The sequence below is a fragment of the Corynebacterium sp. 51B genome (assembly GCF_008930785.1).
Classification (GTDB): Bacteria; Actinomycetota; Actinomycetes; order Mycobacteriales; family Mycobacteriaceae; genus Corynebacterium; species Corynebacterium megadyptis.
Genome location: NZ_PQMK01000001.1, coordinates 460371 through 575713, shown reverse-complemented (window position 1 = coordinate 575713; position 115343 = coordinate 460371). Strand labels below are relative to the sequence as shown.

At 61.1% G+C, this 115343-nt stretch carries 84 protein-coding genes, 1 tRNA gene and 3 pseudogenes (2 of these 88 cut by a window edge); 42 read left to right on the top strand and 46 right to left on the bottom strand.

Annotated elements, in window-relative coordinates; genetic code table 11:
• The 8 genes from GBB14_RS02450 to GBB14_RS02415 form a co-directional block, all read right to left on the bottom strand.
• Positions 1 to 13 carry the 5' portion of an RbsD/FucU family protein gene (locus tag GBB14_RS02450; protein WP_151530094.1) on the bottom strand. Its footprint begins 416 nt before the window's first position, so only the first 13 of its 429 coding nucleotides appear in the window; its start codon is at positions 11 to 13; its stop codon lies off the left edge, out of view.
• A gap of 66 nt (positions 14 to 79) precedes the next feature.
• The gene (fucP, locus tag GBB14_RS02445; RefSeq protein ID WP_225976664.1) at positions 80 to 1429 is read right to left on the bottom strand and encodes an L-fucose:H+ symporter permease; all 1350 of its coding nucleotides are present in this window, start codon (positions 1427 to 1429) and stop codon (positions 80 to 82) included.
• An 11-nt stretch (positions 1430 to 1440) separates the two neighbouring features.
• Positions 1441 to 2781: a rhamnulokinase family protein gene (locus GBB14_RS02440; RefSeq protein ID WP_192796271.1), complete on the bottom strand. Its 1341-nt coding sequence runs from the start codon at positions 2779 to 2781 to the stop codon at positions 1441 to 1443.
• A 73-nt stretch (positions 2782 to 2854) separates the two neighbouring features.
• The gene (locus GBB14_RS02435) at positions 2855 to 4612 is read right to left on the bottom strand and encodes an L-fucose isomerase (RefSeq protein ID WP_151530096.1); all 1758 of its coding nucleotides are present in this window, start codon (positions 4610 to 4612) and stop codon (positions 2855 to 2857) included.
• A 427-nt stretch (positions 4613 to 5039) separates the two neighbouring features.
• Complete coding sequence (locus GBB14_RS02430; RefSeq protein ID WP_151530097.1) at positions 5040 to 5690, bottom strand: class II aldolase/adducin family protein; 651 nt, start codon at positions 5688 to 5690, stop codon at positions 5040 to 5042.
• 455 nt (positions 5691 to 6145) lie between these two features.
• Positions 6146 to 7543: an ABC transporter substrate-binding protein gene (locus GBB14_RS02425; protein ID WP_192796210.1), complete on the bottom strand. Its 1398-nt coding sequence runs from the start codon at positions 7541 to 7543 to the stop codon at positions 6146 to 6148.
• A 257-nt stretch (positions 7544 to 7800) separates the two neighbouring features.
• Positions 7801 to 8457, bottom strand: a complete 657-nt coding sequence (locus tag GBB14_RS02420) for a 50S ribosomal protein L25/general stress protein Ctc (protein ID WP_151530099.1) — start codon at positions 8455 to 8457, stop codon at positions 7801 to 7803.
• Between the two features lie 243 nt (positions 8458 to 8700).
• Complete coding sequence (locus tag GBB14_RS02415; protein ID WP_151530100.1) at positions 8701 to 9534, bottom strand: fumarylacetoacetate hydrolase family protein; 834 nt, start codon at positions 9532 to 9534, stop codon at positions 8701 to 8703.
• Between the two features lie 133 nt (positions 9535 to 9667).
• On the opposite strand from GBB14_RS02415, the gene GBB14_RS02410 reads away from it, so the two are divergent.
• The gene (locus GBB14_RS02410; protein WP_342447800.1) at positions 9668 to 10099 is read left to right on the top strand and encodes a bifunctional 3-phenylpropionate/cinnamic acid dioxygenase ferredoxin subunit; all 432 of its coding nucleotides are present in this window, start codon (positions 9668 to 9670) and stop codon (positions 10097 to 10099) included.
• A gap of 4 nt (positions 10100 to 10103) precedes the next feature.
• On the opposite strand, the gene GBB14_RS02405 is transcribed toward GBB14_RS02410, so the two are convergent.
• From GBB14_RS02405 to GBB14_RS10730, 5 genes are all read right to left on the bottom strand, one after another.
• Positions 10104 to 10856 (bottom strand): hypothetical protein, encoded by a 753-nt coding sequence (locus GBB14_RS02405; RefSeq protein ID WP_151530101.1) that lies wholly within the window; start codon positions 10854 to 10856, stop codon positions 10104 to 10106.
• Complete coding sequence (locus GBB14_RS02400; RefSeq protein WP_151530102.1) at positions 10853 to 11755, bottom strand: hypothetical protein; 903 nt, start codon at positions 11753 to 11755, stop codon at positions 10853 to 10855. The genes GBB14_RS02405 and GBB14_RS02400 overlap by 4 nt, the downstream gene beginning before the upstream one ends.
• The gene (locus GBB14_RS02395; protein WP_151530103.1) at positions 11755 to 13677 is read right to left on the bottom strand and encodes a hypothetical protein; all 1923 of its coding nucleotides are present in this window, start codon (positions 13675 to 13677) and stop codon (positions 11755 to 11757) included. Before GBB14_RS02395 ends, GBB14_RS02400 begins: the two co-directional genes overlap by 1 nt.
• Positions 13678 to 13869: 192 nt before the next feature.
• Positions 13870 to 14919 (bottom strand): Z1 domain-containing protein, encoded by a 1050-nt coding sequence (locus GBB14_RS10665; protein WP_192796256.1) that lies wholly within the window; start codon positions 14917 to 14919, stop codon positions 13870 to 13872.
• Positions 14837 to 16573, bottom strand: a complete 1737-nt coding sequence (locus tag GBB14_RS10730) for a Z1 domain-containing protein (RefSeq protein ID WP_151530105.1) — start codon at positions 16571 to 16573, stop codon at positions 14837 to 14839. Before GBB14_RS10730 ends, GBB14_RS10665 begins: the two co-directional genes overlap by 83 nt.
• A 312-nt stretch (positions 16574 to 16885) precedes the next feature.
• Here GBB14_RS10730 and GBB14_RS02380 point away from each other — a divergent pair, with 312 nt between their 5' ends.
• Positions 16886 to 17812: a type II restriction endonuclease gene (locus GBB14_RS02380; protein WP_151530106.1), complete on the top strand. Its 927-nt coding sequence runs from the start codon at positions 16886 to 16888 to the stop codon at positions 17810 to 17812.
• Positions 17813 to 18046: 234 nt separating this feature from the next.
• Here the strand turns inward: GBB14_RS02380 and dcm are convergent, their stop codons facing one another.
• The 4 genes from dcm to GBB14_RS02360 all read right to left on the bottom strand — a co-directional run bounded on the left by dcm (position 18047) and on the right by GBB14_RS02360 (position 23468).
• Positions 18047 to 19252: a DNA (cytosine-5-)-methyltransferase gene (gene dcm, locus GBB14_RS02375; RefSeq protein WP_225976663.1), complete on the bottom strand. Its 1206-nt coding sequence runs from the start codon at positions 19250 to 19252 to the stop codon at positions 18047 to 18049.
• A 333-nt stretch (positions 19253 to 19585) separates the two neighbouring features.
• A complete protein-coding gene (locus tag GBB14_RS02370; RefSeq protein ID WP_151530107.1) occupies positions 19586 to 20563 on the bottom strand; it encodes a ribose-phosphate diphosphokinase in 978 nt (325 codons plus the stop codon).
• 24 nt (positions 20564 to 20587) lie between these two features.
• Positions 20588 to 22060, bottom strand: coding sequence for a bifunctional UDP-N-acetylglucosamine diphosphorylase/glucosamine-1-phosphate N-acetyltransferase GlmU (glmU, locus tag GBB14_RS02365; RefSeq protein WP_151530108.1), 1473 nt, complete (start codon positions 22058 to 22060; stop codon positions 20588 to 20590).
• Between the two features lie 145 nt (positions 22061 to 22205).
• Entirely contained in the window at positions 22206 to 23468 is a 1263-nt protein-coding gene (locus tag GBB14_RS02360) for an MFS transporter (RefSeq protein ID WP_151530109.1), read from the bottom strand.
• A gap of 310 nt (positions 23469 to 23778) precedes the next feature.
• On the opposite strand from GBB14_RS02360, the gene GBB14_RS02355 reads away from it, so the two are divergent.
• The 4 genes from GBB14_RS02355 to GBB14_RS02340 all read left to right on the top strand — a co-directional run bounded on the left by GBB14_RS02355 (position 23779) and on the right by GBB14_RS02340 (position 30229).
• Positions 23779 to 27204 (top strand): exonuclease domain-containing protein, encoded by a 3426-nt coding sequence (locus tag GBB14_RS02355; protein WP_151530110.1) that lies wholly within the window; start codon positions 23779 to 23781, stop codon positions 27202 to 27204.
• A gap of 159 nt (positions 27205 to 27363) precedes the next feature.
• On the top strand, positions 27364 to 28413 hold the full coding sequence (locus GBB14_RS02350) for an isopenicillin N synthase family oxygenase (RefSeq protein WP_151530111.1): 1050 nt from the start codon (positions 27364 to 27366) through the stop codon (positions 28411 to 28413).
• Positions 28414 to 28417: 4 nt separating this feature from the next.
• On the top strand, positions 28418 to 29215 hold the full coding sequence (locus GBB14_RS02345; protein WP_192796211.1) for a MetQ/NlpA family ABC transporter substrate-binding protein: 798 nt from the start codon (positions 28418 to 28420) through the stop codon (positions 29213 to 29215).
• A gap of 54 nt (positions 29216 to 29269) precedes the next feature.
• On the top strand, positions 29270 to 30229 hold the full coding sequence (locus GBB14_RS02340; protein ID WP_151530113.1) for a nucleoside hydrolase: 960 nt from the start codon (positions 29270 to 29272) through the stop codon (positions 30227 to 30229).
• A 117-nt stretch (positions 30230 to 30346) separates the two neighbouring features.
• On the opposite strand, the gene GBB14_RS02335 is transcribed toward GBB14_RS02340, so the two are convergent.
• Positions 30347 to 31204 carry a GDSL-type esterase/lipase family protein gene (locus GBB14_RS02335; protein WP_192796212.1) on the bottom strand — a complete coding sequence of 286 codons (858 nt, stop codon included), beginning with the start codon at positions 31202 to 31204 and terminating at the stop codon, positions 30347 to 30349.
• Between the two features lie 580 nt (positions 31205 to 31784).
• On the opposite strand from GBB14_RS02335, the pseudogene GBB14_RS02330 reads away from it, so the two are divergent.
• Positions 31785 to 32384 (top strand): annotated as a pseudogene (locus GBB14_RS02330) (TetR family transcriptional regulator); the annotation flags it as partial.
• 408 nt (positions 32385 to 32792) lie between these two features.
• A complete protein-coding gene (gene mfd / locus GBB14_RS02325) occupies positions 32793 to 36560 on the top strand; it encodes a transcription-repair coupling factor (protein ID WP_151530133.1) in 3768 nt (1255 codons plus the stop codon).
• Between the two features lie 89 nt (positions 36561 to 36649).
• Here mfd and GBB14_RS02320 read toward each other — a convergent pair whose 3' ends face one another.
• Positions 36650 to 38158 carry an amino acid permease gene (locus GBB14_RS02320; protein WP_151530115.1) on the bottom strand — a complete coding sequence of 503 codons (1509 nt, stop codon included), beginning with the start codon at positions 38156 to 38158 and terminating at the stop codon, positions 36650 to 36652.
• A 72-nt stretch (positions 38159 to 38230) separates the two neighbouring features.
• Here GBB14_RS02320 and GBB14_RS02315 point away from each other — a divergent pair, with 72 nt between their 5' ends.
• The 6 genes from GBB14_RS02315 to GBB14_RS02290 all read left to right on the top strand — a co-directional run bounded on the left by GBB14_RS02315 (position 38231) and on the right by GBB14_RS02290 (position 43413).
• The gene (locus GBB14_RS02315; RefSeq protein ID WP_151530116.1) at positions 38231 to 38806 is read left to right on the top strand and encodes a MazG nucleotide pyrophosphohydrolase domain-containing protein; all 576 of its coding nucleotides are present in this window, start codon (positions 38231 to 38233) and stop codon (positions 38804 to 38806) included.
• Positions 38807 to 38812: 6 nt separating this feature from the next.
• A complete protein-coding gene (locus tag GBB14_RS02310; protein WP_192796213.1) occupies positions 38813 to 39601 on the top strand; it encodes a lytic transglycosylase domain-containing protein in 789 nt (262 codons plus the stop codon).
• A gap of 252 nt (positions 39602 to 39853) precedes the next feature.
• Positions 39854 to 41131 carry a phosphopyruvate hydratase gene (gene eno, locus GBB14_RS02305; RefSeq protein ID WP_151530117.1) on the top strand — a complete coding sequence of 426 codons (1278 nt, stop codon included), beginning with the start codon at positions 39854 to 39856 and terminating at the stop codon, positions 41129 to 41131.
• 115 nt (positions 41132 to 41246) lie between these two features.
• Complete coding sequence (locus tag GBB14_RS02300) at positions 41247 to 41858, top strand: septum formation initiator family protein (protein ID WP_151530118.1); 612 nt, start codon at positions 41247 to 41249, stop codon at positions 41856 to 41858.
• 33 nt (positions 41859 to 41891) lie between these two features.
• Entirely contained in the window at positions 41892 to 42446 is a 555-nt protein-coding gene (locus GBB14_RS02295) for a DUF501 domain-containing protein (RefSeq protein ID WP_151530119.1), read from the top strand.
• Between the two features lies 1 nt (position 42447).
• Positions 42448 to 43413, top strand: a complete 966-nt coding sequence (locus GBB14_RS02290; protein WP_151530120.1) for a Ppx/GppA phosphatase family protein — start codon at positions 42448 to 42450, stop codon at positions 43411 to 43413.
• 63 nt (positions 43414 to 43476) lie between these two features.
• On the opposite strand, the gene GBB14_RS02285 is transcribed toward GBB14_RS02290, so the two are convergent.
• Positions 43477 to 43550 (bottom strand) — tRNA-Leu (locus tag GBB14_RS02285).
• Positions 43551 to 43758: 208 nt separating this feature from the next.
• On the opposite strand from GBB14_RS02285, the gene GBB14_RS02280 reads away from it, so the two are divergent.
• Together GBB14_RS02280 and GBB14_RS02275 are read left to right on the top strand one after the other, a co-directional pair.
• Entirely contained in the window at positions 43759 to 44628 is an 870-nt protein-coding gene (locus GBB14_RS02280; protein WP_151530121.1) for a Bax inhibitor-1/YccA family protein, read from the top strand.
• A 306-nt stretch (positions 44629 to 44934) separates the two neighbouring features.
• The gene (locus GBB14_RS02275) at positions 44935 to 46362 is read left to right on the top strand and encodes an HNH endonuclease signature motif containing protein (protein WP_151528446.1); all 1428 of its coding nucleotides are present in this window, start codon (positions 44935 to 44937) and stop codon (positions 46360 to 46362) included.
• Positions 46363 to 46457: 95 nt separating this feature from the next.
• Here the strand turns inward: GBB14_RS02275 and GBB14_RS02270 are convergent, their stop codons facing one another.
• From GBB14_RS02270 to GBB14_RS02260, 3 genes are all read right to left on the bottom strand, one after another.
• Complete coding sequence (locus GBB14_RS02270; RefSeq protein ID WP_151528447.1) at positions 46458 to 46925, bottom strand: hypothetical protein; 468 nt, start codon at positions 46923 to 46925, stop codon at positions 46458 to 46460.
• 16 nt (positions 46926 to 46941) lie between these two features.
• Positions 46942 to 47466: a transcription elongation factor GreA gene (greA, locus tag GBB14_RS02265; protein WP_151528448.1), complete on the bottom strand. Its 525-nt coding sequence runs from the start codon at positions 47464 to 47466 to the stop codon at positions 46942 to 46944.
• A 90-nt stretch (positions 47467 to 47556) separates the two neighbouring features.
• Positions 47557 to 48006 (bottom strand): DUF4307 domain-containing protein, encoded by a 450-nt coding sequence (locus tag GBB14_RS02260; protein WP_151528449.1) that lies wholly within the window; start codon positions 48004 to 48006, stop codon positions 47557 to 47559.
• A 38-nt stretch (positions 48007 to 48044) separates the two neighbouring features.
• Between GBB14_RS02260 and mca the strand changes: the two genes are divergently transcribed.
• From mca to GBB14_RS02240, 4 genes are all read left to right on the top strand, one after another.
• Complete coding sequence (gene mca, locus GBB14_RS02255; protein ID WP_225976578.1) at positions 48045 to 49103, top strand: mycothiol conjugate amidase Mca; 1059 nt, start codon at positions 48045 to 48047, stop codon at positions 49101 to 49103.
• A 5-nt stretch (positions 49104 to 49108) separates the two neighbouring features.
• The gene (locus tag GBB14_RS02250) at positions 49109 to 49381 is read left to right on the top strand and encodes a hypothetical protein (RefSeq protein WP_151528450.1); all 273 of its coding nucleotides are present in this window, start codon (positions 49109 to 49111) and stop codon (positions 49379 to 49381) included.
• Between the two features lie 155 nt (positions 49382 to 49536).
• The gene (locus GBB14_RS02245) at positions 49537 to 50328 is read left to right on the top strand and encodes an isoprenyl transferase (RefSeq protein WP_151528451.1); all 792 of its coding nucleotides are present in this window, start codon (positions 49537 to 49539) and stop codon (positions 50326 to 50328) included.
• Positions 50329 to 50330: 2 nt separating this feature from the next.
• The gene (locus tag GBB14_RS02240) at positions 50331 to 50837 is read left to right on the top strand and encodes a flavodoxin domain-containing protein (RefSeq protein WP_151528452.1); all 507 of its coding nucleotides are present in this window, start codon (positions 50331 to 50333) and stop codon (positions 50835 to 50837) included.
• Between the two features lie 53 nt (positions 50838 to 50890).
• On the opposite strand, the gene coaA is transcribed toward GBB14_RS02240, so the two are convergent.
• Entirely contained in the window at positions 50891 to 51817 is a 927-nt protein-coding gene (gene coaA, locus GBB14_RS02235) for a type I pantothenate kinase (RefSeq protein ID WP_151528453.1), read from the bottom strand.
• A gap of 200 nt (positions 51818 to 52017) precedes the next feature.
• On the opposite strand from coaA, the gene glyA reads away from it, so the two are divergent.
• On the top strand, positions 52018 to 53316 hold the full coding sequence (gene glyA / locus GBB14_RS02230; protein ID WP_151528454.1) for a serine hydroxymethyltransferase: 1299 nt from the start codon (positions 52018 to 52020) through the stop codon (positions 53314 to 53316).
• Between the two features lie 61 nt (positions 53317 to 53377).
• Here glyA and GBB14_RS02225 read toward each other — a convergent pair whose 3' ends face one another.
• Positions 53378 to 53770 (bottom strand): DUF5997 family protein, encoded by a 393-nt coding sequence (locus tag GBB14_RS02225; RefSeq protein ID WP_151528455.1) that lies wholly within the window; start codon positions 53768 to 53770, stop codon positions 53378 to 53380.
• Here GBB14_RS02225 and GBB14_RS02220 point away from each other — a divergent pair.
• Positions 53769 to 54464, top strand: a complete 696-nt coding sequence (locus GBB14_RS02220; protein ID WP_151528456.1) for a LysR family transcriptional regulator — start codon at positions 53769 to 53771, stop codon at positions 54462 to 54464. The two genes, GBB14_RS02225 and GBB14_RS02220, sit on opposite strands and share 2 nt — an antisense overlap.
• A 69-nt stretch (positions 54465 to 54533) precedes the next feature.
• On the top strand, positions 54534 to 55124 hold the full coding sequence (locus tag GBB14_RS02215) for a GNAT family N-acetyltransferase (protein WP_151528457.1): 591 nt from the start codon (positions 54534 to 54536) through the stop codon (positions 55122 to 55124).
• Between the two features lie 84 nt (positions 55125 to 55208).
• Here GBB14_RS02215 and GBB14_RS02210 read toward each other — a convergent pair whose 3' ends face one another.
• The 3 genes from GBB14_RS02210 to GBB14_RS02200 form a co-directional block, all read right to left on the bottom strand.
• Positions 55209 to 56900, bottom strand: coding sequence for an MDR family MFS transporter (locus GBB14_RS02210; protein WP_151528458.1), 1692 nt, complete (start codon positions 56898 to 56900; stop codon positions 55209 to 55211).
• Positions 56901 to 56902: 2 nt separating this feature from the next.
• The gene (locus tag GBB14_RS02205; RefSeq protein WP_192796096.1) at positions 56903 to 57505 is read right to left on the bottom strand and encodes a TetR family transcriptional regulator; all 603 of its coding nucleotides are present in this window, start codon (positions 57503 to 57505) and stop codon (positions 56903 to 56905) included.
• A 206-nt stretch (positions 57506 to 57711) separates the two neighbouring features.
• Positions 57712 to 59109 (bottom strand): class II fumarate hydratase, encoded by a 1398-nt coding sequence (locus GBB14_RS02200; RefSeq protein ID WP_151528460.1) that lies wholly within the window; start codon positions 59107 to 59109, stop codon positions 57712 to 57714.
• A gap of 333 nt (positions 59110 to 59442) precedes the next feature.
• Between GBB14_RS02200 and GBB14_RS02195 the strand changes: the two genes are divergently transcribed.
• Entirely contained in the window at positions 59443 to 60876 is a 1434-nt protein-coding gene (locus tag GBB14_RS02195; protein ID WP_151528461.1) for a YeeE/YedE thiosulfate transporter family protein, read from the top strand.
• On the opposite strand, the gene GBB14_RS02190 is transcribed toward GBB14_RS02195, so the two are convergent.
• On the bottom strand, positions 60873 to 61928 hold the full coding sequence (locus GBB14_RS02190; RefSeq protein ID WP_192796095.1) for an NAD(P)/FAD-dependent oxidoreductase: 1056 nt from the start codon (positions 61926 to 61928) through the stop codon (positions 60873 to 60875). The two genes, GBB14_RS02195 and GBB14_RS02190, sit on opposite strands and share 4 nt — an antisense overlap.
• Positions 61929 to 62006: 78 nt before the next feature.
• The gene (locus GBB14_RS02185) at positions 62007 to 67811 is read right to left on the bottom strand and encodes a non-ribosomal peptide synthetase (protein ID WP_151528463.1); all 5805 of its coding nucleotides are present in this window, start codon (positions 67809 to 67811) and stop codon (positions 62007 to 62009) included.
• 89 nt (positions 67812 to 67900) lie between these two features.
• Here GBB14_RS02185 and GBB14_RS02180 point away from each other — a divergent pair, with 89 nt between their 5' ends.
• The 7 genes from GBB14_RS02180 (at position 67901) to GBB14_RS02150 (ending at position 86459) form a co-directional block, all read left to right on the top strand.
• On the top strand, positions 67901 to 69670 hold the full coding sequence (locus GBB14_RS02180; RefSeq protein WP_151528464.1) for an ABC transporter ATP-binding protein: 1770 nt from the start codon (positions 67901 to 67903) through the stop codon (positions 69668 to 69670).
• Positions 69667 to 71433 carry an ABC transporter ATP-binding protein gene (locus GBB14_RS02175; RefSeq protein ID WP_151528465.1) on the top strand — a complete coding sequence of 589 codons (1767 nt, stop codon included), beginning with the start codon at positions 69667 to 69669 and terminating at the stop codon, positions 71431 to 71433. Before GBB14_RS02180 ends, GBB14_RS02175 begins: the two co-directional genes overlap by 4 nt.
• Positions 71430 to 72554 (top strand): class I SAM-dependent methyltransferase, encoded by a 1125-nt coding sequence (locus GBB14_RS02170; protein ID WP_151528466.1) that lies wholly within the window; start codon positions 71430 to 71432, stop codon positions 72552 to 72554. Before GBB14_RS02175 ends, GBB14_RS02170 begins: the two co-directional genes overlap by 4 nt.
• A complete protein-coding gene (locus GBB14_RS02165; RefSeq protein WP_192796094.1) occupies positions 72551 to 81445 on the top strand; it encodes a type I polyketide synthase in 8895 nt (2964 codons plus the stop codon). Before GBB14_RS02170 ends, GBB14_RS02165 begins: the two co-directional genes overlap by 4 nt.
• A gap of 90 nt (positions 81446 to 81535) precedes the next feature.
• Positions 81536 to 83074, top strand: coding sequence for an ABC transporter substrate-binding protein (locus tag GBB14_RS02160; protein WP_151528468.1), 1539 nt, complete (start codon positions 81536 to 81538; stop codon positions 83072 to 83074).
• Between the two features lie 98 nt (positions 83075 to 83172).
• Positions 83173 to 84105, top strand: coding sequence for an ABC transporter permease (locus tag GBB14_RS02155; protein WP_192796093.1), 933 nt, complete (start codon positions 83173 to 83175; stop codon positions 84103 to 84105).
• Positions 84102 to 86459: an ATP-binding cassette domain-containing protein gene (locus GBB14_RS02150; protein ID WP_151528470.1), complete on the top strand. Its 2358-nt coding sequence runs from the start codon at positions 84102 to 84104 to the stop codon at positions 86457 to 86459. Before GBB14_RS02155 ends, GBB14_RS02150 begins: the two co-directional genes overlap by 4 nt.
• Before the next feature lie 85 nt (positions 86460 to 86544).
• On the opposite strand, the gene betA is transcribed toward GBB14_RS02150, so the two are convergent.
• Entirely contained in the window at positions 86545 to 88311 is a 1767-nt protein-coding gene (gene betA / locus GBB14_RS02145) for a choline dehydrogenase (protein WP_192796108.1), read from the bottom strand.
• Positions 88312 to 88733: 422 nt separating this feature from the next.
• Between betA and betT the strand changes: the two genes are divergently transcribed.
• Together betT and GBB14_RS02135 are read left to right on the top strand one after the other, a co-directional pair.
• Complete coding sequence (betT, locus tag GBB14_RS02140; protein ID WP_255443842.1) at positions 88734 to 90824, top strand: choline BCCT transporter BetT; 2091 nt, start codon at positions 88734 to 88736, stop codon at positions 90822 to 90824.
• Positions 90825 to 90956: 132 nt separating this feature from the next.
• Positions 90957 to 92546 (top strand): aldehyde dehydrogenase family protein, encoded by a 1590-nt coding sequence (locus GBB14_RS02135; protein WP_192796092.1) that lies wholly within the window; start codon positions 90957 to 90959, stop codon positions 92544 to 92546.
• Positions 92547 to 92705: 159 nt separating this feature from the next.
• Here GBB14_RS02135 and glpX read toward each other — a convergent pair whose 3' ends face one another.
• Complete coding sequence (gene glpX, locus GBB14_RS02130) at positions 92706 to 93713, bottom strand: class II fructose-bisphosphatase (RefSeq protein WP_151528473.1); 1008 nt, start codon at positions 93711 to 93713, stop codon at positions 92706 to 92708.
• Between the two features lie 273 nt (positions 93714 to 93986).
• Between glpX and GBB14_RS02125 the strand changes: the two genes are divergently transcribed.
• The gene (locus GBB14_RS02125) at positions 93987 to 94568 is read left to right on the top strand and encodes a DUF4245 domain-containing protein (protein WP_151528474.1); all 582 of its coding nucleotides are present in this window, start codon (positions 93987 to 93989) and stop codon (positions 94566 to 94568) included.
• Between the two features lie 10 nt (positions 94569 to 94578).
• On the opposite strand, the gene GBB14_RS02120 is transcribed toward GBB14_RS02125, so the two are convergent.
• Positions 94579 to 94821 carry an exodeoxyribonuclease VII small subunit gene (locus GBB14_RS02120; RefSeq protein ID WP_151528475.1) on the bottom strand — a complete coding sequence of 81 codons (243 nt, stop codon included), beginning with the start codon at positions 94819 to 94821 and terminating at the stop codon, positions 94579 to 94581.
• Between the two features lie 19 nt (positions 94822 to 94840).
• A complete protein-coding gene (gene xseA / locus GBB14_RS02115) occupies positions 94841 to 96085 on the bottom strand; it encodes an exodeoxyribonuclease VII large subunit (RefSeq protein WP_151528476.1) in 1245 nt (414 codons plus the stop codon).
• Positions 96086 to 96252: 167 nt separating this feature from the next.
• On the opposite strand from xseA, the gene GBB14_RS02110 reads away from it, so the two are divergent.
• A complete protein-coding gene (locus tag GBB14_RS02110; RefSeq protein ID WP_151528477.1) occupies positions 96253 to 97254 on the top strand; it encodes a 4-hydroxy-3-methylbut-2-enyl diphosphate reductase in 1002 nt (333 codons plus the stop codon).
• A gap of 152 nt (positions 97255 to 97406) precedes the next feature.
• Here GBB14_RS02110 and GBB14_RS02105 read toward each other — a convergent pair whose 3' ends face one another.
• From GBB14_RS02105 to GBB14_RS02095, 3 genes are all read right to left on the bottom strand, one after another.
• Positions 97407 to 98594: a DUF6542 domain-containing protein gene (locus tag GBB14_RS02105; RefSeq protein WP_151547656.1), complete on the bottom strand. Its 1188-nt coding sequence runs from the start codon at positions 98592 to 98594 to the stop codon at positions 97407 to 97409.
• Between the two features lie 87 nt (positions 98595 to 98681).
• A complete protein-coding gene (locus GBB14_RS02100; protein ID WP_151528479.1) occupies positions 98682 to 99845 on the bottom strand; it encodes a DNA recombination protein RmuC in 1164 nt (387 codons plus the stop codon).
• Between the two features lie 36 nt (positions 99846 to 99881).
• Entirely contained in the window at positions 99882 to 101297 is a 1416-nt protein-coding gene (locus GBB14_RS02095; protein WP_151528480.1) for an AI-2E family transporter, read from the bottom strand.
• A gap of 121 nt (positions 101298 to 101418) precedes the next feature.
• Here GBB14_RS02095 and ychF point away from each other — a divergent pair, with 121 nt between their 5' ends.
• From ychF to GBB14_RS02070, 6 genes and pseudogenes are all read left to right on the top strand, one after another.
• The gene (gene ychF / locus GBB14_RS02090) at positions 101419 to 102504 is read left to right on the top strand and encodes a redox-regulated ATPase YchF (RefSeq protein ID WP_151528481.1); all 1086 of its coding nucleotides are present in this window, start codon (positions 101419 to 101421) and stop codon (positions 102502 to 102504) included.
• A gap of 170 nt (positions 102505 to 102674) precedes the next feature.
• Positions 102675 to 102875, top strand: a pseudogene (locus GBB14_RS10800) (winged helix-turn-helix domain-containing protein); the annotation flags it as partial.
• A gap of 430 nt (positions 102876 to 103305) precedes the next feature.
• Positions 103306 to 103479, top strand: coding sequence for a hypothetical protein (locus tag GBB14_RS10655; protein ID WP_225976587.1), 174 nt, complete (start codon positions 103306 to 103308; stop codon positions 103477 to 103479).
• A gap of 147 nt (positions 103480 to 103626) precedes the next feature.
• A complete protein-coding gene (locus GBB14_RS02080; RefSeq protein ID WP_151528482.1) occupies positions 103627 to 104352 on the top strand; it encodes a TIGR02391 family protein in 726 nt (241 codons plus the stop codon).
• A gap of 43 nt (positions 104353 to 104395) precedes the next feature.
• Positions 104396 to 104767, top strand: a complete 372-nt coding sequence (locus GBB14_RS02075) for an N-6 DNA methylase (RefSeq protein WP_225976577.1) — start codon at positions 104396 to 104398, stop codon at positions 104765 to 104767.
• Positions 104768 to 104964: 197 nt separating this feature from the next.
• Complete coding sequence (locus tag GBB14_RS02070; RefSeq protein ID WP_225976584.1) at positions 104965 to 106524, top strand: DUF262 domain-containing protein; 1560 nt, start codon at positions 104965 to 104967, stop codon at positions 106522 to 106524.
• Here GBB14_RS02070 and GBB14_RS02065 read toward each other — a convergent pair.
• The 4 genes and pseudogenes from GBB14_RS02065 to GBB14_RS02050 all read right to left on the bottom strand — a co-directional run bounded on the left by GBB14_RS02065 (position 106521) and on the right by GBB14_RS02050 (position 108153).
• A complete protein-coding gene (locus GBB14_RS02065) occupies positions 106521 to 106946 on the bottom strand; it encodes a hypothetical protein (protein WP_151528483.1) in 426 nt (141 codons plus the stop codon). The genes GBB14_RS02070 and GBB14_RS02065 overlap by 4 nt on opposite strands.
• Positions 106947 to 106955: 9 nt before the next feature.
• Positions 106956 to 107087, bottom strand: a pseudogene (locus GBB14_RS10795) (hypothetical protein); the annotation flags it as partial.
• Between the two features lie 36 nt (positions 107088 to 107123).
• Positions 107124 to 107450: a recombinase family protein gene (locus GBB14_RS02055; protein ID WP_151588401.1), complete on the bottom strand. Its 327-nt coding sequence runs from the start codon at positions 107448 to 107450 to the stop codon at positions 107124 to 107126.
• A gap of 157 nt (positions 107451 to 107607) precedes the next feature.
• The gene (locus GBB14_RS02050) at positions 107608 to 108153 is read right to left on the bottom strand and encodes a hypothetical protein (RefSeq protein WP_151528485.1); all 546 of its coding nucleotides are present in this window, start codon (positions 108151 to 108153) and stop codon (positions 107608 to 107610) included.
• A 79-nt stretch (positions 108154 to 108232) separates the two neighbouring features.
• Here GBB14_RS02050 and GBB14_RS02045 point away from each other — a divergent pair, with 79 nt between their 5' ends.
• Entirely contained in the window at positions 108233 to 109504 is a 1272-nt protein-coding gene (locus GBB14_RS02045; protein ID WP_151528486.1) for a hypothetical protein, read from the top strand.
• A gap of 38 nt (positions 109505 to 109542) precedes the next feature.
• Here the strand turns inward: GBB14_RS02045 and GBB14_RS02040 are convergent, their stop codons facing one another.
• The 5 genes in view from GBB14_RS02040 to GBB14_RS02020 are tightly spaced (at most 4 nt apart) and all read right to left on the bottom strand, a layout consistent with a single transcriptional unit that may run on beyond the window.
• On the bottom strand, positions 109543 to 110985 hold the full coding sequence (locus GBB14_RS02040; RefSeq protein WP_151528487.1) for a Coenzyme F420 hydrogenase/dehydrogenase, beta subunit C-terminal domain: 1443 nt from the start codon (positions 110983 to 110985) through the stop codon (positions 109543 to 109545).
• A gap of 4 nt (positions 110986 to 110989) precedes the next feature.
• On the bottom strand, positions 110990 to 111802 hold the full coding sequence (locus GBB14_RS02035) for a WecB/TagA/CpsF family glycosyltransferase (protein WP_151528488.1): 813 nt from the start codon (positions 111800 to 111802) through the stop codon (positions 110990 to 110992).
• Complete coding sequence (locus GBB14_RS02030) at positions 111799 to 113316, bottom strand: hypothetical protein (RefSeq protein ID WP_151528489.1); 1518 nt, start codon at positions 113314 to 113316, stop codon at positions 111799 to 111801. Before GBB14_RS02030 ends, GBB14_RS02035 begins: the two co-directional genes overlap by 4 nt.
• A 3-nt stretch (positions 113317 to 113319) precedes the next feature.
• Positions 113320 to 114588 (bottom strand): polysaccharide pyruvyl transferase family protein, encoded by a 1269-nt coding sequence (locus tag GBB14_RS02025; protein WP_151528490.1) that lies wholly within the window; start codon positions 114586 to 114588, stop codon positions 113320 to 113322.
• Between the two features lie 4 nt (positions 114589 to 114592).
• Positions 114593 to 115343 carry the 3' portion of a polysaccharide biosynthesis tyrosine autokinase gene (locus GBB14_RS02020; RefSeq protein ID WP_151528491.1) on the bottom strand. Its footprint extends 707 nt past the window's final position, so 751 of the gene's 1458 nt are visible here — the last part of the coding sequence; its start codon lies off the right edge, out of view; its stop codon occupies positions 114593 to 114595.

The following is a 115343-nucleotide window of genomic DNA, read 5'->3' as shown; positions in this document are numbered from 1 at the left end:
TATTGCGGAGCATGTGTTCTCCTTAGTGTGAAAAGAGGTGACGATGAGGAGGCGTGATAATGATTATGTATTCAGCCTCTTATGCGGCAGCCGGCGCGGTTTCGCCAGGGTTCTTGAAGCGGAGCGTAAACACTCCGTAGGACAGCACCACAATGAAGCACACGAGAACAACAATGAACGAGTGGGCGGTGCCAATAGTATCGACGAGCAGGCCTTGTACTGGGGGAAGAAGAGCGCCACCGACGATGGCCATAACAAGTCCAGCCGAACCGAATTTTGTGTCTTCTCCGAGTCCGGTGAGTGCCTGACCATAGATAGTGGGGAATAGCAAGGAGATACAGGCGGAGAGAGAAGCGATAGCGATCAAACCGATGATGTTTCCGGTGAGAATACCGACCAAGGTGAGGACGACACCCAAGGAGCACATGATGATCAAGAGTCGGCGGGCGTCGATGATGCCCATCAGTGCGGTCATGACGAAGCGGGCAACGAGGAAGCAGATCAGGGAAACCTGAAGCCAGATTCCCGACTCAGCGTTGGTCTTGCCGACGACATTGGTGGCGTAGTGGATGACGTAGGTCCAGATACAGGTTTGTGCGCCAATGTTGAAGAACTGGGCAACCACACCGAAGGAGTAGCGGCGATTGCTGATCAACCGGCCCAAGCGGCCCGAACTCGGTACTGGAAGAGCGACTGCGTCGTCTGCGGCGGCACTCTGGGAGCGGTCAGGAATCTTGACCAGCGCGATAGCAATGCCGAGCACCAAGTACAGGATGGCGAGGCCCACGAAGGGAATCATCACAGCCTTGAGCTCTCCCGAGACCATAGAGGTGAGTTCCTCTTGAGGCAGCGATGCTCGTTCTTCTGCCGTGTGCTCGTGGATATTGGGCAGGATCATGATGGCCGCAACCAACACACCCAGGTTGGAACCGATGGGGTTGAAAGATTGGGCGAAGTTCAGGCGTCGCGTCGAGGTCTCTTCCGGACCCATGGCGATAACAAACGGGTTAGCGGAGGTCTCGAGGATAGACAGGCCTGCGGCGAGGGAGAACAGGGCTCCAATGAAGGCCACGAAGGTCATGCTCAGGCTCGCGGGGTAGAACGCAAAGGCGCCGGCAGCAGCGAGGAAGAGGCCGATACATACGCCACCCTTGTAGCCCAACTTGGAGTTAATGTAGGCCGCCGGAATGGCGAGCAGGAAGTAGGCCCCGTAGTAGGAGAACTGCACGAGCGAGGATTGGAACGTCGACATCGAGAAGACCGAACCAAATACCTTGACGAGAGGCGCGGTCATGTCGGTGGACATACCCCAAGCTGCGAAGCAGGACACCAGAAGGATGAAAGGAACGAGCATTCCATCGTTCAGGTACTTTTTACGTTCTTTCTTCGGGGGCGTTGATTGTGGACTGCTAACGGAAGTGTCAGTCATGATCTTTTCTTTCAGTCGTCCGTCGGACAGACGGTGGTGATCACCCCAGCGTTGCGAACCCATTCCGCTAGGTCTGCAGGGGGAACGTTCAGGGTGAGGAGCTGGTTGATGATGTTTCCTAGGGCCGTGGCCTCAGGATCCGTCACGTGGATACTTTCGCCGAGGGCGGCCGCTGTCCTTTGCATGAGGAAGAGGTTCTTTACCCCGCCTCCCATGACATAGGTTTTCCCCGTGGATCCGGTCAGGGTGCGAAGCGTGTGGATCGCATCTGCTTGGGCTCTGGCAATGGAATCAAATACGACGCGCAGGATCTCGCCTCGTGTCGAAAGGGTGACGTTGTGTTCACGTGCTGCCTGCACGACGCGATCCGGCATGTCTCCAGGGGCACTGAAGCGTGGGTCGCACACATCGATGATGGCGCCTGGATTTGAGGCGTCCGCTAGCAGCCGGTTGAGTTCTTCGTAGCTTGGATTTCCCCAGGCGCGCCGGCACTCTTGGGCGACCCAGAGCCCAGTGAGGTTGAGTTCAGCCCTGTTATCGCCCCGTGCGGTGGCTTCATTGGTGACCCCTCGGGAGTAGGCTTCCTCTGTCACCACCGCATCTGAGGTTTGCGCGCCAACAACGGACCATGATCCGCAGGAAATAAACATGGCGTCTTCGGGATAGCCACATTCCCGAGACAGCGATGAGAGTGCACAGGCAGTGTCATGAGAGCCAGCGGCGATGACGCGGACGCCATCAGAACGGGTGCCGATCACGCGCCGCTCGCTGGTGATAGAGGGGAGTCGTTGCCGGTCGATACCCGCTGTGGCGAGTATCTCCTCGGACCAATCCTCATGACTTGCCGCAAGAAGCCCCGAGGTAGAGGCGATTCCTCGCGACGCCCACGCCTGTATGGGCTGATCAAGCACGCAGCGTGCGATGAAGTCCGGAAGAAACATCACCGTGCCTGTGCTGGGCGGTTGCAGTGCGAGGCGATACACAGAGTTAATGTCTTGGGGGAGAACGCCGGAGGCGTGGTACTGCTCCGTCTCCGGCATTCGTGATGCCATCAGGCTTCGGCCTCGTGCGCCGGCACTATCCCGATAGGAGCGTGCCTGCGACAGAGGATTATTGTCCTCGTCGACGACGACGAAATCGACTCCCCATCCATCGACAGCAACTGAGTCAATATCTCCGGCCGCGTCGAGTGCCTGGGTGGCTGCATCTTTGAGAGCATCCAAGTCCCAGTACAGGTTTCCCTGCTCATCCGTGCAGACGTGGTGTTCTGCACGGAATACTTCTGACCTTGTGAGTTTCTTGGAATCTGTGTCCCATGAACCAACAATTCCACGAACGGAGGACGACCCCATGTCGATTGCCAAAGTCCTGATGACCCGTGACATTATTTGATCCTTATCTCTTGTCGCTTAGAGCACTGCGCAATTAGGCAAAGAAGGGACCATAGTTTTCGCAGGCGCGGAAATCGGCGCTTTCCTTGTCTGCGGTTCCATGGAGACCCCATGCGCGCGGACGGAAGATCTCTGCATCGTCCACGTTGTGCATGTTCACTGGGATACGGAGCATGGCGGCGAGAGTGATCAGCTCCTTGCCGAAGTGGCCGAAGCCGATGGCGCCGTGGTTCGCGCCCCAGTTGTCCATCACGTCGTACACCGAGGTGAATGCGCCCTTGCCTGTGAGACGCGGGGCGAAGAACGTGGTGGGCCAGGTGCGGTCCGTGCGGTTCTCGATCTTTGTGGTGGCCTCTTCGCTCAGGGTGACGGTCTCACCCTCGGCGATCTGCAACACTGGGCCGACGCCCTTGACCAGATTCAGACGAATCATTGTGACAGGCATGTTCGGGGCGGTGCGGAAGTGGGTAGAGAATCCACCGCCACGGAAATACTCGTGGGTTGCCGCATGGAAGGTGGTGGCCTCCATGACAGCCTTCTGGTCCTCTTCGGTGACTTCCCAGAAAGGCTTGGTGCACGGATTGCCGTCGGCATCCTTCATCACGCCGGTGGCGTCGAGAGTGGTGGCGCCGGAGTTACGCAGGTCCAGGAAGCCGTTCGCGGCTCCGCCGGTGGGCTTTTCACCAGTGACGCGCTCGATAGCCTCAGGAGACCAGTAGGTGCGCACATCGGAGAACATCTGCGTACGGTTGGTGAGCAGGTAGTTGAGGAGCATGCTGGCACCATTGAGGGTGTCATTCTCCGTGGCCAACACCATCGGGCGGCGGGCGCCGTTCCAGTCGAAGGTGGTGTTCAGCATGGTCTCCATGAAGTCACCATTGGGGTAGGTGTCGGTCCACTGACGCTGCCCCTGGAAGCCGGAGGCGATGGCGTTGAAGCCGCATGCTTCCTCCTCGAAGCCCAGCTCGGCGAGCTTGGGGTTGCCTTCCATCATGTCGCGGCCGATGAGAGCCATCTTGGTGATGAAGTCCCACTGCTCTTCGACGTCCTCGCGCGGCTCGGGGTTGAAATCCTTGCCGATCTGGACGTTCTCACGCACCCATGCGCGTGCCTTTTCATACTCTTCGGGATCGAAGATGCCTTCATTGATGCGGCGAATGAACTCGGTCATGTCCACGGACTCCACGCGCATGCCGAGATAGTCCTGGAAGAAGTGGCGATCGATGGAGGAACCAGCAATGCCCATGCAGGTCGAGCCCATCTGCAGATAGCCCTTACCGCGCATCTGGCCCGCAGCAACGGCTGCACGGGAGAAGGTCAGGATCTTGTCAGAGACTTCTTCGGGGATGTCGGTGTCATCAGCATCTTGAACGTCGTGACCATAGATGCTGAATGCGGGAATGCCGTACTGAGCGTAGGCGGCGAGATTTGCGGCCAGCGTCACGGCGCCGGGGCGCTCGGTGCCGTTATAGCCCCAGATGGCGTGGAAACGGTTGGGATCCATGTCCATGGTTTCCGTGACATAGCACCAGGCGGGAGTCACGGTGAGTTCGGCGATGACGTTCTGGCCAGCGAAAAGATCGTCGCAGGCAGCTGCTTCGCCGGGGCGGCCGATGGTGGTTTCGGCGATGACGACCTCGACGGGCTCACCGTCGAGGTAACGGAGATTCTTAGTGATGAGATCGGCGGCAGCGTGGGCCATCCACATCGTTTTATCTTCGAGTGATTCGCGGACTCCGCGACGACGGCCGTCAATGGTGGGTCGGATGCCAATCTTCGGATGATGAACCATGAGTACTTCTCCTTCGGGAGGTAATGTCACCCTAGTATGGGGGATCTGGAGCGCCGTGGCCGGTGGAGGCGAATGGGCCTAGCCATCGGTCCGTGGGCACTGTCTCATGCCCGTATGTTAGCGCTATCAAAAGTCTAACACCGGGCCTACAGGCGAGGAAGGGCTTTCGAGACCTTTTCCGTCGGCCCCACACATACGGGGTGGGTTTTGTGGCGTTAGCCCAGCGTAAAGGTGACTGAGACGGTCGTCACTCTGACTCGCGAGGGCGGGAAAGGCTGGAGAGAAGGGCCACCCAATGGGGGTAGTTATCCGACGGTCTGCGACCGGAAAGAAGAGCACAGCATGATAGCGCTCACACATGACAGCACAAAAGAGCCCACCATGACGATGGTGGGCTCTTAGGTATGTTGCTTAGCGCTTGTGCTGCTTAGCGCTTGTGCGGCTGGCCGTAGGTGGCGATGGCGGCGCTGGCCTCTTCCATCTGCTCGGGCGTGAGGATGCGCGGGGTTCCCGCAGCTCGGGCGTTGAGGTAGACCTTGGACAGCCATTCAATGGACTGTGCCTTGGTGTAGGCCTCGGCCAGGTCTTTACCTGCGGCTACGGAGCCATGATTGCCGAGCAGGCATGCGGTTTTGCTCTGCAGTGCGGCCTCGACGTTGTCGGCGAGCAATTGGCTGCCATAGCGGGCGTATTCCGTGACGGGGATCGCTCCGCCCATGGTGGCGGTGATGTAGTGGATATTGGGTAGCTCTGTCACTCCTTCAAGGCTGGCCACGGTGGTGGCATAGGCGGAGTGCGTGTGCACGATCGAGTCGAGGCCGGTCGTCTGCAGTGCTTGGAGGTGGAGGTGTATCTCACTGGTGGGGCGATACTGACCTTCGACCTGCTCTCCGGTGTCGAAATTGACCACGCAGATGTCTTCTGGGGTGATCCCGACGTAGGGCAGTCCGGTGGGGGTGATGGCTACGAGCTCACCTGCGCGAATAGAGATATTTCCTGCCGTTCCCACGACCAGCCCGTCGGATGCGAAGTGCTGGCAGTAGTCGGCGATGAGTGTTCTCTCTTCTGAGAGAAGCATGGTGTCCTCCTGGCGGTTGGGTCTGCGAGTAGAAGCCGTGGGTGTCTATCACTGTCGTGTCTATGTGATGACTGGCGATATATGCAGCTAGAGGCTATAAAACGAGAAATGATAGCGCTCTCATTTGTCATGTTACTACTCTTCTTAACGATCGGCATAGCGTACGTGAAATAAAGTGAGCTATGCCAAGTACGACACAAACGCCCACCAACAGGGGTGATATGGCAGATATGGCTGTGTTCATGTCCACCGCGGTTCGCTGCGGTTCACTGCGCCTGGGCACGGCGCAGCACTATTCCGCAGTCTCATCGCCTGAGCAGTGGAAGGTAGAAACACGCTGCACGCAGGCGATTGTTGTCTAGGAAGCGGCGGGCACAGTGCAGCACAGCGCGGCGGCTCTCTCTTGGAGCGGCGCAGGGTAGGGCGTCAGCAGTGGCCCGTGCGGGGGTAGTGGCCTAGACGGAAGGTTCTGCTCGGAAATCTGCGGTGAGCAGCTGTACTTCAAAGGGGTCCTCGGCCAAGCCGGTGAAGCCGCGGCTGCTGAGATGGACCTGTTCGACGGCGATAGGCTGCACTGCGCCACTGGCGAGGATCTCCCGAGCGATCTGTGCGGCCGCGGTCTCGCGGCTCTCAGTGTCTGTGGTAGTTAATGCGGTGGCAATCTCCGCGTCCACGCTCTCATCGCAATAACGGGCGATGTTATAGCGCTTGCCGCAGGTGGCATCGGAAGCGAGAAAGCTGAGTGTGTCCGCGGCGCCGCTCATGTAGTTGCGTGAGCCGAGAACAAGATCGAAACGCCCGTCTAGGATCCGGTTTTCCAGCGCCCCATAGCTATCAATGCTGAGCTGGACCTGGAAACCGGCCTGCTCGAGCTGCTCGGCGATCTCCGATGCGAGCTGGGGAAGCTCGGGGACATCGGAGTAGGTGGCCATGGTGATATGTGTAGGGCCATCCTCGAGGTCGTCTGTGGCTGGGGTGTTCAGCTTGATCGGCTTCGTTGTGCCATCGCCGCGCTCGGCGGCGCGGAAGAGCGTATTCTGCAGCGCATTTTTATCCGCGAGGTAGCTATCGCGGACCAGCGCGGGCACATCGAGAGCCTCAATCGCGGCGCTGCGCACATCGGCACGGGTGAAGATGCCTTTGCCCGTATTGAAATACAGCAGACTGGTGCGCGGGGTGGATACCGTCATCACCTCGGCGCGCTCGCTCACATCGCTCAGGCTCTCAGCCGGCAGGCCCGCCGCGACATCGAGCCGAGAGCTTTCCACCTCGCGGGCTAGCTCGGCCGGATCGGCGGAGAAGGTGACATCCACGCTCGGCACCGCGGGCCGATCGCCCCAGTAGTCCGCGTTGGCCTCGAGATGGGCCTGCCGTGGAGTGGCGTCCTTCCACACATAGGGACCGGTGCCGAAGCCGATCGGGTTGATCACCAGGCGCTCATCTTCTGTGGTGTAGGCCTGAGGAGAAAGAATCATGGTGCCCGGATCCGCGAAGCGCTGCGCCAAGATCGGGTCCTGGCGATCGGAGGTGACCGTCACCTCGAGAGTGTCTGTGGCGGTGGCCCGCAGCGCCGCCGAGCCGAGCCCGCGTGGCCGATAAGGAGAAGCAAAAGCCTCGTTGAGCGAGTTGGCCACGGCCTCGGCATCCATGCGGGTGCCATCATGAAAGTCCACCCCAGAGCGCAGTTCGAATACCACGGTGGTGGAGTTGGGCTGCTCCCAGGACGAGGCCAACCAGCCTTCGGGAGTGCCATCGGGGGCGATGCGCACGAGCGTTTCCGAGGAACCTAAACGCGTCGCGATGGAGGCATCCGCACTGAAGGGCGCGAAGCCTGCGACAGGGGAAAACGCCACGCCGAGACGGGCAGAGTTGGCGTTGGGGGGTGCCGGAATCGGCGGAACAGGACACAAGCCCAATCGATAGGGCACACACTGCCGCAAGAGCAGTGGTGGTGGCAACGTTCATGAGGCAAGAAGCTTTCTAGATAAGCACCGAGAGTCACCTCATGGTAGCGCGCCCAGATACAGCACCACCCTAGGCACGCACAGAGGGCGCCTAGGGTGGTGGTGCGAGGTGGCGTCGATAAGCATCGCGCCACGGTATAAGGAGATTACTCCTTGTCCTCGGAGTCCTCCTCGGAGTCCGCATCGTCCTCGTCCACGGTCGGGACGTCCTCTGGATCCTCGTTTTCGGCCTCGCCCGGCTCGACATCCTCGGTCTCCGGGTAGACGACGCTGAGAACCAGCACGTCTTCATCGGCAGCTAGGGTGCAGTTGCCGGGCATAGCAACGTCCTTGGCCAGGATCTGGGTACCGACCTCGAGGCCCTCGATGTCGATCTCGATCTCTTCCGGAATGGAGAGCACGTCGGCCAGCAGGAGCAGGGTGTCTGCATCCTGGTAGACGAGGGTGCCCGGAGCCGGCTCGCCGGTGTAGGAGATCGGCACCTCGACCTCGACCTTCTCGCCGCGGGAAATGGCGTAGAGGTCGATGTGGTCGATGTCGAAGGTCAGCGGGTTCTGATCAACGTGCTTGATCATGGTGAGGTGCTCCTCGCCATCGACGTTGACGTTCACAATCGCGTTCACACCGTGGTTACGCACGATGGCGGTGAATTCGATACGGTCGACGGTGGCGTGCACTGGGGCCTCCAAGTGCTTGGAGTACACCACGAGGGGGATCAGGCCGTCGCGGCGGGCACGGCGGGCAGCGCCCTTACCGAACTCAGTACGAGCGCTTGCCTTGATATCAATTGCCTTAGTAGCCATTGTTATCTCCTTAAAAGTTTGTGTTAGTGGTCAGCGCACCGCAGACGGGTTGTGCTTGATCGCGCCGGAACCATGTGCAGGTCCACGACACGAAAAAAGCCCGCAAGCAGTGCGTGGCATCTCGCATCGCCGCAGGCTAGGAGCCCCGGAAGGAGGGGCTGAGCTCTTGGATCGCGTCGATAACGGGGCTTGGGTTACAAACCCCCTCGCCGAGACGAACGGAAGTCTAGCACAACCCGCAGGTTATCCACCAAAGACAACCCGATTTCGGATACGGCCGATCCCGTCCACGGAGACCTGAACCACATCATTATGGGAGAGGTACTGGCCGCGACCATGCCCCACACCCGCCGGGGTGCCGGTGGCAATCACATCGCCAGGATTGAGCGTGTACAGCCTCGAGCAGAAGGAGACGAGATCCGCTGGGTTAAACACCAGATCCGATAGCGGCGCATTTTGGCGCCCCTCGCCATTGACCACGGTGTGCAACCGCGCCTCCGCGTCCAACTCATCTGGGGTGACCAGCCACGGCCCGAAACCGCTGGTGCGTTCCAAGGACTTGCCCTGATGCCACTGTTGGGTGCGTTTTTGCAGTTCACGACAGGTGAAATCATTGATCACCGAGAAGCCAGCGATGGAATCGGTGGCCTCCTCCGGTGTGACATTGCGGGTGCGCTTAGCGACGATCACTGCCAGCTCACCCTCGTAGTCTGCAGTGTCCTGAGCGAAAGACGGCACCTGGATATCGTCGAAGGGGCCGATCAGCGCCTCGGGGAACTTGATGAACAAGGTGGGCACATCGGGGCGTTCGTGGCCCATCTCCGCGATGTGGGCCGCGTAGTTCAGGCCGACGCAGATGATCTTGCCGGGGCGCGGAATCGGCGGGGCCAGGGTGTGCTGCTCAAACTCCACCGTCAGCTCCGAGGCGTGTGCGGCGAGCTCCCGCCAATTGGGCTGCTGGAGTAGCTCTGCCACATCGGCAAACTCACCGACAAGAGTGGCCGAGTGGTCATCGTCGACGCGTCCCACGCGAGTCCGATCCGGGCTGAGTGGGGAGCGAAAGGTAGCAAGCTTCATATCCACCGAGGCTACTTGCCCCGTGGCGGGAGTGCAGTGCGGCTGGCGCGGAAGGGGTGGGCCGCGCACCGGTGGGGCCAACGGGTGTTTAAAGTTGAGAGGACACACACAGGTGCGAGGAAGGAGGATGCGGGTGCGGCTCTTCAGGAAGAAAGCAGCGGCCTCCCCAGCCGAACACAGCCAGGCGGAGAAGCGCGACACCACCCACGATGGTGATGCCCGAACGCACAGTGGCGCCGGCCACTGGTGCGATGCAGGAGCAGCGGCAGACATTGCGCCCGAATCCGCGATCGTGCTTGAACCCGCGGTAACCGGCCTCGATGCACCCATCGCCGTGTTTCGCACCGAGGATGACGAGTTCTACTGCATCGATGACACCTGCACCCACGAGGATGCATCGCTCGCTGAGGGCTGGGTGGAAGGCTGCGAGGTGGAATGCCCCGTGCACGTGGCAGCCTTCTGTCTTAAAACTGGGGACGCGCTCACCCCACCCGCCAGCGAACCCGTGCGTACCTACCCAGTACGGCTCAACGATGGGCACGTGTGGGTGCTGCTAGGGGAGTGAGGGGCTAGGCCTCGGCTCCCTCTACCGCGAAGGATTCGGCCGCCTCGGTGAAGATACTTATAAGACGCTCTCTGAGCTCGTGTTCTGAATACAACTCAAAAGCTGTTACCGGTATGCGTCGCCGAAAGTTGAGGATGCCGCGCCGCATGAGCTCCGATCGGGAGATATCCGGAAAACGTTGGCTCGTCTCCACTAGTGCACTAGCTAGAACGCGGGCAAGCTTAGGATCCCCGCCGATGCGGGAACGTTCCATAATTCCTGACGCTTCATCCTCGCCTAGCTGACTATTCAGCTCATGGCCGAGGATGTACTCACGCCACCACAGTTTGCGGAAAGTGTTTCGGTTTTCGCCGATCCACCGATCGTAATTTTTCTTATTCGACGGGTTGGGGTAGCGCCATTTGGCAATGTCGGGCAAAAGAACAATCGTAATGAAATTCCACACTTCGATGCTTGCAGCTTCGGACGGAATGAGGTTGAGATGCTCATACAGGATATGCGAGGCCTGTTGATCGAAGCGTCTGAATTGTTCGACAGATGACTGAGGAAAGCCGCACTCACCAGCCAGTTGTACCAACTGGACGCGCAGGTCTTTCAGATGAAAGCTTAAGTCTGCTACATGACCTTGGTAGCTGAACATCATCGGATGCGAGGTCGCTGATAGACGTGATAGCTCTACGGCGTCCGAAGTACACATTTGCTCGATGGTGTCGCGAACGTGGAACGTGGTTACTCGAGGGTAATAGGTAGCGTTCATTTACTTTTCCTGGAGTAGTACGTGTCCTTGGATGGTTGAGCGGACACGAGTGGGGTCATTGAGCAGGCTCTCAGGAGTGTCATAGGGGAAAGGGTCGTCATTAGATTTTGAATCGACTCACCAAGTGACCCCGCATCCTCATCGCTCAGGCTATCGATCTCTTCAGCGTGGGCGGCACCGTGAAGCACCAGTTCGCTAATCACATCAATGATCAAGAAGCGCTTCCACATCTTAGCTTCTTTAGAGTCGGGCTTGCTGATCATGGCTTTTGACACTTGATTACTGATATTGACGCATGCGTGGACCGCGCTTTGTGCCGGCGTGGCAAGAGTGCCATTAAAAACGATCAACCACATCGCGTTGGCGGGTTGCATGCCGCTTTCCTCAAAGTTCATCGTGATGATGGGAAACCTAGCGCCCTCGCCCTCAAGATCCACGAGGAACCGTTCGCTCTCCCACAGCAACGCTCCGGGAATGCGGGCAGACATGATCGACTCGTCATCGATGTCATTTTTGCTCAAAGCAATCTTGACCACTGCTGACAGGTTCATCGCAAGCTGATCGCCTAGAACTTCCAAGGACAGTCGATTCGCACCATCATGAAGCGGAGTGGAGTGAGAAATTCCGCGAAGCTTGGTTCCGGAGGAGTGCCATTCAATGAAGGCTGTCAGCGAGACTTCGTCTGATAGCTGGCTCGGGATCCCCATTCCTGCGATGAAACTGGGTAGGTCAACCAAGAGTGTGCAGGAAAAACCGACCTTGGTCTGATAGTCCCACTTCTGGTTTTCCCTACTCTCATCATTAACGACGGGTAGGCCATCGAAAGTGAAGGAGTGATCGGTCACTTCTGCAAGGCTCTGATCTGGTAGGGGATATCCGTAGCTAATACCGAGGTCCATTAGAGTGTCTCCTCTTCGTCAACACAGTCTGTGTAGACCTGTACCCCAACAGCGGTATTTTCCGGCTGGAGAATTTCGGCTATCAGTACATGGTTCCCCGGTGGCAGGACAAGAGAGTCGGGGGAGCGTGAGGGCTCGAGCCATTGAATAAACGTGGGTGCCTCAAGACCTGCCTCGATCAACCCCTCAGTGGACAACGCATCAGTATCGCTATAGACCTCAGGTTCGACGCTGATACTTTGTGTGCCGCAGGACGTGGGTATCGAGATCTCGATCCGGAACTGGGCGAGGATCCCATGATCTTGCTTCGATAAGGATGACACAGCAGCCGAGTAACTCACGCGTTGCTGTCTTTTCCCTTTGGGATGAGCTGATCGGCGAGGTTTTCTGGTAGGAGTACGTCGGCGTCGAGTATCTGTTCCTCCCTTGGTGTTCGCAATATATGCGCCGAGCTCGGAGGACAGGTTAGTCATCGAGCGATAGTGAGTGGTCTGGGGATTGCCAGCTCCCGCGTCATCCCTTTTGAGGAGTTTAGTGATCCTCGTGAAGAAGATGCTCACGGGGTTATTCCTATGCTTCCGTCCCCAGAAACGCTCTACCACGGCTGCATCGTGTTTCACCGTTTCCTTATTCCACTCATGATGAGCTGCCGGCTCGCTGCGGGCGAAAACTTCATCGGCACTGTCGTCTGCAACGAAAACACCGCAGTAAGGCCGGCCAGTGAGCGTGGTTGGACCCTGGTAGTACTCGACGACCATGCGCGGTCGCCGCATCGTTGCGATATGGCAAGAGACGTCTTTGTTAAGAACGGTCGAAGAGTGCTCGATAGGACCGTCGAGGAAGCGTACAGACAGATTACCTAGCGCTTTCCGCGATGGATTCTCGGTTTCAAGCCGTGTGAGCTGTCTATAGAAGTTGGTATCCCAACTATTAGCCGGAATGTCTGGGGTTGCGGCAAGAGCTTCCTTGTACATGGCTATGAAGTGCTTGAGAGCTTCGTCATCAGTGGGATTGGGAATTTTCACTTCTTCACCGTTGTGGGTGACATGAAACTCGATGGGATCCAATCCTGTTTCTACATTCACCATGTGTGGCCAAGCCCAGCGTGTGAGAGACGCAGCAATTTCGCGTAGGCCCTTAATTGGCGAGTCTTCGAAAGAGGGATTGAGCACAGCTACACAGGTGCCTCGCGGCCTTTCAGCGGAAAAATGCGAATCGAGTCCCAGCCGGCGAGCAACCTCGTCCGCAGCGTGGTCCACGAGTGGTTCCGCGTACTCGATGGAGTTGTTCCCCGTGTCCTGCAGCGCCCGAGTTCCCCACCAGTGCCTACCTGTGAAGGGTTGACCGTTGTAGTTAAAGCTGTCGCCATTGGCCATCGCAATGAATCTGCTGGTCGGGGCGCCTGTGCTGTCTGTGGTGCGGGTGTATACCAAGACAGTGTTTACCGCGCTTGCGATGAAGAACACGCTTTTACCGAAGCCATAAGTGCCACCAGCTAGCTGCTTGTCCGCACTTCGGCCGATATTCCGAATGAACGACACAAAGTCTTGTGCTTCGTCCTCCGAAGTAATCGCAGTAGTTGGACCACGAAGGCCGAGGGTGCCTGCGTCGCTGACTTTAAGCAGAGACAAGGAACCATGGGCCAGGGCGTGCTCCAATTCAGGAAGCCCTGGGGTATGGACCCCAAAGATCTCATTGGTGAGCAGTGACCCCTGTGCTTTGTCTAAGTCAAGATAGTCGATAGAGAATGTGACACCGTCTTCATCAGACGATCGATCCCTAGCGTCCCAGCTGTTTTGGAGAGTCTCTCGAGTAAACATGTCGAGAAGCTCCAGAGACTGCCCCTTCATTGTTTGAGTGAATGAATTGGCGTAGGTGGCACCTTGCGCGGAAATAGGTTGTTTGTGGTGAAACAGAGTCATCTCTGTGCTTCTCTATTCTTAGTCGTGGAGATTTGGCAAGATAGAGCGTCTCGTCGGCTAGTGGGGCGAGGCGCCTCTTTGACACTACGGTCTGTCCGCAAGACCCATCTCGATGGGGCGTTACATTGCGCCTAGCTTCCCTTATTAGGGCCGATAGCTGGGCCATCGTGTGTGCAGACCGACCCTCTCGAACTACAACTCCTCTGGCATTTCTAGAGGCTCGTGGTCAGGTTCCAACGCACTCACGTACTCGTAGGTATGCGGTGATGAGGATGTAGGGAAGAAAATCCCGACGCCGATTATATGATCGGCAGCTTCCAAAGGCTTTCGCGCAGGGCGCGCCCTCTCTGAGGTGTTGGTGGTTACACCTGGAGCTGAATCCTTCGCGATCGGGTAGATCGCTAGGTGTGCAACGTTCTCGCCCACGAGATCACTATGAGCTTGGGTCAGGATCTGATCGCGCGAGGACTCACGTTGTTGGATTTGCTGGCGAATATCGGCGAGATATTCGGTGCGGTTCATCGACAGGGGTAGATCCTCCTCACGGACATCATTAAGACGATCAAACGAGCTCACGAGTGTCTTAATGTTGGCCGCGGACCGCGAATCAGCCATTTGCGAGCGCTGCACCAAATTGAGAGGTTCGGGGAGCCCAAGATCGATTGAACCATGCGCACTCTCGTTCCTCAGCCCCATGAAAGACACGCTCCAGCGTTTGACGGAGGAGTGGCGCTCGTTATCGATGTAGCCACGAAGTTTCTCTCCAGCATCGCGGCCTAGAACGGAGTCTTCGTGGAATGCGTATTCAGAGAGGAACTCCAGGATTGTATCGGTTGAGACGTTTCTGAACACCCACGAGCCGTTAGAGGCTTGCTTGAACGGTCGTGCAGCTGTTTCGGTCGCCTTGCGAGCAAGCTCGCGGGCTGCGGTGATGTTCTGGCTAAGCCATTTCTCGTCCTTATGGTTGAAAAGAATTGTCTGGACACGCTGGCCGCTATAGGACAAGCTGACCTCGCGAAGATCTTGGGACTTGGCCCTACTGGTGATCTCTAGGTAGGGGTGGGTACGGATTCTTGCTTGGTAGTCCATGGGCGTCTGATTACCGGAGGCGAATATTGCCAGTTCTCTACGGAGATCAGCTTCAACGCCAGCAAGATCCCTAAACCAACATTCGAGATCTTCCGTCATCCACACTCGGGGCAAATCGCCATATCCAGATCGGAAACCGAACCATCGGCCCATCTGTAGGAGAGTGTCGTATTGCATTGGACGCTCGAACGAAATAACTCGAAACCAATCCCTCGAGAGTTAGTCCACGAGCGAGGGTATTGCCTCCGATAGCAATGACCGTGGTGGGGTCTTCTTCCGAGTATGAGAGCCGCTCCTCGGACACGCTGTTATCCGTAACGAGCTTGGTATTATGGAGCACCTGACTTAGCTCTGGGAGAAGCTCCTCGAAGTTGTACCGTGGAGCGTCTAGGAGGGACTTATATTTCGTATCTGCATTCCCCACAGCCTTAACAATCGCGTCATTTTCCCGCTTCCAAAGATCGCACCACTGTAACTGTCCTACAGGGTCATCGAGCTCCCGAACGAATCTTTTGAGTTCGGCTCGGATGAGGTCTTTGGTTTCTTCATGGGCGTCCTTGAGCATCGTTGTGTGGATCAGCATAGAAGAGTGCTGATCATCTTGCCCTCGCAGATGACGCGCTGCTGTGGCAAGAAAGAACCAACGCATGGCCTCGACAAGGCTATCCGGAACATACAGGTTCTGCTCCTCAAGCGGAATCTTCCTCTTGGGGCGAAGAGCGTCAGCCTCGTCGTCGGGGACGATACGGATGACGGGAAGCCCATCAACCGAATCATGATCGCTATCCGTTAGCGGCTCCCTGCCGAAGAGCTCCTCGCTGCCGAAGTATCCCTCGGGTTTGGGCAGGGAGTGGATGAAATCCTTGGGATAGAGATCGTTTTCTTCATTAGGATTAATCAGCAGATTCGCGAAGGGTGTCGCAGTGTATGCGATATAAGCGGAACGCTGGTGCGAAAGAAGTTCCGTAATCTGGTTGTTGATCACCGACTGCTCGTGTTTGTCGTGATCACCAACATTGATACTGGCTTGATCGGCTTCGTCATCGATGACGAGTATTGGACAATTCGCTTGTGTACCTGCGCTCCTTAGGAAGTGATTGAGCTTCCGAAGAACGGTGCTGTTCTTTTTGACCACAGCAATGAGCTTTTTGTCCTTTGAAGCCAGTAGAGAGGAGGCATTGGTGTTGTACGTCTCAGAGAAGTCACTATCCGGGGTGGTGAGCTTGATCCACTGGTTTTCATCGTGGATGAGGCTGCTATCAATCCGTTCTTGGGTCTGCTTGCGGAGGTTGTTAGTGATACCGCTGAGAACGATGAAAAACTTGTAGCCAGCGTCCGCGGCCTTAGCGAGGACGGAGATGAAGTTCGTTGTCTTACCGCTCTGAACGTAGCCAAGCACTAGGCCTTTGGTGCTATAACTATCAGACATCGGTGGGCGCAGAGACTTCACAATTCTGGTTGATGCGGTGTCAGCGGCAGCTAGGGCGTAGGGTTGCTCATGTTCCATATACTCGCGAAGCGGTGGCCAAAACGTTCCATTCTCAAAGGTGGCTTGGTCGAGCCAAGAAACTGGAGAAGAGCTTGCAGTGAGCGAGTCACCTCCAGTCTCGGGGAATGACTCAGCCTCGTACTTCTTGAGCGCAGACGTGGCTGCTTCGAGAAGATCTGGAGGGATGGGCTGCTCGAGAGGCGACTGTGGCTTCAGTAGTTGCTCTGTGGCTTCTTCGAAAGTTGTGCCGCGAGCCATCTTCTCTCGTAGCCTTTCGACTACGAAGTCCACATACTCCTTGGGGAACTTACTGCCCATCGCTCCGTGCGTCACCTCAACCCTAGCGTTGTCGTTTATCGTCAGATAACGATCTTAGTGTGAGGTATTGACACCGTCCTAGCTTTCCCCCGAGCTAATCGTCGCCGCGGCGCGACCATCGACAGGTGTCGATAGTCGATTTACGTACCGCGGCTTAGATAGGGCAGAGAAGAGCCTTAATCAGGTGAGTCATTAACTACACCTAGAACTGAAACCGACATGTCGGGGGAGTGTAAAAGCTACACTATTTTGTGAGTAACACTATCGAGGGTTGTGTCACCTCGTCCATCGTCTAAGGAGTAGCTGAACCGTATGAGTCCCGAGGAATTTGAAAAGAGCTTCAAGAAGGCGCGTAAGGAGCGCTTCGATACTCCTTATAACCACGTCTACAGGAGTTTTGAGCGGCTCGGATACGACTCCAAGGAGCCGGAGTATTTTCAGGAGCATGCCTCCGAGATGATTGAGGCTCTACGGGAAGAGACGTGGAAGCACTACCTTGAGGTGGAGTCAGGTTTCACCGTCGACTCCTTGGAGGAACTGGCGCTTTCCGGCTCTAACCAAGAGATAATTGAGGCTTCCGGAGATTCTGAGCTCGTCTACTTCTTGAAGAACTACTCAGATCATCTATACAAGCTTCTGTTGTCGAACACGCAGAGCCGTCGTTCTCGGGCTGGCAGTGAGTTCGAAGCGATGATTGAGCTCGTCATTATTGGTGCTGGTGTTTCCGTCGATAGCCAAGGGGTCATCGGCAAGAAGAACATTATGGTGCGTGACCTCGGCAAGTCTGTCGATCTCGTTGTCCCAGGCGTAGTACAAAACCGCGCACACAAGGGTAAAACCGTTCTGGTCAGCGCAAAGACCTCGTTGCGCGAGCGCTGGGCTGAGGTGTCCGAGGAAGTTGCCCGTACGGGGGCGGGCGGCGTCTACTTGGCGACCTTGGACGAGACGATCAGTGCGGATACCATCCAAAAGCTGTACGACACCAATATCTTCATCGCGACAACCAAGCGGATTAAAGATGAGAAATACGCCGATAACAACAAAGTGAGCACGTTTGAAGAGCTCATCGCCGAATGTTTGGACAAGAGTTCCTACTGGGAGGGGCATAACTACGACGACGAAGAGTTGTCGGAGATTGAGAAGCTTCTCCAACGGCAACTGGTGAAGCATACGAAGAGGCCGTTCTTGGCGAAGCACTACGAAGATCGGAAGCACAAGCTAGTAAATAGCGGCCACTAAGTTCGCTCCGAGTGGTGACGCCGAGGCAACTATGTGGTTGTCTCGACGTTTGCGTATTTCAATGTTCTAACAATGCCCCTTCGATGCTCGTGGGGCACAGCCGCGCCGTGCAGGGCAGACTATCCGTCAATAATGGCATCCGCCACAGGGGATGGCCGCAGACCTAGTACCGTTTTTAAGGCAACGAGGATCACCGAAGTGTGCGCCCTAGCAGTCGTGTTGAGACGATGTGGACTACCGAGAGTTCGGGCTAGTGTCCTCGAGCAACACGCGAACTATTTGTTCGGCCAGGGCGTTGATGACGGGCACCGCAACTGAGTTACCAAACTGCTTATAGCTTTGGGTGTTGCTTACAGGAATGATGAACTCCTCGGGGAAGCCTTGCAAGCGCGCAGCCTCGCGAGGAGTCAGCTTGCGTGGGTTTTTCCCTTTTTGTTCGATGAGGATCTCGCTCCCGTCCTTGTAGTAACGGGCGGAGATTGTGCTGGTGTACGGGCTCTCGGGGGTGAAAAGAGAGTAGCCGAAGCCGTTGCCCTTCGCCTTGTGCTCGTGCTTTCTGCGTTGGTGGCCGTGCCATAGCCGGTCGGAAATAGTGAAGCGGTCGTCAACCTCTGACTCTAGGATGTCTCCCACGCGGGTTGGAAGCGAAGAGGGCTCGGGGGCAACGAAATCATCGAGATTAGGTACGGAATCACGGTTGAACCCCACGATGTAGATGCGCTCGCGGTTTTGGGGCACACCAAAGTCCCGGGCCTTGAACAGAAAGGTATGTGTTTCGTAGTTCAGCTGGTCGAGAGTATCAGTGATAGTCCTGAAGGTTCGCCCACGATCGTGACTCTTGAGGTTCTTGACGTTCTCTAACAGAAAGGCGCGAGGCCGCTTCTCCTTGAGAATCCGTGCAATATCGAAAAATAGCGTACCGCGGGTGTCGTCGAATCCCCGCTTGAGGCCCGCTTGGCTAAAGGCTTGGCAGGGGAACCCGCCGACCAAGATGTCATGATCGGGGATCTCCTTCTCGTCGATGGCGGTGATATCCCCTTCGGGAACCTCGCCAAAATTGGCGGTGTAGGTCTTCGCGGCGAATCTATCAATCTCCGAGGTAAATACAGACTTCACCTCTCCCGTTTGATGAAATCCTAGGCGGGTGCCACCGATGCCAGCGAACAAGTCGATCATTTTGAGCGGTGCCTGCTCGTTGTTGGGAAAGGGAGCGCGCTCAGGGAAGGACATGATGCGATTGAAGGTTGTGGCGTCGGGCTCCGAGACCCCGAGTTCCCAATCGCGGATCATGCGGTGCCCATTGAGGGGCAGCCCAACGGCATCGGCGAGCTCTTTCGTGCTCATGTTGAGGCGAGCGCGCTTGTCCGAAATCTGGCTGGACGTCGAGGGCGTAGACATATCGAACGGGAGGGCAGATTCGGTGTTATCGTGTGCAGGCATAATCAGTTCTTGAATCCCATGTAGTTGTCTGGGCAATGGGGATGGGGCCGAACAGTTCTAAGCCTAAAGACCGTGGTTGTCGCAGTCTTGCTCGCTCACAGGCTGTTCTACTGGTGTGTTGCGGCCAATATACTCGGCGCGCGATCGTGGTTCTCAAGTTAGCAGCCCGTATCGACATGGAGTCCTTCACCCCTCACATAGCGTCGAACATGTGTTCCATATCGGGTTGGGAGATGTGCTGCGATTGCTGGTGCAGCACACAGCGTCGATAAGCGCAGAAGCGGCCGTCGCCTCGAAAGTGAGGAGACGGCCGTCCTAGCAGCTGGAGCGGGTTTAGGCCTCGCCCTCGAAGAGGGTGGTCACCGAGCCGTTTTCGAAGATCTCGTGGATCGTCTTGGCCAGCAGCGGGGCGATGGGCAACACGGTGAGGTTGTCCCAGCCCTCGGGGTTCTGCGGCAGGGTGTCGGTGGTGATGACTTCCTTGGCGCCGCACTTGGAGAGGCGCTCGCGGGCGGGATCAGAGAACACGCCGTGGGTGCAGCCGATGATGACATCGCCGGCGCCGGCTTCCTTGAGCACGTTCACGGCACCAGAGATCGTGCCGCCGGTGTCGATCATGTCGTCGAGGAGCACGCAGGTGCGGCCTTCGACGTCGCCGACCACGCGGTTCGCGGTGACCTTATTGGCTTCGTCCACGGAGCGGGTCTTGTGCACGAAGGCCATGGGGGAGTCGCCGAGGATATTGGCCCACTTTTCGGCCATCTTCACGCGGCCAGCGTCCGGAGAAACCACGCAGATGTTGTTGAGCTCGTAGTTGCTCTTGATGTAGTCGGTGAGGATCGGCATGGCGTGCATGTGATCGACGGGGCCGTCGAAGAAGCCCTGGATCTGGTCGGTGTGCAGGTCCACAGACACGATGCGATCCGCGCCGGCGGTCTTGAGTAGATCAGCCACCAGACGGGCGGAGATGGGCTCGCGGCCGCGGTGCTTCTTGTCTTGGCGGGCGTAGGGGTAGAAGGGCAGGATCGCGGTGATGCGCTTGGCGGAGCCGCGCTTGAGCGCATCGATCATGATCAGTTGCTCCATCAGCAGCTTGTTCAGTGGCTGAGTGTGGGACTGGATCACGAAGGCGTCACAGCCGCGTACGGATTCCTCGAACCGCACAAAGATTTCGCCATTGGCGAAGTCGCGGGCGGTGGTGGGGGTCAATTCGGTACCCAGCTCACGTGCCACTTCCTCACCGAGTGCCGGGTTTCCCCGGCCGGAAAACACCATGAGGTTCTTTTGGTTATCTGTCCACTGGCCAGTCATCGTAATTCGATGCCTTACCTTTCCTTATACTTGCTTGGGTTTGCGGGCGGCAGCTGCAGCGTCGGCAGCTGGGGTGTTTGGTCGCTTGCGCTCTACCCACCCTTCGATGTTGCGCTGTTTGCCGCCCGAGACTACGAGCGAACCTGCAGGTACATCATCTTTAATTACTGTACCTGCCCCGGAGTACACGCCGTCACCAATGGTCACCGGAGCGACGATCATGGTGTCGGAACCGAGGCGCACATGGCTGCCAACGACGGAGCGGTGCTTGTCCACGCCGTCGTAGTTGACGAACACCGAGGAGCAGCCGATGTTGGAGTCCTCGCCCACCTCGGCATCGCCGATGTAGGTGAGGTGCGGAACCTTGGAACCGCGGCCAATCTGGGCGTTTTTGGACTCGACGAAGCCGCCGAGCTTGCCGTTCTCGCCGAGATCGGTGCCCGGGCGCAGGTAGGTGAACGGGCCTACGGAGGCACCAGCGCCGATGTGGGAGTCGAAGCCGTGGGTGCGCACCACCTGGGCGCCTTCGCCCACCTTCACGTTGCTCAGCGTGGTGTCGGGGCCGATCTCGGCGCCATCAGCGATGGTGGTGCTGCCCTTGAGCTGGGTGCCGGGGTGAATGGTCACATCTTGGCCGATCTGCACGGTGCAGTCGATGAAGGTGGTGGCGGGATCGTCGATGGTGGCGCCGTCGCGCATGGCGGCCTCGCAGAGGCGACGGTTGAATTCTTTGCTCATCGCGGCCAACTGCACGCGATCATTGACTCCCGACACGTAGTAGGGGTCGGCGAGCTTGTGGGCGCGCACCAGCTTGCCGGAGGTGCGGGCGATCTTGATCACGTCGGTGAGGTAGAGCTCACCCTGGGCATTGTTGGTGTCCAGCTGGGTGAGCGCCTGGCGGAGCAGCGCGGCATCAAAGGCGTAGACGGCCGAGTTAATCTCGGTGACGGCGCGCTGGGCGTCGGTGGCGTCTTTTTCCTCCACGATCTCGGTGACGCGCCCATCTTCATCGCGGATGATGCGGCCATAGCCGTGGGGATTATCCACCGCGGTAGTCAGCACGGTGACCGCGGCCTGCGGGGCGCTGGTGTGCGTGCGCACGAGCTGCTGCAGGGTCTCGGCGTTGAGCGCCGGGATATCGGAGGTGGTGACCACCACGGTGCCGGCGAAGTCCGCCGGTAGGGCCTCTAAGCCGACGCCGACAGCATGGCCGGTGCCGTTTTGCTCCTCCTGCACCGCGGTGTGCACGGTCGGGGAGTGCGGCAGGGCCGGGGCCTCGGCCGCAATGGCGGGGACTACCTGTTCGCGGCCGTGGCCGACAACAGCAATGAGATGGGTGGGGTTGATGCCCGCCGCGGCGTGCAGGCCATGCGCCAGCATGGAACGGCCGGCAACATGGTGCAGCATTTTCGGAGTGGCGGACTTCATGCGGGTGCCAGCACCCGCAGCGAGCATGATCACTGCGGTGGCGGCGGAAGTATGGGAAGTATCTGACATAAAAGATTAGGCAACTTTGTCTCGATAGCGTTTCGTGTACGGCTCTAAAAGTACCATTAGCTGAGCCCAGAAACGGGTGACTTCGAGGCGCTGGGGTGTGGTGGCGGCCGAGATGGCGTCGATAAGCGAGAAGGAGCTGCTGGGGCTAGGAGGAGGGGCTGGAGACATCGGCGATCCTGCGGGAAAAGAGCACGCCCACCGCGCCCAAGCCCGCGAGGAACACCAGCGCCCACTCCTCACCGAAGTAGGCGAAAAGCCCAGATATTACGCCGGTGAAGAGCAAGATGATGCCCATGGTGGTGTTGGCCACGGCCACATAGCGGGTGCGCACATCGCCCTCGGCCATGTCCACGATGTAGGTTTTGCGGGCCACGCGGATAGCGGTGTGGGCGAGGGTGACCACGAAAAACAGTGCGGGATAGAGCCAGGGGTGCCAGCTGGTGGGCGCCCACCAATAGCAGGAGACCACCGCCACCAAGGCCAGCGAGGAGACGGCGGCCCCGAGCGTCATCACCCTTTTGGAGGAACGATCCGACCAGATCCCCGAGATCCGGCCACCGAGCACCGCGGCCAGCCCGGAGGCCACGAGGAAGGATCCGAGACCGGCAAGCAGATCGGTGCTTTCCTCGGAGAGCGCCACAATGAACGCCGGCGATAGCGCGGAGACCAAGAGCAGTGAGCGCAGAATCACAAAGTTACGGAAGTCCCGATCCCCACTGAGGAGGGTGCGCACATCGCTGATCCAGCCGGCGGTGGGGCGCTGGGATTGATCGGCGGCCACTGCGGGCTCCTGGATGCGGTGGAAGACCAGCGCGCTAATCAGCCACAGCCCGGCGGCGAGGAGGATGAGCGCCGCCAATATCCAGTCGGGGGCGCGATCGCGCATGAGTCGCACCTCGCCGCCGACGGCGATGGCCACTATGCCGCCGATCATCGTGGAGGTGCCGTTGATGCGGCCACGGCGGCCCTTGGGGATGGTGCGCCCTTGCACGTCCTTGGATGCGATCGAGCACAGGGAGCGGGAGAGGGCAAAACCAATAAGCGCGAGGATCACGCATAGCCCCAGCCACCAGCCATCGAGCAGCAGGGCGCCCAGACCGATGATGGCGGAGCTCACCGCCTGGCCAAGTGCGCCCGCCACCCAGATGCCGGCGCGCCGCTCATGCCGCATCACCCACGGGGTGAGCGGCGCTTGCGGCAGCATCGGCCCCGACTCGCGGATGGGTACCAGCAACGCGATAAAGAACGCGGGAGTGCCGGCGGCGGCGAGTAGCCACGGCAGCACGGTCTTAGCCGCCACGAATTGATCGCCCACATTCTGCAGGCTATTGGCGGCAATGAGGCGGCGACCATTGGCCTTCTCCTGCGCGGACGCTGCTGCGGCGTCCTCAGGTCGCTGCGTGGACATCGTGATTCTCCCTGTGGTGCGTCGGGGCGGGGTAGCCGTGCGGGCTGCGAGCGCGGGATGCATCCGCGCGCTGCGAGGTAGTAGTTCCTGTGATGCTAAGCCCTGCGCTATAGCGCCGCAGCGCTAAGGCCGCACTGTCAAAAATGCGGCTGCACTAAGTGGTACGTGCTTTTTATGCAGTTCAGAGGGGCATTATCGACGCTGCGCTGGCGAGGAAAGAGTGTGCGAAAGCGCAGTGGAGGTGTCCGAGGCGTCGTTAGACTAAGTGACGTACTACAGACGTATCGCAGCAGCGCGCAGGGAGACATGCATGAGCACACCGAGCAGGAACACAGAGACCGACCAGGCATTCCGCGGCTTCGCCGTCCTCGACCTTGAGACCACGGGGGTGCGCAGCAGCGACAGGATCCTCGAGATCGGCATCGTGATGCTCGATACCCAAGCGCAGCCCGAACGCTATTGGCGTAGCTTGGTGCAGCCGAATCGCGGCTTCGATAATTCCCATATTCACCACATTGAGCCGCGCGATCTCGTCAATGCCCCCAGCTTTGAGCAGCTGGCCGGCCACCTCGCCGAGGTGCTGCAGGGGCGCATTGTGGTGGCCCATAACGCCTCCTTCGAACGCCGCTTTCTCAGCGATGAATTCGCACGAGTGGGGGTGCAGTTGCCGGGCACCGCATGGACACTCGATACCTGCGTCCTCTCGCGCCGGCTATTGCCTGGGGCGCCGGGCAAGCTATCTGCCTGCCTCGAAGTAATCGGGGTGAATAACCTCGCCGCCCACACCGCGCTCGCCGACGCCGCCGCCACCACCGAGCTCTTCGTTGAGCTGCTGCGCCGGCATCCCGAGCTGGGCGCTGCTGCCGCGCCGCTGGTATTCACTGCTGCGCAGCTGGACGCCCTGCCGGAGTCGTCTGCTCCCTGCATCGCTCGGGCGGACGGGCTCTTCGGCAGCGAACCTTGCGGCCCGATCAGCGAGTGGGCTGCGGCGAGTGCAGACGCCGCCTTTGCTGCGGAGTCCGCGTGGCTGCGGCGGCTGACCACCGCCATGCCCTCCACTGGCGATGCGCAATCCGATCGCTACTGCGCGACGCTGGCACAGGCGATGGTGGACGGCCGGCTCACGACGGAGGAACTCGATCAGTTGGGTCGGGTGGCGCAGAGCTATGGACTCGAAGCCGAGGACATCAGTGAACTGCATGAGCATTACCTCAAACAACTGGTGATTGAGGCGTGGGCCGATGGGGTGGTCACTGAGCGCGAGCGCCTCTGGCTCGGTCATATCGCCGAGCAGCTGTGCATTGACCACGCGCGCTTTCGGCAGCTGCTCGCCCAGCCAGGTGAGCAGGAGGTGCAGGACGGGCAGGCCCCAGTGGCGGCGGAGGTATGCGCACTCGCGCCGGGAGACCGTGTTACCTTCACCGGGGCGATGGTCACCCCGCGCGAAGCTTGGGAGGCCCGCGCCCGCGAGGCCGGATTGAGTGTGGGCGGGGTGATCGCGTCCTCGCGGCTCGTGGTGGCCGCCGATGTGCACACCATGTCCGGCAAGGCGAAGAAAGCGCGAGCCCTCGGCGTGGAGATCATCGATGAGGTGAGCTTCGCCCGGGCGTTGGCGGCGATGACGGCGTCCATCAACGCCACAGAAAAGGACCCCGAGGACCACGGCCACGCCGAGCTTATCGCTGCAGTGTTCCCATGGCTGGAGACGGAAAATGCCGCCGCCGCGCCAGACACAATGGCTGTGGTGGAGGCCTGGCTGGGGCGGGGGAGCACCACCGCGCTGGGGCAGCTCTCACCCTATCTTCGGCCCGGGTTGGTGCCGGAGAGCCCGCTGTGGACCAAGGTGCGGCGGCGGCTGGGCATTCCGTCCGAGGCGGGGATTACCGAGCTCACCGTCGAGGAGCTGGCGGATCTGCCCGGGATTGGGCGGGTGCGCCTGCAGAAGTTGCTGAATGAGGTGGTGCTGCTCGCGCTGGATGAGTACGAGACGGGCGGCTCGGAGGATGCAGTAGGGGGCGACACAGCGCCCGCGGGTGCCGATGGCCTGGTGGAGCAGTTGCTTTATGAGGATCCCGCCCACGGCGATGCCTCCGTGCTGCTGGATTGGTTGGCGTTGACCGGCGCGGCCGACAGTGCGCTGGGGGATAAGGAGACAATTCCCGAAAGCGTCGCGGCTGCGGCGGCCGCCTTGGATAGACGGACAGAAACCGTGGCATGGGCTGCTTGCGTGGAGATAGCGGAGGTAGTGGCCGCTGATGCGCGCTTTGCCCCGATTCTCGATGAACGCTTAGCCGGGCCGGCATCCCTGCAAACCCTGGGCGATCGCTTCGGGGTGAGCCGCGAGCGCGTCCGCCAGCTTGAGAGCATGCTCTGCGCTGGGCTTGGCGCTATCGGGCCGGTGTGTGAGCTGGTACAAGCCGCCGTGCGCGAGCGCGTGGGCATAGCACGGCCAGTAAAGGAGATCTATCGGCTGCTGCCCGCGCTGCGTTCCACTCCCGCGGGAGTGGAGACGGACCTACTAACTCTCCTGCCCATGGTGGGTGCGTCCGGATCATGGGGCCTAGAGTTCATTGACGGCTCCGATTCCGCGGCGGAGGAGACGGGCCGTTGGCTCGTCCGTGCCGGCTTCGCCGCCGCGGTGGACAAGGCCATTACCGCCGCTGCCGATAACTATGGCGTGCTCACACTAGAAGAACTCGCGAGCGCCGTGGGCGCGGATACTGCCTTGATGCGGGAGTGGATAGACACCCATACCCCCTATGCGCTCTATAAAGACCATGTGCTCAGCGACACCGGATCGGTGGTTGCTCGGGCCAGTGCGGTGCTGCGCATTGAGGGTGAGCCCATGAGCACGGAGCAGCTGCACGCGGTGCTGTCTGATCGCAGTAGCCGCTCTATCGATGGCAGCCTGTCCAGTGCCGAGCATGTGCAGCGCTGTGGGGCGCGCACATGGGCGCTGCGCGAGTGGGGTAAAGAAGAGTGGACCACGATCTCGGATTTCATCGGGGCGCGGCTGGCGCAGGCGAATGCGGCCGATCCTGAGCGTCGCACATCGGTGCCGCTGCGGGAGCTTATCGCCGAGGCCACCGGATATGGGGTGGCGGAAAACTCGGTGCGGGCCTTTGCTGCCACCGGCGACTTCGTGGTCGAGCATGGCCAGGTGCGCTACCGCACTGAGGAGGAGGCGCTGGTCAATCACGCCCTGCCCGAGGAGACCAAGGGGCTCTACCTCCGCGACGGCGAGTGGAATCTCCTGCTGCGCGTGAGTCACGATCACGTCCGCGGCTCCGGCACCGGCATCAGCCTCGGCGTGCTCGCCATCTACGATGTGCCCTTCGGTGAGACGCGGATGATTCCCAGCCGGCTGGGGGAGCAGCGCCTGACCTGGGGTAAAACCACTGTCTCGCTGGGCACGATCTCCCGCTTTATTCAGGATCTCGGCCTCGAAGAGGGCGAGCGCATGTGGTTGCGCTTTGGCGAGAGCTTCGACATCGCCCGTGCCCCCGCCGAGCGGGACGACGCCGAGGGCCTGGTGCTGCTCATCAACCGCATCGGCCTTGACGAGGAGTTCCTCGACGCCGATGGTGTGCTGGTGGACTGGGCGTGCCCCGAGGTGGTGATCGCCGCGCTCAATCTCGCGATGGGGTTGCCGGCGGAGTGTGCTCGCCGGAAAACCGTGCGCCGGCTGCGGGATCGCGGCGATGATGAGCTGGCCGAGCTGGTCCGCACCTTCTAGCTGGCGCAGGGAGGCGTCGGCCGCGCCGCACTGAGCCTCCCCCACGTACCGAGCGGTCTAGAGTAAAACGCCAGCTAGAAAGGGTATTGACCTTATATTGCAGCCATTTAGCGGGGGTAGTGTGCAAAATAAGTAGACAGAGATGTCTATGATGGCGACATGCACACACCAACTATTCCCGTCATTGACTTCTCTCGGCTGCGCAGCCCGGAGCATCCCGGATATGAAGACGAGCTTCATGCCTTGCTCCAGGCGGCGCACGAGGTGGGCTTTTTTTACCTTGCCCACCACGGCATTGATCCCCGCGCCCGCGAGGGGCTCTTGGCCGAGGCTAAATCCTTTTTCGCCCAGCCCGCCGCGCAGAAGCGGCGCATCTCCCAGGTGCATTCCCCGCACTATCGCGGCTATACCGCCACCGGCACCGAACGCACCCAGGGTTTGCGCGATTGGCGCGAGCAGCTGGATATCGGCCCCGAGCTGCCCGCCGAGCTCGAGAAGGTGCCGGAGCAGCCGTGGAAGATCCTGCAAGGGCCCAATCAATGGCCCGCGGATCAACCCGAGCTCAAAGACCGCGCGCTGGCGTGGTTTGCGCAGCTCGAAGGCATCGGCGCCGGCCTGCTGCGGGCCTGGGCGGTGGCCTTCGGTGAGGGGGAGGACTTTTTCGCCGAGGCCTTCCGCGCCCCGCACTCACTGCTGAAGATCGTGCACTATCCCGCCCACGATCTCTCAGCCACCCGCCAGGGCGTCGGCGCGCACCATGACGCCGGTTTTATCACCCTGCTCACGGTGGAGGAGGGCTCCCGCGGCCTGCAGGTGCTTGTCGACGGCCGCTGGGTGAATGTTCCCGCCATCGAGGATTATCTCATCGTCAATATCGGCGAGCTGCTCAGCGTGGCCACCGGCGGCTACCTCAAGGCCACCCCGCACCGGGTGTTGCCTTCCGCGCCGGGCACGGACCGTTTCTCCATTCCCTTCTTCTATAGCCCTGCGCTCGATGCCGAGGTGCCCCGCATCAGCCTCCCGCCGGAGCTCACTGACTCGCCCACGGAGGTGGGCGTGGATCTCGATGGCGAGCAGATCTACAGCACCAATGGCTTAAATGCCCTGAAGTCTCGACTGCGTGCCCACCCTGATGTCACCCAGAAATATCACCAACACATCGCGGATAACTTCGCGGATATCGTCGATAAGCACAAGAAAGCAGCCTAAAACCATGATTAAGAAGATTGCCGCCGCCGCAGTGTGCGTCCTGGGCCTTAGCGCCTGTAGCGCCCAGCCGGATGAGAACACGCTCACCGTTGTTGCCTCGCCCGAGCCGCATGCTCGGATTCTGGAATATATCGCAGACGAGGGCCTCGCAGAGGGAGTGGAGTTGGATGTGAAGGTGATCCAAGGGGGAATCGATCCCAATCACGTGACCACCCACGGCGATGCCGACGCCAACTTCTTCCAGCACCAGCCCTACTTAGAAGAATGGAGCGAGGAGAATGACGATCACAGCCTGCGCAGTGTCGCCAACGTGCACCTGGAGCCGCTGACGCTGTTTTCTACCAGCATTGATTCCCTCGAGTCGCTGCCTGACGGCGCCACGGTGACCATACCCAACGACCCGGTGAATCGCGCCCGCGCCCTGGCGTTGCTTGCCGATACCGGGCTGATCGAGGTGGAGGATCGCGGCGCCGAGACGGCCGTGGAGGATATCACCGCCAATCCGCGCGAGCTGACCATCACGCCTGTCGACGCCCGCCTGCTGCCGCAAACGCTGGAGGATGAGGATGTGGCCGCGGCGGTGATCAATGGCAATTTCGCACTCGAAGCTGGGCTGGACTACGCAGAAGATGGTCTTGCCGCCGAGAAGCCGGAGAATAACCCCTATGTGAATATTCTGGTGGCGCCGGAGGATAAGGCAGACTCGCCGGCGGTACAGGCCCTCGCCCAGGCGCTTGAGTCCCAAGAAGTCGCCGATTTTATCCGCGCTGAGTACCAGAGCGCAGTGCTGCCCGCGCACTAATACTGTGACTCGAGCCGCACGCACGGGGCGGCGGGGACTCTTACACTGGAGACTATGAGCGCAGATACCCCACGGAAAATCATTCTCGATTGCGATCCCGGCCACGATGACGCTGTGGCCATCATCCTCGCCGGCGGCAACCCCGCCATCGACCTGGTGGGCATTACCACCATCGGCGGCAACCAGACCTTAGAGAAGGTCACCCACAACGCCCGCGCTGTGGCCACCGCGGCTCGGCTGGACACCGTGGTCTATGCCGGCTGCGATCGCCCGCTGGTGCGGCCGCTGAGCGTCGCCGCCGATGTGCACGGCGAGAACGGCCTGGACGGGGCCACCTTGCCCACGCCGCGGGTGCCGCTCGGCGAGCAACACGGCGTGGACTTCATCATTGACACCATCATGGCCAGTGAGGACGGAGAGATCACTCTCGTGCCCACCGGCCCGCTAACCAATATCGCTCTCGCGGTGCGTAAAGAGCCGCGCATTGTGCACAAGGTGCGCGAGGTGGTGCTCATGGGCGGCGGCTATCACACCGGAAACCGCACGGCCTGGGCCGAGTTCAATGTCTACGTGGACCCGGAAGCCGCGCATATCGTGTTCAACGCCGGCTGGCCGGTGACCATGGTGGGGCTAGATCTCACCCACCAGGCGCTCGCGACCCGCGAGGTCGAGCAGAATATCGCGCAGCTGGGCACCGAGTGCTCGCAATTGGTGGTGGATCTCTGCGGTTTCTTCCGCGAGGCCTATCGGGAAAACCAGGGATTTGACGATCCGCCGGTGCACGATCCCTGCACGATCGCCTATCTCATCGATCCCGAGTGTGTGGCCACCCGCCGCGCCCCCATCGACGTCGAGCTGCAGGGCAGTCTCACCACCGGCATGACCGTGGTGGATTTCCGTGCCCCCGCCGGCCCCGAGTGCCCCACCCAGGTCGCCACCACCCTAGACCATGGCCGTTTCTGGCAGCTGATCACCGAGGCCATCGCGGCAGTAGAGGATAAGCCCGAGCTGTAGCCGCTCGGCGCTTGCGGCCTGGGGATACGCCAACGCCCAGCCTCGCCCCGATAGAACAGGGGAGAGGCTGGGCGTTCGTGTATAGAACCCGTGGCCCGCGTGGGGCCGGTGCGGGTATTAGGAGCGGGCGGTGTGGCTAGCGACCGCGTGCAGGCCGGCATCGGTCATGTGGAACATGAGCTTGTGCGGGCTGCGGGCGGTGGTGTCCACGATGCCGGTGATCCAGCGATCATTGGAGCACATTTCGTGGCCATCGGAGATCGGCTTGGTGTCCACGAAGGTGGCGCGGCTATCACGGGAGGCGTTGACTTGGGCCCACTGCAGGTGGCGCTCGACGTCATTGACGGCGCGGGCAGGAATGCCCAGCGGCACATTGGGGATCACGTTGATCAGGCACACGCCGCCTTCCGCATTGGCCACATGCGGCATGCCGACAACCTTCACGCGGGCGTTCGGGGCATAGCGCTTGGCCTTGTCGATAGAGTGGCGGATCGCGTGGTAGAGATCGCGCTCAATATCGGGCAGGGACTGGCTGCTCATCCGCGAGTAGGTGTCATTGCCGCCGGCGAAGATGACCACCTCGGAGGTGCCGCTGTTGAGCTTGCCGCGCTGTGCCGCGGTGTCAATGGCGAAGTCCACGCGCATGCCGCCGCTCATGAAGCTCGCGCCGGGGCAGGTGAAATCATCCACGGGCTTGCCCGAGACGCGGGCATAGGTGCCGGAGAAAAGACCATCGCTGCCGCATCCCACCTGGTTGAGATGGGCGTTCGGGGTGATGACGCGAGCCTGCTCAGGGAGCTTGGAGGCAACGAAGTCCTCGATGCTCGGATTGGCGGGCATGGAATCGCCGACCACGACGACATTGCCAGGTGCCGCGTGGGACGGCGCCGGCAAGGCGGCGGAGATGCCCATAGCAGCGGCTGCGGCGGTCACAAGAGACAGCACCTTAGTGCGGGTCTGAGATGCAGACTTCATGAAGTTCTTTCCAATCGGGTCACGGAAAACATCGGCACCGCCCGTCGGCGGCATCACTGATGTATATCGCTGGGGAGCCTATCAGGTGTTACCTCAATGAGACTTTACTCTTGTCACAGAGGTTTACAGAGCGGGTGTGTAGGGCCGCAAAAATATGTCTCGATGCTGAGCGGGAGCTATGCCCGAATGGGGGGTGGGCGAGTGGTGCCCGTGGGGGTGTGGACCGCGCGGGCATGCTGGGCAGGCATCGAGCGTGTCGCCGACGAAAGGCGGCAGTGTAGCAGCTCTGCGAAGAAAGAGGGTGGGCCCTCTCGATCGGGGGTGCACACTGTGTTCCGACTGGCGGACTATGTGCAGTTCAGGTGGGGAAATAAAAAAGCTTCCCCACCAGGACTCGAACCTAGAATGACGGTACCAAAAACCGTAGTGTTGCCAATTACACCATGGGGAAACGCACATGCCCTACGGCCGTGCGCTAGAAATCCTACAACATAGCGTCGGGGGCGTGCCAATCGTTGGTGGGGGAGGCATGAGGGGAAAGATGAGACTGAGGGATGCATAAGCGTATAGGCTCTACGGCATGGTTAAGCGGAGGATGACCGGCAAGCAGCGCCGCGAGCAACTAGTAGAAGTAGGACGCACAGTATTTGCTGAGCGCGGGCTCAAGGGCACCAGCGTGGAGGAGATTGCCTCTCGCGCAGGGGTGTCTAAGCCGGTGGTGTACGAGCACTTCGGTGGCAAAGAGGGGCTCTATGCCGAGGTTGTGGACCGCGATACGCAGCTGATGCGCTCGGTGATTGAAAATGCCCTGAACTGTTCCGGCTACCGCCGTCGGGTGGAGTCTGCGGTGATGGCCTTCCTGTCTTTTGTGGAAGACCACACCGATGAGTTCACCATCCTGACCCGCGATGTGGACCCCGAGCAGCACAACACCTATTCCACGCTGCTCAATGACACCGTGGGCAAAGTCTCCTATATTCTGGCCGGCGCTTTCGAAAAGTCGGGGCTCAACCCCGATGTGGCGGTGCTCTATGGCCAAGCGCTGGTGGGTATGGCCTCCTCCACGGCGCAGTGGTGGCTGGATGTGCGCGAGCCCAGCAAAGAAGTGGTGGCCGCGCATATCGTTAATCTCTGCTGGAATGGCCTGGCCGGCATGGTGGCTGATCCCAGCCTGCGCGATCCGGAGCTGAAGACGGTCGGCGAAAACGCCAAGTACTATCAGCCCACCGAAACCCCCGAGGCCCTGCAGCGCGCCCATAGCCGCCGCACCGCCCAGAGCGACAGCGCCCGCAGCGATGGCGCCCAGAACCCGGCAGGCGAGGACTCTGCAGCAGACTCCACCTCGGCTGCGGACTAGCCCGATACCTGATACCCCTGCTACCGGCGCGCTGTCGCGCCGGCTCTGCTGCTGCCCGCATCTCGCCTACGAGTAGTATCAGCGCGGTAAGGTGCACGGCAGCGCAGGGGACTGGCCTGCCGTGCTTACGGCGAGGCTCGTCGGCGACCGCGCTGTGTAGTATTCATCCACCGTTTTTTAGGAAGGCATCGCCCAGTCGTGACTCACGAGGCGTCCGCATCATCCACCCCCATGCTCAGCGGCCTAGCCCGCACGGCCGCAGAGGATAAGAAGTTCGCTGGGTTGCTCACTCATGTGGGCGATCCGCGCCTGCATCTCTCGCTCGTTGATCAGGCTCGGCCGTGGACGATTGCGGCCTTGGCACGCAAGGCACGGCTGTTGGTGGTCACCGCCAATGGCCGCGAAGCCGAGGATCTCACCGCAGAGCTAAAGGCCATGCTGGGGGAGAAAGTGGCCTTTTTGCCCTCGTGGGAGACGCTGCCGCATGAGCGCTTGAGCCCCGGGATGGACATCGTGGGCCGCCGCGCCCAGACCTTGGACACCCTGCAGGATTATCGCGTGGTGGTCACCCCGGCCCGCAGCTATTGCCAGCCGGTGCTGAATACCGAGCAGCAGTCGATTCGCCTGCAGACGGATACGGAATGCGATTTTGAGCAGCTGCGCAGCCAGCTGGTGTTTTTCGGCTACTCGCATGTGGATATGGTTTCTCGCCGCGGTGAGTTCGCTACCCGCGGCGGGATTATCGATGTCTTTCCCACCACGGCCGATCAGGCGGTGCGCATCGAGTTCTGGGGCGATGAGGTCAGTGAGATGCGCGAGTTTGCGGTGGCGGATCAGCGCGCCATCGCCGACCGCGTACTCGAGCAGCTCTCGATTTATCCCGCGCGCACGCTGCTCATCGACGATGCGGTGGCGGGTCGTGCCCGCGAGTTGGCGCGCACCTATGCGCATCACCCGGCCTTGGGCGAGCTGCTGGATAAGATCTCTACCCACACCTACGCCGATGGCATGGAGGCGCTGCTGCCGGTGCTCAGCCCGCATGAGCTGGTGCCGCTGCCGCAGATCTTGGGTAGTGGCTGGCATGTGCTGGAGCTGGCGCCGCAGAAAATCATGGCCCGCATCAGCGATCTCATCGCCACGGATGAAGAGTTTTTGGCCGCCGGGTGGGAGGTGGCCGCGATGGGCGGCACGGCGCCGGTGGCCAGCGCCGATCTGGACCTTTCGGCCGGCTCCTATGTGGGCATCGAGGCGCTTCACGACGCCATGCTCGCTCAGTCCCAGCCGCACTGGACCGCGGCAGAACCGGGGATTCTCGAGGCCAGCGAGGATCTCACCCTACCCTTGGAGTTTTCGCTGCCGCCGCAGCCGCGGGGTGATCTCAAAGAGATTGAGTCCATGATGAAAGAGCTGCTGGCGCATACCCTCGCCGGCGGTAAGGTCGCCTATATTGCCCCGGCCAAGGGGGCAATTAAGCGCATGCGGGAGCGGTTTAAAGAGCAGGGAATCCGCACCACCGTGGCCACCCCTGGCTGGCAGCCGAGCGATGGCGAGGTGACGCTCTATCAGGCCTTCGCCCATAACGGTGTGGTCTTTGACGGCCCGAATCTGGTGGTCATCACGGAGACCGACCTCACCGGTAACCGCGTGGGCGATATTGCGGGAGCGAAGCGTCGTCCAGCGAAAAAGCGCAATAGGGTGGATCCGCTGGCGCTGAAAAAGGGCGACTACGTGGTCCATGACACCCATGGCATCGGCCGCTTTGTGGAGATGACCGAGCGCACCATCACCACCGGTGATGGCACCTCGCGGCGCGAGTATGTGGTACTGGAATACGCCTCCTCGAAGCGGGGTGCCCCGGCCGATAAGCTCTACGTGCCCATGGACTCCATCGATTTGCTGAGTAAGTATGTGGGCGGGGAGACCCCGACGCTGTCGAAGATGGGCGGCTCGGACTGGAAGAACACCAAGCGCAAGGCGCGCGCCGCGGTGCGCGAGATCGCCGGCGAGCTCATCGAGCTCTATGCCAAGCGCCAAGCCGCGCCCGGCTATGCCTTCGCCCCGGATTCGCCCTGGCAAAAGGAGATGGAGGATAACTTCCCCTTCGTCGAAACCGAGGACCAGATGCTGGCCATCCAGGCGGTGAAGGAGGACATGGAAAAGCCGGTGCCGATGGATCGCGTGGTCGTCGGCGATGTGGGCTATGGCAAAACCGAGGTGGCGGTGCGCGCCGCCTTCAAGGCCGTGCAAGATGGCAAGCAGGTGGCGTTGCTGGTGCCCACGACGCTGCTGGCGCAGCAGCATCTATCCACCTTCGAAGAGCGCATGGCGGGCTTTCCCGTGACCATCCGTGGGCTCTCGCGCTTTACCTCCACCGCGGAGGCGAAGGAGATCATCAGCGGCTTGGCCAGCGGCGAGGTGGATGTGGTCATTGGCACCCACCGCCTGCTGCAGACCGGTGTGACCTGGAAGAACCTCGGGCTGGTGATCGTGGACGAGGAACAGCGCTTCGGTGTGGAGCACAAGGAACACATCAAGGGCCTGCGCACCCACGTGGACGTGCTCACGATGTCTGCCACCCCGATCCCGCGCACCTTGGAGATGTCCATGGCCGGGATCAGGGAGATGTCTACCATCCTCACCCCGCCGGAGGATCGCCACCCAGTTCTGACCTATGTGGGCGCGGCCGAGGACAAGCAGATCGCGGCGGCGATTCGGCGCGAAATCCTGCGCGATGGGCAGGTGTTCTTCGTGCACAACAAGGTCAAAGACATTGATAAGCGCGCCAGCGAGCTGCGTGATCTCGTGCCCGAAGCCCGCATCGTGGTGGCCCACGGCCAGATGAGCGAGCAGCTGTTGGAACAAACCGTGCAGGGCTTCTGGAATCGCGACTATGACGTGCTGGTGTGCACCACGATCGTGGAAACCGGCCTCGATATCGCCAACGCCAATACCCTCATCGTGGAAAACGCCCACCATATGGGCCTGTCCCAGCTGCATCAGCTGCGCGGGCGCGTGGGCCGCTCCCGGGAGCGCGGCTATGCCTACTTCCTCTATCCCAAGGGAGTGCTGCTCTCCGAGATCGCCTATGACCGGCTCTCCACCATCGCCCACAATAATGATCTGGGCGCAGGCATGGCCGTGGCGATGAAGGATCTGGAGATGCGCGGCGCGGGCAATGTCCTCGGCGCCGAACAATCCGGGCATATCGCCGGGGTGGGCTTCGATCTATATATGCGGCTCGTGGGCGAGGCCGTGGAGACCTTCCGCGCGCTCGCCTCCGGCCAGCCGCTGGATGCCACCGAGAAGGAATCCACCGAAATCCGCATCGACCTGCCAGTGGATGCCCACATCCCCGATAGCTATATCAACTCCGAGCGGCTGCGCCTCGATATGTATCGCACTATTGCTGCTGCGAACACCGAGGCGGAGCTGAGCCGCGCCGTGGACGATATGAGCGATCGCTTCGGCCAGCCGCCGGTGGAAGTTCAGCGCCTGCTCACCATGGCGCGGCTGCGCCGGGTGGCTGCCCGCGCGCAGGTGGCCGATATCGTGGTCCAGGGCAATCGCATCAAGATTCACCCCGTGGATCTCAAAGACTCCCAGCAGGTGCGGCTGAAGCGCCTCTATGGTGGCTCCACCTATCGTGCCGCCGCTAAGGCCGTGATGGTGCCGCTGCCCAAGGCGGGGCGCACCATCACCGATCCGCAGCTGCGCGATGTCGAGCTCGTGCAATGGGTGGCCGACTTCCTCTCCACCATGTTCCAGCTGGACCGGGTGAATGTGAGCACCGGCGTGGAATCCGCCATGGAAACCGTCGCCCCGGTGGTGAGCAGCTCCACCGCGGACGGCGGCCGTGCCGCACGGGGTGGTGGCCCCGCCGCTGGGACGCGGCGGCGTCGGGCAGGCCGACGCGGCACGCTCACCGCCGCCGAGATCGATGAGCAAATGGATATGGACGATAAGCGCGAAGCCAGGCGGCGGAAATACCGCTTGCGCTAAAGATCGGCGCCGCCGGCAGCAGGGAAAACGCCTCCCGGCAGGATATGTGTTCCTGCGGGGAGGCGTCGATAAGCGCGGCGGGGCAGCCGCTAGAGCGAGAGGCTGCCGGTGGACAGCCCGTAGAGCGCGATTGCGCCACCGATGAGAACGAGCGCCACAATCACCCATTCCACTGGGTTGAACACCCGATCGCCGCTGGCTTTGCGGGTCCACACATAGGGCACCAGCCCAGGAATGACGAGCAGCGCGCCAAAGAGCACATAGGTGACATCGGCGGCATAGAACAGCCACAGCGAATACACGGTGGCGATCAGCGCCACCAGGCGATGTTTCCCATTGGTCCGGGCGGAGATCTCCGGGCCGGAATCGTCGAAGCGAATCCCCGCCTGCGGGTGGGCCACGCCGCGGCCGCGGGTGGTCAGCAGCAGCAAATAGATAGCCGAGAACACATAGGGCAGCATGTACATCATGGTGGCCAGCTGCACCATGGAGACATAGGTGGTCTCGTTGACGAAGAAAATGATCACCGAGATCTGAATCACCACGGTGGATACCAGCTGCGCCCACACCGTGGCGCCCTGATCGTTGACAGCGCCCAATTTCTTCGGCAGCAGCCCGTCGGTGGCCATGAGCGCGATCGGCTCGGCGCAGAGCATCTGCCAGGACACATAGGCGCCCAGCACCGATAGGCACAGGCCCAGCGAGATGAGCGCTCCACCCCACGGGCCTACCACGGCCTCCAGCACGCTGGCCATGGAGTTATCCGGCAGCGCCGCCAATTCCTCTTGGGTGAGCACGCCATAGGAGAGGGTGGCCACGGTCACCAGCAGGGCGAGCACGGTGAAGAAGCCAAAGACGGTGGCTTTGCCCACATCGGAGCGGGTGCGGGCCTGCTTGGAATAGACGCTGGCGCCCTCAACACCGATGAAGGCCCACACGGTAAAGAGCATGATGCCCTTGACCTGATCCATCGTCGAGCCCACCGAGCCCTCGCGCGCCCAGATATCGAGGGTGAAGGTATCCCAGCTAAAGCCGAGAAACGCCACCAGCAGAATGAAGGCGGCAATCGGCAGCAATTTCGCCACCGTCGTCACCATATTCAGCACCGCGGCCTGGCGTATGCCGCGGGTGAGCGCGAAATAGATCACCCAGGTCATCAGCGAGACGGCCACCGCCTGAATCCAGCGGTGCTCATCATTAAAGATCGGCACGTAATGGCCGATCGTGGAAAAGAACAACGTGGCATAGCCCACCTGGGCGATCACGGAGCCAAGCCAATAGCCCCACGCCGAGGCGAAGCCGACGAAATCGCCGAGACCGGCACGCACGTAGGAATACACGCCTGAATCAAGATGTGGTTTACGTACGGCCAGAATCTGGAACACAAAGGCAATCGAGAGCATGCCCACGCCCGCGATGGCCCAACCGATGAGCATCGCGCCGGGCCCAGCGACCGAACCCGCATTTTGCGGCAGGGCGAAAATGCCGGTTCCGATCGTCGAGCCGATAATGAGCGACACGAGCGTCCACACGCGCACGGTCGGCCGATGAGAGTTCGTGCCCGCAACCACGGGCTGAGATGTAGTGCTCACCCACATACCCTAAAACACGCTGCGGGAAAACTGACAGCATCGTCCTTCCGTCTGGGGGTAACGCGGTACGGTGAGGCCATGCGCACTATTGTTCTCGATGCCGATAATGGTTTTGCTGTACCGCTGGAGCACATCGCAGATCTGATGGGGCCGGTGCTTATCGACGCCGATCTGCCCCGCAGCGTTCGCTCCCAGCTGTGTGCCCTCGGTGCGGTGCCCGCCGCAGAGGCGCCGGTGCGGATCTGCGCCAGCTCCAGCACGCACGCCATGGCCGTGATGGAGCGCGCGCTCGATATCGGGGAGTGGGAGCGCAGCCAAAGCCATAGCTCATTGGTGCCGTATCTGCGGGAGGAAAGCGAGGAGTTCATCGCCGCGGTCGTTGCCTGGGAGCGCGGCGAGGCCAGCGCGGAGGAGTTAAAGAAGGAACTCGCCGATGTCTATCTCCAAGTCCTATTCCACGCCGAGCTGGCCCGGCGTCGCGGGGATTTTTCCATGGTGGAGGTAGCCCAGGCCTTTGTGGAGAAACTGCAGGGGCGCGCACCCTATCTCTTCGATGGCACCACCGAGATCGTGGCCGTGGAGGAGCAGAAGAACTTGTGGGAGCAGGGCAAGCAGACAGAGCAGCGTCGCGAGCGGGGCGATTCTGTATATTAAACGTCCATGGCTACTGGAGGACGACGCGCGCTCGGCTGCGGCTGCAGCACGGTTTTGGCGATCATCATGGTGATCGCCGTGGTGGGGTGGGCGCTCTCGCTCTTGGAGGGTGCCAGCCCCATCCGCCAGTTGCGGCCCGTGCCCGATAACGTCCCGCCGGCCGCCGGGGCGGAAGTGCCGGCCATCAATGTCGATGATGCCGGGCGCACCTCCGACAAGCTCGGCTACTGGGCCGATCCGCTGGCCGCGGAGATGTCCATTCCCGCCCCGGCGCTGCGCGCCTATGCGAATGCGGAGCTCATCGCTGCCGCCTCCTGGCCGGAGTGCCACCTGAAGTGGAATACCCTCGCCGGTATCGGTTTTGTGGAGACCCGCCACGGTACCTATTCCGGCAAGGTTTTCGGCGGCTCCAGTATCGGCGATGATGGGGTGGTCTCCCCGCCGATCATTGGCGTGCCGCTCGATGGTTCGCCCGGCTTTGCCGAGATTCCCGATACCGATAATGGCGAGCTCGATGGCGATACCCAGTGGGATCGCGCCGTGGGCCCGATGCAATTCATTCCCGAGTCCTGGGGCCGCTATGGGCGCGACGCCAATGGCGATGGGGTAGCGGATCCGCATCAGATCGACGACGCCGCGCTCGGCTCGGCCACCCTGCTCTGTTCGAATGGCCGCGATCTGGCTACTCCAGAGGGCTGGGTCGATGCCATCCGCTCCTACAACATGTCCAATGACTATCTGGTGCGGGTGCGCGATGCCGCCGCCTCCTATGCCTTGGGGCAGCCGGCGCTCTAGCGGTGTGAGTTTGTTCCCACATTGCCGTCTGCGACGGCAGGGGCGCGCATTTCGTGCCACAATTGAGCGGTGAAGCGTGACTTTCGCAACCATCTCGCAGCCTATCCTGCAGAAATGTTGGCTATCGGACATCAAACATGTGGTTTTGAGTCCGTATGCCGCAAAAATGCGCTAGAATCGGGCATGTTGGTGGAAAGATCGCACACGCATTTCCACACCCCAGCAATCTGTCTAACGGCTTAGGAGGCCATAGTGGCTGAGATTATGCACGTATTTGCACGCGAGATCCTTGATTCCCGCGGTAACCCCACCATTGAGTGCGAGGTCATCTTGGATGATGGCTCGCACGGTCGCGCCGATGTGCCCTCGGGTGCATCCACCGGTGTGCACGAGGCACACGAGCTGCGCGATGGCGGCGACCGCTACCTGGGCAAGGGTGTGCAGAAGGCAGTGGAGAACGTCAACGAGGAAATCGCTGACGCTCTCGCTGGTCTCGAGGCCGATGACCAGCGCCTGATCGACCAGACCCTCATCGAGCTCGACGGCACCGACAACAAGTCCCGCCTGGGCGCCAACGCCATCCTGGGCGTGTCCATGGCCGTGGCTAAGGCTGCCGCTGACTCCTCCCTGCTGGAGCTGTTCCGCTACGTCGGCGGCCCGAACGCGCACGTTCTGCCCGTGCCGATGATGAACATCCTCAACGGTGGCGCGCACGCCGACTCCGGCGTGGACGTCCAGGAGTTCATGATCGCCCCGATCGGCGCCGAGACCTTCTCCGAGGCCCTGCGCATCGGCGCCGAGGTCTACCACACCCTGAAGAAGGTTATTAAGGACAAGGGCCTGTCCACCGGCCTGGGCGATGAGGGCGGCTTCGCTCCCTCCGTCGACTCCACCAAGGCTGCCCTCGACCTCATCGTCGAGGCCATCGAGAAGGCCGGCTTCACCCCGGGCAAGGACGTTGCCCTAGCACTGGACGTTGCCTCCTCCGAGTTCTTCAAGGATGGCAAGTACCACTTCGAGGGCGGCGAGCACACCGCCGAGGAGATGGCCAAGGTCTACGAGGAGCTCATCGAGCAGTACCCGATCGTCTCCATCGAGGATCCGCTGCAGGAAGACGACTGGGAGGGCTACACCAACCTCACCGCCACCATCGGCGAGAAGGTCCAGATCGTCGGCGACGACTTCTTCGTCACCAACCCGCAGCGCCTGCAGGAGGGCATCGACAAGAAGGCCGCCAACGCGCTGCTGGTGAAGGTGAACCAGATCGGTACCCTCACCGAGACCTTCGACGCTGTCGAGCTGGCCCACCGCAATGGCTACCGCTGCATGATGTCCCACCGCTCCGGTGAGACCGAGGACGTCACCATCGCCGATCTGGCTGTGGGCCTCAACTGCGGTCAGATCAAGACCGGCGCCCCGGCCCGCTCCGAGCGCGTTGCCAAGTACAACCAGCTGCTGCGCATCGAGCAGATCCTCGGCGACGCCGCTGTCTACGCCGGCGCCAACGCCTTCCCGCGCTTCCAGGCCTAAACGCCTCAGAGCGCGCGCTTACCCGCGCTAAACACCACCGCGCCCCACGGCCGGCACCCACACTGGGTGTCGCGTGGGGCGCGCTGTGCTGTGTGGGGCTAAACTTAAGCGCATTATGGCCACAGGAGACACCCCGCGATCGGTACCGGTGAAAAACAAGGCGCATTTCGCCACCCCCACGCGCAGCACCAGCCTGCCCCGCACCTCGGTGACCCGCGGCATGAGCCCCGTGGGGATCGTCGTTCTCGTCGTCGCCCTGCTGCTCGCGCTCTGGCTCATCGTGCTGCCGCTGCGCACCTACTTTGACCAGCGCTCCGATATCTCCAACCTCAACTCCTCCATCGCGGCCAAACAAGCCGAAAAAGAGCGCCTGCTCGACGAATTGGAGAAAAACAACTCTCCGGCCTACCAAGACGAGCAGATTCGCCGCCGCCTCGGCGCCATCGCAGAAGGAGAAACACCCTTCCGTATTCTCGATCCCTCCATCACACCCAGCGACGGGGTGACGTCGACAAGCGCAGAAGAGCAGGCCGAGAACCACACCTGGTACACCGATCTGTGGCACAGCGTCACCGACCCCCGCGCCACCCTGGTGGAGCTCAATCACGACGTAGACAGCGATCGTGGGGACGAACCCGATATCTCCAATTTGCCGCTCGAACCCCTCGAACCGCAGCAGCAGCCGCAGCCCGCCGAGGCCGAGCCCGCCGCACCGCCACAGAATTAACTCCGCGCCCAGGATCGTGAGACACTAGAGCGCATGAGCGTACGCGATGCAGATCTAGACGAGATCCAGACCCAGCTTGGCCGCCGCCCCCGCGGCGTGCGCGCCGTCTCCTACCGCTGCCCCGATGGTGCCCCCGGGGTCATCGAAACCGCGCCGCGACTCGAAGACGGCACTCCCTTTCCCACCCTGTACTACCTCACCGATCCGCGGCTGACCGCGGAGGCCTCGCGGCTCGAGGTGGCGCACGTGATGAAGTGGATGACCGCGCGGCTCGACAGCGACGCTGACCTTGCGGAGGACTATCGCCGCGCCCACGAGTTTTATCTCGCCAAGCGCAACGCCATCGAGGATCTCGGCACCGACTTCTCCGGCGGCGGCATGCCCGATCGCGTCAAGTGCGTCCACGTGCTCATCGCCTATGCGCTGTCGGAAGGGCCCGACCGGGTGCGCCTCGGCACCGAGGCCGTGGCGATCGCCGCCGATCACGGTAAGCTGCGCGGTACCGCCATCCCCGCCGACTGGCCCACCTGCGCCGAGCTCGGCATCGACCTCGAGCAATTCGACTTCTCCAACGCCGAGGTGAAATAACATGACCCGCCTCGCCGCCGTCGATTGCGGAACCAACTCCCTGCGCCTGCTCATCTCCGAAGTCCGCGACGGCCACGTCCGCGACATCTACCGCGGCATGGAAATCGTGCGCCTCGGTCAAGGTGTCGACGCCACCGGGGAATTCGACCCCGAGGCGCTCGAACGCACCCGCATCGTGCTCGAGCGCTACGTGGACATCATGAAGATCGAGCGCGTCGAAGCCGTGCGCATGGTGGCCACCTCCGCCACCCGCGACGCCGGCAACCGCAACGAGTTCTTCACCATGACCAGCAAGCTGCTCAACCAGGTGGCGCCCAACCGCGGCGCCGAAGTAATCAGCGGCGAAGAAGAAGCCCAGCTCTCCTTCAGCGGCGCAGTCAGCGATCTCACAGAACTCCCAGGGCCCTACTGCGTGATCGACCTCGGTGGCGGCTCCACAGAATTCGTGGTGGGCACCAGCGACGGCGAGATCCTCGGCTCCCACTCCAGCCAGATGGGCTGCGTGCGCCTCACCGAGCGCATCATGCGCTCCGACCCGCCCACCAGCACCGAAATCGACATCGCCGCCGACTACGTACGCGAACGCCTCAGCGAAGTACGCGCCATCGTGCCCATTAGCGACGCCGCCACCTTCGTCGGCTGCGCCGGCACCTTCACCACGCTCTCCGCGCTCGCCCAAGGACTCGAAGCCTATGAAGCCACCGCGATCCACGGCAGCACGCTGCGTTTCGACGCCCTCCGCGTGCTCTGCGGCGATCTACTGGCACAAACCTCCACCCAGCGCGCCGCCCACCCTGTGATCCACGAAGGCCGCGCCGATGTCATCTCCGGCGGGGCGATGGTTGTCGACGGCATCACCACCATGATTGAAGAGGAAACAGAAGTCCACGAGATCATGATTTCCGAAAAGGACATCCTCGACGGGATCATCAATGAGCTCGCGCGGCAGCGCGGGGAACTCGAATAAAAAAGCGCTGCAGCGGCGGGGAGGTGGCGTCGATAAGCGCGAAGGGGTGGAGACACAAAAACGTCCCCCCAGTCGGACTCGAACCGACACTGAATGGATTTTAAGTCCACCGCCTCTGCCAATTGGGCTATAGGGGGATCACGCGCTGCGCGCGCTCGAACCAGTGTAAAACATCGCGCGCGCGGCGAGCGAATTCGCCCTGCCCGCGGGTCGGGAAAGGAAAGTCGGGCCCGAGGGAACTAACACGGGGGCGGAAACGTTGAATAGGACGTAAGCGCGATAACGTGACTCAACAATCGCAGATAAACGAAGCTATGAAAGCCATGAAAGGACACGGGCAAACTAGTGCGTAGCAGCAATCCAGTATTTAGCTCTCTCACCCAATCGGGACAGCGAGGCGGCCAAGCCCCCGGTTATCAGAACGACCCCTATGGGCAGGGCTATCGCGGCCAACAGGCGGCACAGCAAGCCGCGATGCAGGGCTACTACCAAGACCCCAGCTTCAACCAAGCCAGCGCCCAAGGCGCTGAGCGGCCCATGACCGTCGACGACGTGATCGCTAAAACCGGCATCACCCTCGGCGTGATCATCGTCGGCGCCATCATCACCTACGCGATCGGTGTTGCTAATCCGGGCCTGGCCATGATGCTCGCCGGCATCGGCGCCATCGGCGGCCTCATCACCGTGCTGATCTCCGCCTTCGGCAAGAAGTACGGCTCCGCCCCCATCACCCTGACCTACGCGGCCTTCGAAGGCCTCTTCGTCGGCGGCATCTCCTTCATGTTCACCAACATGGTGGTCGCCGACACCAACGCCGCCGTGATGATCGGCCAAGCCGTCATCGGCACCGTCGGCGTGTTCATCGGCATGCTCTACGTGTACAAGACCGGCGCCGTGAAGGTCACCCCGAAGTTCCAGCGCATCATGACCGGCGCCCTCATCGGCGTCGTCGTGCTGGCCATTGGCAACATGCTGCTCTACATGTTCACCGGCAACAACCCGCTCACCGACGGTGGCCCGCTCGCCATCATCTTCTCCCTCGTGTGCATCGGGCTCGCCGCCTTCTCCTTCCTCAACGACTTCAACATGGCCGACCAGCTCGTTCGCCAAGGCGCACCCGCCAAGATGGCCTGGGGCGTCGCACTCGGACTCGCCGTCACCCTCGTGTGGCTCTACACCGAGATCCTGCGCCTGCTGTCCTACTTCCGGAACTAGGGCAGACACAACCCACACGTGGCGGCGACGTCATGTGTGGGTTTTTTCGTGCCTTAGTGGGGGGGGGTGGGTGGCTGGCGCTGGGGGCTCGGTGCGGGGCTGGGTGCGAGCGCGGCCCGGCGGCTGAGCGCGGCCCGGCGACGGTAGATTTCGTGGCCCCGAAAAGCACCCCATAACCCATCAGAGCAAGGATCGCACGCCAACAATGCACGCCAAGACGTGCACTTTCAGCGAGTGCAACGGGCAGGGGAGGGGTTAAAGTGGGGGCTGGTTGAACAGAAGTACGTTTTATTCGGGGGAAAATCAATGTACTCGGGGGATCAGCACGCACTAGACAGCGCTGCGCAATGGCTCGAACACCACTCTGCGAGCCTTGAATCCGGCGACATCGATCTCGCCGCGATTCACCAACACCGTGATCGCCTCAAATCCGTACTCACGGCCCTCGCCCGTTTCGAGCTCCAACTCGCCCGCGCCGCCGATACCTGCAGCACCACCGAGCTCTGCGGCTCGAACAAATCCACCCTGTACCTCACCGAGTCCTATGGCTGGTCCAAAGCCAAAGCGAAGGACTTACGAGCCCAGGGCCGCGGCTGGTATGACAGCGTTATCGACGAGCCCGCAAGCACAGACGACAACCGCATCGCTGTCACTAGGCGGCGGGAAGAAGCAGAACGCATCCGCGCCCGCGCCCGGGACCTCGCCAACCGCCAGGGCCTCACCGCCGAGCAGCGCCTCACCATCGAGCGCGGCCTGAAGTGCTTGCGCTCCAAGGCCGCGGTCCCGCGGGAAGTGATCCGCCTCCGCGCTGTCGAGCGCGCCGCCCACTGCAGCGTCGAGGATCTCAAGGCATTCGTGATGAGCCTCGTAAACGAACGCAACGACGAGCTCCCCCGCGACACCCTGCGCGCCCACCGCAACCGCGGTTTCTTCATCGGTCCCCAAGACAGCGATGGCGGGGCCCGCATCGGCGGCTACATCCCGCCTTATGCCCTGGCCATGCTCAAAACCCAACTCGATGTCGCCCAATCCACCGCGCGACCCCTCCGCACCGACACCACCTGCCACCGCACCAAGCGCCAACGCCTCGCCGACGCACTTTTCGCCATCCTCGGCCGCCCCGCGTCACCCCAGGAACCGAAACACCCGCTGGCCCACGTTCTCGTGTCGCTGTCTGCCAAGGACCTCGAACTCCCACCGCGCGCCGGCGCCAACGCCCTCTTCCATACCACCTGCGGTATCCAGCTCTCGGCCCTAGACCTGAGCTTCCTCGGCATCGACACCACTGGGCACGTCGCGCTTCACGACGCCACCTCTGGCCAAATCAAAGCCCTGCGCACCGAAAAACGCTTCGCCGATGTCGCCCAACGCATCGCCTTATTCGCCACCGAGCTGGTGTGCTCCCACCCCGGATGCAACCAACCGGTCACGGCGTGCCACGTCCACCACATCGACCCGTTCTCACGGGGCGGCCCCACCGACCTAGACAACCTCACACTCATGTGCCCGCAACACCACTCGGACACAGATGACAGCGGCATCCATCCGCACAAATATCACGCAGAACGAGACCCCGACAGCGGCATCGTCTATCACACCAAAGCCGCCACACCAGAAGAACCCTACCCAGAGAAACGCTTCAATCGAAGCACCTTCTCCCAACAATCAGCTGCGGCAAAAATCCGCCGCCAACACTGGCCCGACAGCGCCCCACCGACAGGAGACGACCCCTAGCGCCGAGCCCCACACAGCGTTAGTCCCCGTCGGCATACACCATAAGCCTGGCCACCAGAAGAGGTGACCAGGCTAGAAGTCGTGGCGGAAGCCCCTTAGGGCGATTGCTCCTTGCCATCGATAGACAGCGACGTAAAAGCGAGCCCAAAAGGAGTGTGCACGGGATCGTCAAGAGTGACAGCGACGCGCTTTTCTTCCTTTTTTGAGCGATCAGCAGAGTCCCGCGTGCGCCCGCGCTGCTTACGGGCGGCCTCAGTACGCTTCTTCTTACTAGACAGCGATGCGGTATGCAGTCTCGCGGTTCCGGTGGCGCCATCAATGAGCCACTCCTCCCACGTGATGTCGTCTACGTAGTCGCTATCTGTAGCGCAGTTGAGCGAAATCCGCTTGGGCCGTATTTCTGGGGTGGAGACGCAGTCTATATAGCGCGGCAGGTTCACCGGAATCGCATCGCTGTCTGGAGTGGCGATTTTATGTGGTGAGTCCTGCTCGAGACTGGGCGTGCAAGCCGAAAGCGCGATCGCAGTGCAGGCCACTGCGATCGCGAGGATCGTTGAACGCATGAAAAGTGGATCGCTGTCAGCGTTGGTTGCGCAGGGTGGCGTACTTCTCGGAGTTGTAGGGCTCCGCGGAGATCACGGTGACGCTGATGCTCACGCCGGAGGGGGCGGTGTATTCCCGGGTTTCGCCTTCGGTGGCGCCGAGGACTGCGGCGCCGAGGGGGGACTGCTCGGAGTAGGTTTCGAGGTCCGGGTTTTCGCTGGCGGCGGCGCGGGTGCCGATGAGGAAGGTTTCTTTGTCGTTTTCGTCGCCGTTGTAGTAGACGTGCACGACGGAGCCGACGTTGGCGACGCCTTCTTCGACGGCGGAGCGCTCGGTGGTGGCGTTGGCGAGGATTTCGGAGATTTGCTTGATGCGGGCTTCTTCTTGGTCCTGCATCTCGCGGGCGGCGTCGTAGCCTGCGTTTTCCTTGAGGTCGCCTTCTTCGCGTCGCTCGTTGATTTCGGCGGCGACGACGGGGCGGTGCGCGATGAGCTCGTTGAGCTCGGCTTCGAGCTTGGCCTTGGTCTCTGGGGTGATGTACTGCTTTCGGGCGTCAGACATAGTTAGCCTTTATACCTTCCCGTCGTTGGGTGGTGGGTTGGGTGCATCGCTGTCAGCGAGAAATTCTAGGTCGCCATAGTATCAGACGCCCTAGTTCTCGCCTTTGAGGTAGTCAGGGATGGTGTTGGAGCATCCGTAGAAGTCGGCGACCACGGGAATGTCGCGGGTGGTGATTGTGGTGTTGTACCGGGTGGTGCGCTCGCCGCCGCTGGGGATGTAGATTTCGCGCCGCCCAACTTCCACGGCGTCGTAGTTCATCGCTGTCACTATGCAGTGTGCAGGCTTATCGACGTCATCTCGCGTAATATCCACCGTCGCTGCAATCAGGTTGTCCTCGACCCGTTCAAACTTGGTGATTTGCCCGTCGACGCTTCCCGCCTGCAGTTTCTGGGAGTATTGCACAATCACGATGACAGTCACGATGGCGAAGATGACAGCGCCGACAGCGATGATCTTTCCGGAGATCGTTCCGCGCGCGCTGTCATAGGTGGCGGTGGGCTCTGTGCTCTGGTTGTGCGACTGCGACGTGGGGCTGGGCATGGCGTGCTTTCTGGGGTGTCGAGGCCTTCGATATCAAAATGTTGATCGCTGTCATTCTAGCTTGTTGGCGTCAGCTATTACGATGGTGGGATGCTTGTGCCTTAGCGCAGGCGAATGAATTTTATTTTCTCAACGTTTATGGGAGTGACTGTCACGTGACTATTCCTTCGGATGCTGTATCTGAGCCGGGCACGGATCGTGCTGGCGCTGCTGCGCGGCCTCGCCCCAAGGAGGGTTTGCGCCTTCTGGCCATTCATGCCCACCCGGATGATGAATCGAGTAAGGGCGCGGCCACGATGGCTCGTTATGTGGATGAGGGCGCGGATGTGCTGGTGTTGACCTGCACTGGCGGTGAGCGCGGTAGTATTTTGAACCCGAATATGGACCGCTCTGGCGTGTTGGAGAATATTGCGGAGGTGCGTCGCGAGGAGATGGCGGCGGCGATGCGTGCGCTTGGCACCTCTAATATCTGGTTGGGTTATGAGGATTCTGGATTGCCGGAAGGCGATCCTTTGCCGCCGTTGCCGGAGGGCTGCTTTGCTCTCGCTGACAGCGATGAGGTCACCCGCGAGGTGGTGCGCGTGGTGCGTGATTTCAAGCCGCACGTGATCATTACTTATGACGAGAATGGGGGCTACCCCCACCCGGATCACCTGAAGGTTCACGAGGTGTCGATGAAAGCGTGGGCGCTGTCTAGTGATGAGAACTTTTATCCGGAGGTGGGGGAGCCGTGGACGCCGCTGAAGCTCTATTACACCCACGGCTTTATCCGCCAGCGTTTGCAGATGTTCCATGATCGTCTGGTCGCGCAGGGCCGCCCGTCGCCGTATGGTGGTTTTTTGGAGCGTTTGCGTTCGGATAAGGGCGATACGCTGGCCCGAGTAACGACGCAGGTGCATGCTGCGGAGTATTTTGAGCGCCGTGATGATGCGTTGCGCGCGCATGCGACGCAGATTGATCCGGCGGGCACGTTCTTTGCGACTCCGGTGGAGTTGCAGCGCGAGTTGTGGCCCACGGAGGAATTTGAATTGGCCCGTACGAGGGTGAAGACTGAACTACCAGAGGATGATTTGTTCGCTGGGATCGATAAGGATTAACTGACGTGCTGTACGAGATTCTTGCCCAGGCTGACCAGCTGGAGGGCCCGCTCGGCCCCGAATTCGGTAAGGCTTCGCCGATCGGCTTGTTTGTGCTGGTTGTGTCGCTGGTGGCGGTGTTGTTCATTGGTTGGCGCCTGTCGCGCCGCATTGCTCGGTTGAACCGTCGTCAGCGTTTCGCTGAGGACAATGGCCTCGATGTTTTCGATACGGAGGCGATCGATAAGGCCCTCAAGGAGGCCGGCCTTTACGATCAGGCCAAGCGCACTTGGTTTTAGCTCCTTTTCGCTTATCGACGCCCACCTCTCGGCCCCATATCGCTGGGCCCGCGGGTGCGCCGCCGCTGTCGTGTTCCCACGGCAGCGGCTTTTTGTTGGAGACAGCGGGCGCGGAGAATCGCGATCGCTGTCTAGTGGAGATAAACTAGGGGTTTGTGAGGATTGTGCCGAAGGTTTTGTACCCGCTCTATGAGAAGCGTCTCGAGCGGGACGTTCGGCGTATCACGAAGGAGCTGCGCGGCGCCCGTTTGCCGAAGCATATCGCGGTGATGGCGGATGGTAATCGCCGGTGGGCCCGCGAGGCGGGTTTTTCTGATGTCAGCCATGGCCACCGGGTGGGGGCCCAAAAGATTGCTGAGATGGTGCGCTGGGCGGATGAGCTCGGTATCACCTTGGTGACGGTGTATTTGCTGAGCACGGAGAATCTGGCGCGTTCCTCTTCGGAGCTGGAGCAGCTCTTTGAGATTTTGGCGGATGTGGCGCGCGAGTTGTCGGATCCGGATATTAATTGCCGGGTGCGTTTGGTGGGGCACACGGATTTGTTGCCGGATTCGCTGTCTGCGGCGCTGGGGGAGGCCGAGTCGCACACGAGTGAGCACACGGGCGTGGTGGTCAATGTGGCGGTGGGCTATGGCGGCCGCCAGGAGATTGTGGATGCTGTTCAGGCGTTGATTCGCGATGAGCTCGCTGCCGGCACCCCTAGTGACCAGTTGGCGGAGGCAGTCACTGTGGATGCTATTTCTAAGCATCTTTATACCAAGGGGCAGCCGGATCCGGATTTGGTGATTCGTACCTCTGGCGAGCAGCGGCTGTCGGGCTTTTTGTTGTGGCAGGCGGCGTATTCGGAGATTTGGTTCACCGATACCTATTGGCCGGCTTTTCGCCGTATCGATTTCTTGCGGGCGTTGCGCGAGTATTCTTCGCGTTCGCGTCGTTTTGGGAAGTGAGTATGGCTGCGATCGTTTTTTCTTCCACTTATGGCTCCACTGAGCGCTATGCCCGCGAGCTTGCTGCTCGCGTTGCTGCCCCCTGCATGGCGCTTGCCGACGCCACCTCCCAGCCCCTCGAGCCCTCCGGCCCTGTGGTGGTCTTGTCGCCGAATTATGGCGGCCAGTTCCGTGGTGTGGAGTGGGCCCGTTCGCTGGCTCAGCAGGGGATTCCGACGGCGTTCGTGGCTGTGGGGATGACGCCACTGCCGCAGGCACGGGAGAAGGACCAGCTGCGCGGCGTCGTCAATTGCCCGGAGATTGCGCGTTTTTATTTGCCGGGGCGTTTGGCTTATTCGGAGCTGTCGCGGGTGCATCGGGCGACGATGTGGACGATGACGAAGCTGCTGCGCGCGAAGTCGTCGTTGAGTGTTGCTGAGCAGGCGATTGTCGATGGCTACGGCAAGGACATCTCCCGTATCGATTTCGCCGAGCTCGCCCCGATCGAGGCGTGGCTGCGCGCCGACTAACACCAGCAGAGAGCCACAGCTGCTACTGAACCATGTTCATACCGCGATCGCTGTCATAGTTTGCGCATTCGCACTCGCTGCACAGAGTGGTCGATATTTTTCCGCAGCACCAGCGACGCCCGCACCCTGGTGGGCAGGATGTTTTCCACGAGGTTGGGCAGGTTCACGGATTGCCAGATTTCGCGGGCGACGTCGCGGGCGGAGTCGTCGTCGAGGTTGGCGTAGTGGGAGAAGTGGGCGTTGGGTTGCTGGAAGGCGGAGTGCCGAAGTTTGAGGAAGCGCTCGATGTACCAGCTTTCGATGTGCTCGGTGGCGGCGTCGACGTAGACGGAGAAGTCGAAGAGGTCGCTGACCATGAGTGTGGGGGAGGTTTGGAGGACGTTGAGTCCTTCGAGGATGACGATGTCGGGGCGTTCAACGTCGATGGTTTCCCCGGGGATGCGGTCGTAGAGGGTGTGGGAGTAGACGGGCGCCTGGACGAGGGCTTTGCCGGCTTTGACATTGGTGACAAAGCGCAGCAGTGCGCGCCGGTCATAGGATTCGGGGAATCCTTTGCGGCTCATGAGGCCGCGGCGGTGGAGTTCGGCGCTGGGGTAGAGGAAGCCATCGGTGGTGACGAGGTCGACGCGGGGGTGGCTGTCCCAGCGGGAGAGGAGCACCTGCAGCAGGCGGGCGGTGGTGGATTTGCCGACGGCGACGGAGCCGGCAACGCCGATGATATAAGGCACCCGGGTGAAGGGGTCGTCGAGGAACTCGGCGGTGGCTTGGTGCAGGCGCTGTCGGGCGGCGACTTGCAGGTGGATGAGGCGGGAGAGCGGCAGATACACCTCGGCGACTTCGTCCAAGTCAATGGATTCGCCGATACCGCGCAGCTGAATGACTTCTTTTTCCGTCAACACCTGCGGCATGGATTTACGCAGCGTGCGCCATGAGTTGCGGTCGAAGTCGAGATAGGGGCTGGAATCGTTGGCGCGGACCATAGTCTCTATTGTGCCCTCTTGCTGGCGCGGCGAAAACATCAACCCCGCTGTCTAGGCGTGTGATCGGAGTAGGGTACTAGATGTATGTGGCTTTAGTCTCGCCCCGAGAGTTAGCTACGGTTAGAAGTACGCTCGCGGCACTACTGGCTTGTCGACGCCACCCCGCTGCCGCACGATCACCGTGATAGGGAAGGACCTTCATGAGCGAAAATACCCCGGACATCCGCTACCAGTCACTTGCTGAGCTCGATCCCGATGTTGCTGCCGCGATTGGCGGCGAGCTGGGTCGCCAGCGCGACACCTTGGAGATGATCGCCTCAGAGAATTTCGTGCCGCGCGCAGTGCTGCAGGCGCAGGGTTCGGTGCTGACGAATAAGTACGCTGAGGGCTACCCGGGGCGCCGTTACTATGGCGGCTGCGAGCACGTGGACATTATCGAGGACCTAGCGCGGGAGCGCGTGAAGACGCTGTTTGGTGCCGAGTTCGCCAATGTGCAGCCGCACTCGGGTGCGCAGGCGAATGCTGCGGTGCTCATGGCTTTGGCTAATCCAGGGGACAAAATCATGGGCCTGTCTCTGGCCCATGGTGGACACCTCACGCACGGGATGAAGTTGAACTTCTCCGGAAAGCTCTATGAGGTTGCCGCCTATGAGGTGGATCCGGAGACCTTCCGTGTGGATATGGATAAGGTCCGCGAGCAGGCCCTGGCCGAGCGCCCCGATGTGATCATCGGTGGCTGGTCCGCCTATCCGCGCCACCAGGACTTCCAGGCCTTCCGCGAGATCGCCGATGAGGTAGGCGCGAAGCTGTGGGTGGATATGGCGCACTTCGCCGGCCTGGTGGCCGCGGGGCTGCACCCCAGCCCGGTGCCGCACGCCGATGTGGTCTCCTCCACGGTGCACAAGACCTTGGGTGGGCCGCGTTCGGGTGTGATCCTGGCTAAGCAGGACTATGCGAAGAAGATCAACAGCGCTGTCTTCCCGGGCCAGCAGGGCGGGCCGCTGATGCACGCCATCGCCGCGAAGGCCGTGACCTTCAAGGTGGCCCAGACCGAGGAGTTCAAGGATCGCCAGGCCCGCACCATTGAGGGCGCGAAGATCCTGGCCGAGCGCCTGATGGGCGAGGACTGCGCCGCCGCCGGCGTGGACGTGCTTACCGGCGGCACCGATGTGCACCTAGTGCTGGTGGATCTGCGCAATTCCGAGCTCAATGGCCAGGAGGCCGAGGATCTGCTGCATGAGGTGGGCATTACCGTCAACCGCAATGCTGTGCCCTTCGATCCGCGCCCGCCGATGGTCACCTCGGGTCTGCGTATCGGCACCCCAGCATTGGCCACCCGCGGATTCGATGCTGCCGCCTTCACCGAGGTAGCCGATATCATCGGAAGCGCCCTGGCCGCCGGCAAGAACGCCGATGTGCAGGCGCTGCGCCAGCGCGTTGATGCCTTGGCCGCGAACTATCCGCTCTATGACGGTCTTGAGGACTGGAGGCTCGCCTAATAAACGCCGCAACCACCATCTCGCTCCACGCTGAGCTGAGATGGTGGTTGTGTGCTTGGGACTAGGAGTTCGTATTCTCTTGGAACTTCTCGCGCTCCTCGGCCAGCCACGAGGGCATGGTGGAAAGCAGTTCCTCGATCTCGGCGGTGGTCAGCGGCGCGTCCATGTCATGGCGTTTGAGCGCGGCGATGGTGATGCCGAGCTTCTCTGCTACCACTGGGCGCGGATGCGGGCCCGTCTCGCGCAGCTCGTCGAGCCACGCGGGCGGGGTGGTGCGCAGGGCCTTCAGCTCCGCGTGCGTGATCGCGGTGGTGCGGAACTCCTCTGGGCAGGCGGGAAAGTAGATTCCCAGCTTCTTGGCGGCAGTCTCCGGTTTCATTGCGGTGCCGGAGGGCTGGATCGGGGTGCGTGCAGATTCTTCGTTCACAGGGTTCACGGTAGCATTTATCGTCATGGAACTCGTGATCTCGTATGTGAAGGGCACCGCCCCCGGAAAATGGTTTGCCCGCATGCGGGAGCGCACCGATATCAGCTTCCGCTCCTTCGAATCTTATGATGCGCTCGCCGACGTCGCCTCCGGCGAGGCCACTGTGGCGCTGGCGCGGCTTGTCGACGCCACCCCGCCCGCCAGTCTCGACTCCTACCACGTGGTCATCCTCTACGAGGAGCAGCCCGGCATCGCCGTGCCGGTGGATTCCGAGCTCACCCTGCTCGATGAGATCGACGCCGCGGACATCGCCGAGGAGATCATCACCATCACCGCCCCTGATGAGCAGGGCGTGGTGGATGTCGCCGCAGTAAAACAGGCCCTCGATGTGGTCGGCGCGAATGTGGGCGTAGCCCGCGCCCCGCGGCCGCTGCTGCGTTCCTTCAACGTCAAGTCCTGTGCGCACCGCGACTTCCGTGGCGGAGATCCGACTAAGATCGCTGTCATATGGAAAAAGGAGGATGACTGCGAGGAGATCCAAGAGTTCATCGGCATCACCCGCGGCCGTACCCCGCGCAGTACCCGCCAGGATCCTGCTGCTGGGGAGCAGAAGAAGCGTTCGGCTCGGAAGAAAACACGTGCCAAGCAGCAGCGGCGTGGACAGCGGCCAAGGGCTGCTGCCAAAAGAAAGGGAGCACGGCGTGCGAGAAAGCGTCGATAAGCGCGAGAAAAGTGCAAGCTCACAGACATATTTTGCGGCGCAATTCCGCAATGAGAGAAGATAATGCGCATGGCACAGCGAGATTTCCGTATCCGGCCGATGACGAAGGCCGACTATCCGCAGGCCCGCGCGATTTATGAGCAGGGGCTAGACAGCGGTCACGCCTCCTTCGAGACCAGCGGTCCTACGTGGGAGGAATTCGCACAGAAGAAGCTGCTCAAAACCTGCTTCGTTGCGGTGGAAGAAGACGATGATGAGAAGGTGCTCGGCTGGGTGTCCGGGGCGCCGGCATCCTCGCGCTCGGTGTACTACGGCGTGGTGGAAAACTCGATCTACGTGGGCACGGACGCCGTGGGGCGCGGTATCGCCGGCGCGCTGATGGATAAGCTCATCGATGTGTGTAACAGCCTGCACTATTGGTCGCTGCACGCCTGGATTTTCCCCGAGAACGAAGGCTCCAAGCGGCTGCACGAGTCCCGCGGCTTCGAGCGTGTGGGCACTATGCACCACATGGGGCGCATGACCTATGGGGAGCTCAAGGGGCAGTGGCGCAACGTGGATCTCTACGAGCGGCTGCTGGATAAACCGGAGGATTATGATCCGGACAATCACACCCACGAAACCCTCGACCGCCTCGATCACGAAGACACCGACGCCTAATACGACGGCCATACCGCATACAGCCCACCGGCACACGCGTAGCGCATCCGGTGGGCTGTTTTTTATTGGCTCAATGTGTCGCAGCTAGCGCGAGCCGGCCCCAGGCTCAGGGGTGTTTTCGGACTTGTTGGCTGGCTCGGAGTGCTCGACGATGCGGGTACTCGATGGCGCTTGCGTCGCAACGGTGGGGACAGCCCCAGCATCGCTGTCAGCGTCTAGGGTCTCCCGCAGTTTCTCGTGCTTAATAAAGAGCAGAAGCAGCAAGGACAGCGCTGCCATCGGCATCACGTACATAAAGACCGGGGTGAGGGCGTCGTTGTAGCTGGAAATGAAGGCCTCGCGTACCGGCCCCGGCATGTCTCCGACGATCCCAGGGGTGATCGCATTGGTGTCCACACCCTCGTGCTGAGCGAGCGCAGTTTGCTGTTCGGACGACAATTGCCGGCTGGCCTCGGGGATTCGAGTGGCGAGGAGGGAAGAGAGATTGCCAACGAAGATCCCGCCGACGAGGGCGGAGCCCAAGGCGGAGCCGATCTGGCGGAAAAAGTTATTCACCGCGGTCGCCGTGCCCACCACGGCGGCGGGCAGCGTGTTTTGCACGATGAGCACCAGCACCTGCACGGAAAGCCCGAGGCCGAAGCCGAGCAGGAAGAGGTAGGTGGCGATGTGCCATACCGGGGTGCTGGGCTGCATGGAGTGGAAGAGCACCAGGGTGGCGAGCACGATTACCATGCCGAGGATGGGGTAGATGCGGTAGCGCCCGGTGCGGGTGATGCGCATGCCGGTCCAGACGCTGACGCTCAGCATGGATACCAGCATGGGGATCATCATGAAGCCGGCCTCGGTGGCGTTGAAGCCGTGCACCATCTGCATATAGGTAGGCAGGTAGCCGAGCACGCCGAACATTGTGATGCCCAGCACGAGGCCCACGGTGGTGGTGAGTGCGAAGTTGCGGTTGGTGAAGAACTCCAGCGGCACCAGCGGGTTGGTGGCGCGTCGCTCCACGGCGATCAGCGCAAGGGCGGAGACCACGAAAGCGATGATCAGTCCCACGATGATCGGATCGGACCACGCATAGCGTGAGCCTCCCCAGGTGGTGAAGAGGATCAGCGTGGTGGCAGCGCTGACCATGAACAGCGTGCCGAGATAGTCCCAGCGCAGCGTGGTCGAGCGTGCGGGGAGCCTGAGCACCACGGCGGCCACCACGATCGCGATGACGCCTAGGGGTAGATTCATCCAGAATGCCCAGCGCCAGCCGGGGCCTTCGGTGAACCAACCGCCGAGCAGCGGGCCCAGCACCGCGGAGAGACCAAATACGCCTCCCATGACGCCCATATACCGGCCACGTTCGCGGGGCGGTACCACATCGGCGATGATCGCTTGGGAGAGAATCATCAAGCCGCCGGCGCCAATGCCTTGCACCGCACGTCCGCTGATGAGCACAGCCATGCCGGTGGCCAGCCCGCCCATGACAGAGCCGAGGAGAAAGATCATGAGCGCTGCGATAAAGAGCTGCTTGCGGCCGATGAGATCGCCCAGCTTGCCGTAAATGGGCAGCATCACGGTTTCTGCGAGCAGATAGGCGGTGATCACCCACATCATGTGGTCCACCCCGCCGAGTTCGCCGACGATGGTGGGTAGGGCAGTAGCGAAGATCATCTGATCCAAGCTGGCGAGCAACATTGCCACCATGAGCGCGGACAGTACCCACCAGACGCGTTTTTGTTCCTCAGCAGACAGCGCGGAGGGGCGCGGCTGTTTCTTCGTTCTGCTCATGGCTAGGCGTACTCCTTCACGACGTGGGAGAGCTGCTCTAATGCGCGGGCGCATTCCTCACGCAGTACGGTGTAGTTTGCGTGCGGACGCCGCAGCCAGCGGTGATGCCCTAAATACAGGGAGGTGGATACCAAGGTGGTGGTGGCCTCTGCCTGTTCTTGTTCGCAACCTAGTACCTCGCGGGTGAGTTCGGTCAAAGATCCGAGGGCAGCCATCATTTGGGCGCTGCGCTGGGCGGCTAAATCGTGATTGCGGTGCATAATTTGTTTGCGGTGCCGCCTTAAAGCATCCTCATCCGCCCCCATGCCGTCGATGACGGTGCTGAGGTGCAGCTCGAGGAGATCGCCGAGCAGATTCCTATGGGGTGCGGCCAGAAACTTGGTCCGTTCCTCCGCTGACAGCGGCCGTGGTCCGGGGCCGATCACCGCTTGTTCCTTGGAGTCGCAGTAATTAAAGAAGGTGCGCTTCGAGATGCCTACCTGTGCACAAATCTCGTCCACCGTGACCGCATCAAAGCCGCGCGCGGCCACCAGCTGTGCCGCGCTGCAATAAATGGCCACCAGAGTTTCGCGGCGCTTCTTGTCTCTGAGGTTTTCGTGTGTCATGCCCGTCATTTAACTCCTAAAAATACACTCAGTGCAAACTTGCATCTCACGCATTTTTCTCGGCTTGCGGCAGAGCGGGAGCGTTTATCGACGCCAACCTCTAGCCCTCGCGCCTGATCGTTCGTCCTCATTGCATCGGACCTAGGGGGGGCGCACAAAAGGCGCGCCCGAAGGCGCGCCTGTGGGTGATGTGAGAAGGGAGTGTTTTAGGAGTCGCGATCCGTGTTGCACATATCGAGCACGTTCAGGCGACGGTCCAGCTCCTCTTCGGTGAGCTTCTCGCCATCGACGTAGCCGAGATCAATCACGGTCTGGCGAATGGTTTTGCCTTCCTTCAGTGCGGTCTTGGCTACCTTGGCGGCAGCCTCGTAGCCGATAGCGGAGTTCAGCGGAGTGACGATGGAGGGGGAGGACTCCGCGAGAGTTTGCATGCGCTCCTCGTTCGGCTCGATGCCATCTACCAGCTTCTCGGCGAAGACGCGGGAGGTATTGGCTAGGAGGCGGGCGGACTCGAGCACGTTGCGGGCCATCATCGGGATGAACACGTTGAGCTCGAAGGCACCCTGGGCGCCACCGAATGCCACAGCGGCGTCGTTGCCGATCACCTGGGCGGCGACCTGGGTGGCGGTCTCGCACAGCACCGGATTGACCTTGCCCGGCATGATGGACGAGCCCGGCTGCAGATCCGGCAGGTGGATCTCGCCAAGGCCGGTGAGCGGGCCGGAGCCCATCCAGCGGATATCGTTGGCGATCTTGTTCAACGACACGGCGATGGTGCGCATAGCGCCGGAGAACTCCACTAGGCCATCGCGGTTAGCCTGAGCCTCGAAGTGGTTGACGCACTCGCGCAGCTCCTCAACACCAGTGAGCTTGACCAGCTCGGCGGTGACCTTCTCGCCGAAGTCGGCCGGGGTGTTCAGGCCGGTGCCCACGGCGGTGCCACCAATCGGCAGCTCCCCCAGGCGGGGCAGGGTGGCCTCGACGCGCTCAATGCCGGCCGCGATCTGGCGGGCATAGCCGGAGAACTCCTGGCCCAAGGTGACCGGAACGGCATCCATCAGGTGGGTACGCCCGGACTTGACGACCTCTTCCCAGTCCTTGGCCTTCTTCTCCAGAGACTCCTGCAGCACCTTCAGGCCGGGGATGAGATCCTTCACGGCCGCCTCGGTGGAGGCCACGTGGGTGGCGGTGGGGAAGGTGTCATTGGAGGACTGGCCCATGTTCACGTGGTCATTGGGGTGCACCTCCACGCCATTGTTCTTGGCGATCGAGGCGATGACCTCGTTGGTGTTCATGTTCGACGACGTGCCGGAGCCAGTCTGGAAGACATCGATCGGGAACTCGGCGTCATGCTTGCCCTCGGCGATTTCCTTCGCGGCGGCGATAATGGCATCGGCCTGCTCGGCCGGAAGGTCGCCGGAGTCCTTGTTCACCTGGGCGCAGGCTGCCTTAAGCAGGCCCATGGCGCGGATCTGAGCGGACTCGAGACCGCGGCCGGAGATCGGGAAGTTCTGCACTGCGCGCTGAGTCTGGGCGCGCCAGAGAGCGTCGGCGGGAACCTTCACTTCGCCCATGGTGTCGTGTTCGATGCGGTACTCAGTCATAAAAACCACCTTAAAAGTTGGTGACAATGTGTCAGTCGTGCGAATTGCCCGGCACCTCAGCCACACGCAGACGCGGGGCAGGGGGTAGTGCAGGCACTGCTTTTAAGTATGACTGATTTTTCGGCCGCAGGTAGGTCTGTGGCCGCCAAGAATCCCCCGAGCTTATGTGAGCTTATTCACTGACATACGGGTCGGTATGCTTTCAATAGACAGATATGTCTGTTATCGTGTGGTCTATCCCCCGTGGTGCCGTCGCGGCATGCACGGGAGAAAAGCAGTACCTCATTCGCTGTGCGTTCACCGCACACCAGTTATAGACACAAGGGTTCGACCATGATCATCACTGGCCTTGCGCTCGGCATACTTCTTGGCGCAGTTCTGCAGCGCGGACGCTTCTGCGTTACCGGCTTCCTGCGAGACATTTACCTTCGGCGCACGTTCCGTCCTTTCGTAGCGCTGCTGGTTGTTATCAGCGTGCAAGCCCTCGGGGTGCAGCTTCTCACCAGAATGGGACTTATCCAGCCCGAGTTTGATCCCTTCGCGCCGGTGGCGGTGATCGTGGGCAGCCTCCTGTTCGGCATAGGCATTGTTCTCGCCGGCGGCTGCGCCTCCGGTACGTGGTACCGCGCTGGCGAAGGGCTGGTGGGATCATGGATTGCACTCATCGCCTACGCGTTATCCGCGGCAGCGATGAAAACAGGTGCCCTGAGTGGACTGAACGAATGGGGACGTAGCCTGCAAACTGAGCATGTGTCCATCGCCGAAGACTTCAACATTGCTACTTGGGTGTTGGCCCTTGGGCTCAGCGTTTTTACGGCCGTCCTTGTCTGGCACTACAGCTCGACCACTACGCGGCAACCGAACCGAGTCGTACCTACCGATACACCGCGATTGACGCGAGTGCTGTCTGCACCCATTCCGCTCTATCGCGCGGCCGTGCTGGTAGGTCTGATCGGGGTCATTGCGTGGCCTTTATCGGCTGCCGCTGGGCGCAACGATGGTCTGGGAATCACAAGCCCATCCAAAAACGTGGTGAATTATCTCGTCACTGGCGATAGCGCCTTCCTCGATTGGGGAGCACTGCTCGTGCTCGGCATTCTTCTCGGCTCGATTATCGCCGCGTCTCTTAGCGGCGAGTTCCGCGTGCGTGTACCGGATGGCCGCACCGCCGTGGCTTCCCTAGCTGGCGGTGTGCTCATGGGTGTTGGCGCCAGCTGGGCTGGGGGCTGCACTGTGGGCAATGGCATGGTGCAAACCAGCCTGTTCAGCTACCAAGGCTGGGTCGCGCTCCTTTTCACTACCCTCGGGGTATGGCTGGCAGCGAAGTTTTATCTCACTCCCTCCACGCAGCAGGCAACAGCCACCAGCGGAGATTCCCTCCCCGCTACCTCCGAGCGTCTCTCCACTCCGCTTGTCGACGCTGGGCACGGGCAGGTAGCCCTCGCTACCCGTCCCGCACCTCAGTTCACAGCGGTCGATGTGGGGCTTCGTGCCGCAACGTCCACCCGCACTGTCGAATCGATCGGCGAGGGGCACTACGCCCTCGATAGCCGCGGCGACGTGTGCCCCTTCCCGCTGCTCAAACTAAAAAACGCGGTTGCTGAGCTTCATACCGGCGACCAGATCACGATCACCTTCGATTGCACCCAAGCAACTGATGCCATTCCTGCGTGGGCTGCGGAGAACGGCCATAGCGTGCTCGACTTCGTACAACGTCGCGCCGCAGAGTGGGAGATCACCCTGCACGTAGGCGCGCCGAAGGCTTAGTCGGACTCGGGATCCGACATAGTGGGCAGGGCCGGGGTGTGCGGGTGGGCGAAAAAGAGATCCTGATCCGCCCACAACCCGGCGGTCTGACCTTGGGCCTGCGCTTGGGCGACGAAGGTCAGCGGCTGCGGCATCGTGCGCGCAAGCGCAGTATCGCCCGCAGCGAAGACAAGGGGATTGCTGGTGCGCTGCTGAGCGTCGACGAGAATGTAAGGGCCCTGGGTTTCTAACTCGAGGTCGGCGCTGAGATCCAGGCTGGCGCTGGTGGGGGCGTGGAAGAAGACGTGATCGAGATGATGCTCCTCCTGCGCAAGCTCGTCTGAGGAAGAGTCGAGAGCGTCCGTGTGCAGCACACAACCGCCGGTGTCGCCGGCCTGAAGGCGCTGTGCCTGGGCATGAAGCACCCGCACTCCCAGCGCCTCGAGAGCAGTGCGATGCTCCGCGGGTGGGAGCTCCTCGGTGATGAGGGTGACGCGATCGCTGAGACGTTGACGCAGATAGAGCGCTTGGTAGGAGGCGAGAAGCCCAGCCATGGGGGCATCCAGCTGCTGAATGTGCACCACTGCGATGGCGGAATCCTTGGCCTCGTAGCCGTGGCAGTAGGGGCAATGCAACACCTCGGTGCCCCACAGCTCGGCGGCGCCGGGCAGCAGATTGGGGTGGTCATGCTGACCGGTGCCAAGGATGAGACGCTGGGCGGTGATCGCGCGGCCATTGCTGAGGGTGACTTCCACGGCATCGACTTCCTCGCCGGAATCGTCGAGCGCGCGAAGAATGCGGGCGGAACGCACGTGGCCTTGCAGAGCAATCACAGTGTCGAGGGCAGCGACCGCGGCGCGCGCCTGTGCCGTGTAGTCGGTGGGGGCGATCCCGTTGTTGGCGGCGAGCATATTGATGGTGGGGGAGGGGGCGTTGCGGTAATCGCCGGAATCGATGTGGATGGTGAGTCGTTGTTGCCGGCCGAGCAGCAGCGCCGCAGTCATGCCCGCAGGCCCTCCTCCCACCACGATCACCTCGGCGTCAATAGCGGGCAGCTGGGTGGTGTCTGTCATCGTGTGTACCTCCATAGCGTGAGTGCAGTGTTCATCGTGGGTATGCGAGTCTCGTCCTCGCCTAGGTATGGATGGGGTTCATGCATCGTGATAGTTTGCAAGGATAGCGGCACGCCGGTGCCCACGGGCCCGACGCGAGACGCTCTCGCGCTGGGGAGCCTGCTCAGTTCCGCACTCTGTTCGAGTGGGGCTGTCGGCGGTGACCGTGTGATTGCTCGTTGTGTCGGCAACGAGGCGCCGAGCAGCAGGTGTGGTGCTGGATTCGGATGCCGAAGATGAATCGACGATCTTCGCTACGAGCGCATCGACTGTGGGATTGGTGAGTAGATCCACGACCGTGACATTCATGCCCTGTGCGTGCAACCGTTGCTGCGCGGCAACTAAGTCCAGCGAAGTGATGGATTGCTCGAAGAAGGGACGCTGTGGGTCAAGATCGTCGAGGCTTGCGGTGTCGCTGAGTGTGGAGTGAACAAGCTCCCGTACAGCCGCAGAGTCACGATGCCGCTGCGCACTAGTATGGCTGTGATTGAACTCTTGCTCGATGTGAGAGCGATTCAGCAACGAGAGGAACGTATCGAAGAGACCACTTAGAGCAGATGCGTCGACGACAGTGGAATCAAAATCCCAGTTAATGACGAGATCTCCCTGTTCTTCTGTACGGAACGCTTGAACATCGAGCAACATTCCAGGGGTTTGAGAGATGGCATAGACGGTCTCGCCGAGAGCGGTGAGCAGCTGCGAGGCGTCACCAGGGGCGCTGCCCAACGCACTCGAAACCGAAACGACAGGCAGAGCCACACCGGCGTTTCTGGCAGCGCGCAATTGGTCATTGCCATGGGCCATGCCGTGTGGCGCATTTATTCTCGCATCCATGCTCTCCCAATACTGCGTATGCAATGCCGCCTTCGCTGCCGCTTCGCCTTGGCTACACGGCACCGTCAGAACTGCGGTATGGGTGAGTTCTCCTGCTGGGCCATCAGGATCCGTGATAGCTGCAGGATTTGTCGTCACAATGAGACTGCAGTCCTCCTCGGGAGAAAGAGTCTGGGCGACACACCAGATGATGTACTGGGTCAAAGAGGCAGAGTGGTGCATCGCATCCTCCTCCAATGTGGAGGCCAGATGTGCCGGTACAACATGGCGTAGCCTTTGCCAACAGTGGCGACTTCCCGCTGGGTGGTGTGGGTCCGTTGGTTCGGAGGCGGCACCGACAGCGGTGAGTGGTAGGGCCGGTGATGGCGCAATGGGTGCTCCCCGTTCCGCGTGCCGAATGGGGGCACCAGCGGCTGGGAGGGGGACACGATCCCATTCCCGTGTGCACCCAGGATGAAGATACTCCTGCTCGATGACACGGGTGATGCGTAGGGCAGTGGGCGCATCGAAGAACAAGAGATCCACATCAACAATTACTCGCCACTGTCTGTGACCGGTGTGGATGGCAAGAATCTCGATCAAAGGCGCGTGCCTAGAGTCAAGAACCCGAGTCGCACGCTCCTCGCGAATGCCCGAGAGTCGGTGCCGCTGTTCGCTTTCGGAGAGATCGCTGAGGTCAAGGGTAGCGACGTCGATTCCAGCATCAGGGGTCCGGCGGGCCGTTGCATTGGCCGTTGCGTACAGCTTAAGGCAGTCGAAAATGTCCACCGTGCGTGTGCACGCCGCTTGGAGTCGTTGCGGTTCTAGCTCCGAACAGTGAATTTCCGTGTAGTAGTGCGCGGCTGTCTTGGCACCATAAAACGGTGTTTGACGGCCGATGAAATAAGCAAGTTGCATCTCGTTAAACGGCACATCACAGTTGTCAGCGTCATGAGCGTCTACACGCGCCGTACTGGGAGGAGCTGTTCTACCGATATCGTCGAGCGCAGCGTCGTCTACTTCGACCAACTCCGCCATCGTGCTCTGCGGCTCTGGGGCGCACGTAGTCCGATCAGATGTCTGCGGATTTTCCGCGTTCTTGAGACCAAGGAGTTGCTCTAGTTGGTCGACAGCAGAAACACATTCTTCGATGCGTGCTAAGGCATCGGCAATACGGTGCATACGTACTGACAGTGGTTCCGCCGTCTGGCCACGTTGCGCCCCTTCCTCCGTGTGTTCGCTGTTCGATGAAGGCGAGTAAAGGACGCTGCGCTCTGGGGGTGAGTCCACCGTTGATGGGTGTTGTAAGGGGCTGTCGGCCGAATGACAAGGGCGTGGTGCATCCTCTGGAGTCGTCGTATCAGTCTCAGAGGAAGTACTCCTGAGAGATTCTATGAGCGCTCCTGTCGTTTCAGCCTTGGTCAACGTCGTGAGTGAGGGGCGCGTTCCGGTGTGCTCCTCAATGAGCAGCGCTAGCTGGACGAGGCTGACGCTGTCGAAACCCAGAGCGAGTAAGGGCAGGTTCTTCCAGTGCTCGTGGTCAGTACGGGCGGAAATGAATGCATGCACTGCATCGTCGAAAGCTGGGCTTTCGCTCTGTTCTTCTGTCTCTTCCTCCGTACTGATAGGTCGTTGGGTGTGGTGGGCTGCGCTATCCACCGCAGTCGCCGTGCTGAGGTTGCTCTCTGCAGGGGCAGGCGATTCCTTTTCGCTCTGCGTGGACGCCTCTCCTGTGGAGGAGTGCTGAGTTGGCGCCGCATTTTTCTTCCGATCGGTGCTGAAGGGATCTGGTAGTGCGGAGAAATCAACCTTTCCATTGTCGGTCAACGGCAGGGCGTCTAGTGTGACGATGCGGTGCGGCACCATGTAGTTGGGCAGCGAGTCTTTGAGCTGCTGGTAATAGTCTGAGGCGGCTGAGTTGTCATGTTGCGCAACATAGGCGATCAGCCTTTGCCGATTGTCTGGTCCCCGAACCGCGGTGACGACAGCACCGCGAACATTAGGCATGCGTTGCAGTGCTGCTTCGACGTCGCCAAGTTCGATACGGAAACCATTAATTTTCACTTGGCGATCATTTCGACCTAAGAATTCGATGGTGGAATCACTCCGCCATTTACCGATATCGCCTGTGCGGTAGAAACGTCGTTGCAGCACGGGATGAATGATGAAGCGGTCATTCGTTTTTTCTTCATCCGCTAAGTAGCCGCGGGCCACTCCGTGTCCACCAATGTGAAGCTCTCCGGGTTGGTCCACCCGGCAGGGTAGGCCGTCTTCATCGAGCACCAAGAACTCTTGGCCACGGAGGGCACGGCCATAGGGAATACTCTTCCACGACTCGTGCACCGCTGTGATGGGATATGTGATGGACCAGATAGCCGCTTCGGTCGCGCCACCAAGGCTATGAATATAGGTAGAGGGGCTGAGAGACCACATACGTGTGGGCAGCGTGATGGGAAGCCAATCACCAGAGAGAAGTACATGCCGCAGGCTGCGAATCGACGGTGGCTGAGGGTTGGTTTCCAGTGCATCGATAACGAGCTCGAAGGTGGCGGGAGCGGAATTCCACACTGTGATTCCGTGCTTCTCGATGAGCGTGGCGAGGTAGGTGGGGTCGATGGCCTCGTGGGGATCCGGAAGGATCACGCATCCCCCGACACCGAGCATCCCAAACACGTCGTACACAGACAGATCGAAACTGAGCGACGACACCCCCAACACGCTGTCATCTGCGGTTATGTTGAATCGGTCATTAACGTCATCAATGGTTACGCGGGCGTGACGGTGCTCGATTGCGACACCTTTGGGCTCTCCTGTGGAACCCGAGGTAAAGATGATGTAGGCCAGATCGTCGGGGCTGGTGTGGCTCGGTGGTGGTGCTAAGGAGTGTTCTTCCTTTAGGGCAGTAGCGCAGCTGGTGTCCAGCGTCCCGTCGTGGCGGAGCGCGACCTGACTCAGCGAATAGGTCTCTGCTAGGGCGCGGAGAGCTTCAGATTCATCGGACAGAGTGAGGATCGTCGATGGTGTCGCCCGCTTCACGACTGCCTCGATTCGAGCTGCTGGCCACGCGGGGTCAACGGGCACATAGGCCGCCCCGCTGGCGCATACAGCCAGCGCTGAGACTACTTGAGCGGCTGACTTTGGCATAGCGATGATGACACGGTCACCAGCATTGACCTGTGTGTCAAGGGTCGTGCGCAGTGCGGAGACGCGCTCTTCTAGCTCTCTATGCGTGACGATAGCGTTAGTGGTGATGACTGCGGGACGCTCTGGATAGCGCTTGGCGGCTCGCATCCAAGGAGTATGGAGCAGACCGTCGTCTTCGGGGACACCGGCATCTGCTGGGGCATCCATCTCGATGTGGAAAGGCATCCATCCTAGACTCGGTCGATGCCACGCATCGCTCGTGGCGAATTGGGACATTGCTCGGAGAGAAGAATCTGCGAAGCTCGTCCACATGTCCTCTGGCCATTCTCCGTCGCGCACATCCCATACGAGCACGAGGTCATCACCCGCGGTTAAGACCAGATGGTCGACCAAAACCTGCGGAGTTTGAGACAATCCGAGCTGCTTGTTCCCAAGCCACTCTTCGGCATCAGTTGTTCCTACGCCGAGAGTAGAGGTGAACACGATGGGATCGGTTGCGCTAAAAGGCGAAGCGTGTTCGTGCAGCTTCCGACGTTTGCGCTCGGCGCTGGCAGGGTAGGCGCGGTGATCAACGCACTCCCACAGGCGGTCGGTGATTTCTTTAATCGTGCACTCTGCAGGAACCGTGTAGTTCAAGGTAGGGACATCACAGATGGCATTGCTGCTGAAGTCGCCAATAACATCCGACTGTCCTAGAGGGCGGTCATAGACGGTGAGGTTAATGGAGAAATCCTTCTCGTTAACCCGGAATCTATCTAAGAGCACTGCATATACCGTCAAAAGCAACCCTGTGGGAGAGACGTGGTGACGTTCGCACTGCTCCACTATCCGCGCCCAAGTCTGCCCATCAATGCGGCGCTGGTACCGAGTAGTGGTGTCTGCGGCGTCCTGTGGGGCGACAGCCAAGGTAGGTGGGGGACAGAGTTCCTGCTTCTCCCACCATGCCTGGGCATCGTGCGACTCCGGCAGAGGAGAGTGCTGGCGAAATGTATCGTGAGTGTTCATCTCAGAAAACGGCGTATACACTGCCTCCTTCCAGCGTGTGAGTAGGGCGGTAAAAGACGCATAATCGAGAAGAACTGCATCTGTGCTGAGCAAAAGGTGCACGCTGTGGTCAGGCAAGAGGACTGCCGTGATCGCGAACATCGGCCAGCGCATGGGATCGAAGACAAGGTGCGAATGGCTCCGGCGCAGCATCGTCAAGCGCTCCTGCGCAGTGTGCAGGTCGACCGTGCGAAGGTCGATGCGTTCAACCCTAAAATCGCGGCAGTCGATCACCGCCTCTTGCAGGCGGCCCTCAGCTGTGACCGCGCTGCGCAAAGTGATTTCAGAAGCGAGCACTCTACGAAAAGCAACGTCAAGGACGTCAATTGCGAGTTCAGCTGGGGTGGTATCCGGAGCATCGTCTAAGAGATATCGGGCTGCGGGGCTTTGGGTGATGGCGTTGATATCGAGGATGTACTCGTTGAACCAATGAGATCCCACCCCACCAAGTTCAAACTCTTCGGAGCGCCCGACCCAATACGCAGTCTGGAGGGCGGTGAGTTTCATGCCTTCGGTACCGTCCTCGGGCTGAGGATGAGGCGAGGAATGCTCAGGCTTCCCCTGATTGCTGGAAATTGCTCCCATTTGGGGGTGGTAGCGGCGTGCGAGCTCGCCCAAGGTGAATGTGCCAAGAAGCTCGCTGAGTGGGATTTGTATCCCTAGGTCCTGGCGCACAGTTTGTTGCAATTTAAGGGCTTGAAACGATGTGATCCCGCATTCGCGCAGCGTGAGACGTTCAGGATTGGGCAGTGCACCAACGTTCTCAGTGAGGTTTTCGCTGTCGAGGGCGGCGATCAGAGACTGCAGCGCGTAATGGGAAGCGTTGCCAATTGAAGAATTCATAGTTAGATTATTACCTCAAAGATTGAAGGTTGCCTAGGCTTAGTAGCACAGCACTTCTGTTGAAGTGTGATGGAGGGAGAGAATCCACGATGAGCAGCTCTGGAGGGCGCTTGGACTATGGATTTTTTGTGCGCATCGTGGCCCCAATCCGTCGCCGTCTCCTGTGCGCTTCTGTCCTGCAGGCGCTGTCCTCGTTCAGCGCTGTGGCGGGAATGCTCTGCGCGGGGGCACTGGCTGGATGGCTGGTCACTGAAGTCGAAACTGTGTCCCTTCCGTGGCCGCTGTTGATAGGAGCCATCCTCGGTTTCCTCGGCCAAGCGATCTTTTTGGGCGCGGCGACCACGGTGAGCCACCTGGCCGATACTTTTCTCCAGCGTGAGCTGCGCGGGGATATTGCAGATTATCTGCAACGGCAGCCCATGGACGAGTTCGCTGAAAAGGACTCGGCGGCAGTGAAACGGATGCTGACAGATGATGTTGGGGCCCTACACAACGTCGTTGCGCATGCGCTTATCGACGCCGTCGCCTCGATTCTCACACCAGTATTCGCCCTGATCGCCCTGGCGGTTCTTTCTCCACAGGCTGGACTTATTGCCTGCGTTCCGGCTCTGATCGGGGCCGGCATTCAGCTTTATCACGGGCGCACCGCGATGGCGAAGATGGACGAGTATTTCGCACATGTTTCCGCCCTCGACAGTGCAAGTGTCGCCGCCGTGGAAGGTGTCGCTGTGTCGAAAGTCTTTTTCACCGTTGATGATGAGACGGCCTCTGCCGATCAATTCCGGAAGGCCGCGACGCGCTATAGCCGTTTCGTCCACGCATGGGCGATGGATGTGGGACGCAAAATGACGGCGGCGGAGATCCTCCTGAGCCCCGTGCCCGCTTTTGTAATGGCCATTGGAGTTGGGCTGCTGTTCGACGTCGGCACCGCGGCGATCGCCTATGCCGCCTTGCTCGCGCCGATGGTGGGAGCTCCCATCTTGCCGCTGGCCTATGCCGCACAACACATCAGCGCTGGGCTGGCCGCAGCGCAACGCTTAGATGCGGCGCTGGGACAACGCGCAACGGACAGCCCCCGCGATGAGACTCACGGCGCACACAGCCAGTGGCCTGAAGACTGGGAGTCCATCGAGCTGCGTGAGGTGAGTTGTTCGCGGCAGGGGCATCTCGTCCTCAACCGAGTAAGCGGGATCATCCATCGCGGGGAAAGCGTGGCCATAGTTGGACCTTCTGGAGGCGGAAAATCAACACTCGCGCAGGTCCTCGCGGGGCTGTATTCCCTCGATGAGGGCGACATCATCATCCATGCCCCCTCGGGAGCGGTGAGCATTACGCAACTACCGCTGGGAGCAATCGGTACGCATGTCGCCTTCGTAGGCCAACACCCAGGAATTCTGCAGGCGAGCATTGCAGACAACGTCACCATGGGGCGCGAAGCACTCAGCGCCGGCATCGATTCCTGTCTGCAGCAGGCGCAACTCGATGAGCGGGTCTACGCCCTGCCAGAGGGCACGGACACCATTCTTGGCCGGGAAGCCTCTTTTAGTGGCGGCGAACGCCAAAGGCTCACTCTCGCCCGCGCTCTCTACCAGCGAAAGCCCGTACTCATTCTCGACGAACCTACCGCTGCAGTTGATGTGCTCGGCGAGCGACGCATCGATCAGGGGTTGGAAGAACACCACCAACAAGGAGTCACCATTATCAGGATTGACCACCGACTCACCTTCGCCACACAGGCGCAACAGGTGTGGGTGATGGACCGCGGCAGCATTGTCGAACACGGTAGTCCGGCGGACTTACGCGCCCAGCGCGACTCGGTATTCAGCCAGCTTTGTGCAGGGATTGTAGGTCCGAGATGAGTACTCACAGCACACATTCGAATGCCGCAGGACGGTCCACATTTCGCGGACTGGTGCTCTCTCTTGACGCTCGTGATCGCCGCCGCGTCGGGATAGCGATCGGCGTGGTAGCCGCCGCCAGCCTGGTGGAGGTCGCGGCAATAGTCATGGCCACCGTGGCACTGACCGAGGACGCGCCGCTGTGGCCGGCGTTTCTGCTCGCTGCGGTGTGGGTGCTCATCTCCAGTCTGGGCGTCATGGCGAGTAGGGGCGCAGGATATTCCTTGGCCGAAGGACTCTTAGAGCGGGTGCGCTGCACTCTCATCTCGCTTCCTTATGGCTGGTTCCGCACGGACCGCAGGGGCGATCTCGCGACCCTGACCACGGGGGACGTGATGCAGGCCATGTCGATTCCAGCGCATCTTCTCCCGCGTCTCATTCCAGCGGTGATCGTGCCGTGTTCCTTGGCAGCGCTGCTGACATCGCGTGATCTCCTCCTTGGAGGGATCCTCTGGGTGCTCTTGCTTTTCTGTTGGGGCGCGGCAGTATGGGGGCGCGCTATGGTGGCCGCCAGCGACGGTCGCTTGCATGAAGCCCAAGAACTAGCCGCTAGCGCGGTGATCGAGTTTGCTCGCCTGCAACCGACTCTGCGCCTGGCTTCTGCCCAAAGCTTCGGCCGGCAGCGCATCGATACCGCACTCGATCGCGTTCGCGACGACACCGCACGCATGATCCGCTTGGTCCTGCCAGGCGTGACTGTATTCGCCTTCATGGTGCAGCTCACCATTGCGCTGAGCCTAGTGGTGGCCGTTGTGCACGGAGTACACAGTGGGCAGAGCGGTATAGCAATTGTGCTGAATATTCTGCTGCTGATGAGGTGTATCGAACCTCTACGCGGTGTCGCTGAACTCGCAGCAGCGCTGCGCATGGCCCGGAATGCAGTGCAGCGGCTGCTGGATTTCTTCGCTACCCCACAACTACAGCAGGACCCTGAGCGTGCTGCTCAGCCACCCAAGATCAACCCCGAGACGGGAAAGCCCGCAGCGTTCTCGCTGGAACACGCGAGCATGCACTACCCGAGCTCCACCTCTGGGGTCGATGACCTCACCCTGGACTTCGACGGACCTGGTCTGGTTGCGGTTGTCGGCGCGTCAGGATCCGGGAAAACCACCCTGCTGTCCCTGCTGGCACGCTTCGGGGATGTTGATTCCGGAACAGTGCACCTTATGGGGCGGGACGTGCGCGGGATGAGCATTGAGGATATTTCCGCCCACGTCAGCGTGGTTTTTCAAGACACCTACCTGCTCAATACCAGTATTCGTGACAACATTGCCCTTGCTCGACCCAGCGCTAGCGCTGCAGAGATCGAGCACGTCATGGACATGTGCGGGGTAGAGGATCTCGCGCGGCATCTTGAGGATGGCGTTGACACCGTCGTGGGCGAAGGCGGCGAGCGGCTCTCGGGTGGAGAAAGGCAGCGTGTGGCCATCGCCCGCGCTCTACTCAAACAAGCACCCGTGGTGTTGCTTGATGAGGTCACCTCCGCGCTCGATGCCTTCCAGCAGCGGATCATCATGCAGGCCATCGAGCAGCTGCGGCAAGATTCCACCGTTGTGATGGCGGCACACCGGTTGAGCACAGTCGTGTCAGCCGACTGCATCGTCGTCATGGATTCTGGACGCATCGTCGATGCCGGCACCTACAGCGAACTGCTGTCGCGCTGCTCCACATTCCAAGCGATGCACTCGTCTTCTGCGGAGCGGGGAGGGGATAGCCGGTCATGACCAGTATGGATCCAGTCTCCCCTGATCTCACAGCCGAGCGCGTCCACGCGTTAAAAGTGCACCATGTCTACCGAGAGCAGGCCGCATATGACTCGATATCTCGAGCGCTAAGGAATGTCGATCACGCTCACGTGCCCGCGCACCTCACACCGATTCTGCGCCGCTGGGAAAGCATTACCTCGAACCCCGACGCCCAGCAGAAACGATGGAGGGAATTGCTTGCTCAGGACGCCGGTGACGTGCCCCAGTCATGTTCGTGGACCGAAGTCCGCGTGCGTGGCGAGGAGCTACTTTCCGAAGCTGGGTGGGACGAGAGCACCATCGACAATCAAAAAAATCTTGACGCATTTTTCTCCACCTGTGATGCCGAACTCGAGTCACTCATTGTGGGAGAAAACACCGTGCGACAGATACTTTTCGACAACGATGCACTCAGTGCCGCGTCGGCTATGTATCAGAACAACCCGATCAGTAGTGCCATCAATACCAACGTGGCGACCCGGCTCGCTGCCCGCGCAGCGCGCTGCCCATCCAGGCTCGCCGTGGCAGAGATAGGCGCGGGTACAGGCGCACTCACTGACCCAGTTCTTGATGCTCTCCGGAACACACACGTCGACTACACCTTTAGCGATGTCTCGCGGTGGTTTTTGCATCGTGCAAAGCTGCGCTACGCAGGACGTCCCGGTATGAACTTCGGCATCGTCGATATCAATGATGCCCCTGGTGAGGCTTTGGATTCCCTCCATATAGGCTCGGGGTTCGATGTAATCGCCTGTGGAAACGTTGCCCATAACGCACTGAGGCCTGTGCAACTGCTCTCGGAGCTGTCCGCACAACTGCGGCCGAAAGGGAGCATGTATCTCATCGAGACAGGAACAGAACATCTTCCCCTGCAGATCTCGATGAGGTTTCTGATGGCGCCAGATCCGAATGGGCCGCGCCAAGAATTTCAGGATGCCCGCGGAAGCAGCGGACGCATTTTTCTCAACCGTGAGGAATGGGTAGAGGCAGCCACTGCAGCGGGTCTCACCGTTAAAAGCCGGTACCCAGAAAAGCACCACCCCCTGGAATGGCTGGACCAATTCAGCCTAGAGCTCATCAAGGAGGAATCAGTCTCGTGACTCGGGCTAACCCCGCTATCGCCGTCGTATCTATGACGTGCAGGTACCCCGGTGCCGACACCCCAGCGCAACTCCTTGGCCTCCAAGTAGACGGTGAATTCGGCTATCGTCGCCGCACACCGTCGCAGGACGCAGGTGCCTCCGCACTACATCGCCATCCGCATTTTGTTCCCGTCGTCGGCGATCTCAGCCACATGGACGCATTCGATGTTGAGGCACTCGGATTGAGTGAGAGCGCCGCGCAGTCCACTGACCCGCAAATGCTGCTGGCGATGGAATTGGTTGGTGAAGCGCTTGATCTTGCCGGTTTTACAGGGGAAGAAGAGTGGGGAGTTACCGGTGTTTTTTCTTCCTGCGCAGAATCGGTATATCTCCACGACAACCTTTCTGATGATTTCGATCCGAGGGGCGGCACGGATCCTGTCCGCAGCCTCGATCTGCACTCCCGCAACGTTGCGGATTATCTGCCTCTACGCATTGCGTACCGGTACAACCTCACTGGTCCAACGATGAGTATCGGCGCAACGTGTGCATCGTCTTTAGTGGCTGTTCATCAAGCCTTCAATAGCTTGCACGTGCATGAGTGTGATACCGCCATCGTCGTTGGCGTGAGCCTGAAAGACGTGGGGGCGCATCTGGGCGGCTATGTCGCTGTTCCTGATGGGCCATACTCGCCGTCTGGCTTTACCCACTCCTATGGCAGTGACGCCGATGGAACCGTGTTCACCCAAGGCGCGGGCGTTATCGTATTGCGGCGAACGACAGACGCGCTGCGTGCGAACCAGCCCGTGCTGGGAATGATCGCAGGCTCCGCTGTATCTAATGATGGTAGGTATGGCCGAGCCAGCTTTAGCGCCCCATCAGTAGAAGGGCACGTTGCCGCCATTGAAGAAGCTGTGGCAGTCTCCGGTCTTGAAACACAAGATATTGGGCTGTTGCACGGTCACGGCACAGCTACGGTGTTAGGCGACGACGTAGAGATTGCGGCCTTTTCCCAAGCATACGGGCAACGTCACGACGATGACCTCCCTCTATGTTCGATCAAAGCCCACATTGGTCACACTGATAGTGCAGCGGGCATCGCTAGCCTCATTGCTTCGATTCAGGCCGCGGCTACTGGTATTCAGCCGCCTGCGCACACCGCGAATTCGCCACACCCATCGCTTGCGCGCACACAGAACCTTAAGCTCCTTTCTGCCCCGCGTACGTGGGATGCAGCGCAACGGTGGGCAGGAGTAAGTGCACTGGGCATCGGGGGCGTGAATTGCCACGTTATCGCCGGATATGATGAACGCTGCACGCCGGTGCAAAACACTGAGGCGGAGCGGGACAGTGTTTCTCTGAAACCGCAGGACGATCCTCTATTTTTGCTCAGTTCGCATACCGAAGACAGCGTGCGAGACATGGCGCGACGTGTTGGAATCACTCTCGCTGCGCATCCTGATTGCGGCCATCAACTCGCTGGGATGCTGGCCGTGCATCGATTGCAGCGACGCTATCGGGCGGTCTATTCTCTTTCCCAGCTGCGTGCACGTGCATCCGATACACACGACGATGCCATCGCCGAGCCCACCGTTGTGGATAGTGGGAATAACCCCGCCCTACTGTGGGTATTCCCCGGTGCTGGTGTGCCACTACGGGGAGCTGCAGCGGGGCTGCATCGTGCCGAGCTAGGGCATGCCGGTGAGCAAGAATTCTGGACGCACCTGCATGACTTGTGCCAGCGCTTTCACGAAAAAACCGGCACAGATTGTCTCGCATTTTTGACCGAGGACGTTGCTGCCGAGCAGGCCCAGCATGAGCCTGTTGCGCCCCTTCTCCTCTTGTCTTCTCTCTACGCCTACAGCGTCTCGCTTGCCCGTGCCGCACAGGCGGAAGGGATCATGCCGGACGTGATGCTTGGTCATAGTGCCGGCGAGTATGCTGCGGCAACGATCGCAGGCACGCTCTCGGTTGATGACGCCGTCTCTCTGGTGTGCGCCCGTGCACAAGCGATGGAGAACGCACCAGAAGGAGAGATGCTCAGCGTGGGGCTGGGCGCGACAGCCCTAGAGGAACTCTGTCGTGACTCCGCCACCGACGCTTCTGTTCGTGCAGCGTTTCAGGCCTGCGATATCGCTGCAATCAATGCGCCCAATGCCGTGGTGCTGAGTGGGCCGCGTCGGGACATCGCTGTGCTTCGACACGCTGTGGAAGAAGCGGGCGCAACGACCCGAAATGTCGGTATTGCGGCAGCCAGCCATTCCCGGCTCATCGAAGGAGAACTGGCGGCGTTTCGCGAGGTAGCCACCACTGTCGGATCACCCACTGGGCAAGGAACCATGGTGAGCTGTCTCGACACGCAGGTCCACGGTGCTGGGGAGAAGATTGACCCCGAGTATTGGGTGCAGCATTTGCGCCAGCCGGTGCGTTTCGATGCGGCGGTGGACACAGCCATCGACGCACTCGAGCGCCAAGGATATGACGGTGTGCTCGCCTGCCATATCGGGCCCGGTTTGGGGCTTGCGAAAATGGTCGCCCAGAGGCCCATCTGCAAGGCGAGTTTCAGTCTTGCCCCAGCACAGCAGAACCCAGGTATTACTCCACACCAGCTGGTGCGCGGACATGTGTGGGCGGCCGGCCGCGACTCTGCAGCCTCCGAACTCGTCACAGACGAGGGCTTTGCTCCCCACTTAGTGGCAGAGATGGGGTTTTCTTATCGACGCACCCCGACGGTGAAACCTAGCCACAGCAGCACCCAGACCAGCCGCCGATCGCGCACGATTCAGGCCCAAATTCCTAAGTTCTGCTTGGTCGATACGCAGGAGGCTGGGGACACCGAACGCTCGTACGTGTTCGCTTATTGGCCCCCTGAGGCTCGCCACCAGGCTGCCACACTCGATCCGAGTGTGCAGTGGGTGGACTATGGCGCACAGGACCAAGCATCGTGGGCCGACCTCGATGGTGTGGTGTTCTTCCCAACGCTGCTGTCCACGCAGAACACTGCGCCCGCACTCGATCGGGTGCGATCGGAGCTAATGGCCTACGTTGAGCTGCACAATCTATGGAGCCAGCCGTTAGAGTCTCAGCAGGGTGGTCCAGCGCTGCTCGTTGTCGCTCACGCCAGCGCCGCAGTCACTTCCGCAGATAGCCCCGAAGCTCATCGCGCGGCCACGATAGCAACCGCTCGAGTATTTGCTCAGGAGCATGGCGGGATCGCTTGGGCCACCGTGGATCTCGAGGAACCGCTGGGAACCCAGGCACACCCACATCTTCTCGCGAGGATGCTCAACCGCAGCGCGGGCGGTGGATTCCACTATGCGCAGCGAGGTGGTGTGCTGCTCCAACGAAGCTGGGTTAGTGCCGAAGATAATCCAGAGTTGGATGCTGTGCTGCACAAGGACACACACACCGACGGCGCTGCAGCGTCGGCCCCGGCGCTGCAGGTCTTAGTGCTTGGTGGCACTGGCCGTGTTGGAAGCAACGTGTGTCTGCACCTACTCGGCCACGGCCACGAGGTAACGGTGTGCTCGCGTACGGCGCCGACGGCACAGGGGCATCAAGCTCGGCTGGCCGCGGCGATCGCTGCCGGGGAGTTGCGGTGGGAAGCCGCAGATGTCACCGATGAAGCCAGGGTGCAGGAGATATTGGCCCACGAAGATTATGACGTGTGCATTTTCGCTCCGGCGGAGATTGATCTGCTCACCTTTGAAGAGATGGATGAGGACGGGCTCAGCCGCGTCATGTCGGCCAAGGTTACAGGTCTGGAGTGTCTGGCCACAGCCATTCAAGACAGCGGCAGCAGCCCACGTGTCCTCGTGATGTCCTCTGCAGCAGTAACTATCGGTGGTTTCGGGCTAGGTGGATATGTTGCTGCCAGTGCCTTCATTGATACCTGTGCTACCGCCCGAGGATGGACGGTGATCGACTTCGATCGTTTCCGACTGGGAAGTGAAGAGGAAAACACCGCTGCCTCGGAAGTCTCTTTGCGTCACGCTATCGACATCGATGATGCTTTGAATGTCATTGACAGGGTTGTGCGGGAAGAAAGTACGTCTGACACCGGATTACACTTCGCGCTATCTGCTGGTGAGCTCAACGCTCGTTCCCGCACGTTGGTCACGCGTCGATCGACCACGCCAGCGTGCATGGAGCAGCAAGAAGAAGCTGCACTATGGACAACTCAGCAACGCGCAGTAGCAGAAGTGTGGGCGGAGGTTCTAGGTGCACGTGACCTCAATCTTGACACCGATTTCTTCGCCGCGGGCGGGCACTCGCTCCTCGCGACCCGAGTGCTCTCGTTGTTGCAACAGCGGCACGGCATACACGCCCGGCTGCGCGATCTTCTCGATTATCCAACGGTACGGACCTTTGCAGACCACCTCGACCACGGGGAACATAGCGTCGATAAGCGCGACGCTCATGCTCCGGAACCGGCCTCCACGGAAGCTGTGGCTTCCACCCTCGGCACTGCTCACGAACCATTTCCCTTGACCCGTATTCAGCACGCCTACTGGGTGGGCCGAGGCGATGGCTATGAACTTGGTGGGGTGGCGTGTCAGTTCTACCTCGAGTACCGTGCGCAGGAGCTCGATATCGCTCGGTATCAGGCGGCATGGGATGCCACAGTGGCACACCATCCCATGCTGCGCGCTGTCATCGTGGAAAGCGGAGAGCAGTGCATTCGTGATCGCCGAGCCCCCACGATCGACGTGCATGATGCACGAGCCGCCTCGGCTGAGACACAGCGCAGGCTCGTGGAACGTACCCGAGAGCGCGTCTCGCGCCGGGTGTCTGATCCCGCCGTGGATTTCCCAGTGTTGGTGGAAATTGTGCGCACCGATGCCGGCGATCATGTAATGATCGCGGTCGATGTGCTCATGGTTGATTCCGCATCATGGCTCATCGTCGACTCCTGTGTGCAGCACTACTACGAGCACCCCGAGGTAGCTCTGCAGCCGCTGCCTTTGACATTTGAGGACATTCAGCGTTTCCACGCCAGCCAACCGACGGAGACCGCACAGCGTCGGCGAGCCCGCGACTATTGGGACTCTCAGCTCGACGGATTCCCTGACGCACCTGCTATTGCGCGCCATCCCGCTCATGGTGCGCCTCGCTTCACACGATTGAGCGGCCGTGTCCAGGGCCAAGCCCTGGCAGAACTGCGTCAGCGTGCTCAGCAAGCGGGAGTGTCGCTCACCAGCCTGCTACTCAGCGCTTATACCCACGTGCTTCACGATTATGCAGAGCAAGAAGATATTGCTGTCTCGGTGACCCATTTTGATCGCCGGAGTGCGCTTCCTGCCGAATGGGCAGAGCAGGTCGACTCGGTGGTTGGGGAATTCTCCTCCATGCTGCTCCTGCGCAGTCACGCTGATGCTGGAGAAGCGTTGCAGGACGATCGACTGAGAGCGACCAACCGAGAACTTTTTGATGCCTTGGATCATCGCGCGATGTCCGGAGTGGAAGTGCTTCATGCGCTGTCTCGTGCGCGCGGACACGTCGTCAGCGTTCCGGTGGTATTCACCAGCATGGTCGACTTCGAACAAGACCATGACCACAGTTGGCTGGGCGAGTATGTCACCGGTATCTCCCAAACTCCGCAGGTGTGGCTGGATCACCAGGCATTCTTCCATCGCGGTGAGCTTGTACTGCAATGGGATGTTGCTGATGTCGTGGATATCGATGAAGCAGAAATCTTCTTCGAGAAGTATCTTCGGATCCTCGGCGGCACCACCGACATCACAGCGCAGCAAGCTCAGGACGGCCAGCAGCACAATCAGGACCGGCTGGAATCCTCCTCGTCCAAGGACACCGCGGCGGATGAGCAGGCATCCTCGGTTGCGGAGGAGGAACAGCTCAGCGGCGATGCCACTGACCTTGTAGAGGTCGTGCGTCAGGCTTGGGCCGATCTTGTCGGCGTGCCGGCTGGGTCCATTCAACGAGACTCCACCCTCCTGGATATCGGGGGAGACTCACTCTTGGCCGTTCGTATCGCGAACACCCTGAAATCCCAGTTGGGGTGCACCCTTCCGGCGCCACTGATGAGGGCGGATGTCACCGTCAGCGAGGTAGTGGACAAGCTCGCACAGCTGCTCGCACCGTCCCCAGCAGAGAACCCAGAGGGCCAAGCCAGCATCGAGCTCAAGCGTGCCGATCCTCAGCAGCGTTTCCCGCTGATGTCTCTCCAACAGGCATATTTTGTGGGCCAGACGCAGGCGCTCGACGTGTCGTATCCGACCGCGCACGTCTATACCGACGTTCCGCTGTGGAATATGCAGATCACCGACCCCGCGGAGGTGACGAGAATCCTGCGTTCTGCCTGCCGCCGTGTGGCTGTGGCGCACCCAATGCTGCGTGTGAGCATTGATGAAGACTCACTCCAATATTTCCGGCCAACGTCGGCAGACGTTATCGATTCATGCGTGGAGGTGCGTGTTGTCGATATGCGTGGGCTGACTGCGCCGGAAGAACTCGAGGCAGCCCTGCAGCAGCACCGCCACACTATGACTCACCAAGGACCGAATCCAGTAAACGGTGGAGCTACCGCGATAGTCGGGGCACTACTTCTGCCTGGCGGTCATGGTCGTTTCTTCGTCTCCTCCAGCCTCCTCGTTCTCGATGGCTGGTCTGCGTCACTATTTGACCGTGCACTCCTGAAGGCACTGTGTAGTGAAGAGCCGCTACCTGAACTCGACATTACTTTCGCGGATTACGCGCTTTCTGTGCAGGAGTATGAACAAGATGCCGTGGATACGGACCGGCAATGGTGGAGCGAACGGCTTCCCACTCTTCCTGCGCCTCCAGTGCTTAACCCCGCAGATGGTTCTGCCACTGTGGCTAACAGCGCTGGTTCGATGCTCATGCTAGAACGCAGGATTTCTGCAGAGACGTGGTCACGCATCTGCCAACGGGCACGTAAAGAAGGTGTTACTGCTACCACGGCAGCAATGACGGCTTTCGCGCTTGCTTTAGCAGAGCGTACTCACCGTGGCGCGATGCTACTCAATACGCTGCAGCACAATCGACACGGCATACACCCAGATGTGATGGACCTGATGGGACCCTTCTCGCGCACAGCTTTAGTGTCCCTCGAACTTGGGAGGAATGATTCCTCTGGCGCGCAGCCGACGATACGAGAAGTGGCACGGTCAATTGCTGCTCAATCTGGTGAGTGCTTGTCCCACAACCTCATAAGCGCAGTGGACATCAGCCGAATGCTGTTGAAGAACATGGGCCGAGCGCGATCTGTGGCGCCGATTGTATTCCAGTCCACACTCGGAATGGACGCAGCGTTGGGCGGTGACTTGAGTACCAATGCTGGCCCTTTGGGAACGATAGATATCTCGGAGTACTTCCAGCAGGTTCGCACGCCTCAGGTGGAGCTTGAACTGCGTTGTTTCGAGCTCTACGGGGAATGTGTGTTGTCCATGGCCGCTCTCCCGGAGCGGTTTGGGGATGCGCCATCGTTGATTCTCGATCGAGTACATGAGCTCTTATTGGAACTGGGCAGTGAATCCGCATGGCACAAAACTGTCGAGATCCCTCAAGAGCGCATGGCTCTGAGCGATTATCTCACGGCAGGGGAGAATGAGAATTCTCATAACTCACCGCAGAAACACGTGCGTGAGATTCCCGCTGAGCTAGAGAAGTGCATTGAAAAGCTGTGGAACGAGCTCGTTCCTATTGCAAGCGAAGAACACTTCTTTAGGGCCGGAGGCGATTCCTTGCTGGCCGTGCAACTTATACAAAGGTTGTGTTCCACAGCGCTGGAGTGCGTGGACAGCCACCAGCTATCAATGGCAGAAGTGGCCCCAGAGTTTTTTGCGCACCCCACTCGGGAAGGACTGGCGCAGGCGTATATATCTGCTGCTGAGCAGGGGGAAGAAGGAACCTCCGACGGCGATGAAAGCGCCGCAGATTCGCACTACGTGTCTGCAGAGCCGGCTCGGGTAAAAGAGATTGATATTGCGAGTGTGGTTCGAGACTGTTGCCTGCATCTCACCCGAGGCGAGGGAAGGCCAATATTTTTCATTCACCCCTCTGGAGGCGACGCATTGTGCTATCTAGAATTAGCGAGGCGCCTAGAGACGGATCGTCCATGCGTGGCGATTATGGATCCGCAGATTGCTGGACACGACGTTCTCGGCGCGAGTATCGCCGAGATGGTTGAGCTTTACTATAGTTTGATCAAAGAAATATCACCGGATGGCCCCTACACGATTGGCGGTTGGTCAATGGGAGGAACATTGGCTCACGAAATCGCGTGTGCTCTTCGCAAGCAAGGGGATTCGGTTGATCTTGTGTGGATGGTGGATTCTAATTCTCCAGAAAGAATTATCGATATTCTCAATCAAGGCGAAGCGCTGTCACTGAGCGAAAAAGAGCGCCAAGAGTGTAGCGACAATCGCATGATGTTGCGGCAGCTGCGTTCTATCGAAGCCTATCTTGGCCTCGACGGTGATAGCGGCCCCGACTCCGATGTAGACACGTTGTGCGACAAACTCGAAGCGCACGGTGTAGACGTGTCTCCGAAGGCGCTACAAGTGCGAAACGACATATTTTCTCGTCATATTCATGCGCTTTATGATCATCATGCGCACCTGCTGGACCAAGAAGTAGCTGTTCTTCTGGTGCGGGCGGATCAGCGCTCCCCCCGAAACAGCGGGGAAGGTATGGGCGTCGACGACTGCACGGACGAGCACCTCGGGTGGGATTCTTGGATCGATGGCCCCTTCGAGGTACGTGGCGTGTCAGCACACCACTATTCGATTCTTCGGCAACCACAGGTAGCCCGGGTGGCCACGCTGCTCTCGCAAGCAGTGCGCACCCACGCCACGGGAACTCACACCACGGAACGCTCGCGGTGCTCGCGCGCCGCCGCAGCTGCAGAAGGCGATAAGCCTCCCTGATGGGGTGCTGATCGTGCCTAGCACATTCCATCCCTCTCATCACCCATCCTTTCGCCCGAGCGCGAAAGCCCACTCTCATAGGAGACTGACATGGCATTGAACCGCCGCCGATTCCTCTCTGTCACCGGATTAAGCATCGCCGGTGCCGTACTCGCAGCCTGTGGCTCTAATAACAGCGACAGCAGCAGTGCACAGTCCTCGTCCTCCGGTGTCGCCGATTCCGCGGACGCGACCCTGACCTTCGCCTCCGTTGCTGCAGGCAGCCAAGCCTCCAACGACCCCCATGGCTCGCTGTTCTCCGAGTCCGATTGGTTCCGCCTCAGCTGCGTGTACGATCAGCTGCTCCTCAGCGATGACGGAAACCTCGTGCCGCGCCTTGCAACGAAGTGGACCCCGAACGAGGACTCCACCCGCTGGGTATTTGAGCTTCGCGAGGACGCCCAGTTCGCGGACGGCTCCCCGCTCACCGCGAAAGACGTGTTCTACAGTCTGAACCGTATCGACGAGATGAAGGAACAAAACGGTGTGCGCTTGGGCACCGTGGATATTCAGGCCTCGAGCATTGTCGATGATTACACCATCGAGCTGGCGACCTCCGTGCCGGATGCGGAGCTGCCGCGCATGCTGGCTGGTTTCATCCTCGTGGTCAAGGACGGAACGACCGAATTCGATTCGCCGATCGCTTCCGGCCCATTCGTGCAAGATGCGCTGGAAGGCACCAATGCCGTCCTGAGCCCCAATGAGCACTGGTGGGGTAGCGATGCTCGGGCACAACGAGTGGAGATCAACGGCTTCAGCGATCCGCAGGCGATGGCAAACGCCGTATCCACCGGCGCAGTCATGGTTGCCTCCTCGCTCGCCCCAGCAGCCGCGAAGTCTCTCGAGCAGCAGTCCGGCTACACCATCCGGCAGCGCCCCGGCTACGAGACCTATCCGCTGCTGCTCCGCGTTGATACTGCCCCCTTCGACAAGAAGGAAGTTCGAGACGCCATCAAGCTCGCGCTGGACCGGGAGAAGCTCGTTGAGCAGGTCTTCCTAGGCTATGGATCTGTGGGCTATGACATGATCAAGCAGAACGATCCCTCGGTGCCGAAGGATGTCACCCCCATCAAGCGCGATGTGGAGAAGGCCAAGAAGCTGCTGGCCGAGGCGGGACACCCGGATGGCCTGGATCTGACGCTGCACAGCACCCAGTCCTACCCCGGGATGATGACCACCGCTACTGTTGCCGCAGCGCAACTGGAAGAGGCGGGCATTCGCGTCACGATCGAAGAGCACGCCCCTGACACCTATTGGTCCACCGCCTACACCGTGGAGCCCTTCACTGTGGGCATGTACACCAACACTCCTTTTGCGGTGACCGTGCGCCAGACGGTGCTCTCCTCCGCTGCTTTCTCCGAGACGGGCTTTAAGGACCCAGAGTTCGACAAGGACTTCGCTGACGCTATGAGCATCCAGGACGACAAGGAGCGTAACGAGGCCCTCGGCAAGCTGCACCACCGTATGGCAGAAGAAGGCGGCTGGGTCGTGTGGGGCTTCGGTAGCGGCTTGGACTGCATGGCAGATGGAGTCAGCGGCTGGCGGGATGGCTCCGCCCGCTACACCCTCGATGGGGTCGAAACCGCCTAATTCCGCACGACGCTAATCAGCTAGTCAGCTAAACAGGAGCCGCGATGAAAAAAGCCCCACACACCGCCGATAGCAGGGCGCCGAAAAGTGCAGCGGTGATGAGCCGTGTGCTGAGCGATGTTGGCTCTGCATTTGTGACCTTGCTGGTCGTTGTGAGCATCGTGTTCTTGATTACTGCGTGGCTTCCTGGAGACTTCGCCTCCCAGCTCGCTGGGGCGAACCAGGATGCCGCCGAGCGCCTGCGCACCCACTATGACCTCGACAAGCCGTTGGTGTACCGGCTGGCTAGCTGGTGGTGGAGCGCCCTGCAGCTCGATTTGGGAACGAGTTGGATCGGGGGCACCGATGTGTTCAGTACTGTCACCCATCGATTGGGTGCCTCATCTGCTGTCGTGTTGCCCGCGTGGATCTTGGCGATGACCTTCGGTATCGGTGGGGCACTGATTCAGGCCGTGCTGCGCGGTCGCCCGAGCGCTTTTGTGCTCAGCGCATTCGTCGCGGCCTGCGCTGCGATCCCAGAGGCCATTGTGGTGGTGCTGCTCGTCCTGCTTTTCGCGGTGAAGTGGCGGCTACTACCGGCTGTGACCATGATCCCTCTCGGGGAATCACCGTGGGGATCGCCCGAGCAGCTCGTGCTCCCGGTGCTCGGGCTGGCCATCCCCGTTGCTGCCTGGGTGGCGCGGATCCTGCGCGGCCCCGCAGAGGAGCTGCTCGCTTTGCCCCTGTATGTCTCGGCCCAACGACGCGGCATGCCGTTGCTGCAGCGGCTCTGGCGTTGCGTGGCAATCCGGATGGCACCCGTGGTGCTCCACACTGCGGCGATTAGTGCCGTCGGCCTGCTGGGAGCTGGTGTGGTGGTGGAAGCGCTACTGAATTATCCCGGTGTGGGCGGGCTGCTCGCCAGCGCCCTCGGGGCACGCGACATGCCGGTGGTGCAGGGAATTGCCCTGGTGCTGTCATGCATCGCAGTCGTGGTCTACACCAGCGCTGATGTGCTCAGCGTTGCCCTCGAGAGGCGGGTGAAGCGATGAGCGGGAAAAGAATGCGGCAGCAGCCACGCACCAGCGTGGCCGGCGCCGAGTCCCGCCGCAGCAGGCGGTGGCCAGGAACCCAGATTGCAGCTGTAGTAGTCAGCCTGCTGATGGCGCTGGTGTGCGCGCTGGTGCTCTACGGTCCAGTGCGGGCCGGCGATACGGTGCACCCAGTGTCGTTTCCCTATGACCAAGAGGTGGGACTGCTGGGGGCCGACGCCTTGGGCCGTGACGTGGGACAGCGATTGATGGCAGGCGGTGCTCGGCTTTTGGTGGCGCTGCCGATTGGTGCTGTGACCACCCTCTTCATCACTGTGCTGTCCCTTCTCGCCGTGCAACGCCCGCGGTGGAGAAAGGTGGCCAACCGTCTGTCCACATCCCTGTTAGCGATCCCGGCAATGGTGGTGGTGCTTGCGGCGGCGAGTATCTTTCCGGCGTGGATCGCGGTGTCAGCGGCCATGTTGTTGCTCGGAGTACCGCAGGGTATGCGCCAGCTCAGCGCGGCGGCGGCGCCGCTAACGACCGCGGGCTTTATCGAATCTGCTCGGGTGCGCGGCGAAAGCACCGTCGCTATCGCTCTCCGGGAGATGGTGCCGGCGTTATTTCCGCTCATCATCGCCGATGCCGCAGTGCGGTGTCTGGCCGCGATGCAGTTGATGGTGAGCGTTCATATCCTCGGGCTGGGGCCCACGGCCCCCACGGCGGATTGGGCGCTCATGATCCGAGAGAATCTCTCCGGGGTCATGCTGAATCCAGCGGCGGTTATTGCCCCGACCTGCGCTATCGTTGCGCTGCTACTCGTCGTCGTCTTGTTTTTCGATGTGCTGGTCAATGCCGTCCAGCCGCCAACTCCGCGCTCCGCGTATACCCCGCAGCGTCGCGGAACCAACACTACGGCCGGCGCGGCGCCAGAACACGGGCCTGCGGCAGCACACCAGACCGCGCCCGCTGCGCGCATCGCGGTGGAGCAGCTGCGCATGGCGTATCCGGATTCCACGCCCATCGAGGTGCAGTCCCTGCGCGTCCAACCGGGCGAGATCCTGGGGATCAGCGGTGCTTCTGGCAGTGGAAAATCCACGCTGCTCTCGCTGCTCGCCGCCTGTCCCGCACCCGCCCTGCAGGTTACGGGCCAGGTGTGGCTGGGCGGTAGGCGCTTTCCCACTGATACGCACGCAAGCGAGCACAGCGATAGGTGGTGGCGACGCTGGCGCCGCGAGCATTGCGGCCTCGTCGAGCAAGACGCGGCCACCACCGTGGATACGGCTCGTTCCCAATGGTCGATTATTCGAGACGGCCGGCCCCGGCGCGCGATCGATAGGGAAGCGGTGCATGCGGTTGCCCAGAGCGTGCGCCTCGATCCGGAGAAGTTTGACTCCTTGGCGCGCATGTCCGGCGGGCAGTGCACTCGCTTGGCATTAGTGCGTGCCCTGGCCCATGCGCCAGAGATTCTCGTCTTGGACGAGCCCACTACTGGTCTTGACGCCGCCGCCGTCGATGCGGTGGCGCGCGTGCTCGAGGATGCGGCAGCCCGCGGGGTCGCCATTGTTCTCAGCAGCCACGACCCCGACTTTCTGCGGCGAGTGTGCGATCAGGTTGTGGTGGTGGAAGAACAGGACACACGCACCATCATCAGGCCCTCAACCGTGGCTGAACTGCCCTGCGGAGACACAGCAGAGCGGCAACCGCCACATGCGGGCAGCGGTTCCGCTGAGGTGTCGCTGCGCCGGGAGGCGGGGCAGGGCACTGTGTTTCAGGATCATGGTGGCCTGAGCGTGCAGGGCATGGAGGTGTACTCGGCGAAGGGGGAGCTGCTTCTCCACGACGTTCACTTCCGCGTGCCCGCCGGCAGCTTCACCGTGCTGAGCGGCCCGAGCGGCTGCGGGAAAACCACGCTCATCCGCTATATCTTGGGGCTTCTCGGGCCCGGCCCGATTCGCGCGGAGTGCGCCTACGCCGCCCAAGACGCCGCCCAGGCGCTGCATCCTATGTTTAGCCTGCGGCATCAGATTCGGCGCGCCGCGGTCTGCGGCGGGCACCCGCACCCGCAGGCATATGTGGACGAGCTGCTTGCCTCGGTGCGGCTGAGCGCGGTGGCGGATCACAAGCCAGCCGCATGCTCGGGCGGGCAGCGCCAGCGCGCCAGCATTGCCCGTGCTCTCGCCGCCGGCCGGCCCATTCTGGTGGTCGATGAGCCCACCACCGGCCTCGATGCACAGCACGCCACGGAAGTCGTGGATCTGCTCGACCAGCTGGCGCAGCAGGGAACAACGGTGCTGGCCATCACCCACGACCCCACTGTGCTGCACCGCGCCGACCACGTGATCGACGTCAGCCGCTGGAGCGTGGATTCCTAGACGCTGCAGATACACCCCGCGCAGCACGCTAGGACAGAGAAAAGCGTCGATAAGCGCGATGCTTATCGACGCCATCTCGGGGCGATTAAATCCCGCCGCGGGGAGTGTCCGTGTGATCCTTCGCTACCTCGCCCTCAGCGTAGAGCGGCATGTCCGCATCGGCCCGGTAGAAGGGTGCGTTATTGGGCGCCAGCGGCTCGCGGCCAGCGATGAGATCGGAGGCCTTCTCCGCAATCATGATGGTCGGCGCGTAGATATTGCCGTTGGTGATACCGGGCATCACCGAGGCGTCCACCACATACAGCCCCTCGGTGCCGTGGACCTGCATGGTCTCCGGATCGACTACCGCCATCTCATCAGAGGCGGGCCCCAGCTTCGCGGTGCAGGAGGGGTGAAGCGCTGTCTCGCCGTCGTTGCGCACCCACTCCAAGATCTCCTCGTCGCTTTGGACGGAGGGGCCGGGGGAAATCTCGCCGTCGGTGTACTCGCGCATGGCCTCGGTGTCCAAGAGCTCGCGGGCCACGCGGATCGCCTCCACCCACTCGCGCTTATCTTGGTCCGTGCTCAGGTAGTTGAACAGCATGCTGGGCTTGGCGTGCGGGTCATCGCTGGTGATGCGCACGTGGCCGCGGGCATCGGAATACATCGGGCCGACGTGGAACTGGAAGCCATGGGCGGCGCCGGAGGTGGTGCCGTCGTAGCGGATCGCCGCCGGGAGGAAGTGGAACATCAAGTTGGGATACTTTTCCTCCTCATTCGAGCGCGCGAAGCCACCCGCCTCAAAGTGGGAGGAGGAGACCGGGCCCTTCTTGGACACCAGCCACTGCGCCCCAATGAAGGGGCGCTTCCACATCTTCAGAGCCGGCATGATCGACACCGGCTTGGTCACGTTGTACTGCACATAGACCTCGAGGTGATCCTGCAGATTCTCGCCCACACCAGGCAGCGGGGCCACCACGTCGATACCGTGCTCCTGGAGCAGCTCCGCCGGGCCCACACCCGAGAGCTGCAGCAGCTGCGGGGTGTTGATCGCACCGCCACACAGAATCACCTTGTCGGCGTACACGCGGCGGGTATGGCCCTTCCACTCATATTCCACGCCCACGGCCATGGTGCCCTCGAATAGGACACGGCGGGTGAAGGCGCGGGTGCGCAGCTCGAGATTGTCTCGGTCGAGTGCGGGGTGCAGATAGGCGCGAGCCGCGGATTGACGAGTGCCGCCAACGATATTGCGGTCGAAGGGAGCGAAGCCCTCCTGGCGGTAGCCGTTGACGTCATTGGTCAGCTTATAGCCGGCTTCCTGCACAGAGCGGAAAAAAGCCTGGAACAGCGGGGTCTGGGCGGGGCCGCGGGTGAGCTTCAGCGGGCCATTGTGGCCGCGGCGGGGATCATCCTCATCCGCCGCGAGGGCAGTCTCCATGCGGTTGAAATAGGGCAGGCAGTGGGCATAATCCCAGTCCTGCATCCCCGCAGAATCCGCCCACTTTTCATAATCCATGGGGTTGCCGCGCTGAAAAATCATGCCGTTGATGGAGCTCGATCCACCCACCACCTTGCCGCGGGCGTGGTAGATGCGGCGGTTGTTCATCTCCGGCTCGGGGTCGGACTCGTACTGCCAGTCATAGTGCTTGTTCCCGATGGGGAAGGAAAAAGCAGCAGGCATATGCACGTAGAGATCCCACAGCGAATCCATGCGGCCGGCCTCGAGCACCAGCACATCAGTATCGGCGTCCTCGCTGAGGCGGGCAGCAACCACGGAACCGGCGGAACCACCGCCCACCACAATCACATCGCGTCGCTTCTCCTGCACGAATTCCACAGTGTCCTCGGCGAGCCCGAGACGCTTTTTCACACCGTTCTTCAGGCTGTCGCTAAAACCCAAGATGAACAATCCTCCTCTTGACAGAAGTCTGACAAATGATCACAACCTACCGAACTAATGCTAATGACTTTCGTGTCCCGCTGGCTACCACACAGTGTTCCATAGCACGTCAGTGGCGGCCTACAGTGCCCTACGCTGGAGTAATGAGTGTCGGATTCGGCAGGCAGGAGGGGCGAGGGAATACCTCGATGAGGGGGCTTAGTCGGTTGTTTTTTGGGGAAGTTTAATGCACCCTCGAAAGCACGTGGAAGGTTTTTTCATGTCTAACTCCCTTTCATAAGTACGTGTGTGGACAAACATATTTTTAAGGAAGTGAGAGCGTGAGCCTAGAGTCCAGATCAACAAATAGAAAAGAAAGAAGTGACGAGCGCCAAGCCGAGGATTCGTCTGGCGTGGCAGCCGCAGAGGAGCGCAGCACCAGCGACGGCATCGCGAAGAAGCCAAAGGTGAACATGCCGGTCTTCGCCATCTCTGTGCTGGGCGTATTCGCCATGGTGCTGTGGGCTGCTCTCGCGCCGGAGTCCGCCGAGTCCGCGCTGGGATCGATCACCGCCTGGATCTCGGTGAATCTCGGCTGGTTCTATATTCTCACCGCCACCGCGGCGGTGGTGTTTGTTCTGGTGATCGCACTCGCCCGCACCGGCACGGTGCGGCTCGGCCCGGATCACTCTCGCCCGCAATTTGGTCTCTTTTCTTGGTCCTCGATGCTCTTTGCCGCCGGCATCGGCGTGGACCTCATCTTCTTCGCTGTCGCCGAGCCAGTGACCATGTATTACAACCCGCCGGTAGGAGATGCGGAAACTCGGAAGGCCGCGGAGGACGCAGTGGTGTTTGCGCTCTTCCACTACGGCATTAGTGGCTGGGCCCTCTATGCGCTCATGGGCATGGCCTTTGGCTATTTTGCCTATCGCTTGAACATGCCGCTGGCCTTGCGCAGCGCGCTCTATCCGCTCATCGGGCGCCGCATACATGGCCCTATCGGCGACTCGGTCGACATTGCCGCCACCCTCGGAACGGTATTCGGCATCGCGGCCTCCCTCGGCATCGGCGTGGTACAGCTGAACTACGGCTTGAAGATGGTCTTTGGCATCGAGGAAGGGCCCACCGCGCAGATCATCTTGGTCACGATCGCCGTGGCGGTCGCCACCGTCTCCGCCGTATCAGGTGTGGATCGCGGCATTAAGCGGCTCAGCGAATTGAACGTGGTCATCGCACTGGTGCTCATGTTTTTCGTGGTGTTCACGGGGCGCACCGCCTTCCTCTTCGACTCACTCGTGATGAACGTGGGGGACTACGCCGCCAACTTCGTGGACTGGACACTCGATACCTACGCTTTCTCGGAAACCCCGCAGGCCACACGCGACTGGCTAGCCTCCTGGACTCTCTTCTTCTGGGCATGGTGGGTGGCCTGGGCGCCCTTTGTGGGGCTCTTCCTTGCCCGCATCTCCCGCGGCCGCACTATCCGCCAATTCGTCTTCGGCACGCTGACCATCCCCTTCCTCTTCATCGTGATGTGGATGAGCTTCTTCGGTAACTCCGCCTTGGAGCGCATCATCGGTGGAGACGATGAGTTCGGCGCCGTGGCCATGGCGGAACCCCAGCGCGGGTTCTATGACCTCATCCAGTCCTATCCCGCCGGCATGATCCTGGTGGTGCTGGTGACCGCTGTGGGGCTGCTGCTCTACATCACCTCGGCGGACTCGGGGGCGCTGGTGTTGTCCAACTTCACCTCGAAGATCGAAAATAGCCGCCAGGACGGACCCAGCTGGTCGCGCATCGTGTGGTCGGCGATCGTCGGTGTGCTCACCCTCGTGCTGCTGGCCATCGATGGGGTGGTGACGGTGCAATCAGCCACCATCGTGATGGGCCTGCCGTTTACCGTGGTGATCTATTTGATCATGTACAGCCTGTGGAAGTCCTTGCGCATCGAGGCCTATAAATCTGAGGCGCGCATGGTGGCCATCCACTCCGCGATGTCGGGTCGCCTGCGTAGCCGTGGCGGCTGGCAGGGCCGCCTGGAGCGGGCGATCAACTGGCCCTCGGCTGAGGATGCACAAAGCTACATGGTGGATGTGGCGAAGCCGGCCATGGAGAAGGTGACACAAGAAATCCGTCATCTCGGTTTCGCTAGCCTGCTGCTGTACTCCGAGGTGCCCGATTCCGAGGTCAGCCAGCTGGACCTCACCGTCAGCTTCGGCGAAGAGAAGGACTTCCGCTTCCAGATCTACCCAGTGGTTGGCGAGGTTCCCTCCTATGCCGGCAAGGCCACCGCGGACTCTGAGTGCTACTACCGGCTCGAGGTGCACGACCTCCAGGGATCCTTGGGCTATGACGTCTACGGCTATAGCGAGGAGCAGCTTCTTAATAGCGTGCTCGATCTCTTCGAACGTCACCTGGAGTTCCTGCACATGCAGGAAGGAAACCGCGGCAATACCGATGTCTCCGATGGGGCCGCCCCTGCCCGCGTGTGGGAAGAGAACTAGCCACGAGCCTGCTCCGATGGGCGGGCGCATCACAGTGGCCGATAGTCCGCGTCCCTACGCCACCGGAACAAGATAGGTAGCGTGGACTGTTGGCATAAACCATCCTGAAATATTCCCCGATGAAAAAGGAGTGTGTTCGACGTGGCCACAACCCCGTCCGAGCCCGTATTCGACCCCACCAGCTGCCCTCTTCTAGAGGGAGTGCACGGGGCTGAAGGACCCGCCTCGTTGTTTATTGGCGGCAGCTGGCAACCAGCAGCGTCCGGCGAGACCCGCACGATCAGCTGCCCCGCAGACGGCAGCGTCGTAGGAGAGGTCTCCGAAGCCGCCGATGCGGATACGGAGCGGGCTATTGCTGCCGCGCGCGAGAGCTTCGACGCCCAGGTGTGGAGTCAGGTTCCCGCAGTGGAGCGCGGCGCCCTGCTGCTGCGCGTTGCTGCCGCAATCCGCGCGAATAAGGACACCTTCGCCTGCGCCGAAGCCGCCGATACCGGCAAGCGCGTCGTGGAGGCCGAGGCCGATATGGATGACATCATCTCCAGCTTCGAGTATTTCGGCACCTTGGCGCAGCATGATGCGGGTCGGGTTGTGGACCCGGGCGATGAGAATGTGCGCTCGCGCGTCGATGTCGAGCCCATTGGTGTCTGCGGCCTGATCACTCCCTGGAACTACCCATTGCTGCAGGTGGCGTGGAAGGTGGCCCCGGCGCTGGCAGCCGGCAATAGCTTCGTGCTCAAACCCGCCGAGCTCACCCCGCACACCGCGATGCTGCTTATGGCAGTGCTGCGGGAGGCCGGGCTTCCCGATGGGGTGGCCAACTTGGTCACCGGCGCCGGTGCGGCCTGCGGCAACCCGCTATCGCAGAGCCCCGATGTCGATATGGTCTCCTTTACCGGCGGGCTGCAGACCGGCAAGCTCATCGCCCGCAACGCCGCAGAGACGATTAAGAACATCGCGCTCGAGCTGGGTGGTAAGAACCCGAATGTGATCTTCGCGGATGCGGACTTTGACGCCGCCGTGGATAACGCGCTCAATGGCGCCTTCGTCCATTCCGGTCAGGTGTGCTCCGCAGGTGCCCGCATTATCGTGGAGGAATCCATCGCCGAGCGCTTCACCGAGGCTTTGGTGCAGCGCGCCAGCGCCATCAAGCTCGGTGGCCCGCGGGATGAGGCCGCCGAAACTGGGGCGCTGATTTCGGAGGAGCATCTGAATAAGGTCTCCGCCTATGTGGACCGCGCCAAGGAACAGGGCGCCACTATCGCCTGCGGTGGCCGTCGCGCCACCGCGGAGGATTCCTCCGCAGGCAATGGCACTGGTGCCACCGACCTTGCCGCGGGCTATTTCTACCTGCCCACCATCATCACCGGCTGCGATCAGAACATGGACTGCGTACACGATGAGGGCTTCGGCCCCGTGGCCACCATCGAGACGTTCACCACGGAAGATGAGGCTATTCGCATCGCCAATGACACCACCTATGGCTTGGCGGGTGCGGTGTGGACCAGCAACGCCGGTCGCGCCGAGCGGGTAGCCCGCGGCATGCGCCACGGCACCATCTGGATCAATGACTTCCACCCGTATCTGCCGCAGGCAGAATGGGGCGGGATGAAACAGTCCGGCATCGGCCGCGAGCTGGGGCCGACCGGCTTGGAGGAGTACCAGGAAAAGAAGCACGTGTATCACAACATTGCTCCCGCAGTGACTGGCTGGTTCGCCGAGTAGTGTCCAGCCAGCAGCCGACTAGCGCTCGGTAGCGCCGGCGCAGCCCGCATACAAAACACCACCCTTCTGGCGGTACCGGATGATCATCCGAGTTTCCCGCCAGAGGGGTGGTGTCTGTTTACCCCAGTCGTCCGCAAAGGGCAGCAGTGGGGGTGGGTGTTAGTCCAGCTTGGTGTAGTCCACCACGGAGTACTCCTGCAACTTGGCAAGCTGGTGGGTGGATTCAATGAAGCGGATGGTGCCGGACTTCGAGCGCATCACCAGCGAACGGGTGGTGGCGCCGTTGCGGCGGTAGCTCACGCCACGCAGCATGTCACCGTTGGTCACACCGGTGGCCACGAAGAAGCAGTTGTCCGAGGACACCAGATCGTCGGTGGTGAGCACGGTATCGAGTTCCAGGCCGGCGTCCTTGGCCTTTTGTACCTCGGCGTCATCGGTGGGGGCCAGGATGCCTTGGATTTCGCCGCCCATGCACTTCATGGCGCAGGCGGTGATGATGCCCTCGGGGGTGCCGCCGGTGCCCATCATGATGTCCACGGAGTTGGTGTCCTGGGCGGCGGCCACGGCGCCGGCCACATCGCCGTCGCGGATGAGGCGCACCTTGGCGCCTGCCTCGCGGATATCCTGGATCAGATTGTTGTGGCGGGGGCGGTCCAGCACCACCACGGTGACGTTGGTGGGATCAATGCCCTTGGCCTTGGCTACGGCGTGGATGTTGTGCTTGACCGGCGCCTCGATGTCAATGGTGCCGGCGGCTTCGGGGCCCACGGCGATCTTGCGCATGTAGAACACTGCGGAGGGATCGTACATGGTGCCGCGCTCGGCGGCGGCGAGAACAGCGATGGCGTTCGGGCGGCCCTCGGCCATCAAGGTGGTGCCGTCCACCGGGTCGACGGCGATATCCACCTCAGGGCCCTCACCGGTGCCCACCTTTTCGCCGTTGAACAACATGGGGGCTTCATCCTTTTCGCCCTCACCGATGATCACGACACCACGCATCTGCACGGAGTTGATGAGCTTGCGCATGGCGTCCACAGCGGCGCCGTCGCCCTTCTTCTTCTGGCCGCGACCAACCCAGCGGCCGGAGGCAAGCGCGGCCGCCTCAGTCACGCGAACAAGCTCCAACGCCAGGTTCCGATCGGGGATCTCCAAAGAATGGTTAGACATAGGTGTAAAGCCTCCTGCAGGCAAGTAGCGCTTCGCTCACATCATCATGTGAGAGCCGGTTAGGTGAGCGTGGGTGGCGGTGGCGCATAACCACCGTGTGGGAATGAGAACCCAGCTGCACAACCCACACTGTCTATTGTTGCACTCTTGTGCAGCGCGTGCGGCGATTTATGCACCCGAAATGGGGCTCTGTGGCGGCTGTCATGCCCAAGCGGGCATTCGCTGGCCGGAGCAATTGGGAGTGGCCGCTACGTCTCTGCCATACTTGAGCCCGTGGCGAGCGAAAAACCCAAATTGTTCCAAGATAGCCGAGATATCGGCATGACCCTTCTGGTGATCATCGGCATCGCGGCAGCATCGGTGGCGTTTACCGGTTTGTGCACCTTCAATACCGGCGCCCCGGAAAACGGCCCGGTGCAGGAAGTCGATGCCTCTACCGTGCTGCACATGGAGGCGCGGGCCGTGGACTTTGAGCTGCGTCAGCCCGCTGACCCCGAGGGCTGGATCACAAATTCGGCGCGCCGCGGCAGCGTCAATGGCCAGCCCGCGGTGATTCAAGGATGGGTGACCACAGGCGGCGCCTATCTTCAGCTGATGCAGAGCGATCAGCCCTTGGAGGATGTGCTGCGGGCCAATGATTCGGGCCTCAAAACCAAAGGCGAGCCGGTGAGCGTGGCCGGCATGGATTTCACCACCTATATCAAGGAGGATCGCCACAGCCGTGACCTCTGGGGAGCGGATCTCGGCGATGTCCGCATTGTCTTAGCCGGTAGCGCCGAAGCCGAGGATTTTGCCACGCTCGCTGAAGCCTATGCGGCGGCAACACCAATTGAGGTCAGCGTCGATAAGCCTTAATGCGCGAGCGCTACTCGGAGAGCGCATCCTCTACTTTTTTGCGGGCCCCCGCCAGCTGCTGTTCACAGCGCTTGGCGAGGGCCTCGCCGCGTTCCCAGTACTTCAGTGACTCGTCGAGCGACATCTGCCCGAGCTCCAGAATGCGCACGATCTCAATGAGCTCATCGCGCGCGGCCTCGTAGTTCAACTCCTCGATGGGAGTGAAGCTGTCATTATTCGGGGTGCCGTGGCCATAGGTGTTGGGGTTGGACATGGAAATCTCCTTGGAATTTTTAGTCTTTGGGGAAGGTCTGCATGGACACTGCGGCGATGGAACCATCGGCCACTCTGATGCGCATATTGGTGGCCGGGCCGGCCTGCTCGATGGAGGTGACCACCTCCGGATCGGAGCCATCCCGAGGCAGCGCCTGCACCACCGCATAGCCACGGGCTAAAGTGGCGGCCGGTCCCAGCGCCGTCACCTGGGCGCGTAGGCTGGCGGTCTGGGTTTCGGCGCGAGAAAGACTGTGCTCTATGGTGCGGCGAATCCGCTCGCGCGCCTGTGTGATCTGCTCCTCGCGCTGGGTGATCGGCAGATAAGGATCGGCGAGCACCGGACGGCTGCGCAGCGCCTGCAGCGCCTCCTCCTGGCGGGCCACCCACCCCCGCAGCGCCTGGGCCAAACGGCTGCTGGCCTCGGCCAAGAGCTGCCGCTCGGCGACCACATCGGGCACCACGCGCTTGGCGGCATCGGTGGGCGTTGCGGCGCGCAGATCGGCCACATTATCCAGAATGGGGGTGTCCGGCTCGTGTCCGATCGCAGAGACCACAGGGGTGCGGGCCGCGGCGACGGCGCGCTGCAGCGACTCCTCAGAAAAGGGCAGAAGATCCTCCACCGAGCCGCCGCCCCGGGCAATGATGATCACGTCCACGCTCTCGTCCTCGTCGAGGGTGCGGAGCGCGTCGATAATCTCCGGTACCGCGCGCGAGCCCTGAACGGCGGTATTGATCACCCGATAATCCACCTCGGGCCAGCGGTCCTTCGACACCGCCAACACATCGCGTTCGGCGGCCGAGCCGCGGCCAGTAATCAGCCCAATCCGGTTGGGCAAAAAGGGCAGCGCCTGCTTGCGTTCTGGGGCAAAAAGCCCCTCGCGCTGCAGCGTCTCCCGCAGCTGGGCGATGCGCGCCAGCAGCTCGCCGATACCGACGTGGCGGATCTCCGTCACCCACAGGGAAAAGGAGCCGCGCCCCTCATAAAACGCGGGTCGGGCATAACACACCACCCGGTCGCCGGTGGTCAGCGGCGGTTCATGGTTGAGCACCATCTGCGTGGGAACAGTGAGCTGCACCGAGGTTTCTTTCTCCACATCACGCAGCGTGAGATAGGACAGCTTCCAACTCGGCTTCGTACTAATTTGTGCGAGCTCGCCTTCCACCCACACGTGCCCCAGCCGCTGAATCCAGCCCTTGACCTTGGAGTTCAACAGACTGACGGACCAGGGACTCTCTGCCGAGCTTGCCGCTTGTTGATTCATAGTCTTCTTTGCCTATGCGCTTATCGACGTCGCCTCCCCGCACATTCACCGCACGGGCGGCGCCCTGAGCGTCGATGATGCGGCGAGGAAAAGAACAAACATTCAGTCTAGCGGGCTAGGCATGGCTGTGTGGTGTGCATGCACGTAAGGCAAGTACTGTTGAGCGCATGAGTTCACCTGCTACCTCAACTGCGACGAACCCCCACGCCGCTGGCGTGAAGAAAATTCTGCTGGCCTCGCCGCGCGGCTATTGCGCGGGCGTGGACCGGGCAGTCGAAACCGTTGAGCGTGCGCTGGAGAAATACGGCGCTCCGGTGTACGTGCGCAAAGAAATCGTGCACAACAAATACGTGGTCGAAACCCTAGCTAAGGCGGGGGCGATCTTCGTCGACGACACCGACGAGGTTCCGCCCAACGCCCACCTCGTTTTTTCCGCCCACGGCGTGTCCCCGGCGGTGCACGCGGCTGCCGCGGAGCGCAACCACGACACCATCGACGCCACCTGCCCCTTGGTGACGAAGGTGCACAACGAAGTCAAGCGCTTCGCCAAGTCTGGCTATCACATCATCCTCATTGGCCACGAAGGCCACGAGGAGGTGGAGGGCACCGCGGGCGAAGCCCCGGATGTGGTGCACCTTGTGGATGGGCTCGAAGGAATCGAGGCCCTGCCCGAGTTTCTGCACGAGGAAAAACTCATCTGGTTATCGCAGACCACCTTGTCGGTGGATGAAACCATGGAAATCGTCGACAAGCTCCATGAGGTCTACGACAATCTCGAGAACCCGCCGAGCGATGACATCTGTTATGCCACCCAGAACCGTCAGGTGGCGGTGAAGAAGGTGGCGGAACAAGCAGAGCTGATCATCGTGGTGGGCTCGCAAAACTCCTCCAACTCCAAGCGCCTGGTGGAGGTCGCCCTCGATGCCGGTGCCGCCAACTCCTATCTGGTGGACTACGCCAACCAAATTGATCCCGCGTGGCTAGAGGGCGTGAGCACGGTGGGCATTACCTCCGGTGCCTCCGTGCCGGAAATCCTGGTTCAAGAGGTGGTGGAGTACCTCGAGGGATACGGGTTTGGCGATGCCGAGGAAGTAACCACCGCGCAGGAGAAGATCGTCTTTTCGCTGCCGCGAGTGCTGCGTCCCAGCGACCGCACCAGGAAGCGCTAAGGCACGACGAGATAGCGGCCAGCGCGGCCCCGACGGAGGTGTCGGGACCGCGCTGTTCTTGTACTGAGTTTCTACTCGGCTTGGGCAGGGCGCAGGTGAGGCTGCCGTTTTAGTTCTGCGGGGCCTGCCAGGAGACGGCCACGCCGGAGCGTTTAGCGCTCGCGGCGGGGAGGTGTACGAAAACCGTAGGAGTCAGGATCGTCAGGACGCACAGTGAAAGGCTCACGACGGGGCTTGCGGGAGCCTCGGTAGCTCCGCTGCTTATCTTTTGCACCACGCTGCTCTGAACGATAGCCCTCTGTGTGGATGCGCGGGGGCATGTCATCGCTTCGGGTCGTGCTGAAGTCGCGGGATGCGCGTGGCTCGTGCATGCCCCGGTAACTCGGGCGCTCGGTCAAGCGGCCGCGATCCTCGCGCTTGAGACTACGGAAACGGTTTTCGTGTTCGGGGCGTCGGATGCGGTGAGTGCGATGCTGCTGTACATCTCCACGACGCGGGTGTGCACCATCGCTTGACGTATGAGAGCGAGGGATACGCGGGAAGCGGATCTCCTCATAGTCGCGGGTGCGGCTCGACGTCTCGGGATCGTGGAGTGCGCCGTGCTCGAGGGGGCTAGGGTGTTTCCTCACGGCATCGTGTGCCCGGTGCGTTTCGTGGTGCTCGCTGGCCGGTTGGCGGTCAGGCGGCGTAGCACGCTTCTTCGAGCGCTTGTGATCGGCGCGGTTGCGCTCTAATAAATCTTCGACGGTGACCTCGGAATTGCGTGACTCGCCACGATAACGACGGGAGCGGTTGGCCGCCTCCCTAGCGCGGGTTGTGGTGCTGAGATTGCGGCGATCCGAATCGATGGCACGTTTGCGCTGTGTGCTGAGCTTTCGCTCGAGTTTCACGTTGGTGCGGCGATGATGCAGATAACGCAGAACCGCGATCGCTACAGCGCTGAGGGTGGCCACGATGAGAGTGGGGAAGAACTGCGCGAGCGGATAGATCAGAGTCAAAAGCTCTGTCTTAGATAATCGTCCATCGCCGCCGCTGAGGGAATTGGACTTGCCCAGCAGGAACGCCGCGCACGGGGTGGCGATACCGAAGATCACAGGAATCTGCGCCACGGTGAGGGTCAGGCCGCGGGGTTCCACCCAGAGCACCGTCGCGAGGGCACCCACGGCGAAGGCCATGAGGTATAAGGCGCCCAAGGACTGCTGATTGAGACTGATCACAAGCCCAGTGAAAAGGGACGCGAGCAAGATCGAGGTGGAGGACCACGTGGGCAAACCCGAAAAACCACCGCCCGGTGAAGAATGGCGGTGAGCTGAGGGATTATGTCGTGGCTGGGTTGGCACGAACCGATATCTTACCTATTCACCATGTGTTAATCCACGAGGAACGCCGCCGCGGCGGTGTTCTCAGGCTTCTCAGAATACGGCGATCTAGTCTGTCAACCCCTCGTGCCGAGAGCGCATCCCCTGCGCATGAGGATAATCTGGCTGAGCTGCGTGCCGCGGCCGGGCGGGGGAGGTGCGGATCTCAGCGGGGGCAGTGATCGGCCGTGCACTGCCACCAACCGAGGATGTTTCTTTTAGCTTCCTCGCGCTCACCAATACCCGCGAGTCGAGGGAGGCCATGGCCGCGTTATAGGTGTCTACTGATTTCTCGAGGCTGGCGCCCATGCGGGTGAAATGCTCGGTCATTGTGCCGAGGCGGCGGTAGAGCTCATCGCCGAGCTGCTGAATAGCGGCGGCCTGCTCAGAGACCTCATAGTGCTGCCAGCCCAGCGCCACAGTGCGCAGCAACGCCATCAATGTCGACGGAGTAGCGAGCACGATATCGCGGGAAAAGGCGTATTCCAGCAGCTCCGGATCGGCGCCGAGGGCGGCGTCGAGGAAAGGATCGGCGGGAACAAAAAGCACGACGAATTCGGGAGTGGGCTGAAACGCTGACTGGTAGTCCTTGCTGGACAGGGCAGTGACGTGGCTGCGCAGCAGATGCGCGTGCCGCCGGAGATAGCCGGCGTGTTCTTCCGGATCGGTGGTCTCAAGCGCATCCAAATACGCGCTATAGGGGGCCTTGGCATCCACCACGATGTGCCGCCCACCGGAGAGGTGGATGAGCATATCTGGTCGGACGCGGCTGCCGTGTGCGCTCACGGTGGTTTGGGTATCGAAGTCCACATGCTTCACCATGCCGGCAAGTTCCACCACCCGCTCGAGTTGTACCTCGCCCCAGCGGCCCCGCACCGTGGGATTTTGGAGTGCCGTGACGAGTTTGGAGGTGTGATCGGAGAGCCGCGCCGAGGTGCGCAACATGGTGTGGAGGTGGCCGCTGAACTCGGCATGGGCCTGGGTTTGCCGGCGCTCCATCTGATTGAGGTGCTCGTTGAGCGCAGACATGGTGGCCTGCAGCGGCGCCAGATGAGACTCCAGGGCTGGGGCAGGGGAGTGTGCCGGCTGGTCCGGTGCTTCGAGTGCTTGGGGATCCGTCGGGTGTGCCTGCCCGCCCGCGCCCCGATCAATGTTGCCGCGGGCTATCCAGCCGAGCACCAGGCCGACCACGAGCGCAACGAGGGCAAGAAAGATCGCGGCAAAGCTAGTCATGGCTCCCCACTCTAAAGGCAGGGCCGGACACTGGTGCTATTTTTTCGAGCGATTGTCGAACAAATTGGCGATAAAGTTCGGGGTGTCGCGGTGCGAGCGCTTCGCGGCGGCGTCGGTGTCGGCGTTGTCGCTATCATCATCGCTGCCGTGATCGCTGCTGAAGCGCAGTGGGAGGGGCAGGCGGGTGCGTCGCTCGCGGGCTTCTTTCTCGGTGTGCTTGCCGGAGATAGAGCCCTGCTGGGTGATGAAGGAAATATCCTCGGCCCGCTTCTCACCGGAGCGAAGCGAGACTACATCCGAAATATAACGCAAAATAACGGCCACGGTTGCCGCGAAGGGCACGGCGAGGAAGGCGCCGATGATGCTGAACAGGCTCCCGCCAATGGTCACGGATACCAGCACGATCACCGGGTGCAGGTTCATCGCCTTGGACTGCAGCATCGGCTGCAACACATTTCCCTCAAGCTGCTGCACTGCCAGCACAATGATGAGGATGATGATGGCTTGCTTGATGCCGAGTGAGACCAGCGCCACCACCACGGCGAGCGCCCCGGCGACAAAAGCACCCACGATGGGAATAAAGCCGGCAAGAAAGGTCAGCACGGCAAGGGCTAGCGCTAGCGGAACGCCCACCACGATCAGCCCGAGGCCGATGAAGAAGGCGTCGATGAAGGACACTATCGCCTGCACTCGGATATAGCCGGAGAGCGTGACCCAGATCCGGGAGAGCAGCTCTGTAAGATGCCAGCCCACGCGTCGGCCGGTGAAGCTACGCATCCAAGGCAGGAAGCGCTCGCCGTCTTTGAGAAAGAAAAAGGTGAGCACCAACACCACGACGAGTGTGAGCATGACGGATGCGGCCGCGCCCAGTCCGGCAAAGAGTTCGCCGGCAATCTTTCCCGATTGATCCTGCAGCCATTTGGTTCCGGACTGAAATGCCTCGGTAAGGTCCTTTTCTTGCAGATTGAGCGGCGGCCCTTGCAGCCAGAGCTGGAAGCGCTGCACCGCCTCCAAGGTTTGGAGATACAGCGTTTGGGACTGCCGAATCATCGATGGCGCAATCAAGGAGACAATCGCGGCGAGCAGCGCCACCGCCGCTAATAGCACGAAAATTGCGGCCAGCCCGGCGGGCACTCCGAGCTTGCGGAGCCGTTTCGTGGGCCCCACCAGCACCGAGGAGACGAGCAGGGCGAGGATGAGCGGAAGCAGGCCCTTCCAGAACTGCGTGGCCAGCCAGCCCGCCCCGAGTGCGGTGGCGAAGATGACGAGGATGCGCACGCACCACCATGCGAACTCCTTAATCAGATCCGAGATCACCACAGAGCGATCGATGGGATCGGATTCCAGTGCTTCGAAGGTGCTGGACGCCTCATCGTTCAGGCTCGTGGTATCAGCCGCGCGGTCCTGTTCTGGGCGGGCGGAGTCGCTGCCGTCATTAGTGGAAGTGCTCACATCATGTATCTTGCCCAAAAAAGCTCTCGTGCGAAACTGTGACCTTTCAACCAGTGCAGAGCATGCTTATCGACGCACACCTCACCAAGACCCAGCCTCGCGGCTGTTAGGATTAGGCCTCGTGAGCCTTACACTTGGAATCGTCGGCCTGCCCAATGTGGGCAAGTCCACGCTGTTTAATGCCCTGACCCGCAACGACGTGCTAGCCGCGAACTATCCCTTCGCCACCATCGAGCCCAATGTGGGTTTGGTGGAGCTTCCCGATTCACGCCTGAACACCCTCGCGGAGATTTTTCACTCCGAGCGCATTCTCCCCGCCACGGTGTCCTTCGTGGACATCGCCGGCATCGTGAAAGGCGCTTCTGAGGGCGAGGGGCTCGGCAATAAGTTCCTCGCGAACATCCGCGAGGCCGACGCCATCTGCCAGGTCGTGCGCGCTTTCTCCGATGAGAACGTGATCCACGTGGATGGTGCAGTGGACCCGCGCTCGGATATCTCCGTCATTGAGACCGAGCTGATCTTGGCAGATCTGCAGACCATTGAAAAGGCCCTGCCGCGTCTGGAGAAGGAAGCCAAGAAGGATAAGGACAAGGCCCCGATGGTGGCCGAGGTGAAGAAGGCACAGGAGATCCTCGAGGATGACCGCACGCTCTTCGCCGCATCCGTCTCTGGGGATGTGGACCTCTCTCTTCTCCGCGAGCTGCACTTTTTGACCTCTAAGCCCTTCCTGTACGTGTTCAACGCCGACGAAGACGTGCTCAGCGATGACACCCGCAAGCAGGAGTTGCGCGAGCTCGTCGCCCCCGCCGACTGCGTCTTCCTCGACGCTAAGACCGAGGCGGAGCTTCTCGAACTCGATGAGGAAGAAGCAGCCGAGTTGCTCGAAAGCGTCGGCCAAGATGAGCCGGGCCTGGCCTCTCTGGCTCGCGCCGGCTTCGAGACCCTTGGTTTGCAGACCTATCTCACTGCCGGCCCGAAGGAAGCCCGCGCCTGGACCATCCACAAGGGCGATACCGCGCCCCAGGCCGCCGGCGTGATCCACACCGACTTCGAGAAGGGCTTTATTAAGGCTGAAGTCGTCTCCTTCGAGGACCTCGCTGCTGCTGGATCGATGGCAGAAGCCCGCGCTCACGGCAAGGTGCGCCAAGAGGGCAAGGACTACGTCATGACTGACGGTGACGTGGTGGAGTTCAAGTTCAACGTGTAGCGTCTGTCGACCTGGACAGGCCGCGAGCAGAACTCGTTAATTAATGACGAGACTGGCTGTAGCTCCCGTTCGACGGCTTCCTGAACCAGTGGCGGGTTGGCAAGAGGGTCATCGATGCGTAACCTTCGCATCGACGTCGAACGGCTAGGAACCTGTGTATCTTGGTGGTCATGAAGAACATGCCATGGCGACAAGCGATCTTGCAGGTGCTTTCGGAGGCGCAAAAGCCACTCCACTACTCCGAGATCGCGCAGCTGATCTTGGACAAGGGCCTCCGGCAGCAGGTTGGTGCGACCCCGGCCGCGACGGTGTCAGCCAGGCTCTCGATGCAAATGCAGAACGAAGTTATTCGCGTGGACCGAGGCTATTACAGTTTGGCAACCTTGAGCGACAAGACAGGGGAGGCCGAGCTGGGTGTACACTCGGACACCGCTAAGGTGGTCCCGACAACTGCGTCGTCGACGGAAGACGAAGAAAACGGCTTCCTGAACGCGTTCGGGATGTTCTGGCGGCGGGACGAGGTTGACTGGGAACAGCGTGGACAGGCCCTCTTTGGGAGGCAGCTGAAGGCTTCAGAGTCGATCAACTTCTCAGAACAAATCGGCGTCTACATCCTCTACTCAGGTGACCGAGTGATCTACGTAGGCCGCGTCACTGAGCCACGCCTCGGCGCTCGTCTGTGGGATCACACGCGGGATCGCTTGGCTGGTCGGTGGGATCGTTTTTCTTGGTTCGGTGTCCGTGCCGTGGCCGAAGATGGGACCCTCGGTTCGGTCCCCAAAGGGGGACTTCGCCACCGACATGCTTGTCGCCACCATGGAGGCACTGCTGATCGAGGGGCTGGAGCCACCACAGAACCGGCGGCGTGGCGATGGCTTCAACGCCATCGAGTTCATCCAAACCACGGACCAGGAGGTGAAGGACCGTCGAGCGAAAGAGTACGTCTTGAAGCTCCTGAGTTATGGGAAAGATTAGCCCCCCCTTTTTTTGATTGCTGCTCGCCCGCGGGATGTGCACCCGCCGACTGACAGGGAGATACAATCCGCTATGTCAGCCTCGGCTAGTTGGGGTATCAGACCAAATCTCTCCGAGAGCGTCAGACCCACCTGACACAATGGAGGCATGACGAAACTGGACTCGGCGTGGGCGATCAGGGAGATCGACGCATTCTTGCAAGTTACAGCACAGGTAGTCCCCGACACGGGCCCAGGCATCGTCTACTTCGGAACCGTTATGAACGGATCGCGGACCGAGGCAGCGGCACGTGCCCACGTCGTGGAAAAGATCCTTGACAGGGCGCTCCCCGGCTGGAGTAAAGGACACCCAGTCGAAGACAAGGAGTACAACTGGCTCCGGGGCCAAGCCTCCCGAGCCAAGGCAGCGCTTGAACGGCAGTCTGAGCTCGCTGAGAAGCTCGGAGAAAACGCGCCAAATATGGACGCGGCAAATCTGCATCGGTGGGCGTGGGAGAACGGCAAGAGCTACTGGAACCACGGGCACTACCATCAAGCCGTGATGCAGGCGGCCATCCGCGTCAATGCAGTGACCCAGGCGAAATTGAGCCGGTTGGACGTGTCTGAGACAGCATTGTTCAACGAGGCGTTCTCACTCAGCGATCCGAAGCGTGGTGCGCCGCGCCTCCGGCTTATGGAAGACGATGGCAGCAAGACGTTTCAAAACCTGCATCGGGGCGCCCGCGCCTTTGCAGAGGACCTGTACGCTGCTATACGCAACCCTGGGATGCATGTTCCACACGACGGTGGCGAGGAGCAAGGCGCATTGGAGCAGCTCGCGGCATTCATCCTTCTGACCCGGTGGGTTGATCAGGCTACCGTCATGGAGGCGTGACAACCTCGGTTGACGGGATGGCAGTCCGCTTGGAGCGAAGAGTGTGGGGAGCACGCGTTTCCGTTACGGTGGCGCCGAGTGCACAATTGCCAAGGCCGTCGAGGACGCCACCCCTGAGCTCAAAGACGTCTTGCCGCGCGGCTACCAAAAGCGGGAACGCTCGACCTTGATCGAGCTGCTGCGGCTTTTCGCTCCGCTTCCCACCCAACTTGAAGGTGACGCGTTCGGTTTCATCTACGAAGACTTCCTCTCCGACTTCGCGGCCCAAGAAGGCAAGGGCGGCGGAGAGTACTTCACGCCGTACTCCATCGTCCGCCTCATCGTCGAGATCTTGCAGCCGTTCCAGGGGCGTGTCTTCGAAGCTTTCACCCCAGTTTGGATACAAAATGGCGGTACAGTCGTATTGGCTGCGTGAGTGGTTCAAAACCGGAGTCAGTGGTTCAACTCAAGTACAAGACATAATCGATGAAGGGACACTTGGTGGCAGGAGAAACAAGAAGGCTTGAGGCTGCGGAGATCAGCGTCGGGAGGCTGCTGACCAGCGGCGACTTCGAGTTCGTCATTCCGGAGTATCAGCGTCCGTATGCGTGAGGTGCTGAGGAATCGCTCCAGCTGCTGTCGGATCTGCTCGGCGCGCTGGAGCGGGACACCGATGAGCCGTATTTCCTCGGGTCGATTGTTCTCGTGAAGTCTCCGAACGAAGCTCGATCCGAGGTCATCGACGGACAGCAGCGCATCACGACATTGACGTTGTTGCTGTCGCTGCTTCGAGACCTCGTCGCCAACGATGACATGCGCCGTTCCATTCACAATTTGATCGAAAAGCCTGCGGTGGAGTGGGATAACCAGCCCGCACGGCCACGTTTGAAGCTTCGTCCGCGCGACAACCAGTTCTTCTACGACTACGTGCAGACCTTGGGCAACACCGCAAAGCTCCTTGAGCTCAGCGACAACATTCCCGAGACTGACTCTCAACGGGGTCTACGAGACAACGCGAAGACACTTCACGGCGAGTTGGTGCAGCTCAGTACAGAGCAGTTGAAGGACTTGTTCCGACTCATCGCTGGACGGGCTTTCTTGGTCACGGTCTCGACGCCAGATTTGAACAGTGCCTACCGGATCTTCTCAGTGATGAATGCTCGGGGTTTGCCGCTTTCTCCGCAGGACATTTTCAAGTCCCAGGTGATTGGTGCGATCGACGAGCATGAAAAGCAGCACTATGCGGATCGTTGGGAGCACTTGGAGGAAAGCCTAGGTCGGGACGAGTTCGGTGATCTCTTCCTGTATATCCGAGCAATCAAGGCTCGCACCCGTGGCGTGAAGAGCCTCCTGCAAGAGTTCCCAGAGCAGGTTCTCAATACTTACCTGCCAGACAGCGGAAGCGGCTTCATTCGGGAAGTGCTCGAACCCTATGCTCGCGCTGACATTCGCTTGCTAGCGCAGAATTTTCAGGGCGAGGACCCGCACTGGGAGCAGGTGAACCGCTGGCTCAAACGACTCGATCAGCTCGACAACGATGACTGGCGTCCACCGGCATTGTGGGCTCTGACCGAGCATGGTGAGAACCCAAAGTTTCTCGTCTATTTCTTCACCAAGTTGGAGCGCTTGGCAGCGAGCATGTTGGTTCGCCGGGTCTACGCGACGCCTCGCCAGTTGCGATACATGGAGCTTCTCAAGCAGCTTGCTGATGGCTTGGAACTCGAGGCTCCGGCCTTCGAACTGACCGAGAGCGAACGAGCCGAGACACGAGACCGCCTTGACGGGCAGATCTACCTCGCTACTCGTGTGCGTCGCTACGTGCTGCTACGACTAGATTCGCTCCTGGCTAAGGACCCGGGCGCGTCCTATGACCATCGCATCATCACCGTTGAGCACGTTCTGCCGCAAAGCCCGGCTCAAGACAGCCAGTGGGTGCGTGACTTCACTGAGGAGGAAGCCGTCACGTGGACTCACAGGCTGGGTAACCTGGTGCTGTTGAATCGACGTGCGAACTCTCGGGCGCAGAACTTCGACTTCGACGTGAAGAAGGACAAGTACTTCACGTCAGGCAAGGGAGTGGCAGTGTTTGCGCTAACGACCCAGGTGCTGGCTGAGCCGGTATGGACTCCCGACGTCGTTAAGCGCCGCCAAGAGGAGCTGGTGGGGATGCTGGTCAAGGAGTGGCAACTCTAGCCGGGCGCTACTTGCCGATCGGCTGTGCTTGCTTCGCGCCATCCCTGAATGTGAACGTGATGGTTCCGTCGGTGGCAATGTCGGCGTGGTCGACGGGGGTGCCATAGGTATGGGGTGACCTCGATGCTGGCCGGGTCGAGGGTGGCGAGTTGTTCCTTGCAGTAGCGGTAGGCGGCTTGCCGGCTTTCTAGGTTGCTGATCAGGGTAAGGAGTTTGTCGTAGCCGGCGAGTAGCCGGGCATGGTCGCTGTTGAGTTTGTCGAAGCGGCGCTGGTATTCAGTCTGATCTTGGGCGACGCGGGCGTTACGGGCGATCAGATCGTCGATCGCCTTGGCGGCGGCACCAACTTGAGCGAAGACTTGATCGGCTTCGATGTGCAGATCGGTGGTGTCGAGCTCGGCGGCCACGGCCTTGTCGATCACCTCATCTACCTAGTCGCGGCTGACGAGCAGGGTGTGGACGGCGTCGAGGAACGCGGCGGTGATCTGCTCGGCACTGACGTGCGGAGTGTTGCATGGGGTGTGGCTGGCGTATTTCTGGTTGCACCGCCAGATATGTTTCTCGTATTTGGAGCCGACATGCTAGGTTTTCGACCCGTACTAGGCTCCGCACTGGGCGCATCTGATTTTGCGCTGCCTGGAGGTGGAGCGCCGCCCGGTGGTGGGGGCAGCGAGTTCTGCTTGGACGAAGTCCCACACGGCAGGCGGGATGATCGGCTCATGGTTACCGGTGACGTAGTACTGGCGCACTTCGCCTTCGTTCTTGACCTGCTTCTTGGTGAGGGAGTCGGTGATGTAGGACTTTTGTAGCAGAGCGTCGCCTTTGTATTTCTCGTTGCTGAGGTGGCCCTGCCGTAGCGATACGCCCAGACCAAAGCTGGCATGCAGCCACTGAGCTGGCATCACCGCCCGGCGGTGCTGTTCCACCCTGTGGCTATCGGCTGCGCACGTACGTGCCTGCTACTCACCCCACACGATCCACACCCACCCCTGTGCGTGAGAGACGCCGCCCGTGTGAACCGCAACCACGATCGCCGAGGAACTCCAGCACACCTCAGCCGCACCTGCCCGCTCCCATGCCGCTCTACTTTTCCGGCGCTAGCTTCTCGATCACCCGTAAGGCGTGGGGGAGGGCGGCGTCGACGCTGGCGGCCATGGCCTCGAAAGCAGCGAGGGGCTGGCCTATGGGGTCGCTGATGTTGAAGGATCCAGCCGTGGCGTTCTGGGCTACTCGTTTTGTCTCGGGCTGGCCCATGATGGGGGTTCCGGGGCGGATCTCCTCTGGGTTGAGGCTTGCGAGGTGCTTCAAGGTAATGCAGGACCGCCACGCCGCCGGCGCGGTGCGTGCGATGGCGGGAATGTGGTCCTCAGCTGCGGCGATAATCAGGTCATAATCTCGGGCGATGGCCGCCGTGAGATACCGCGAGCTTCCCTGGCTGGCGTCTATTCCCTGCTTCTCAAGCAGGCTTAAGGTATGCGGATGATAGGGGGTACCATTAGTTGCTTGGGTGCCCGCACTATCTACTTGTACCTCGAGCCCGGCGGCTGCAGCCGCGTGGGCGAGGCGATACTCGATATACGGGGAACGGCAGATATTGCCGGTGCACACTGTCAGAATCTTGAGAGTCATAGGCCTATTAGAACACGGCTTTTCAATGCGGTCAGTAGTAGTGGAGGTATGCAGACGTGGCGACTAGCGAGGCGACGCAGTGAAAGTTTCTAAGCTCCGCCAGCTCATCGCGATGGGGCTCGGGCTCGGCCCCGGGTTGCTTCTTCCTTTTATCTTGGCGCTGCGCCTCGACGCCGCGGACTCGGACCGCGTCATCGTGCTGCTTACCGTGAGTATCTTGGGCACGGCTATCGTCACCCAAGCCGCGGAAGCCTATGCCGTCGCGGAGCTGTCCCGCTCCCTCAGCGCGGGGGCGACCGTGCGTGCTGCGGTGCTGCGCTGTGTGCGGGCGCTGGCGGTGCCCGCCGGAGTCGGTGTGACAGTGGTGGCGGCGGTGACGTTTATCGCCTTCCTCTTCACCGGCGGCTTGCCCGCTGACCAGGGCGTGTGGCTGTTGGTGGTGGCGGTTGCGGTGCTGGTGGCGTGTTTCGCCAGCCCGCTGTCGGCGTGTTTGATCTTGGAAGACCGCAGCTATATTCCCCTCAGCACGCAGGGCTTGCGCTATCTCGTGCTCATCGTGGCGGTGCTGGTGCTGCCCTTTGAGGGCGGAGAATTGGTGGTGTTCTTCCTGCTCGGGGAGATCCTGCGCGTCGTGGTCCTCGCCCTAGCGCAACGACGCTTCCTCGCTGATGAACCCATCGATAGTGCCACGGCCGCCGGGCTCGATACCACCGATTCTGCCCCGCAAGCCACAGGCGGCGCGCTGTCGCTGTATCAGCAATTCGGCTCCAATGGCATCACTCAAGCATCAGTGCTGATCGAGCGCTCGGTGATCTCCTCTGTCGGCCAGGGCGCTATCACCTTCTATGAGCTTGCGGACAAGATCGCCTACATCATCATCCAGGCAGCCTATGCGCTGGGGATTCTGCCGCGCATGAAGCGGTGGGCGGATGCCGCTGGGCAGTCGGATTATCGCGAGGCCTATGCGCGTTTCGCCCGCGATGTTCGACGCCTTCTCGCCGCCGTCGCAGCCATTGCCTTGCCGGGAGCGGGCGTGGCCCTCGTGGTGGCCATGAGTGGTATTGGCCCAGAGGCCGTGGGCTCGGTCGCCGCCTATTCTTCCGTGCTGCTGGTAGCCACGCTGCCGATCGTGTACGTCTTTGCTGCCATGCGCCTGCTGGTGATGCTTAACGGGCAGCGCTACTTTGTGCCCGCTTCGCTGGTCTCCATCACTGTGATGGTGGTGGTGGGCCTCGGGCTGTTTAGCGTCATCGGCGTGGTGGGTGTGCTCATTGGTCGGCTTCTCAGCCGTGTCACCACCGCCGTGCTGTACTGGCGGGCAATCCACAAGCTCTCCGACGCGGAAAGCTAGCAGCCGAAGCACCGCAAAGGTGCCCGCTAGCGACGTACCTACTTACGGCGCAGCCGAGAAATCAGGGTGCGCGTACCCATCAATACTGTGCGTAGCCGCAGCTGCATGCTCAGCGGTAGCGGCGCCAGAATGCGGGCCAGCCGCGACTGCGCGCCCTGAGCATCATAGGCCTTCACGCTGGGGCCTACGGCTGCGAGAAAGTGGCGCCATGAGTTCTTCTCGCGGGCCTCTCGGAAGCTAGAAATGGAGAGCTCGCTCAGTGCGCGGCGGCGGCGGATGAGGGCGACGCGCTTGTCATCAGCGTCCTCATAGCTGGGCTCTACTCGCTTGTGGGGCACGGGAAGCCCTGCCGCTATATCGTCGGCGAGCCGCACCTTCACGCCGATGCGGCGGTGGCGCACATTTCCGGACTGGGTTTTGAGAGTATCCTCCTCAGAGAGCTCCTCTAGGAACACCTCGTCGGCCTGTTCGGCGCGCAGGAGCAGCTCGTGTAGCTCAGGGTTGCGCACCACCACCACATTGTGGCCCAACGGGTCCGAGGCGTAGCGGGGCAGCCAGGCGTCGCCGAAGGCGATATCGGCGGTCTCGGCGAAAATATCATCGCAGACATTGCAGGCCTTGGGCTGGAAGAAGCCATGGCCCCAGTTGGTGCCGAGCATTTCGAAGGTCTTTTTGGTGCGGGTGCGGCCGGCGCGATCGGTGGCCGAGGTGGCATAGCGATTGGCTGGGCCGACGCGATCTTTTACCCGGAAATCCACTGCCCGAAGATTCGCCGGCTCGATGCCAAGCTGCCAGCCCAGCGACTCGGCAAAGCCGGTGGTCTTCATATGCCCGCACACCAAACCGATGGTGTAGGGCACAAGCTCACTCAGTTCCGGATCGCGCTGCTGGAGCAGCCGCAAGGCGCGCACGTGGCAGGGAATACCAATGAACACATAGCGGCCGCCGGCGCGCTGGGCGCTGGCGAGCGCCTGGGAAAACTCCACTGGATAGTACACAGATTTGCGGTGGGCCCGCAGCTCCTCCAAGGTGGTGGAGATCCCGAAGGCAAAGAGCGGCTGATCGGCCTCTTCTGAGGAGGTGCGCTTGACGTGGATGATGCCATCGACAGCGCCGGACGAAAGCAGCGCGCCGGCAACAAAAGACACCAGCCCGCCGGAGGAGGAACCGAGGCGATAATCATCGCTTAGGACCCGGCCGGCGTAGAGGGCGCGGTGATAGCCGATCGCGGTGGTGTAGCTGCAGTGCTCCGCATAGCGCGGGGCGGCGAGATCGTCTTCGGTGGGGGAGTCATCGCTGAAGGGGCATACCCCGGATACAGCCTCGGCGTGCTCGGAGAGATCGCCAGCCCGATACTGCCCATCGCGAGACAGCGTGATGGGGATGCTGCCCTCGGTGGCGATCGAGCAGCCGCCGCACCCGATGCAGAAGTCGCGCTGGGTGACATCGCGGATGCTAAAAGCTGTGCGGGGCGTAGACATAGATTTAGCTATTCTTTCGGGCTGACTGGACAAGGGCACGGGCGATAACAACGAGGAAGAGTGGGCCCACCACCAGGTAGCGCTTCGCTAGGCGGCGCGGCTCTTGGGAGAGGCGATAGGCCCACTCGAGGCCGAGTTTTTGGAGCAGCTCTGGGGCGCGTTGGGTGGTGCCTGCGACGAAGTCCACGGCTGCGCCCGCGCCAACATACCAGCCGGCGGGCAGCTGCTCGATATTGGCTAGCACCCAGCGCTCCTGCTTCGGGCTGCCCAAGCACACGAAAGACACATCCGGTTGAAGTTCGCGCAGCGTGGCGATGGTGGCCGGGTCGGCGGCGAGATCCTCGCTAAAAGGAATAGAGACGCCATGGATCGACGCTCCTGGGTTATCTGCACGAAGCTGGCGCACTGCGGCCTCGCGGATATCATCACGTCCCCCGAGTACGGCGATGGTGCGATCCTGGGTGGCGGCCGCCGCGGCCACCGCGGGCAGAAGGTCCGCGCCGGTGACGCGGTGTACATCCTGGGCCTTGAGGAGGCGGAAAAGAGCGAGCAGCGGGGCACCATCGACAAAGAGCGCATCGGCGGAGCCAAACTCCTCGCGCCAGTGCTCATCGGTGATCAGGCGGTTGAGCTGATCCACGTTGGGAGTGATCGCCAGCAGGGGATGAGAGGGGCGGGTGGCGTCGAGAAGCATCGTGGTGGCCGCGGCCAGATCGCCGCGAAACACAGCGATGCCGTTGATGCTGGGGGAATGCTCGGAGCGCTTATCGACGGCAACGCGCGGAATACGCTCCCAAAGGCGGCGGAGGATGGTCATGCGGGATCTCCGTTCTGCATAGTGGATGCGCCCCGGGGGAGGGCGGGATCAGAGTGGGCCGACAGATAGGCGGCGAAGGCGAGTGTCGGAACGGTCACGATAGAACCGAAGGTGGCCTCGGAAAAGAGCGCGGCGGCAAACCACGCGGCGAGTACTGCAACACCGGTGGTATCCAGCCGTGGCAGGACGAGGTAGATCGCGTAGGCTAGGAGCAGTAGGCCGATGATGCCCATCTGGAATACTAAGGTGCCGATGGCGCTTTCGCCGCCGGATTCCAGCCACAAGTGGCGGGGGATCTCGGGATTGTAGAGGCGGTAGAAGTTACCGCCGCTGCCCACACCGAAACCGAGGGGATTATCGGCGATCGAGTACAGCCCGCTGAGCAGCCCGGCGATGTGAATACTGGAGGATTCACCGCCGGAGGTGCCCACCGGGTTCGTCCACACATTCACGATGTAGGAGGGGCCTTTGACCATGGTGGTGTAGGCGAAGGTGAGAACCGTGCCAATAGCCACCGAGGCCCAAAAAGCCCAGTGCCGGTGGTTGCGCCACCAGAGCAGCAACACATAGGCGATAATGCCGGTAGCGACCACCAGAATGGAGTTCTTGGTGGCGGCCAGAGAAATGGTGATGATCAAAAACACCGCGGAGGTTCCCAGCGCACCAAGGGCCATCCCGTTCGGGTGTTCGCATACAAACAGTTGCCGGATGATTTCGATCAGCGCGAAGATCAAGACGAAGCTGGCCACATAGCCGGCGTTGATGGGTTCCACGAGGAAGCCGCCGACGCGAGTGGCGGTGCGGCCGAAGACGATAGTTTGCTCCGATAGCGCGTTGAGTCCCGCGATGTGCTCCACATTGAGCAGCGCCTTCCACTGGCGCGAACCGACGGCATACTCCAGCAGTGATCCGAGCACCAGCACCACCGAGAGGGTGGAGACCATGACATATAGTTGCACGCGCGGCAGCGCGCGAGCCGCAGGGGTATAGGCGGCCAAGGCGAGCATGAGGAGAACAGGCCCGAGGAAGTTGCGGGCATTGGCAGCGAAGCTGGCGTCGAGGCCAGCGTTGTGGCCGATGGTGTATAGCCCGAACACCACAGCGGTGAGGAAAAGCGGAATCGTGGAGCGCTGGAGGTAGACGGCCTTGAGTAGCAGCACCCCGGCCAAGATGAAGGCAATGATCGTCTTGGTTTCGCTGATCACGACGGTGATATTGCCGGAGCCGTCGTGCAGCACTCCCAGAATGGCGTTTTGAAATACCGCGGCCAAAATGGCCACCAGCAGCGCCGTCACTGGCGAGAGCAGCGAGAGAATCAGCGCGGTAATGCTGACGAAGAGCAAAGACATTACCGCAGACTCGATGATGGTTCCGTTAGCAAACAGCAGCATCGGTACCCCGTAGAGCACCAGAACGAGCGCGAGGGAGCCACCAAAGCGCAGCAGCTCCTGCGCCACCACGCTGGTGATGTTCTTCTCCTCGCGGTTCACGAGTACGGAGGTGTGCTGGGCCACGGTCTATAGCCCCCTAAAATTCTCAGCCGCCCGCTCTCGTAGCTGCGGCACCGTGGTGCGCAGGGTGTCCTGGACAGCCGCGGGGTCGCTGGCGATGCGCTCTAGGGCGGCGCAGATGGCTCCGCCCATGCCCGGGCGCGGCTCCACCAGCAGCCACGGCAGCTGGAGATCGGAGACCAAGCCCTCCACCTTGCCCTGGGTGCCGAGCACCACTGCGGGAGTGAGGTTGGAGAAGCTGAGAATCGAGAGGTGCATGCGGCCGGTGACCACGCTCTCCGCGCTGGCTGCCCACTGGGCCACCTCGGCGGGGGAGAGAAGATCGGGCAGGAAGCGATAGGGGATCTGCTCGGAATCGAGGGCCGCGGTGACCTCGCGAATAGCCTGCCGGTCATCGCCGCCGCGATTGGCCACGTGCGGGATGAAGACGAGCTCACGGCCGTGGCTCGATAGGTAGCGGCAAACCTGCAGATAATCCTGCACCTGATCCATGCGATGAGAAATCAGGCCCGAGACATTAATGAGCGTATAGGGCTGGGTGGGGGCTGCAGCCGCCGGCGCCGTGGCTGTGGGCAGGCTAAAGACCACATCGGCTACATGTTCGCAGTCGCCGATCGCTTGAGTATCGGCGCGGAAGCGCTGATAGGAGATGCTGTCGCGGCAGCAGGCCTGTACGCCGGCTGCGAGCGCGGCGCGGGCGATGGAGCTAACCTGCTCGTCTACCGCAGTGCCCCAACTAAAGCCGAGAATGCGGGTGTCATAGCCCGCCTCGGCGGCGGCGCGGGCCAGCGACCATGTTTTATACGCCACGCCGCGCTGGTAGCCGCCATCGATGATGTCGGCGCCGATAATGCAGAGGTGGTTCGCCTGGGCGATGTGCTCGGCGAGAGTCTCCACCGCGGCGGCGCGGGCGCGGCCATGGCCATAGAATGCATCGGCGGCGTGGACGACGGTGACGTCCTCGCGCTCGATGGTGTAGGTTGCCTCCGGCTTGGCCACCACAGTCACCGGGCCAGGCACTGTCTGCAAGGCGGCGGTGAGCATGGCCTGGTCGCCGATATTGGCCACGCCCGTCGAGGCGATGAGCACGGTACCGCGCCGCTGCTGAGACCGCTCCGCCGGGTGGGCGGAGAAGACGCGCTGATCGCTGGTGCTATAGCCGGCCAGGGCACGGTCGTGATCGCGCAGGTTCAGCGCCGTGACCCGGCCGCAGCGAAGCAGCTGGAATACGGGCTGGGGAAGCACACTAATGATGCGGTCTTTGGTGGATGCCACAGGCCTAGCTTTCCTTCTTCATGGTGGCCGAGTCGGAATTGGTGGGCTTAATCGCTTCGGAGGCGATGGTCTCGAAAGGTGTGTTGGTGATCGCTGCGTCCTTGTTGTGCACGTCCATACGATCGTAGTAATGGTTGTAGTCTGACTTTCGTCTCGTCTCCGAGGTGCGACAGAGCACTACACCAAGCAACCGCGCGCTTACCTTCTCTAGCGCATCTAAAGAAGACCTGAGGTTATCGCGGGTAGTGCTATGCCAGCGTGCGATCATTACAGTGCCATCCACGATGTGAGCCAGAAGGGCAGCGTCTGCCACTGGCAGCACGGGCGTGGAATCCACAATGACATAGTCGTGACTTTCCTTGAGCTTCTGCAGCAACACGGTCATAGCATTAGAGCCGAGTATCCCAGCTGGGTTTGGCGGGATTGGTCCTGAAGCGAGGAGAGCCACCCCGGAGGCGTCGTCGATAAGTGCATCCTCGAGGTCCATCTCGCGGCGCAGGACATTAGTCAAACCGACAGAGGCATCGATGCCCATGTACTCGGCGAGGCGTGGCCGGCGTAGGTCGCCCTCGATGAGGCATACCTTATTGCCCTGTTCGGCCAGCGATGCGGCTAGGTTCAGGGCGACGATGGACTTTCCGGAGTTGGCGATCGCACTGGTTATTTGGATGACGCCTGGATTATCGTCAATGCCGCAAAACTGCAGATTGGTGCGCAGGGTACGGAAGGACTCGGCGGTGCGAGAGAATCCGCCA

Coding starts and splice junctions, on each gene's coding strand:
- glyA (WP_151528454.1), top strand. CDS start 52,018: ATGAGCGAAAATACCCCGGACATCCGCTACCAGTCACTTGCTGAGCTC.
- GBB14_RS02225 (WP_151528455.1), bottom strand. CDS start 53,770: ATGACGATAAATGCTACCGTGAACCCTGTGAACGAAGAATCTGCACGC.
- GBB14_RS02350 (WP_151530111.1), top strand. CDS start 27,364: ATGCACACACCAACTATTCCCGTCATTGACTTCTCTCGGCTGCGCAGC.
- xseA (WP_151528476.1), bottom strand. CDS start 96,085: ATGAATCAACAAGCGGCAAGCTCGGCAGAGAGTCCCTGGTCCGTCAGT.
- greA (WP_151528448.1), bottom strand. CDS start 47,466: ATGTCTGACGCCCGAAAGCAGTACATCACCCCAGAGACCAAGGCCAAG.
- dcm (WP_225976663.1), bottom strand. CDS start 19,252: ATGCCTGCACACGATAACACCGAATCTGCCCTCCCGTTCGATATGTCT.
- GBB14_RS02415 (WP_151530100.1), bottom strand. CDS start 9,534: ATGAAGCTTGCTACCTTTCGCTCCCCACTCAGCCCGGATCGGACTCGC.
- GBB14_RS10665 (WP_192796256.1), bottom strand. CDS start 14,919: ATGGGCCGATGGTTCGGTTTCCGATCTGGATATGGCGATTTGCCCCGA.
- GBB14_RS02340 (WP_151530113.1), top strand. CDS start 29,270: ATGAGCGCAGATACCCCACGGAAAATCATTCTCGATTGCGATCCCGGC.
- GBB14_RS02155 (WP_192796093.1), top strand. CDS start 83,173: ATGAGCCGTGTGCTGAGCGATGTTGGCTCTGCATTTGTGACCTTGCTG.
- GBB14_RS02400 (WP_151530102.1), bottom strand. CDS start 11,755: ATGGACCTCGGTATTAGCTACGGATATCCCCTACCAGATCAGAGCCTT.
- GBB14_RS02110 (WP_151528477.1), top strand. CDS start 96,253: ATGAGTTCACCTGCTACCTCAACTGCGACGAACCCCCACGCCGCTGGC.
- GBB14_RS02100 (WP_151528479.1), bottom strand. CDS start 99,845: ATGACTAGCTTTGCCGCGATCTTTCTTGCCCTCGTTGCGCTCGTGGTC.
- GBB14_RS02440 (WP_192796271.1), bottom strand. CDS start 2,781: ATGGGGTCGTCCTCCGTTCGTGGAATTGTTGGTTCATGGGACACAGAT.
- GBB14_RS02160 (WP_151528468.1), top strand. CDS start 81,536: ATGGCATTGAACCGCCGCCGATTCCTCTCTGTCACCGGATTAAGCATC.
- coaA (WP_151528453.1), bottom strand. CDS start 51,817: ATGGTCCGCGCCAACGATTCCAGCCCCTATCTCGACTTCGACCGCAAC.
- GBB14_RS02335 (WP_192796212.1), bottom strand. CDS start 31,204: ATGAAGTCTGCATCTCAGACCCGCACTAAGGTGCTGTCTCTTGTGACC.
- GBB14_RS02120 (WP_151528475.1), bottom strand. CDS start 94,821: ATGTCCAACCCCAACACCTATGGCCACGGCACCCCGAATAATGACAGC.
- GBB14_RS02040 (WP_151528487.1), bottom strand. CDS start 110,985: ATGTCTACGCCCCGCACAGCTTTTAGCATCCGCGATGTCACCCAGCGC.
- GBB14_RS02380 (WP_151530106.1), top strand. CDS start 16,886: ATGAGTCCCGAGGAATTTGAAAAGAGCTTCAAGAAGGCGCGTAAGGAG.
- GBB14_RS02270 (WP_151528447.1), bottom strand. CDS start 46,925: ATGCGTTCAACGATCCTCGCGATCGCAGTGGCCTGCACTGCGATCGCG.
- GBB14_RS02355 (WP_151530110.1), top strand. CDS start 23,779: ATGAGCACACCGAGCAGGAACACAGAGACCGACCAGGCATTCCGCGGC.
- GBB14_RS02275 (WP_151528446.1), top strand. CDS start 44,935: ATGTACTCGGGGGATCAGCACGCACTAGACAGCGCTGCGCAATGGCTC.
- GBB14_RS10655 (WP_225976587.1), top strand. CDS start 103,306: ATGCTTGTCGCCACCATGGAGGCACTGCTGATCGAGGGGCTGGAGCCA.
- GBB14_RS02320 (WP_151530115.1), bottom strand. CDS start 38,158: ATGTGGGTGAGCACTACATCTCAGCCCGTGGTTGCGGGCACGAACTCT.
- GBB14_RS02360 (WP_151530109.1), bottom strand. CDS start 23,468: ATGTCCACGCAGCGACCTGAGGACGCCGCAGCAGCGTCCGCGCAGGAG.
- GBB14_RS02175 (WP_151528465.1), top strand. CDS start 69,667: ATGAGTACTCACAGCACACATTCGAATGCCGCAGGACGGTCCACATTT.
- GBB14_RS02220 (WP_151528456.1), top strand. CDS start 53,769: ATGGAACTCGTGATCTCGTATGTGAAGGGCACCGCCCCCGGAAAATGG.
- GBB14_RS02190 (WP_192796095.1), bottom strand. CDS start 61,928: ATGACAGACACCACCCAGCTGCCCGCTATTGACGCCGAGGTGATCGTG.
- glmU (WP_151530108.1), bottom strand. CDS start 22,060: ATGTCAGATACTTCCCATACTTCCGCCGCCACCGCAGTGATCATGCTC.
- GBB14_RS02210 (WP_151528458.1), bottom strand. CDS start 56,900: ATGAGCAGAACGAAGAAACAGCCGCGCCCCTCCGCGCTGTCTGCTGAG.
- GBB14_RS02300 (WP_151530118.1), top strand. CDS start 41,247: ATGGCCACAGGAGACACCCCGCGATCGGTACCGGTGAAAAACAAGGCG.
- GBB14_RS10730 (WP_151530105.1), bottom strand. CDS start 16,573: ATGGGCAGTAAGTTCCCCAAGGAGTATGTGGACTTCGTAGTCGAAAGG.
- mca (WP_225976578.1), top strand. CDS start 48,045: ATGTTGATCGCTGTCATTCTAGCTTGTTGGCGTCAGCTATTACGATGG.
- GBB14_RS02295 (WP_151530119.1), top strand. CDS start 41,892: ATGAGCGTACGCGATGCAGATCTAGACGAGATCCAGACCCAGCTTGGC.
- GBB14_RS02180 (WP_151528464.1), top strand. CDS start 67,901: ATGAGCAGCTCTGGAGGGCGCTTGGACTATGGATTTTTTGTGCGCATC.
- GBB14_RS02215 (WP_151528457.1), top strand. CDS start 54,534: ATGGCACAGCGAGATTTCCGTATCCGGCCGATGACGAAGGCCGACTAT.
- glpX (WP_151528473.1), bottom strand. CDS start 93,713: ATGTCTAACCATTCTTTGGAGATCCCCGATCGGAACCTGGCGTTGGAG.
- fucP (WP_225976664.1), bottom strand. CDS start 1,429: ATGACTGACACTTCCGTTAGCAGTCCACAATCAACGCCCCCGAAGAAA.
- GBB14_RS02150 (WP_151528470.1), top strand. CDS start 84,102: ATGAGCGGGAAAAGAATGCGGCAGCAGCCACGCACCAGCGTGGCCGGC.
- GBB14_RS02240 (WP_151528452.1), top strand. CDS start 50,331: ATGGCTGCGATCGTTTTTTCTTCCACTTATGGCTCCACTGAGCGCTAT.
- GBB14_RS02430 (WP_151530097.1), bottom strand. CDS start 5,690: ATGCTTCTCTCAGAAGAGAGAACACTCATCGCCGACTACTGCCAGCAC.
- GBB14_RS02395 (WP_151530103.1), bottom strand. CDS start 13,677: ATGACTCTGTTTCACCACAAACAACCTATTTCCGCGCAAGGTGCCACC.
- GBB14_RS02420 (WP_151530099.1), bottom strand. CDS start 8,457: ATGGCTACTAAGGCAATTGATATCAAGGCAAGCGCTCGTACTGAGTTC.
- mfd (WP_151530133.1), top strand. CDS start 32,793: ATGCTCAGCGGCCTAGCCCGCACGGCCGCAGAGGATAAGAAGTTCGCT.
- GBB14_RS02035 (WP_151528488.1), bottom strand. CDS start 111,802: ATGACCATCCTCCGCCGCCTTTGGGAGCGTATTCCGCGCGTTGCCGTC.
- GBB14_RS02435 (WP_151530096.1), bottom strand. CDS start 4,612: ATGGTTCATCATCCGAAGATTGGCATCCGACCCACCATTGACGGCCGT.
- GBB14_RS02170 (WP_151528466.1), top strand. CDS start 71,430: ATGACCAGTATGGATCCAGTCTCCCCTGATCTCACAGCCGAGCGCGTC.
- GBB14_RS02290 (WP_151530120.1), top strand. CDS start 42,448: ATGACCCGCCTCGCCGCCGTCGATTGCGGAACCAACTCCCTGCGCCTG.
- GBB14_RS02370 (WP_151530107.1), bottom strand. CDS start 20,563: ATGACTGGCCAGTGGACAGATAACCAAAAGAACCTCATGGTGTTTTCC.
- GBB14_RS02050 (WP_151528485.1), bottom strand. CDS start 108,153: ATGACTCTCAAGATTCTGACAGTGTGCACCGGCAATATCTGCCGTTCC.
- GBB14_RS02205 (WP_192796096.1), bottom strand. CDS start 57,505: ATGACACACGAAAACCTCAGAGACAAGAAGCGCCGCGAAACTCTGGTG.
- GBB14_RS02080 (WP_151528482.1), top strand. CDS start 103,627: ATGACGAAACTGGACTCGGCGTGGGCGATCAGGGAGATCGACGCATTC.
- GBB14_RS02310 (WP_192796213.1), top strand. CDS start 38,813: ATGGCTACTGGAGGACGACGCGCGCTCGGCTGCGGCTGCAGCACGGTT.
- GBB14_RS02345 (WP_192796211.1), top strand. CDS start 28,418: ATGATTAAGAAGATTGCCGCCGCCGCAGTGTGCGTCCTGGGCCTTAGC.
- GBB14_RS02260 (WP_151528449.1), bottom strand. CDS start 48,006: ATGCCCAGCCCCACGTCGCAGTCGCACAACCAGAGCACAGAGCCCACC.
- GBB14_RS02185 (WP_151528463.1), bottom strand. CDS start 67,811: ATGAATTCTTCAATTGGCAACGCTTCCCATTACGCGCTGCAGTCTCTG.
- GBB14_RS02195 (WP_151528461.1), top strand. CDS start 59,443: ATGATCATCACTGGCCTTGCGCTCGGCATACTTCTTGGCGCAGTTCTG.
- GBB14_RS02315 (WP_151530116.1), top strand. CDS start 38,231: ATGCGCACTATTGTTCTCGATGCCGATAATGGTTTTGCTGTACCGCTG.
- GBB14_RS02200 (WP_151528460.1), bottom strand. CDS start 59,109: ATGACTGAGTACCGCATCGAACACGACACCATGGGCGAAGTGAAGGTT.
- GBB14_RS02405 (WP_151530101.1), bottom strand. CDS start 10,856: ATGAACGCTACCTATTACCCTCGAGTAACCACGTTCCACGTTCGCGAC.